Below are 115,343 nucleotides of genomic sequence, written 5' to 3' on the forward strand. Positions count from 1 at the left end.
TCAAAATAAACTTAACCATCAAGACCGTCTCTTCCACCGTTTTATCTAAATCACTTTCAGGCGCATTTAATGCGTTACCACCCATAGCAAACACCAGTTGTGTTACAGCTTTGGCGACCACCAAGGTCTCTTCTGTTTTATAACGAGGGGCTATTGAATTTGCGCGTTCTAGATCTGTTTGTAGTTCGTGGGCAAAAAAATCTAACTGCTTTTTAATAGCATCTTGGAAATTACCAGACCCAACAGTACCTTCTCGTAATAAAATGGGTAACGTAGAACCAGGCTTGCGCATTTCATTAAAAAAACATTCTACAGACACACGAACCACAGAACGTTCGTTGATTATAAGCGATCTAGCGTCTCGAATTATGGCACGAAGATGTTGCCCGGCTAATTCAATGATAGCGATATTTAATTCGTCTACATCCTTGAAGTGACGATAAAAGCTATTTGGCGCAATGCCAGCTTCTCGCGTGACTTCACGTAAACTAAGAGAGGAAATACTACGATGAGGCCCCACTAGATTGAGTGCCGCCGCGATTATTTCTTGACTATTTATTGAGGCTTTTCGACCAACAGTTTTCACATTTTACACATCGTAAATGGATAATATGGGTATTTTTCCATACTCACCGTCAAGTTACTAGTATTGGCTTAAAACTAATTGTGAACAAATTTATATACACATTCGTATACACTTGTATATTAATCTGTATAATCGAACACCTAGTTAAGAAAATACTGTGTATTTAAGGCGTGATTTTGTGAAAAGAACAGTAACTAAAATGATTGAAAGCATATGTTTACCTCAGGCATTAGACTTTTGGTTTAAGCAACTAAATATTAATTATCAAACACATACTCCAACCGTTAAAGTAGTGAGCAAAACGATATTAAACGATGTGGTTAAACTTGTGCTAAAGCCAAGTAAGGCATTTGGCGACTTTGTAGCGGGTCAGCACGTTCGTCTAAAACTTGAAATAAACGGCATCGGAGAGGAACGTTGTTACTCTATTGCTAATTTGCCAAATCGTGCAGGTTTGGTTGAATTATTTATAAAAGTGCAGGGGCAAGTTAGTCAGTCGATAAAAGAAACGGTTAAAAAAGGATTAGTTTTAGACATTTCTAAGCCGTTTGGTCAAAACCATCAACAAAGCTTTGATACCTTTATAGCCGGTGGTATTGGTATTACGGCGATGTGGCCGTTGTTCAAAGCATCAAACAATAAAGATGCAAAATTGCTTTACCTCACGCGAATAAATAATGGCAGTCAATCCGCGGCATTGTTAAAAGAAATTAAAGCCTCGAAATATTATAAAAATGGGCAAGTTGTAATTGAAAATGGCCGTTCATTTTTGTCGGATTCAGCTAATGTTGGCGAGTTTTTAGAGGGGTCGGAAAAAGCGATCTCATGTGGCTCAGAAGGTTTTAATAAAGTCATCAATGCTCAAGTTTCTTTGGCTAAGCCTGACATATCACTTTCGTTTGAAAGCTTTAAGTCGACGAATGCAGCGCCAGTCAAGCATGAAATTAAAACGGATATTCAAGTTAAGCTCATTAACTCGGATAAAACTATTGTTGTTGATAATAAGACGTCTTTATTAGACAGCTTATTAAACGCCGGAATAAAAGCAAAGCATGGTTGTAAACAAGGCATATGTCATGAATGTACATGCAGAGTGTCGGCAGCATCATTATTAAACGACGTTAACAAAACCATTCAGCTATGTACAACATTCCCAAGTACAGACTTGGAGTTAGAACTATGAATTTTGAATTATTAGAAAAAGAAATTAATGAAATTAAAGACGAGGCGATGGCAAAAGTCGGCTCTGAAGATGCGCGTTATATTCGTCGTATCGAAAAAGTAGTCCGTTATAGCGGAGCAGCGGGACGCGTATTGTTAATGTTGTCATGGTTTCCTCCATGCTGGTTACTAGGAACCATTTTATTGTCCATTAGTAAGATAATGGAAAATATGGAACTAGGCCATAACGTGATTCATGGCCAATACAACTTTATGAATGATGAGCGTTTTAATGGCTCTACATACGAATGGGATATCGCTGGTACTTCAGACAACTGGCGCAAAACACATAATTATAGTCACCATACCTATACGAATGTGAAAGGGATGGATCACGATATTGGCTATTCAATCTTACGAATATTTAAAGAACAAAAGTGGAACCCAGCTTATTTGTTCCAGCCCATCTATGCGATCATTTTTGCGTTATTATTTCAGTGGGGGGTTGCTCTTCAAAACTTAAGACTGGGACGTTTGTTTATAAAGAAAGTACCACTTAAAGAGTTTATAAAAGAAGACGAACAAGCTTATCGTAAAATGGGTGGTCAGCTATTTAAAGATTATATCTTTTTCCCAATTATTGCTGGTCCTATGTTTATTCCTGTTATTTTGGGTAACTTGACGGCCAATGTGGTTCGAAGCTTATGGACTTACTTAATTATTTTTTGTGGTCATTTTACTAAAGATGTCCACATATTTGATCGCTCAGTACTTAAAAACGAATCAAAAGGGCACTGGTATTATCGTCAAATATTAGGATCTTCAAACATTAAAGGTGGCAAGATTTTCCATATACTTAGTGGTAATTTGAGTCACCAAATAGAGCACCATTTATTTCCAACGATGCCATCTTATCGGTATGCAGAAGTTGCTCCAAAAGTTCAAGCGGTTTGCAAAAAGCATGGCATTCAATACAACAACGGTAATATATTTAAACAATTTGGTGAAGTTGTAGGGCGTATTGTTAGGTACAGCCTGCCGTAACATTAAGATAGTTTATAAAGGGTTAACGATTAGTTAGCCCTTTTTTTATCTATAATTTTAATCTTAATTTAGATTTAAAAATCACTTAATGGCTAACTTAGCCTTCTTTTCCTATAGTTAAGCTATATACGAAAGAATTAGGATTGTTAATTTGTTTACCATAGTTAGGACTTTGTTCTTGGCGTTTTTATATGTTTTTGTGCTGCAAAGTAATTATGTTTACGCACAAGCCAGCAATCAGATTACCTTGGCTTATGGTCTTGAAAATTACAATCTACAGCCATTATTTGATGAGTTTAGTGCGCAAACTGGTATTCGTATCAATGTCGCAGCATTTAAAAACAACGAGCTTAAAGCTGAGTTAATTGAACGTGCTACAAACAAGCAATTACCTGATGTAATTATCGTACCTTCTGACTTTGCTGGTTTAGATTCAATCCAAGTCAGTCCAATTCCCAATACTTTATTCAGTAAAAGCACAAATCAAACGGCTATAAAATCGACAGTCGTAGCTGGTAAAAGTTTAGGGATACCCATAGTTTACGGCAATCACCTAGTACTTTATTTTAATAAAAAGCTTGTAAAAACACCGGCAAAAAGTTGGAGGGAAATACTTCAACAAGGGTCTGAGTTATCAAATGAATTCGACTTAATCGCCTGGAATTATCTCGAAATGTATTGGTTTATCCCGTTTCTTGGCACTTATGGTGACTTTCCATATATTAATGGAAAGTTAACGCTTGATTCCGATGGTATGGTAGCAGCACTTAAGTGGTATAAGAACCTAAATACCAACGGATTAGTGGACTTAAATTGCGACTACGACTGTGCAAAAAACAAGTTCCTATCAGGCAAACTAGCGTACACAATTAATGGTTCGTGGGCTTTAGGTGAATACAAACAAATATTAAATGATGACTTAGGAATTGCGCTATTGCCAAAGTTGGGCGACCTCGCTATGAAACCGTACTTTTCATCTCACGTACTTGCCTTTCCAGACAAAAGCTTGCAAGGAAATAAAGCTGAATCATTAAAGAAACTAGCACTGTTTTTTCAGTCGGATAAAGCACAAGCGATGATTTGGGGAATGTTGAATAGTATCCCTACGAACAATAACACGCTGAGCTACATTCAAAGTCAGGGAAACCAAGATCTCAATATATTATTAGAGCAGCTGGAATTGTCTGAGCCTATGCCTAACGATCACAATATGGCGATTGTTTGGGAAGCGATGTTGAAGGGAACAAATCGTTTTCTGGCTGATGTTTTTGATGCCAAATCAGCGGCAAAATATATGCAACACATTGCCAACAAATCAATAGAGCACGCCAATGACAATAACTAATCAAAAAAAACGTAGTGTGCTGCAGGAAATTCGACTCAAACTCTCTCTGACTATTTTGGTATTAACTTCGGTATGTTTGGTTATATTTGGCATCGACTCCTATCAGCAGAGTATGTCGTTAGCGTTAGAAGATGTTAAGCGTCACAGCAGTTCGGTTAGTTTAGATATACAAAACGAAATGGGTAAACAGCTACATATATTAAGTGACTTAGAACACAACAAGGTGTTAGTGGAGTTGCCTTTTAACTTACTCTACACCCAATACGCATTTCGTGAGTTAAAGCAGTTAGTGGATAAAAATCCATTTGTTGATGCCGCGTTTATCAGCGATGGGTCTGAGTATTTAGTTGAGGGATACCCGCTGAGTACGCTCAAGTATAACAGTGATAGGCTAAATCAAAATACGAGTACGATTATTAAACAAAATAGTAAAGATAAAACGCTGTCGTTGATCTACTCTCCCGATGAAATTCAAGGTATTCAAGATGGTGTGTCTGGCAGTTTGTTTTTATCTATCGTGCTAAGAAAATCGAACGCCTCCTTAGTTAACCCATTTCAAACTACTGGCGTATTGTACCTATTGATTAATCCAAAGTTTTTATTAACCAATGATTTAATGACTCTTTACAGCAGAACATCTGTTTTGATCAATGGCCTACCTTGGTATTCACAAGGCATGGACAATTTTGATTCGTCACTATCCTTTACGCAACGCGCATTTAGTCAGCAAAAAGATGGGGTTAATTTGGATATTAAGATCACCCATGATGAAGAGTTTTATACTGATAAAGTCCTTAACTCATTATTGTTTTCGGTAGTGGTCATAATTCTAACCTTCTTTGCTTTATTTATTTACTTAAAACGCTTTTCTAATCGTTTAAAAGCGCCACTGAACAACCTAGAAAATATTGCGGAGTCTATAAAAAGTGGTAATTATGTGGTCTCGAATATGAAGTCAGAGTTTATTGAGTTTGATAGTGTTTTTAGCGCTATGGATCATATGTCAGCAACAGTTAATAACCAGTTTGAAGACTTGCAGCAACAAAAAAACCGAGCGCAGGTATCAGAACAAGCGAAAGCTAATTTTCTTGCCAATATGAGTCATGAAATAAGAACACCGATGAACGGGATATTGGGCACGCTGCAAATATTACAAAGGCAAAAGTTACCTGGCGAGTCTGAAGAGTTAGTTGAGAAAGGAATATTATCGTCAAAAATGCTGTTAACAATCGTAAACGACATCCTAGATTTTTCTAAAATTGAGGCTGGACGATTAGAGTTGGAAATGATTCCAACTAACGTAGGTAAAATAGTAGAGTCGACGATAGCAGAATTACAACCTGAAGCAGAATCTAAAGGCATTTCAATAGAGCTAAACTTTGACAGTAGCTACGAGGAAGGTTGGTTTTGCGACCCTGTTCGAATTAAACAAATTATTTTAAATCTACTTTCTAATGCAATTAAATTTACCGAACAAGGCGGTGTGTTTATTGACGTTAAAATTGATAATGGTCAGTTACTTTTAAAGTGTCGAGACACTGGTATCGGCATGTCGCAAGCGATTCTAGACGGTTTGTTTTCACGTTTTGAGCAAGCGGATAAGAGTATTACTAGAAGGTATGGTGGTACAGGTTTAGGGATGGCTATTACCAGTCAGCTAGTCGAATTGATGGGTGGAACCATTAATGTAAATAGTGAACCATCTAAAGGTACGACCTTTAAGTTACTACTGCCGTTACAACAAGCGGAAGTTGAAAGCTTAATAATTGAAAGGCAAGCCAAGATTGAGACACCAGTTTTAAAAGGAAAAACAGTATTACTTGCAGAAGATAATAAGATTAATCAGACCGTATTTTTAGCGATGTTAAAGCCAACAGGCGCCAAAGTAGTGGTTGCAAATAATGGTCAAGAAGCGTTAACACTGTTTAGTCAATCCCGTCCTGATATCGTATTTATGGATATACAAATGCCCGTTATGGATGGTTTAGAGTCATGCAGTAAAATAAAACAAAAAAATGCCAATGTACCTATAATTGCATTAACTGCGAACGTCATGCCAGATGATGTAGAAAAATATATGGCAACTGGGTTTTCAGCACACATTGGAAAGCCGGTAGAGTTAAATAAACTCTACCGAGAGCTAAATTTCTACTTGTTTAAATAACATTAAAACCATCATCGTTGCTGTCGTCCAAGACTTTTTTGTTGTCGTTAGATTTATCTCCTCCAACAAATAAACGGTTTGCCATGATATACACAAAGATGAAGTAAACGCTTTGCATAATTAATGAAAAGTCTCTTAATTCAGCACCCGCCAAGATAAGTGTCATTGTGATGTAGTAAACCGCAATTATCCAAATGGTGACATTTACGTTGATCGCCTTCGCCTGAAATAAACGCTTTTTATGCTCACTTTTCAATTGTGCTAGGTTTTTTCCTCTTACAATCAAAGCTATAGTTATGACGTTTACCGTATCCAAAAACAGTAAGCCAAGGTAATTTGTATAACCGGCAAACCCTTGAAATGGAAACTGTTGAAAGTAACTATTTACAGCAATAAAAAGTACGTGGCCCAGCCCTAATAAAACAATTGACGGCGTTGATATAAAATCTTGCCAACGGCGATGTGTTAATGAAGCACTCCGTTTGTTAGACGAAAAGTCTTTTAAGAGTTGGAAGAACTTTTTATTAATAAATATTAAAAAGAAAAGTGGTAATAACGACATTACAAAAAGAACGATGATCCCTGATTGATTGTCCCAGTTAAATAGTTCTTGTTGGTTCGATATAGACAAGTAAATGAGATAAAAGCTGATCAAAGAAATAACAAAACTTAGAGTTAGATAATAAGATAGGTATTTTTTTATTACCTCCGATGAGGCTGTGTAAAGTTGCGGATAGGTCTCTTCACTAAATGACAACAAGTACTGGCTAAATTGACCTTTGACATTAATTGGAATTAAAACGGTTGTGATTAATATTTGTAAAATCACGGCCGTGTAAAACCCGAGTATTGCGGGATCTGAGTAAGTCATTGTTATTTCCCTTTTGGCTGTTGAGACATAATATTATTAAAGGCGATTCGAATTTCAGAGTCGGTCGCACCAGCGTCTTTAAATGTCGATATAACGTCAAACAACTGTTCATTAATCCAAGCATCTAAATCAAACTGACTGTTTAAAATGGCATTGCTATGAACAAAAGTACCTCTGTAACCTTTCGTTTCAATAACGTTATCCCGTTCTAAAATTCGGTACGCCTTAGCCACAGTTTTAGCATTAATATCTAAGTCGGTAGCGAGTTGACGAATAGACGGCAACGCATCACCGGGAGCAACTAATGCTTGCTGTATAGCGATCTTTATTTGATTAACTAGCTGACTAAACAAAGGTTCAGCGCTATCAACATCAATGGTGATCATTTATTTACCTTGAGTTAGTTGTACCATTACCACAAATGGTACATCAATGTTATAACCAGAACAAAAATTAAGCAACTAAAAGGCATAAAAAAAAGCGCCATACATAGGTAGCGCTTTGTTTTATAGGTAAAAGTTAAACTGATAACAATTTAAAACGGTGCGGGGTAGTGCTGTAACACCTTGTCAACTTGTTCTAGCAGGTCACTATCTAACGTAATGGCAAACGCATCAATATTTTCCTGTAGTTGCGCAGGTGACGTTGCGCCAATAATAGTCGACGAAACACCATCAACCTGTTTACACCAAGCCAGTGCAAGTTGACTCGGTGTGATGCCAGCCTGTTTGGCAATAGTTGTATATTCACTTATTGCTTGTTGGCTTTGTGCGCTGTCTCTAAACAAGCCATTTCGTTGTGTCAATGTCCAGCGACTGCCTTCTGGGCGAGCGCCATTAAGATATTTGCCCGACAATGCTCCTCCGGCTAAAGGCGACCAAGGCAAGTAAGCAATGTCCTCGTGAATGCAGTTTTCTATCAAATATGGCCAGTCTTTAGTGTGTAACAAGCTAAACTCATTTTGAATAGATACCATTTTTGGAAGGGCGTATTTTTCACTTAATTTAAGGTATTGATTAATGCCCCATGTTGTATCATCAGAAAGACCACAAAAACGTATTTTACCGGCTTTTACACAGTCGTTTAAAGCTTGAAGAATTTCTAGCATTTGATTTACTTCGTGAGTTTTGTCTATCTCAGAAAAGCGGATCTTATTTGGGCGATGCTTGGCAAAGTGCGGAGAAGTTCGATTTGGCCAATGCAATTGATACAAGTCGATGTAATCGGTTTTTAATCGCTGTAAAGACGCGTCAACGGACTTAATAATTGCTTCGCCATCAATATCGTTAGCATCACGAATCCATGGCAGTCCGTTCCCAGCAATCTTAGTGGCTAATACAACATCTCCTCGGCGTTGAGGGTTGCGCTCAAACCAGTTGCCAATAATTCGCTCTGTGTCGCCGTAGGTATCTGCAGAGGGAGGGACGGGATAAAGCTCGGCGGTATCAATAAAGTTAATACCTTGTGATAAAGCAAATTCTATTTGCTGATCGGCATCTTGTTGTGTGTTTTGTACACCCCACGTCATAGAGCCTAAACAAATCTCTGAAATATCTAGGTTACTACTTCCTAACTTATTGTATTTCATTTAATAATCCAAATTATAAAAAGGTAGCAATGGCATCAAGTGGTTTTTTTATCGTAGCATGATGAGGAATAGTCGCATCCTCAGCAGGATAGCCAACAACCAGCAACATAAATGGGCGCTCGTTCTCTGGGCGGTTACATATTTTAGTTAAAAATTGCATTGGTTTTGGCGTATGAGTTAGCGTAGCTAATCCACTATGATGTAAGGCATTGATTAAAAATCCAGTGGCTAGCCCAACAGACTCATGAACATAATAGTTGGTATTTTGATCGCCAGGGTTAATACCACCTTTCTTCTGTGAAAAAACGGCAATGAGCCAAGGCGCATGTTCTAAAAAAGGCTTGTTGGCGTCGGTACCTAATGGTTTTAACGCTTCTAACCATTCCTCACCGGCACGGCCTTCGTAAAAGCCTTGTTCGTGAAGCTCAGCTTGCTCTCTAACTTGTTTTTTTATGTCATGGCTACCTAATACAGCAAAATGCCATGGTTGATGGTTAGCACCGTTTGGCGCTGTGCCGGCCGCTTTGATACAGTTTTCAATAATTTCTCTAGGAACAGGGCGATCACTGAACTTACGAATACTATGACGTCGTTTGATGTTTTGGTAAAACTCGTTTGAGCGGTCAACCATTGTTTGTTCAGGGTATTCAATAAAGTCAGTAAGAGGATAGTGCGCTTCGTTACTCATTCGCGGCTCCAAGCCAATAAATAATAAGCCATTTAACTTTTATTTACTGACTTGTGCAAGTGCAAAAACGGCTATGGTGTAACAATCTTTAGTTGCAATGAGTGAACGGCATCAACATAACCATCGGTTGCAATTATAGATAATGTTACGTTCGAGCCACCAGATCCTAAATCTGTTTGAACATGAATTCTGTTATTTGCAATAAATTGCTCTATTTGGGTAATGGTTACACCAACACCCGTTTGCGTTTCAACAGTTACGCCATCAATAGTGGTAACTATGGTCGGGTTGGCACCAGATACATTGCCGACATTAATTTTTTTAATGGTAACCGTGTCGCCATCGGTGCTTGAGTCTGCATCGTTGGTCATAATATCAAAAAAGTCTGTGTAATCTTCTAGCACTTGTGCCGAGTCGATTGAGCTACCAAAGTCTGGCGGACTATTTTGTAATACGGTGGTAACTAATATGGTTTCTTCTGCATAGGTCTGTCCATCAAACACTCGCAACTTTAGAGGTTGGTCTACCATTGTTATGCCTTTAGATGCGGCTTTAAGTCTTAATGAATAAACATCTAAACCTACAATTTCTAATGTATTGGGAATCGCATTGCCATTACCAGCGAGCAGTTCAACGGTAAAATCAGCAGGTAAATTATCGACATCTGTAATGTTCAAATCAATTCGAGTGCTGTAGTCATTGGTTAATAATATAGCATTGCTGTCTAGACCTATTTCCGGAGCATCATTAACCGGGGTAACAACAAATTGTATTACTTGACGAGTGCTCAGTGCCGCTGAGCTATCATCAGTTGCGGTAATCTCTATTGCATAGCTAGTAATGTTGTTCACATTATCAGGCGCTACGATTTTTAAGTAATTGTCAAATACTGTCACATTTAAAGTATCAAAGTTTAATGTGCCACCATCAGCAACTGTAATTATTACGTTGTCGCCATTTTGATCAGACTTCACGAAATTAATAATGAGGGTTTCTTCCTCGTCTACTTCTGGTGTAAATACATTAATCGTTAATTCAGGTGGTGACGGGGCTACAGGCACTATAACTGTGAGTGTTTCTGACACTGTGATAAATCCATCTGAGGCCGTCGTGGTAAATGTCATGGTTTGTTGGAAAGCGGCGCTGGCATCTAAAGAGAGCGTTAATATGCCAGTATTTTGGTCATAACTTTCCGTTAATAGGGAGTTATTAGTAAAGCGAGTTATGGTTAATGCCGTACCATCTGCATCAAAGTAATTAACAAGTAAACTTGCAGACTGGCCTGGGGCAATTTCAATTTGTGACTCGCTAAAAGTAATCACAGGTGGCGAGTTATCTATTCTAATTATTAACGGTACTTCTACCTCAGAGACTTCGCCAAACTCATCTTCAGCCCTAATAATGAAACTATCTGTATAGGCTTCTGTTAGGTCAAAAGCGGTTACAGAAAGAACGCCCGCACTAAAAGTAGCTTGCATCTTGCTCGTATCGTAAATAAGTTGAGGCGTTAATTCGCCTTCATCCACGTCATTAACAGATAGTGCAATTTCAAGTGTGCCCGTTTCCACAACGTCAATTGCGGAAGCATCAAGGTCAATGCTTGGAGGCGTGTTTTTGTAGATAGTCAAGGGAATAGTTTCAATACGGTCGCTACCAAAAACATCGGTTACGACTAAATCAAACTCGGTTATAAGATCGATTGGTGTGGCTAGTAGTGCAGCGTTTATCGTAATGGAATCACCGTCGACACTATAGGTAAGCTCGCCCTCGTCAGCTACAAGTGAAATGTTATAAGGATGACTTTCAAAGTCTTCGACTAATATTGAAAAAGTGTAGGACTTTGATTCGAGTAACGGCGGTATCACCGGGACATCAAACAAGGGCGCTAGATTTGGATTACCACCTAAAAAGCTTAAAAAGTTATCTTTAATGTAAAGGTGGAAAGTTAGTTTAGTTTCATAGCCCGCATCTTTGGCTGAAAGAGTGACTTGTTCATATTGCAGGCTTGAAACGTCATCAGCAAAGATTGAAAAGTATGGGTAATTATTGGTGATAGTAAAATCTGGGTTAGTAGAGGAAAAGGACAAATCAACAAAGTCTGGTGTATTGTCAGACAAGTTATAGGCAAATTGCGCGATTTTATCTGTTTCATTACCCGTTAATTTTTTAATTAAACTTAGGGTGACGTTTTCTTCAATGTGCAACTCGGGCGCATCGTTTTCTGAGTTGTTTATGTCAGATTGTGTTAACTCAATATCGATTTGATCGGTAAGGTGACCGTCGCTAACTTCTAGCACTAGTGTTTCACTGGCGTTAGTTAAAGGCTCGTTTAATGAAACGGTTAACTCATATCCATACTGAGCTTTATTTACATGACTTGATACACTACTTGGGGCCGACAAAACCCGATATGCGATTCGATCAGAGTCAGGGTCATAAATATCAAACTTAAGTGTTTTACTTTGGTATAAATCCAGTTCCATTGACGGTTCAATAAGCGCGATGACAGGGGGCTCTAGTGTTTCCAAATTACGATTTTTATTGTAATAAATGATCTGCATAGCGCGTTCGGTAACAACACCATTGTACTCACTGACCGCCAGTAACTCACCGTATGTATCTTGTTCCGCTTCGTCAGCTGAAATTAAATACTGACTGTCGTCTTGTGATAACTGGCCTTTTAGATTTGCAGCGTTTAAATAAAAGTTTTCGACTACGTCATTGCCAAGCGAATAATTTCGGTTGATGTTAATAGCGATCACTTCATCTTCAAAAAGGGTTATGTAGTCTGTTGGCCAAGTCACCTGGTATGTAGTTGAGTCATCACTGCCACTATCTGTGCCGCCGTCACCATCTGGATCTGGTGAGTCGTTTACCGTTAGAGTAATTAACGTAGTTTCTACCGTTTCGCCTGAAGTAAAACTCAAATTAAACTGTTCAGTGCCCGAGATTTGACCTGCGGCAACGGTAATTGTTTGGTTTTGAGTATTAAAGGTGATTTGTGCAAGAGAGGGTTGGGTAACAAGGTTTGGTTGCACTGATATAGTGCCGTTTGCGGTAATAGCATAACTAAGTTGAATTTCTTCACCAACTGACAATTGCAAATCAACAGGGGAGACAGCGACCGAAAAAGAAATAGCCGTATCTGTGTCAGTTGGCTCGTTGTTACTATCGCCTGAACTACAGGCAACAAGAAAAAGGCTCGAAAATACAATTAATAGACAGAATTTCGCTATTGTTGAATACCACATATTTTAATTTCAACTCCCAATATTGTAGGAGCATTAATGCACCCTTATAGGTTATCGGTCATATCTCTTATTTTATTATAGTAATTTAATCGAAATACCGATAAAAGTTGCTGAATATCATTATCGTCGATGTTATTCGCTTTTAATGCTAATTCTGTAAGTTCGATACTCGCTTCCATATTTTCAGACACAACCTCGTTAGCCCCATGCTGAAGAAGCTCCAAACAATTATCACTGTTATGAGCCCTTGCAATGATTTTAAGATCTGCAAAGCGATGTCTAAGTGACTCGACAAGCTCGAGGGCCGCATGCGTATCGTTTAAAGTAACAATGGCGAGTTTTGCATGATGAATCCCTGCCGAATTTAATAGGTGAGATTGATTTACATCGCCATAAAATACAGGATAACTATCTTGATACTTTTTAACAATTTCACTGGAACGGTCAAAGGCAACATAGCTAACGCCGGCACTTTCTAAAATAGCGCCGATACTTCGGCCAACGCGACCAAAACCAGCTAAGACGACTGAACATTCTGGGATCTCATTATGAGCGCCTTCAAATGCAGCTTGTTTGTTATTAAATCGATTAGCAATGACCGCTAACAAAGGGGTGACTAACATGCTAACTAGCACAACTAACATAGCAATATTGAACTGATAGCTAGTTAATATGTCGGCGGCAAACGCGAGCGAAAACAGCACTAAAGCAAACTCTCCACTTTGGCCTAGAATAAAGGCGATAGACGCTGATTTTGTCCAATTGTGGCCAAAGCCTCGAGCAAGTACCGCAAGAATAATGACTTTAATTGCAATGGTTATAAGCATTAACGAAAATACCAGCAAAGGCGACTCTAACAACAAAGGGATGTTCAATGACATACCCATAGAAATAAAGAACGCGCCGAGCAGTAACCCTCTGAACGGTTGCACTTCGGCTTTTATTTGATGGCGATAGGCCGAATCAGAAATTAATAAACCCGCCAAAAACGCGCCCATGGCCATAGATAGCCCCGCTATTTCTGTTAAGTAGGCCGTTCCTAAAACGATTAAAACTGCAGTAGCGGTAAATACCTCAGCATTGGCAGACTTTGCGACTCGGTAAAGTAATGGGTTCAACAAATACTTACCAATCATAATGACGGCCACGATAATCCCTACCGACTGCATAACCGCAAAACCTAAACTTTGTGTTACTGCATTAGATTCAGATAGCAGTGGAATCAGTGCCAATAAAGGCACAACGGCCAGATCTTGCATTAGTAAAACCGCAACGGTTGAACGACCAAACTCTGAGTTTAATGATTTTTGTTGGGTAAGTATTTGTAACACGAATGCGGTTGATGAAAGTGATAATGCTGAGCCAATGATGATAGCGGCAGGCCAATTAAGTCCTAATATAAATTTAGCTATAGAGATTAAAACCAGACTTGTTACTAACACTTGCAGTGAGCCTAAGCCAAACACAAGTCGCTTTATTTTCCATAAAAAAGAAGGCTTCATTTCCATACCAATGACAAATAGCAGTAAAACAACACCAAATTCGGATATATGAGTGATATGAGCTACATCAGATATTAGGCCCAGAGCAGACGGACCAATAATAATACCAGCGAGTAAAAAGCCGGGTACCGCACCTAAACGAATTGCTTGGCACAGGGGCACCATTATAACGGCGGCAAGAAGAAGGTAGATGATTTCTAAAATTAAAGGGTTATGCACTTAATCGACTCCATATAAAGAACCGTTTAAGTGTAACCCTTAACTAATAAGCAAACAAAGGTTTAGGCTAGGATGCCTGATCTATATCAAGACTTATTGGTATTTTTGTTTGCTGGGCGACCTTGACCTGGCTTATTGGCCGGTCTATTTGATGGTTTAGAGCCAGGTTTGCCGTTTGATCTATTGTTTGGTTTGGCGCCTGAGTTTGAGCCAGACTTAGCGGCTGGTTTTCTGCTTGGTTTATTTGCAGAATTTGCTGGCCTTGGACCATTTGAACGACGCTGAGGTTTTTTGTCTTCAGCAGAGGTGTCGTTTAATGACTTGTTCTTTTTAGGTTTTTTCTTTTTAGGCGGTCTAATGTCACGCGCTTTAGGCAGTGGCATTTGCGGCACAAAATCTTCGTCCACTTGACGTTCGATATGTTTTTGAATTAATTGCTCAATGTCAGTCAAACTATTAAATTCATCGCCCGATACTAATGAAACTGCTTTACCTTCTGCACCGGCACGGCCTGTACGGCCAATTCGGTGAACGTAGTCTTCTGCCACTTGAGGCAAGTCATAGTTAACCACTTGCGGCAATTGCTCTATGTCTAAGCCTCGCGCCGCAATGTCTGTTGCAACTAAAACGCGAATCGATTTATCTTTAAAGTTGGCAAGTGCTTTGGTTCGTGCCGCTTGGCTTTTATTACCATGGATAGCAGCTGCGGTAATACCTTTTGAGTCAAGATTCTTAGCTAAGCGGTTTGCGCCATGCTTTGTTCTTGAGAAAACTAACACTTGTTGCCAATCGTTTTTCTTTATTAGCTTTATTAATAAACGAGCTTTAAAGCTTTGATCAACATTGTATAAGGTTTGTTCAACAGTGGCGGTTGTTGAGTTTGCAGGCGATACTGAGATATGAACAGGATTGTTCATAAGACCTTGCGCTAACTCTTTAATGTCATCTGAAAATGTTGCTGAGAACATTAAGTTTTGACGTTTGACCGGTAAGATTTTAAGTATTTTTTTGATGTCATGAATAAAGCCCATATCTAACATACGGTCGGCTTCATCTAAAATTAAAACTTCTAGTTGGTCAAACTTAACTGCATTTTGACTATATAAGTCCATCAAACGACCAGGCGTGGCGATAAGAATATCAACACCTTTCCGTAAGGCCATCATTTGTGGGTTTATTTTAACACCACCAAATACAACTGTTGAGCGGAGAGGTAGGTTTTTACCATAAGTTTCAACACTTTGTGCAACTTGTGCAGCGAGTTCACGTGTTGGTGTAAGTACTAAAGCTCGAACTTGATTTGCTTTTGCGCGTTGACCTTTGGATAATCGCTCTAATAAAGGGAGTGTAAAACCTGCAGTCTTGCCGGTACCCGTTTGTGCGGCGGCCATTACGTCTTGGCCTTCTAACACGGCTGGGATTGCCTGGGCTTGGATTGGAGAAGGGCTGGTGTAACCCTGATCGTTGATCGCACTCAACAGCGCGTCGGAAAGACCTAAGTCGGTAAATTGCATTAACACTCACTTTAAAAAAATTAGAATTTGCTCAAGGGCAAAAGGCGCTGAAGACTAACTGAAAACTGCTCTTTTAGCAATCAACACGGACAATTATAGGGCCATAAATCACTAATGAGTTGGTTTGTTTATATATTAAAATGCGCAGACAAGAGTTTATATACAGGAATTACCACAGATTGTGCTCGCAGATTACAACAACATAACTCTGGGGTTGGTGCAAAATACACTCGCTGTCGACTGCCTGTCGTAATGGTATACACCGAAAACGCAGAGTCTAGGAGTGATGCGTCGAAAAGGGAATATCAAATAAAAAAGTTGTCACGCCAACAAAAACTAGCTTTGATTAGTCGTGTGTAATTTGCAGAAGATAAAACCAAGGCTAAATTAACGTAACAGTGCCTCTGACTGTTTAGATGCCTCTACATATAAACCGTCAATATTAAACTCTTTACCTGGAAACTTTTCAGCAAGAAGTGCGATGACATTATCCCAATCAGCAAGTTCAACATATTTTACTAAACGCAACGAACACCCATAGGTGCCTTCGTACTTAAGTAAACTATTGGCCATTTTTTCTTGAAGTTGCAATTTTTCAACAACATCTTCTATTGTACAGTCAAGTATCGAATCTAATACCGACAGCAAGCCGACAAGAAAGCCTGTAGGCGCCTCTTTTTGTCCTATTAATGTTGGTAAATTCTGAATGAATAATGCTCTTCTTAACCCAAGTAACACTATCTCATCTGGTTTATCACTAGCAAGTTTTGTAACGGCTACGACTGAAATAAACTTGCGCATAGTGTCTTCCCCTAAATATACAACGGCTTTGTTAATGCTGGAGATATTTAGGTTCCGAAATGCCAACGATACATTTGCTAATTTAATAACACGTGCAGTGAGGCTTATATCACGGCTTAAAATTCGTGCTACGTTATCAAAATCAAGTAGCGCCTTTGATAGGCAGCTAACTAGCTCTAACGCTACTGCTTTTGATGGATCTATGTTTCGAAATTGCATCACCTGAGGTCGAGCAAAGTAGTAACCCTGTAAGTAATCAACTCCGCACTCAAAGGCGAAGTCAGCTTGCAATTTGGTCTCAATTCGCTCAGCGACAAGTTTTACACTAGGGAAGGTTTGTCGAATTTGATTTACGGTAGGTGCAATTTCAGCATTGTCTTCAGGAATATCAAATTTCACATAGCTTATAAATGGCGCTAGTTCAGTCCACTTAGGATCAAAGTCATAATCATCGAGCGCAAAAATATAGCCTAAGTCGTGGAGGTCGCTTATTGCAGAAATCGTTTCATTATCGATAGTGCTGCGTTCTACGATTTCAATAATTAAGTTATCTCGTGGGATAAGGTTAGGTAACTTTCGTAAAACACTTTTGTCACATAAATTTACAAAAGCTTTTCGCTGTTCAGTAACATTATTGATGCCATGAAATAGCGCCGTTTCGTAAAACATTCGCGCCGAGGCTTCTTCATCGCTTAGGCCAGCTGGAAATGCATTTTTTTCAGAGTCGCGATATAACAATTCGTATCCAATAACATCAGACTTATTGTCTAGAATAGGTTGTTTGGCCAAAAACTGAATGCTCAAAATGTTACCTTTAATTGTATTTTTATTATTCGTCTTATTCTGGCATTAATATTAGTGTTTGTGAAATATCCATTTACATTTTACCACTGCACTAAAGTAGCATTGTTAAAAAAGCTATGATGAAGTGAAATTTGTACAACGAAACTTTAAGGAAAAAAGATGAATATTTATAAGGTAAGTAAGCTGGTTGTACTAATTTCAACACTATACGTGTCTTGCGTAAGCGGCTCTGTGAGTGCTAGTGAAGGGACGTTGGCCATTGACAAAAATCCAGGAGAGTTATCTGCTCAGCTGCTAGGTGAAATCATAAACCCAAATGGCATTGTCGTAATGCTGCATGGTTGCGGTCAAGATGGACTGGGCTTTGCACAAAACAGCGGTATGTTAAAGGCCTCAAAAAATAAAAACATAGCCTTGCTTAGTATTGAGCAAAGTAAAAGCAATAATGTCCAAGCCTGCTTTAATTGGTTTTCCGAGCAAGACAATACAGCTGGAAAGGGCGAGTTGGCCTCTATCGAAGCTTTTATGACGCTAGTGGAAAAAAGATATCCAAATCGACCTACTTATTTATTGGGTCTGTCAGCGGGCGGTGCAATGGCGAGCGCATTACTGCTGCAAAGGCCTGAATTGTTCGACGGAGCGGCGGTCGTAGCAGGTGTACCATATCCTTGCGCGAACAACTTAATCCAAGCTATTTCTTGTATGAAAAGTGGCTCGTCGATATCAGCAGAAGCGCTAGCCAAAGCGTTAAAAGCATCTAAGACACCCTGGCCACCACTAATGGTATTTACCGGTGATAGTGACTCAATTGTAAACGCGGAAAATTCGCATCAAATGGCGGAGCAGTACGCAGCACTAATAGGTAAAGCTAATTTAACGTTGGATAAATCTATACAACACGGTACGAACAAAAAATTAACTGAGACTACTTATTTGATGTCAAATAACCAACCTGCCATTTCACTATTTTCATATGAAGGCCTCGGTCATGGTATACCAATTGATAAGCTTGATGACGAACAAACACAAGTACCGTTTTATATACCATCAGAAAAAGGCGTTGCGACGATCATTATGGATAGATGGTTCTAGAAATTTGTACCTCTAGCGTCGCTATATACTACTAAGGTACAAATTAAATTTGTTTTGAAGTGCGCTAGTGTAATCCATGTCAAATTATAAAAATAAGAATTACAGGGTAACCATATGAAAATTAAAGCAACGAATATCACCGCTATTGCGCTTGCTGTCACCACGGCACTGTCAGCTTCTCCTTTGTCTTATGCCGCAGAAGAGGGTGTTAAAGCAAAGAAAAAAGGCTTAGAAGTAATCCAAGTAACGGCACGTAAAACCGTTGAAAACCTACAAGAAGTTCCAGTCTCTGTCACCTCGGTAAGCGAGCAAGATCTTGCAGAGAGTGGTATCACTGTGATGACAGAGATTCAGCAGTTTTCACCAAATACAACACTTCAAGCAAGTCGTGGCACCAACTCCACACTAACGGCGTTTATTCGTGGTGTTGGTCAGCAAGATCCGCTTTGGGGATATGAGCCAGGTGTTGGTATTTATGTTGACGATGTTTACATTGCTCGTCCACAAGGCGCAGTTTTAGACTTAATGGATGTAGAACGAATTGAAGTATTGCGTGGGCCTCAAGGAACACTATACGGAAAAAACACCATTGGTGGCGCGGTTAAGTATGTCTCTAAGCCAATGAGCGGTGATACTGAATTTAATATTGAAGGCGCATTCGGTTCCTACAGCCAAACAGACCTGAAAGTGACAGGTCAAATACCTCTTATCGATGACAAGTTATATCTTGGATTTGGGCATGGTATGTTCAAGCGTGATGGTTTTGGTGAATTCCTTAAAATTGCAGATGGTTTAGGCCCTCAAGATAAAGAAAATTATAATAAAGATGTTACGGCATCAAGATTAACATTAGAGTATCGCCCAACTGCGGATTTATTTATGCGTTTAGCGTGGGATACGACAGAAGACAACTCGAATGCTAAAGGTGGCTATCGCCTTCTCCCAAGTATATTAACAGACGCACCGGTTCCGGATAGTGTATTTGATTCATACTCAAGTTTACCTACCGATAATTTAGTAGAAACTGACGGCTTAAGCCTAACCGTAGACTGGAATGTTAATGAAGACTTAGCCATTAAGTTTATCTCAGCTAAACGCGAAAGCTACTCGTCGACTAACATTGACTTTGATAACACTGCGTTAGATATTTTTGATGTTCCAGCCATCTATGACGATGAAAATACCAGTCATGAATTACAAGGGACATACTCAGGTGACGGCTACTCTGTTGTTGCGGGTTTGTATATATATGATGCAGAGTCTTGTGGTGTATTTGATGCAGTATTAGGTGATTTAGGTCGTAAACTGTTCCCTGGGATTGCAACCGGATTTGCCCGTGAAGTATCCGGTTGTAATAACTCTGAAAGCCAAGCTGCGTATATACAATCAAGTTTTGACTTATCAGAGCAATTGTCTATGACCCTTGGTGCAAGATACACCAATGAAGAAAAACAAGCATATGTAAATAATGGTGTGCAGATATTTAATGTTTACCCAGAGTCAGGCTGGATACCAGGGTATCAAAGAGATCCTGGGCTAGCTTTTCCACAAGTATTGGGTGAAGACACAAATGCCGACGGTATTTTAGATGCACCGAAATCAGCTGACTGGTCTCAATTCACTCCACGAGTTGGGCTTGAGTACGCGTTGGACAATAAGACGATGATGTTCGCTAGCTATTCACAGGGTTTTAAGTCCGGCACGTTTAATCCAAGAGCAAGTAGTAACGAAGAAGCAGCCAATCCAGAAATCGTTGACTCAATTGAATTTGGTATTAAGCGAGATTGGAATGAGCAACTGCGAACTAATATCACATTGTTCAATATTGAGCATAAAGATCGCCAGTACATTACGGTGACACCGGATCCAAATGATGCAACTGTACTAAATCAAAACTTAGGTAATATAAAAGGTTCGTCTGTTAAAGGTTTAGAAGCTGAAATCACCTATGCCGCAACAGATTTGTTAACTATTGATTTAGCGGTTGGCTTATTAGACGGTGAAATTGAAGATGATCCTACAGTAGCAACGCCATTATTGGGCTTGTCAAATACACCTGATTATACTTTTGCATTATCAGCGAACTACCTACTAGAAACAGAGATGGGTTACTTTGTAATAAATGGCGGCTATTACTATCGTGACGATTATCGTTTATTTGAAGACAGTGATGCATTGTTTCAAGAAGGCTACGGCACATTTAATGTTGGTGTAACTTGGGAAAGTGAAGAGGGTAATTGGTATGGCGGTATTTATGGCAAGAACCTAACTGATGAAGAATATATGATCGGTGGTTACAACTTTGCTGCTCAAGATGCGAATGGTAATTGGCAACCGGGCTTAGGCGGTGACACTACGCTTGCAAGCTACTATGGTGATCCAAGAACAATCCATGTGAAAGTGGGATATCGATTTTAATCAATCGAGTGTTGATTTAATTGATATTTATACATAAGTCTGTGATATTCATAGGCGTCAAAGCACATTGTTTTTGCAATGTGCTTTTCTTGTTATTGTAGATTATCGCAAACAGATGTCTGCCGAAGTAAACTTTTCAAGGTGAAATAATGAAAGACGCCACTGTTTTAATTGCTGATGACCACCCGTTATTTAGAGCTGCGTTAAAGCAGGCGGTAGGGCATAGCTTTGCTCAACAGTCTATTTTAGAAGCTGAAGACGTAGGTGAGCTTCAGGCTTTAATTGATGCAAATCCACAACTAGAGCTTTTGTTTTTAGATCTCCACATGCCAGGCAATGATGGTTTTACTACGTTAATGATGCTTCGCAATCACTATCCTGATCTGACGATTGTAATGGTGTCATCTGATGACGGTGCCGAGATGATATACCAAGCTATCGATTTTGGTGCGGCCGGCTTTATTCCTAAATCCTCTGACTTATCAACAATTCAAACAGCGATTGATACTATTTTGGATGGTGAAACTTGGATTCCCGTTGATTTGCCAAAACGTTCAAATGACGATCAAAAAACGCCTCAGCAGAAACTTGCTCAACAATTAGCCGAACTAACACCACAGCAATACAAAGTACTCAGTATGATAGCGGACGGGCAATTGAATAAACAAATTGCTTTTGAACTAGATATAAAAGAGACCACTGTTAAAAAACATGTATCAGCTATTTTAATGAAGCTAGGTGTTAACAACCGCACCCTAGCAGGCTTAGCTTTCCAACAATTGACTTTTAAGTAAACGTTTTAACGCTAAGCCCTTCACTGGCTTTCGGATATAGCCATATCGATTGTCGATACAAGCTTGGCGCAAAGAGTCTGAAGGATCCGCGGAGCAAACGATAATTAAGCCATGCCAATTAAACTGTTCTTTTAATTTAGCCGTTACACTAAGCCCATCATCATCATCTAAGTGGTAGTCCGCAATCACTACATTGATAAGTGATGGGCCATAATCACTCATCTTATTTAATAGTTCAGCTCTATTGCCCGCAGTGATCACGTTAAATCCCCACACTTCCAATTGTTGTGACAACGCGGTGACAATAAGTGGATCGTTATCTATTATTGCGGCGCTAAGTCCTGTGAATGACAAGCCTAAAGGTTCTTGAAGTAAAGGTACGTTAGTCTTTAATAACGGACTGCTTGTGGCTAGTGGAACACGTATAGAAAAATTCGCACCTTGACCTTCTATCGATTGCACTTCTATTGGTAAGTTGAGCAATGAGGATATTCGCTCACAAATTGCCAATCCTAGACCTAAACCAGGGCGCTCTTGGTGTGTATTTAAACGCTCAAATTCTTTAAAAATAGTGATCAATTTTGATCTTGGTATACCTGGACCGTTATCGAGCACCATCACACGAGCGCAGTGCTTGTCCTTTTTTACACCAAGCACTATTTTAATTTTCTTTGATGGGTGCAGTTGCTTGATAGCTGGCGCATACCTTAGAGCATTGGTTAAAAAGTTTTGTAAAATCCTACGTAAAAGCTGTTTATCGGTATTTATCGCAAGTGACGAGGGCTGGAACCTTAGGTCAATGCCTGCTTCTTCACATAGCACAGCAAACTCATTGTTAAGTGGCAATAGAATATCACTAATATAAAAGTCACTTATATCGACTTTTTGGACGCCACTATCTAGTTTAGAAATTTCAACCAAATCAGTTAGTAGACTTTCTGCTGAGGTCAGCGCGCCATCGATATTATCCGCTAGTGACGCTAAGTCTGTATCTCTAGTTTTGTGTTGTAGCATAGAGTTAAACAAAGACAGTGCGTTAAAGGGCTGCATTAGGTCATGGCTAGCTGCAGCTAAAAAACGCGTTTTACTGGAATTGGCGGCTTCGGCATCCGCTTTTGCAACTTCAAGCTCCAAAGTACGCTCTTCTACTCGCTGTTCAAGCGTTTCATTGGCTTTTTGCAATGCTTTTTCAGCTTCGATGTGTCGAGTGATATCGCTAAAAGTACTAACAAACCCGCCACCCGGCATAGCTTGGCCACGGATCTCCAAAACAATACCGCTTGGCAATGTACGCTGATAATAATGGTCATTACCTTGACGCATATATTCTAATCGCTTGTCTATCAGTGTTTTTGTATCTTCGCCGGCAATGATGTTTCGCTCAACATTAAACGCGATTAGCTCAGCGATTGGCATACCCGCCTTTAAATAACCATCTGGAAACGCCAGCAGATTTTTATAACGACTGTTCCAAGCAACCAACCGCATGTCAGCATCAACTACACTAATGCCTTGTTCAATATTCTCAACTCCGGCTTGCAGAAGCTCACGATTAAATTCAAAAATCTGGTTTGCTTCATCAACAATACTAGCCACTTGATCTAGTGCTTCACTGCGGGATTCTTCAGACTCATTTACGGCGGACATCACCATTTTTGTGCTGGCACTACCTAAAACAGATGCCAATGTCATTTGGGTAAACTCTATAAGGTAATCAGGTGCCTTATTATTTATATTCACCCCATCTGGAACCAATTTTTTCAAGCGATTGGCTGCATCCACATTGATGAATCGAGTTAACAAATCAATGAGATCAGTGATGGTAATGTAGTAGTCATGATGTTGTTTATTTTTGTTACTAGAGTGACTGCGGAGAAACTGGTTCGCCTGCAAGCTCTCGCCAACACTGCGCTGGGTATAAATAGAATGAATATACAAAACTAACGTATTAGCAAATAAGCTTACAAATAAGCCGTGGCTCACAAAGTCCAGTGAAGACATACCAAATAATGCACTTGGTACTAACCAATCTACACCAAATGGACCTAGATGAATCCAGTGGGCATTTGGCCAAATAGTCGGAATGAGTAAACAGTATGTCCATAACAAACAACCTGTAATCAGGCCCCACATTGCTCCTTTAGAGCTCGCATTCTTCCAGTACAAGGCACTAAGTACAGCTGGGGCCGTTTGGGCTAGCAATACAAATGACAGTAAACCTATAGACGCAAGCTGACTGTTTTGGTTAAACACATAATCGAATAGCAATGAAAGTAGCAAGATAGCGGCGATACTAATTCTGCGAATATATAAAAGTAAGCCGGATATTTCTTGGTTTTGCGTCGGTTTTTGTAAGGGTGAGGTAATACGGCTTTGCAAAAACCTTAGTTTTAATAGAATAGGGCTTACAATTTCCGTTGTGATCAAGGTACTTAGTACTATCGCAGCAACAATGACCATGCTCGTGGCCGCGGCTAATCCACCTATATATACAAAAATGCTTATCCAGGCTTGTTGATGTAACAAGGGAATCGTTAGCATAAATGTATCAGCGCTGACACTGCCACCAGGGAATGTTATGAGTCCGGCAATTGCAATTGGTAAGACAAAAATATTAATAAGAATTAAATAAAGTGGATAACCCCAGCGAGCGCCTTTAAGTTGTTTTTCGCTGTCATTTTCGATCACTATCATATGGTAAAGTTGCGGAGTGGCGAAAATAGTCAAAAAACCAATTAAAATTTGAGAAACCACTAAATATCGATTATCACTTTTATCTTGCGGTATGACGGCGTTTGCCTGTTGCAAAATTTCGCTGAAACCATCAAACAGACCATAGGTAACAAATAAGCCTACGGTTAAAATAGCAAATAATTTAACTAATGAGCTAAATGCGATAGCGACAATTAATCCTGTATTTTGTTTATTTGCTTCGGCGTGACGTGCGCCAAAAAGGATACTAAATACAATAAGTACTACAGTGACGAGTAAAGTGGTTGTTGAACCGCTCTGGTAGCTACCTGTCACTAAGTCAAAAGAGTGACTGACGGCGCGCAGTTGCAACGCGATGTAAGGAAGCGTTCCAAGTAGGGCGATAATTGAAACAACGGCTGCAATTTGCGGAGCCTTATCAAAACGGCAGGCGATAAAGTCAGCAACAGATGTCAAGTTTAGCTTTTTGCTAACAGCAAGAAGCTTTAATAAGATGGGCCACCCTAATAGGAAGCAGGCAATGGTTCCTATGTATATCGGTGCTATCCACTCTCCTGTCGCGGCAGCTTGGCTGACCGTTCCATAAAACGCCCAACTAGAGCAGCTAACACCAAGCGACAAGCTATAAATCCAAGACTTATTTTGCCATGTTTTGTGCTTTTTCTGCGCCCAAAACGCAATAAAAAACAACAAGATCAAATAACCGATAGACAGTAATGAAATCAACCATGTATCTAAAGACAGCCAAACTAACAAGGTGTTCCCTCACAGATCCGTAGTGCACTAAGGTAGTAGTTATTTTTTTCAAACACTAGGTTAACCTGCATTCAATCAATAACTAAGTTTGAAATTATCATATATGAAAATTAGTAACAAATACTTGATAGAAGGCGTTGTTTTTATAAGTTATGTTTTATTTGCAATGGCTTGGGTTGGCGGTACTGCAAGTATGACGCAAATTATGGCCTCGATGCAGGTGGACAGTTTAGCGTCTGCCAGCTTTATTAGCGGAGCGGTTACAATAGCAAAAATTGCAGGCACGTTTATAGCGGCTTGGATTGCATTAAAAATGGGCGTTAAATATGCTTTTTTCTTAAGTGGCGTCCTTGTCTTCATCGGTGTGTTTACTCCCTTAGCGGCAACCTATGATGTATTGCTTGTCTCTCGATTTTTAATGGGATTGGGTGGTGCATTAATGATTGTTTACTTTAATCCAATCGTCATGCGATTTTTTTCCGTTGAGGAGCGCTCAACGATTAATGGTCTGAATGCAGTTGCGTTTAATGTGGGGACTGCTGTGATTTTGTCATCGATGTCTGAAATAAACGCTATAACAGGCAGCTGGCAAAATAGTCTTATTATTTTTAGTGTGGCTAGTTTAGTACTCTCGATAATTTGGTTACTGGCAGATTTTAGTGAACCCAATAAAAAGAGTGTTGATGTTGCTAACCAGGCCAACGACATTGTTGATGCAGTTGATGTTGCTCCGCCAGAAGTATATGGCTATCGTCAGGGCTTTATGGATAAGTTTACTTGGACTTATTCTCTTTGTTACTCGGGACTGTTAGCGTTTTATATCTGTCTATTTACCTTTTATCCGAAAGCTGGAATTAGCCAAAGTGCATTAGTAATTGGCTTTGGTATTGTTGGTACAATCGCTGGGATGATTTACAGTAAAAAAATTAAGCAGCGAGTACCAGTGATTAAATACTCAGGTCTAATGGTTACGGCAATGGTGTTTGTACTTTCCTTTTCTACTAACTCTGAAGCTCAAATAGTCGCGGCAATGTTGCTTGGATTTTTTGTGTTTTTTCCTATTACGGCGCTAGTGTCTATTCCTCACGAATTAAAAGGCATGACGGCAGATAAAATTACGGTTGTATTTAGTTTGTTTTGGTCAATTAGTTACCTTGTTGCCACAATAGTACTGTGGTTATTTGGTAAATTAGTAGATTTAAACATGGGCGACTACACTATGTCATTCTTGCTCATTGGTTTAGTAAGTAGTAGCTTCTTTATCGGCAGTTTCTTTTTGCCTGAAACCAATCCAAAAAAGGAACAATAAATGCGTGGTGAATTAGCTGAACATTTAAATGAATTTATTACTGGCGTAAATCAAGCAATCGCTCAAGCTAAAGAAGATGGTGTAGTTGCAACTCCAGAGTTAGCGAGAGCAAATTTAGCAAAACTAGCCGCGTTCGTTACGCAAGTTCCAAAGTTGGCATATGCTGAAGAAGGTTATGTATTTGCTGATCAAATGGAAATACCCGTTAAAGTCTATAGTCCAGCACCAGAAGAAGAGTTACCAGTTCTCATTTATTTTCATGGCGGTGGCCATATGTGTGGAAGCACTGAGCTATACGATCCCATGTGCAGAAAAATAGCTATTGCTGCTCGCTGTATTGTAATTAGTGTCGAGTATCGTTTAGCGCCGGAGTTTCCTTATCCCGCTGGTATTAACGATTGTGAAGATGTGGTTAAAGGCTTTCATCAAGTTTTAAAGAATGTTCAATATGGAAATAAGGTGCTCATTGCCGGTGATAGCGCTGGTGGTGCAATATGTACAACTCTTGCCATTCGCGCGATGACGGATAAGTCGTTAAAAATTGACAAACAAATTCTGATCTATCCAAGTGTTGATTACACTTCTAGTATGCCTTCGGTAGAAGAGAACGGCACAGGATTTTTATTAGAGAAAACACGAATTCAATGGTACTTCGATAACTATTTTGATGATTATGAAGACCGTGCGGAGATGTCGCCGTTATTTGGTCCATTTGATGCCACTATGCCTGAGAGCTTAGTAGTAATTGCCGGTTGCGATCCACTGCGTGACGAAGGACTTGAGTATGCAAAAAAACTAAGGTTAGCTGGAGTCAATGTCGAGGTTCGTGAGTTTGAAAATATGATCCATGCATTTATGAATATTGAAGACTTAGTTAGTGAAGAGTGCAGAGAATTATACAGTTTAATTGGATCCTTTGTTAATCGTTAGCTATTGGCAATAAAAACTTAACATTAGTCACACAAAAAGCAAAAAGCCACTCATTCTTTAAGTGGCTTTTTTCGTTTATTGGGCCGTCCACGCCCCATCGATGGGAAGTGAGGAGCCAGTAATACTTCGGGCGGTATCCGTGCACAAGAAAAGAATGAGATCTGCAATTTGAGACGGCGTAGCCATCGCTGGTAGGGGTTGTTTTTGTGTAATAAGTTTGTGTTTTGCTTCTGTGACCTCAATATTTTGCTGTTTGGCGAGATCTTCTATCTGATTATTAATAAGCGGAGTTTCAACCCAACCAGGACATATTGCATTTACCGTAATATTCGCCGCGGCTTGTTCAATTGCTGCCACCTTTGTTAAACCAATTAGTCCATGTTTGGCGGCAACATAGGCAGACTTGTTCGCAGAGCCTACAAGCCCATGAACGGAAGCAATATTGATAATACGACCCCAGTTATTTTTTTTCATGAGAGGTAAAGCTTGTTGCATAATATGAAAAGCAGCCGATAAATTGATTGCAATAATGGCATTCCACTTATCACGAGGAAAATTCACAACACTGTCAGTATGCTGAATGCCAGCATTGTTAATGACAATATCGAGTCGCTGAAATTGATTATTAATATTTAACATAAGTAAATCGATTTGCTCGACATTTGCTATATCGGCATCACTAAACATGACTTGCACGCCATATTGCTTTTCAAAAGAGGATTTAAGCTCTAATCCCTCATGAATAGAAACTAAACCATGGATGATTATATGTGCACCTTGTGCGGCTAAATGGTGAGCTGCTGACAAGCCAATACCACTTGTAGAGCCAGTTATTAACGCGACTTTGTTTCTAAGTGAAGTGCCCGTTGAAAGTTGTTTAGCTAACGATAAGTACATATATTTCTCTAAGTTCACAATGATAATCTAACGTTATGTTAACAAAGTCATAAATGTAAAAAACTACTACCTTAGTACAGGTTGGTTAGTGTAATTAGGGCACTAAAGTAGAATTGACCACTTGATATGATTATCGTCTAATCGTTGTGAATCAGCCGGTTACCACTTTTGATAGTGTCAAATAGTGTTTACTCTTTACTGGCTTCTTTTTATTCATTCAAGTTAATAAATAGAAGTGTTTTAGTCGGCTTTATGCCAGTATAAGTCAGATAAATATATAACTAAAAATCAGTCGCATTAGTAATTAGCGAAGGGGAGAATTATGTCAGGTTTTGACAAAGTAGTGGGCAGTTACAGCGAAGCAATGGCAGGACTAGAAGATAATATGACGGTTATCGCTGGTGGCTTTGGCTTGTGTGGAATTCCAGAAGGCTTAATTGCTGAAATTAAAAACAAAGGTACCAAAGGCCTAACTGTAGTTTCCAATAACTGTGGTGTTGATGGGTTTGGTTTAGGCATTTTACTTGAAGACAAGCAGATAAAAAAAATGGTGTCTTCGTATGTAGGTGAAAATGCATTGTTCGAGAAGCAATTATTAAATGGCGAGCTTGAAGTTGAACTTACTCCACAAGGCACGCTAGCCGAGAAAATGCGTGCTGGCGGTGCGGGTATCCCAGCGTTTTATACTGCAACAGGTTATGGAACATTAGTTGGCGAAGGTAAAGAAGTTCGCGAATTTAACGGCAGAAACTACATATTAGAAGAAAGCATCACCGGTGATTTTGCCATTGTTAAGGCTTGGAAAGCAGACCGATATGGCAATTGTGTGTACCGCCATACCGCACAAAATTTTAATCCAATGGCTGCGACAGCTGGAAAAATTACTGTTGTTGAGGTTGAGGAAATTGTTGAGCCAGGTGAGATTGAGCCATCTCAAATTCAGACTCCTGGCATTTATGTTGACCGTGTTATTTTAGGGTCATTTGAAAAACGAATTGAAAAAGTAACCACACGAGATTAAGGAGTACACCATGGCTTTATCAAGAGAACAAATCGCTCAGCGTGTGGCACAAGAGTTTAACGACGGTGACTACGTAAATTTAGGTATAGGTATCCCAACATTAGCAGCAAACTACGTGCCTGATGACATTGAGGTAATGTTGCAATCTGAAAATGGGTTGTTAGGTATGGGGCCTTATCCAACAGCAGATCAAGTTGATGCGGACATGATTAATGCTGGTAAAGAAACAGTCACAACTGCAACAGGTGCTGCTATCTTTAGCTCGGCAGAAAGTTTTGCAATGATTCGTGGTGGGCATGTTGATGTAACTGTACTGGGGGCGTTTGAAGTAGATCAAGCTGGCAATATTGCAAGTTACATGATCCCAGGCAAGTTAGTAAAAGGCATGGGTGGTGCTATGGATTTGGTCGCTGGCGCCGAGAACATCATTGTTACCATGACACACGCAAATAAACACGGTGAATCAAAGCTATTATCTTCGTGTACATTACCTCTTACCGGTGTTAACTGTATTACTAAAATAGTGACTGACTTGGCCGTACTTGAGGTGGAAGATGGCGCGTTTGTATTACGTGAAACAGCGCCCGGCGTGTCGGTTGAAGAAATAAAGGAAAAAACGGCAGGTAAGCTTGTTGTACCTGATGACGTAAAAGAAATGCAATTCGCCTAACGCGTATTTTATCTTGCTTACGTTAAGTTAATTCGTAAAAGCCAGTGATAATTCACTGGTTTTTTATTTCCTGCTCATCTTGAGTTAAATTAACTACACTTATTAAACATATGGTTAAAAAGGAGCAATTATGCGTAGCTTATTATTAATTTTATTAATGCTGTCAGTGAGTGCTTTTGGCAAGGATGACCACACTATTAGTAAGTCGCAAGTATTAAATCTTATTTCAGAATACAAGCAAGCTCCTATATCTGAGACTGGTTTTTCCGCCGTTCGGAAAATATTAAACTTTGCAGAGACAAGCAAAGATGTTTTGGTTGAAGTCAGTCCAGAAAATACACCTTGGTTAACACACCAGAGTGTAAGTGATCCAATTAAAGGTTTGTTACTAGGAGCCTATGTGGTTGGGAACATAGAGCCACAATTAATTATGAGTAAAAAGAAATCCAATCATTGTAGCGGCGCAACAGAAGTAGCACGAGTAATAAAGTTGATCGTCCTGCCGGATGCAGCCGCCGAAATAAAGCTTGTAGAGTTACTCAATAACAATAGTATGAAACAACATCAATGTTCAGACTTACCTTTAGGTAGAACATTAAATAATGCAGAATAAGGACAAAGTTCATGGGATATATTGACGGTGTTATAGTTGCGGTAAAATCAGATAAAAAACAAGAGTATATTGAGTTTGCTCAAGGAACAGCGCAAGCATTTAAAAAACATGGCGCACTATCAGCAGTAGAATGTTGGGGCGATGATGTTCCGGAAGGGAAGGTGACTTCTTTTCCTCTTGCGGTTAAATGTGAAAAAGATGAAACAGTGGTATTTTCATGGATAATCTGGCCAGATAAAGCCACCAGAGAAGCTGCGTGGCCAGCAATAGAACAAGACAAAGATTTAGAAGGCCTATTTAGTGACATGCCTTTTGACGGCGCAAGACTTATCTACGGCGGATTTGAAGTTATTGTAAATGAATAAAGTGATTTTTACGTTAGTAAACAATAGGCAGTAAAGCATGACAATAAAAACGGGTGACTTTAATCCATATGTCGACCGCCGAGATACCAACAGCTTAAAGTGGGAAAAGTATCGCTATAGAGATATTTTACCTTTATGGGTCGCTGACTCAGAGTTTGAATGCGCACCAGCAATCATTTCAGCTTTAACGTCAAGAGTACAGCATGGTGTATTTGGTTATCATAACCCGTACCAAAATGAAGCCGCAATTCCGGCCATTCAACGTTGGTTAGTCAAACAATATAATTGGCACGTGCAGTCAGATTGGATTGTGTGGACTCCTGGTGTCGTGCCCGCCTTCAATATGATGTGTCAGGCCTTTTGCGAACCAGGTGATGGCGTGTTGGTTCAAGTGCCAAATTATCCGCCGTTGCTCAACGCGCCATTATCAAACAACCTTATTCAAGAAACGATATCAACAAATTTCATTAATGGTCGTTGGCAACTAGATTTAGACGAGTTAGAACAAAAAGCCGCGAAGCCTAGTACAAAATTGTTCTTATTGTGTAATCCCATGAACCCTTGTGGTTCGGTACTCACTCGCGCTGAGCTAGACGTTATTCAACGTATCTGCCTAAAACACGATGTAAAGTTGTGCTCAGACGAAATTCACGCCGATCTAATTTTAGAACAAGGCCAACGACATATTCCAGCCGGTAGTTTAACTGAAATTGGCGAACAGGCAGTGACATTGATGGCCGCAAGTAAGACCTTTAACGTGGCTGGTTTTGGCGTATCCTTTGCGGTAATTCAAGACAGACAAACCCGAGCAAAATTCAAAGCTGCAGGACGTGGAATAGCGCCGTCAGCGAATAATTTTGGTGTGTTGGCAACAACGGTGGCATTTAACGAATGTGATGATTGGTATTTACAACAACTCGAGTATTTACGCGAAAATCAAAAGTACTTAGCTTCAGAAATAAAGGATATTTCTGGTTTGACTTATCAACCTTCCGCGGCGACATTCTTAGCTTGGATTGATTGCAGTGGGCTTAATCGCAAAAACTTACAGCTTTATTTAGAATCGCTAGGATTAGGGCCGTCGCCAGGTATAGACTTTGGTTGGCCTCAGTTTGCTAGAATTAACTTTGCTTGTTCAAGAGAGATGCTGGTTGAAGCCGTCGAGAGATTAAAGAAAGTAACAGTATTAAAATAACACTGAGCCATGCGATGGAATTACCGAATTCTCTATAGATGGTGTTGCTCTCATATATATCCAGCTTATGGCTTAATACGGCAGCTTTAAATTGAGGTAACAGACTAACTATTTCGCCGTTTTGATCTATGATAGCGGTAATTCCATTATTGGTTACTCGAACAACCGGCTTTGCAAATTCAAGCGCGCGCATTTGAGCAATTTGTAAATGTTGCCAAGGCCCGTGAGAAGCTCCAAACCATGCATCATTGCTAACGGTAAGAATGATGTCGCTGTTATCATACAAGTTATCTCGAACCTGCTCTGAAAATGCTATTTCAAAACAAATCGCCGGGCTGATTTTTAAACTTTGTGCAATCAAATTGTCCTGTTGATAATAACCTCGAGAAAAAGAGGACATTGGTAAGTCAAAAATAGGGCCTAACTTGCGAAGCACACTTTCGAAAGGCACAAACTCACCGATTGGCAACAAGTGGTGTTTGTTAAAACGATTGTTGTGTAGGTAGCGATAGTGGCCAAATTGATCATCGGCAAGTTTTTTACCAAGTACAATAATATTATTATACGCAAGGTTCGTCTCTGGTTGGTAATCAACAATACCAGTAATTAATGCGGTATTTGTTTCAGCGGCAAGTTTATCGACTTCACGCAAATAATCGTTTGCCAATATTTCTAACCTTGGAATAGCAGCTTCAGGCCAAATAATCAGGTCGTGTTGACTAAAAAACTCTGTTGACATAGACAGATATTTTTCCATCGTTGGTAATTCGTTTTCCGGCTGCCATTTTATACTTTGTTCTATATTCCCTTGAACTAACGCTAAACGAACAGTTCGGTTTAAATCTCCTGTCCAATCTTTTTGAGTACTATAAATATTTAAACCCAAAATAAATATTATTAAGGTAATCGCTAAGCCATCTATTTTTCGACCTAGCGCTTGTCGAGCATTAAAAATAAATTGATAAACGGATACCGCCATAACGGCAACAACAGCTTGTAGTCCAAATTCGCCAACAATAGGTGCCAGTGCTCTAAACGGCCCCTCAAGCTGGCTGTAACCAAGAGACAACCATGGAAAACCGGTAAATAGCGTAGCGCGAAGAAATTCGGCGACAAGCCAAAATACGGGAAAACCCCAAAGTTGAAATCGTTTGATGTTTTTAAATGTTAACCAAGATGCTAAGGCTGGAAAAAGAGCAAGGTAACCAACTAATAATGCCATAAGAAAGACCGACGCAATTAGGGGTAAGCCACCAAAATCGGCGATGGCAACATGTACCCAACTGATACCAGCGCCGAACCAACCTAGACCGTAATAAAATCCATATCTTGCAGCTTGTTTTGCTGTGCCTGCACTGTTAATTGCAGTTATTAAAAAGTATAAAGTGACAAAAGGTAGCCACCAATTTTGGAAGGGAGAGTACGCTAGGGTATTTGCAACACCTAGCGACATAAGTCCAACAGGAATATAACGTTTTAGCGTTATCGCTTCCATGCCTTAAAAATCCATTATGGTTTGGTTATTTTTTTCTTTGGAAGGGTCACCATAAGTTGCTGGATTCGGCGAGTATCTGAAGATTGAACTTTAAATTTAATATTATTAATTAAAACTTCTTCACCTTTTTCCGGCATATGACCAAATTCGTGTAAGACAATACCGCCAATGGTATCAGCTTCTTCTTCGTCAAAGTCAGACTTGAAAAACTCATTAAAGTCATCCAGTTCTGTTAGAGCCTGTACCATATAAACGTGTTTAGAAACTTTACGAATGTTATCGGTTTGATTGTCTTCTGAGTCAAACTCATCTTCAATCTCACCAACAATTAGCTCTAAAATATCTTCGATTGTAACTAGACCAGAAACACCGCCGTATTCGTCTACGACTATTGCCATATGATAACGATTTAGTCTGAACTCACGAAGAAGCGTATCAACACGCTTGCTTTCTGGAACAATTACAATAGGGCGTAATAAAGACTGTAAATCAATCTCTTGCTCTCGGTCTGTTAGCAAACTTAATAAGTCTTTTGCTAATAATATCCCTTCAACATGATCTTTGTCTTCGGTGACTACAGGAAAACGGGAGTGGCCAGATTCGATCATTAATGGAATAAATTTGTCAGGTGTATCAGACAAATCGAGAGTTATCATTTGTGACCTAGGTATCATGATATCCCTGATCCGCAAATCAGCGATCTCCATTACACCGTCTATCATATTTTTAGTATTTAGATCGATTAGGTCATTTTGCGCAGCAACATCAATGATATTGGCTACGTCTTCTTTGCTTTTCGGTTCGTCAGTAAAGAGCTGGCCAAGTTTCTCTATCCAACCTTTATTCGATGAACCGTTGCTACTATGTGGGTTGTCGTCACTCATTCTAGTTAGAATGTTCCTATAGTTATTAAACACAACAATTGCCATTTTGTTAGATAACCATACAAAATGTCAATTAGATTATTATTTAGTTTATTCAGTTTCTAAATAAGGGTTTTCAAAGCCCATTTCTTTCAATATTTCGATTTCTAAACCTTCCATCTCATCAGCATCTGCATCAGAGATATGGTCATAGCCGAGCAAGTGCAAGGTCCCGTGAAGCAACATGTGAGCCCAATGTGCATCAAATGATTTTTTTTGTTCGACAGCTTCCTTATTAACAACTTGAGCACATATCACTAAGTCGCCTAATAAAGGCAACTCAATATGCGCCGGCGCTTCAAAGGGAAAAGACAAAACATTAGTTGGTTTGTCTTTCCCTCGATAGTCACTGTTAAGTTGCTGACTTTCATCTTCATCAACAATACGAACAGTCAATTCAGACAAATCTTTGAACTGTGGCAAAAAAGCATTTAACCAAGCTAAACATTGTTGCTCTGAGGGTACTGATTTATCAGTACTGACATTTTGATAATCCAGTTCAACGCTCACGGTTAATGTCCTTTAAAGCCGCTTCACGAAGCGCTTTTTCTTGCTCAGCTTTTTCTTTAGCTTGTTGTTCTCGTTCAGCCTTAGCTCTACGTTCTTGTTCTTCTTGCTTCTCGTAGGCCATAACGATTTTCGCCACAACGGGATGTCGAACAACATCATCGGCTTTAAAGAAGTTAAAGCTAATATCTTCTACATCAGCTAACACTTCAATCGAGTGACGAAGACCAGATTTTGCGCCGCGTGGTAAGTCAACTTGAGTGATATCACCGGTGATCACAGCTTTTGAGTTAAAGCCGATACGGGTAAGGAACATTTTCATCTGCTCAACGGTGGTATTTTGGCTCTCGTCTAAAATAATAAAAGCATCATTTAGCGTTCTACCGCGCATGTAAGCAAGCGGAGCTACTTCAATAACATTGCGTTCAATTAGTCGCTCAACCTTTTCAAAGCCTAACATTTCGAATAGGGCATCATAAAGGGGACGTAAATATGGGTCTATTTTTTGACTTAAATCACCAGGTAAAAAGCCAAGTTTTTCACCCGCCTCAACGGCTGGACGAGTTAACAAAATACGCCTTACCTCTTGACGTTCAAGTGCATCAACAGCACAAGCTACGGCAAGATAGGTTTTACCTGTACCAGCTGGACCAATACCAAATGTAATGTCGTGATTAAGTATATTTTTAACGTATTCAACTTGATTGCTATTTCTAGGCTTGATGTTGCCTTTTCGAGTACGAATAACAACTTCATTGTCGTAACCTTCAATCTCTTGATCCAAGATTTTTGACTGTTGCAACGCTAAGTGAATATGGTCTGGTAAAAGCTCTTTGGCTTTAACTTTATTTTTTTCTTTAGGATCGGGCTGGGTTTCTATGTACAAATCTTTTAGAACTTCATTAACCGCAACAACGTTAGCCGGGTTGCCAACGATTTTAAACTTATTGCCTTGGTAGGTTATTTCAACACCCATACGTCGCTCAATATGTTTAATATTGTCATCATAAGGGCCGATTAATGACGCCAGACGATCTTTGTTCGCTGGCTCTAAAAATAATTCCACACTGTTCAATTTTTTAGGCAATTTGTTTGATTCCCCTGAATTATATAAGCAAAAGGCCATGACGAATCATGGCACTTTAAGATATTAAACCAATACTACGAATATAAATCTAAGGAGCAAAAGTGGCAACACCTAGCTCATCAGTATTGGTTTGTCGTTTCGCAATAATGTCCGACGGTGCAACTTCTTGACGTAGGCCCATTTCATTTTCGCCACGAATAAACTCGCCACGTAATGAGTTGGTGTAGACGTCTACGATTTTAACATCAGCAAAACCACCGATTAAGGTGTGCGGACCTTCAAAGTTAACGACACGGTTGTTTTCAGTACGTCCGCGAAGCTCCATTGGATTCTTTATTGACGGACCTTCAACTAAAATTCGTTGTTCAGTATTTAACATTGAACGCGAAATTTGCATTGCTTGGTGGGTAATTAAATTTTGTAGTTCGTATAAACGTTCTTTTTTCTCTGATTCTGGTACATCATCAGGTAAGTCAGCCGCTGGTGTGCCAGGGCGTGCGCTGTATATGAAGCTAAAGCTATGGTCATAGCCAATGTCTTCAATCAATTTAATTGTTTTTGCATGGTCTTCGGCTGTTTCGCCAGGGAAACCAATTATAAAGTCAGAACTCATACTAATATTTGGACGGACTTTACGTAGCTTACGAATTTGAGACTTGTATTCAATGGCTGTGTGGCCACGTTTCATCAACGTTAAGATGCGGTCTGCTCCAGACTGAACTGGTAGGTGAAGGTGATCAACTAACTCAGGAACGTCTTCATAGGCTGCGATAATATCATCTGTAAATTCAACAGGGTGTGACGTTGTGTAACGAATTCTATCGATACCATCAATTGATGCAACTAACCGTAATAATTCACTGAAATGGCAGATGTCGCCATCGTGTGTGGCTCCACGAAATGCATTTACATTTTGACCAAGTAAATTAACTTCGCGAACGCCTTGTTCTGCAAGTTGTGCAACTTCAAAAATAACATCATCTACTGGACGAGATACTTCTTCACCACGAGTGTAAGGTACAACACAGAATGTACAATACTTGCTACAGCCTTCCATAATCGATACAAATGCGCTTGGGCCATCCGTCGTCGGCTGTGGTAAACGGTCAAACTTTTCAATTTCCGGGAATGAAATATCAATGACCGATTCGCCATCACCTTTTTTGATTTGTTCAATCATTTCTGGAAGGCGATGCAGTGTTTGTGGGCCAAATACCATATCAACATATGGAGCACGCTCACGTATGTGTTTGCCTTCTTGCGAGGCAACACAGCCACCAACACCGATAATTAAGTCAGGCTTTTTAGCTTTAAGATTTTTCCAACGACCTAGTTGATGGAATACTTTTTCTTGTGCTTTTTCACGGATAGAACAGGTATTCAGTAGAATAACATCGGCATCTTCTGCTTGTTCAGTAAACTCATATCCATGACTGTCATCCAAAAGATCTGCCATTTTCTGCGAGTCGTACTCGTTCATTTGACAGCCCCAGGTTTTAATATGTAGTTTTTTTGTCATTCTTCTCTCGTAAATCGTATGGAAAAGTTGTTCATAAAAAGGTCGCGTATTTTACAGTGAAAACGATAGAACTGAAAGTGAATTCAATCCACTAAATGGCAACAGCATAAATTGGTTAAAGAAAATTACCGTAAAGACCTTGGTGTTATTGGTGTTTCTGGCATAATAAAGCGAGCTAAATCAACTGAGAAACTGCATGGAATTTCCTGAGTCTAATCTAAATACACTGAATAAAACAGAATATGACGTTGTTGTTATAGGAGGCGGAATGGTTGGCACTTCTTTGGCGTTAGGCTTTGGTAAACAGGGTAAGTCAGTGCTATTAGTGGAGCATTTAAAGCCAGACGCTTCTTGGTTAGCTAAACCACCATTGAGGGTGTCAGCAATAAACAGGTTTAGTGAAAACTGGTTAGAGGATATTGGCTGTTGGTCTCAAATTGAATCAAAAGCAATGTGTCAATTTACTCGGTTAGCCACGTGGGAGCAGGGCGCGCCAAGGGTAGAATTTAGTGCCTCTGATATTAAAGAAAGTCATTTAGGTTTTTTAGTTCGTAACGAAGCAATTCAACTAGCCGCGTATGAAGCAATCAAACAAAGTCAATTTAATATTGAAGTCGTATTTGGTTGTCATCTTGGACAAATAAAGTCATTGCCTACCAATCAAACCCAAGTCCAGTTGCTTAATGGTGAGGTCGAACAAGATATAGCCTGTCGTTTGCTAGTCGGCGCAGATGGCGCTAATAGTAAAGTTCGTCAGTTGTCCGATATAGGTACCTCTGGTTGGGATTATCAACAACAGTGTTTTAGTATTACTATTAATACCCAATTTGAACAGCAAGATATAACTTGGCAGCAATTTCAACCAAGTGGGCCTAAAGCCTTTTTGCCTTTAAACAACAATTACGCCTGTTTGATTTGGTATGACAGCAAAGAAAAAGTTGAAGAGTTAAAAGCACTAGACTTTGTATCGTTAAAAAAGCAAATAGTAGCGACTTTTCCAAAGTTACCCGGTGACTTTGATATTGAACAAACGGCATCTTTTCCGTTAACTCGGCGTCAAGCTAATCGATACTTTAACAATAGAGTTGTACTCGTTGGTGATGCTGCCCACACAATTAATCCGCTAGCCGGTCAAGGTGTTAATTTAGGGTTTAAAGATAATGCAGAATTATTGTCGTTGCTCAGTAGTTTAGATTTGTCGAACGACTCCTTGTTAAATAATGGCAAATCAGGAAAATCTCAGTTAGATATAGCGTTGACAAAATACAATCTAAAACGAAAAGCAGACAGCCTTTTAATGTCTTCGGTTATGGATACGTTTTATCACTTATTTTCTAATGAAAAAACCATACATAAGTCTGCTAGGAGTATTTTGCTAAATACCGCAAATTTATTTCCGCAAGCTAAAGTGGCAGTAATGAAAAAGGCATTAGGGTTTTAGCTGTACCACTAATGTCTTAAAAGTTGGCGCTAATGTAGAGTACAAAAGAGTCACGTTTCATTGTACTAATGTCATTATCGTTTGCCATTGGGTAAAGTTGCATGCCGACTATGTCTTCAACCACTCGAATATCAGCAAGTCTAACTTGGCCTTCACCATGTTTGTAATAACCACCAATAGATAGCGGGAAGCCAAATGCGTTGGTATTTACTGCAAGGCTAAAACCAACCATGTCTACAACCTCCATTCGTTGAAAAGGTTGACTGATATCTATTTCGCCATTTGAATTATCGGTAAAAATACCAAACCTAAGCAAGTTTTCGTCAGATAATGGGTAGCTAAATCCAATAGAGTAATTAATAACTTTTTTTAAATCTCTATTTATCGGCGGCTGCGTGGAGGAGACACTAAACTCCTCGACATTGACTGCAGAATAATAGTCAACGTCAAAGCTAACCAGTAGATCACTGACTTTAGATGAAAAACCTGTGGAAACGTTTGTACCGTATTCTTGCTTTTTTGTACCAGTAACTGTTCCGACACTTGATGTCTTTACCGATGGAGGAAGAGGTACTAGTGACGATACCGTAATTTGATGGCTCCCAGTAAAACTACGATTTAGGGCGATATCTTTAGCAAACTTTAACCCCCAATTAAAACTGTCACTTTTGTATAATAATCCCAATTGAGGTGTTGCTATAATATTTTCGTCTTTTAAACGTCTTGTCGCTGTAAAACCACTTTTAAGCAAGCCTTGCGGTAGCGGAATCGCAATATCAATACCTGAGCCCTGTACAGTCTCAAATTGCTTGTATTTGGCAATCACTGATGCACCAAAAGACCAATTACTATTAATGTTTAACGCGCCACCTATGCCTAGGTCATAAGATGCGTTATCAAGATCGATATTGCCAAACTCCGTTTGTCTGCCGATTTCAGCACCAGTTTCAGATAAAAACGGTACCTCTACTTGTGAAAAATTACGCTCAGTTGATAAATCTGATACCGCAAATACTAAACTCCAATGCCAAAGGTCGGTATTTTTACCGGTTCCCAAGAAGCTCGGAATAATTGAAAAAGAAGAACGAGAAAAGTTAGCTTGGTTTGAGAACACATCGTTTAGTTCGCTGGACTCCCATGAAAAAGTACTGAGAGAAGCGGAGTTATTGAGTTTAGATCTTGATAATCCAGCAGGGTTATAGAAAACAGCGGACATGTCGTCAGCGATGCTAGTAAATGCACCACCAAGGCCAATGGCTTTAGTACCAATTAATATGTTTTTGTAATGGTATTCATCAGCGAAGCTTTGAGTAGCAAAAATACCCAACAAGACTGAGGTTATGATTGTATTACGCAAACTGATTATGCTCCCTGAATTCAATATCAAATAAGTGTATGACACTTTTAAAAATATCGTAAAGAAAATCAAATAAAAAGCAAAGTGATACTGGGAGAAAAAGTCATGATGATTTTGACAAAGAAAAAAGCCTCGCAGAGCGAGGCTTTTAAAAGTGGCTGGAGTACCAGGATTTGAACCTGGGAATGGCGAGATCAAAACCCGCTGCCTTACCGCTTGGCGATACTCCAACAATAAGTGGCTGGGATACCAGGATTTGAACCTGGGAATGGCGAGATCAAAACCCGCTGCCTTACCGCTTGGCGATATCCCAACTAAACTTTGCATGTGAAAACATGTCTTAAAATGGTGCGGAAGGAGAGACTTGAACTCTCACACCCGAAGATACTGGAACCTAAATCCAGCGCGTCTACCAATTCCGCCACTCCCGCAAATTTTTTGCCTTGAGGTTTGGTAGTGTAATCGAATGGTGGCTACGCCCTGATTTGAACAGGGGACCCCATCATTATGAGTGATGTGCTCTAACCAGCTGAGCTACGTAGCCATTCCGTTGTTTCGATTACCGCCTCAAGCGATGTGGCGTATTATGCTGATGCGACCCTTTGTCGTCAACTGCTTTTTTAAAGAAAATGTCACTTAACGTATCGTTTGGCTTTAATTTGTTCAACTCGGTGGTTTTTTGTATAAAAAGAGCCGTTTTCAGCGAAATTTTAACGTAAAAATTATTATTAAAAATAAAATATAGACCATTAAAAACGGAACTTGTTTAGCCAGCCGATAATGGTGTTACGTTTCAAACTCGGCATTTGTTCAAAAAAAAAGCCTTCAAAATAAGAAGGCTTTTTTACGGAAGCGAATATTTTAGTTAAAGTTTAAACATTAAAGCGGAAATGTATGACGTCGCCATCTTTTACAATATAATCTTTACCTTCAAGGCGCCATTTTCCGGCTTCTTTTGCGCCAGATTCACCGCCATTTTCAACAAAATCATCGTAACCAACGATTTCGGCACGAATAAAGCCTTTTTCAAAGTCCGTGTGAATTTTGCCAGCTGCCTGTGGTGCAGTAGACCCAGACGTGTATGTCCAAGCTCTTACTTCTTTTACACCAGCTGTAAAGTATGTATTCAGTCTTAATAACTCATAACCAGAACGAATCACTCGGTTTAAACCAGGTTCATCCCAACCTAAATCTTCCATAAACTCGGCTAAATCTTCCGGTTCTAATTCAGATAACTCTGACTCGATGGCAGCACATACTGCAACAACAACCGCATTTTCAGTTGAAGCAATCTCTCGAACCTTGTCTAAAAACGGATTATTCTCAAATCCATCTTCTGCAACGTTTGCAATATACATAGTTGGTTTCATAGTAAGTAGGTTTAGATAGCTGATGGCCGCTAATTCTTCTTTCGTAAGCTCAACAGAGCGGGCCATGCCACCTTCATCAACGATAGGCTTTAACTTTTCAAGTACTTTGATTTCAAACTTAGCATCTGCGTCACCGCCTTTTGCTTTTTTAGCATTACGGAACATCGCGTTGTCAATTGAATCCATATCTGCAAGCGCTAATTCAGTATTGATAACGTCAATGTCTTCTTGCGGGTTTACTTGACCAGCAACGTGAACAATGTTTGGATCATCAAAACAACGAACAACATGACCAATCGCATCTGTTTCACGAATATTGGCCAAAAACTGGTTGCCTAAGCCTTCACCTTTAGATGCACCTTTTACTAGACCGGCAATATCTACAAATTCCATTGTTGTTGGAATGACTCGCTGAGGGTTAACAATTTCTGCTAGTTTATCTAAACGAAGGTCTGGAACCGGAACAACACCAGTATTAGGTTCGATAGTACAGAATGGAAAGTTTGCAGCTTCGATACCTGCTTTTGTTAATGCATTAAATAAAGTTGATTTACCAACATTTGGTAAGCCTACGATGCCACATTTAAAACCCATGATGGTTCCTTACAATAAAAATCAATGTTGTGCTTATTTTAGCTAATTTATTCGGCACTGAATGAATGTAATCTACTCTGTGCTTTTTTTAAATCTTGTTTAAACCAAATGTCCATGCAACGCGTTGCTTCGTCTATTGCTGCATCCATTTTTTCTTGGTCTATTTGAGGGGCTTTGCCCAACACCCAGCCAGTCACTTTTTCACGACTACCTGGATGACCGATTCCGATACGGAGTCGGTAAAATTCTTTGTTATTCGCTAATTTAGCGATTATGTCTTTCAAGCCGTTATGACCGCCGTGACCACCGCCTTGTTTGATCTTTACTTTGCCTGGAGGCATATCTAGTTCGTCATGCGCGACAAGGATTTGCTCTGGCTTAATTTTAAAGAAGTTAGCAAGTGCACTAACAGACTTTCCACTTAAATTCATAAAGGTGGTGGGAATTAGCACTCGAACTTCATTACCGTCAATGAGTAATTTACCGGTATAGCCAAAGTATTTGGGATCATTTTTAAGGGTAACATTTTGTGCTCGGCATAGTTCTTCGATAAACCAGGCACCGGCATTATGGCGGGTGTATTTGTATTCGGGGCCTGGATTAGCCAGGCCCACGATTAGTTGAATATCGGTACTCATTTTAGTGTACGTCTATTCAACACAGATTATTCTGAATCTGCTTCTTCTGAAGCTTCGTCAGTATCTTCTGCTTTAGTCTTTGGTGCGTGTACAGTAACAACGGCTAGATCGTGAGATTCACCTTTTGCTAATTCTACAGACGCAACACCAGCTGGCAATTTAAGATCGCTGATGTGAATAGTTTGACCGATTTCTAAATCAGCAACGTTTACTTCGATGAACTCAGGAAGATCTTTCGGTAAACAAGTGATTTCTATTTCAGTCATAGTGTGAGCAACAACAGCACCAGACTTAGTTACAGACTCTTCACCAATGAAGTGAACTGGAACGTTAGTGTGTAGTTTCTGCTTAGCATCAACACGTTGGAAGTCCAAGTGCATGATCAATGGCTTAAACGGGTGACGTTGAACGTCTTTAAGGATTACTTCTTCTTTCTTACCGTCGATAACAAGAGTAAGAATGTGCGAGTAAAAACCTTCGTGTGCTTGTGCTTGCCATACTTTGTTGTGAGAAAGAGCAAGGTTAAGTGCTTCTTTATCAGTACCGTATAAGATTGCAGGAACTTGGTTAGCATGACGTAGGCGGCGGCTCGCACCAGTACCTTTGTCAGTACGAACTGTAGCTTCTAATGTATAAATAGCTTCAGACATGGAATTCTCCAAAAAATAAAAAGTTTATGTTTTCTCCCGCGACCAAGAGAAAACTCATATCCCCAAATATCAGGGGCGCGGTATTCTAATTGAAAGCGCTTATTTACTCAACATTTTTGTGCGTAGGAAGATGTTTTCTCAGAAGTCCAATCAATAAGTAATATTGATTGTGAAACTAAAACCTAACAGAAATAAAATTCTTGTCGCATAAATAAATTAAAACTAATATGCAAAAAAGAGAAGACACAATAACACGATCAAAGAAGACTTTGACATTTGGAGAAGTAATACAATGCGAAGGTTGTTACGTTTAATTGCGCTTTTACCCATGCTAACAATAGTTGTGCTTGTTATTTACAAAGTAACTATCAGCGCCCCTAAAACTATTCCGGACTATTATTGGCTCGTAGTAGCGATGATAAGTTTACCAGCAGCATTTATAAAACTAGACAATATCCGAGATGGTATTATTGGCCTTTTATATTCAGGAATAATTGCTAATTTTTTGCTGTTTATATCTTCGTTACTCGTTAAAAGCATTGACAATGTCACCGCAGTTATATTTATCGGTTATTTACTCTCGGTGTATTTAATTGTTGTTATTGATATTGTGTATGACAAGTTTTTGAACTCAAATAAAAGCACAGATGTGTTTTCATCGTTTGATAACCCAACAGAATATAGGATTGATAATGAAAAGTAGTTTACTTGTTTTATCGGCACTCGCGCTTGTAGCGTGTGAAGCAGTTAGCAATGACGATACTGGAAATAAAAACGAAGGAGTCACTTATATAAATGTTTTTAAAGATGCAAACAAAAAACAGTGTTTTTCTGAAGGAATCTCATTACAACAAATGGAAACAGAGCTGACGTCTGCCAATATCAACGTTCGATGTTCGCAACGTAGTAACGATGGTTTGATGTATCCACAAGCGTGCGGTCAGGACGAAGGCACGATTAATGTTTTTCAAATTGCCTCAGATGATGCAGTGCGTGCAGGAGAGTTAGGTTACAAAAACGTGGCAGAAATTAAGTCAGCTAACATCACATTAGAATGCAAATAAAAGATAGTATTTTGTTTGATTAAAAAAAGCGGCCATGGCCGCTTTTTTGTTGCAACCATTTAGCGTTGTTTAGTGATCAAACATCGCCGATATTGACTCTTCATTACTGAGTCGACGAATGGCTTCTGCAAGCATATTACCTAGTGTTAGTTGTCTAACATTTGGCAATGCGGCAATGTCCGCAGGCAGAGGTATAGAGTCAGTAACAATAACTTCATCAATTACGGTGTTTTTTAAGTTTTCAATGGCATTACCAGAGAAAACAGGGTGTGTTGCATAAGCAAATACACGTTTTGCACCTTGAGCTTTGAGGGCTTCAGCTGCTTTACATAGTGTGCCACCAGTATCAATCATGTCATCAACCATAATACAGTCACGACCCTTTACATCACCAATGATGTGCATAACTTGTGCAACATTAGCTTGCGGGCGGCGTTTGTCTATTATCGCTAAGTCTTTGTCGTTTAGTAGTTTTGCAATTGCGCGAGCCCTTACAACACCACCGATGTCTGGTGAGACAACAACAACGTCATCGGCTAAATCGAAACCTTTTTTACGTAGATCATCTACCAAGATTGGACTACCGAACACGTTGTCAACGGGTACATCAAAGAAGCCTTGAATCTGTTCAGCATGAAGGTCAACAGTTAAAACTCTGTCTACCCCTACACTTGAAAGAAAATCGGCTACAACTTTTGCGGTAATTGGAACACGTGCCGAACGAACTCGTCGGTCTTGACGCGCGTAACCAAAGTATGGAATAACAGCTGTAATTCGACCAGCAGATGCACGCCTAAGCGCATCGACCATTACAATTAATTCCATTAGATTGTCATTACAAGGAGCACAAGTGGATTGAATGATGAAAACATCCGATCCTCGAACGTTGTCATTTACTTGAACACTAATCTCACCGTCGCTGAAACGGCCTACAGTGGCGTTACCCAGGTCGATGTCAAGACGGTTACTGATGATTTCGGCAAGTTCTGGGGTAGCGTTTCCAGCGAAGAGCTTTATATCAGGCACAGAGATATCCTATAGCAAAAATGCTTTTAGTTTTATAATGAGGTTAGCCTAAATTAACCGAACCTCTAATAATTATTAGCCAAACAACGTTTGGTGCGTCGGGGAAGTGTTACATCCTTTTGCAACAAATCCAGTCAGGTCGACAGGCAGTCGATTATGTACCTCTTTTGCTTCGTTCTGAGTATCAAACTCAGCAAAAACACAAGCGCCAGTGCCAGTCATCCTGGCCGGCCCATATTCTAACAACCAGTCTAATGATTTGGCAACGTTTGGATAACGATTATAAACTAACTTTTCAAAATCATTTTTAAATTGCGATTCAATACCTTGGTATTTAATTTCATCTAGCGGTATTTTCGGCGAATTTCGCGGCAAAATAGGAGAAGAAAATAATTCAGCAGTATTTACATTTTGTTTTGGCGTTAAAACCAAATACCATTTTTCTTTTATCGGGTAGTTAGTTAGCTTTTCTCCTACACCATCCGCTATGGCCGTTTTGCCGTTAACAAAAATCGGCACATCAGCTCCAATACTTAGACCAATTTTTTCTAACGTAGAAATGCTTAAATTTAAGTTCCATAACTTATTTAAAGCTAACAATGTGGTTGCTGCATTCGATGAACCGCCACCGACACCACCACCCATTGGCAATTTTTTATCTAGTTCAATTTGGATGTTTGATAGCTCTAAGCCACTAGCAAGTCCAGTGTCAGACGCATATTGTTTTAATTTATCTGCCGCTTTGAATATTAAATTATCTTGAGACTCTAGTGTCTTAATGTTGCAGGACAAGTTGACTGCGCCAGTTTTGTTTTCACTTGGGGAGACAATAAATGTCATTTCATCCCCATAGTTTAAAAAATGAAATAGACTCTGCAGTTCGTGATACCCATTTTCTAACTGTCCATTGATATTCAAAAAGAGATTTAATTTGGCAGGGGAAAGTAGGGTCAGTTTTGTCAATGTCATTACTATTTAGCCTTAAAATACAATAGTTAGGTTGCTTTAACCTTCGAGTTGCCAATTGGAAATGGCGATTTTAATTCGGGAGTCAGAAGACTGTATTGTCATACCTTTGGGTAATCGTAGTTTTAAAACAGGCTCGCGCTCACTGTAATTTATGCGCCAAGTTTGCGTATTAAATCCAGACTCTCTGTATGCAAAAGATTTTAATTCAGTTTTATTTATATAAACCGGATCAATAACATCTTTTTTTACCGCTGAGCCTAATAACCACAGCGGTAGTTTTTTGAATGGAATTTGTTTATTGGTCAAACGAGCAACTAATCTTTGTGGGTCGTTATCATTGTATGATTTGCCGTCTAATTTCAGAGTGGCAATGCCATTTTCATACTTTAGTGAAAGTACATCTACGCCGATAAACGTCGATAGAGTAAATTGAAAATCATCTTTGTCTTGTCGCCAATAAAAATAGGCGCTTTCTTTTTCTTTGCCAGACACCAATAAAATCTTTCCACGCGCTGTCCACTGTGATAATTCCGTTGCTGATTTTACTTTGAGCACACTTGACGAGTCAGGTAGTGTTGTACACGCACTGATCAAAACAAGTGTTAGTATCGTTAGAAAGGTAGATTTAAAGTATGTCATTTTAGTCTCAGCTAAAGTTATTTTATGTTTTTACTACGATATCTTGTAATTAAGCGAGTTACAGGCTTTCAAAAAGTCTGCGATTTTCGTAGAATTGCGTGTTTTTCACATCTTGGATCATTATAAGTATTTTATGTCCGTAATCGCGTTAGGAATAAATCACAAATCTGCTTCGGTAGCACTTCGGGAGCGACTCGCGTTTACGCCTGAGCGTTTGCCAGAAGCGTTAAAAACCATTCGAAGCAATGCAGGTTGTGATGAAGCAGTGATCCTATCGACATGCAATCGTACAGAAATTTACTGCTTTGGTGAACAAGCAAAAGCACAAGATGTTGTAAATTGGTTAGCAAAATTTCATCAAGTAGGTGAAGACGAGCTTAATCAACATGTTTACATTCACCAAAATATAGAGGCTACCCGGCACCTAATGAGAGTTGCGAGTGGTCTGGACTCTATGGTTCTAGGTGAGCCGCAAATACTTGGGCAAGTAAAACAAGCCTATCAGCAAGCCAAATCTATCGGTACCGTTCAAACTTACTTCGAACGAATGTTTCAGCAGTCATTTTCTGTCGCAAAGCAAGTTCGAACCGAAACGGATATTGCGACAAATGCGGTATCGGTTGCGTATGCTGCTGTAACCTTAGCTAAACAAGTTTTCGGTGAGTTTAGTGGAAAGAAAGTATTATTGGTTGGCGCGGGCGAAACAATAGAACTAGTCGCGAAACATATCTACGAGCAGGGTGCGAAAGATATCATAGTGGCAAATAGAACGCTTAGTCGAGCAGAAGGCATAGCAGAACAGTTTGGCGCTAAAGTTTGTACGTTGAGCCAAATTAGTGAAGAAATTCTAACTGCAGATGTTGTTATTAGTTCAACAGCAAGCACGCTACCTATTATTGGCAAAGGCTTAATTGAAAAAGTGTTTAAACAGCGAAAACATAAGCCTATGTTTTTAGTGGATTTAGCGGTTCCTCGTGATATTGAGCCTGAAGTTGCTGAACTAGATGATGCATATTTATACACAGTCGACGATTTGCAGGACATTGTTGCTAGCAATATGCAGGCACGAAGTGAGGCCGCTGTTGAAGCTGAGGCAATAATAGACGGTAAAGCAAGTATTTTCGCAGACTGGATAAGCTCCCTGGACTCAGTAGACCTCATAAAAGACTATCGCACGCAAAGTATTGCAACTAAAGATGAACTGTTAAGCAGGGCATTAAATCAAATTCAAGCCGGCAATGATCCAGAAGCGGTACTCATTGAAATGGCGAATAAATTAACAAACCGACTTATTCATGCACCAACATCAGCGCTTAAAGAAGCCGCAGAAAATCAGAACAGTGAACAGTTGGCTATTATGAAAACCGTATTGGGGATCCAATGAAAGAATCAATAGAAAGAAAACTTGAAGGCCTAGTAGAACGTTATGAAGAAGTTCAAGCATTACTTAGTGACCCAAGTGTTATTTCAGATCAAGAGCGCTTTAGAACGTTATCTAAAGAGTACTCTGATCTAGAAGACGTTACCAAAGCATTTACTCAATTTCAGTCAGCTGTTAGCGATCTAGAAGAAGCAAAATTAATGCTGGAAGAAGATGACGCTGAAATGCGAGAAATGGCGAATGAAGAAATCAAACTTGCCAAAAAAGAAATTGAGCGACTTGAAGATGAGCTTCAAGTACTTATGCTGCCAAAAGATCCTAATGACTCCAATAACTGCTTCGTAGAAATACGTGCCGGTGCCGGCGGTGATGAGGCTGCAATTTTTGCGGGCGACTTATTCCGTATGTATAGTCGCTATGCTGAATCAAAGCGCTGGAAAGTAGAAGTTATGAGCGCTAACGAAGGTGAACATGGCGGATATAAAGAGATCGTCGCTCATTTTACTGGCAACGATGTTTATGGAACGATGAAGTTTGAGTCGGGTGGGCATCGAGTGCAGCGTGTGCCTGAAACCGAGTCGCAAGGGCGCGTTCACACTTCTGCTTGTACTGTAGTAGTAATGCCAGAAATACCAGAAGCCGAAGCGATTGAAATAAATACAGCAGATTTAAAAATTGATACCTACAGAGCATCAGGTGCAGGTGGTCAGCATGTTAACAAAACTGACTCTGCTGTCCGTATTACCCACCTACCAACAGGCATTGTAGTTGAGTGCCAAGACGAGCGTTCACAGCATAAAAACAAAGCTAAAGCTATGTCGGTGTTGAGTGCACGAATCCAAGCCGCTGAAGATGAAAAACGCAATGCTGAAGAAACAAGTATGCGTCGTAATTTAGTTGCAAGTGGTGATCGTTCAGAACGTGTACGTACCTACAATTTTCCACAAGGGCGTTTATCAGAACACCGTATTAATTTAACTTTGTATAAACTAAACGAAATAATAGAGGGTGATCTTGATTGTGTACTTCAGCCATTAATGACTGAATATCAAGCAGACCTATTAGCGTCGATGTCAGAAGAGTAGTGACAAAGCTGGTTACAATAGAGGCGGCTATTCAACTGGCCGCCGATTCTCTCCAAGTGATTTCAGACTCAGCAAAGCTAGATGCTGAGTTGTTGCTGCTACATATTTTAAATAAACCAAAGTCATATTTGTTTACTTGGCCAGATAGAATCCTAGATGACGCTCAATATTCAGCCTTCTTTGAATTAGTTGCTGAGAGAGCAAAAGGACGACCTGTTGCCCATATTATAGGTCATCGAGACTTTTGGACATTAGACTTAGAGGTTAATAACAGCACTCTAATTCCACGCCCAGATACTGAAACCTTAGTTGAAGTTGTTTTGGAATCAATTAACAATCTAAATATAACCGATCAGAGTAAAGGATTAGACTTAGGTACGGGCACAGGCGCAATCGCTTTGGCTTTGGCTAGCGAATTACCATCGATGAGTTGGCTTGGTGCTGACTTTAATCACGACGCAGTTAATTTAGCGCGTCGAAATGCGCAACGAAATAAAGTTGAAAATTGTCAGTTCATACAAAGTGACTGGTTTTCAAATGTAGGCGCTGAAAAATACGCTGTTATAGTGAGTAACCCTCCGTATATTGATCCAACAGATCCACATTTATCAGAAGGTGATGTGCAATTTGAACCTAAAAGTGCGCTTGTTGCTGGGGCGTCTGGTACTGCTGATCTAGAGCATATCATTGCTAACGCTCCTAAATACTTAACTTCTCCCGGGCTACTGGCTGTTGAGCATGGTTACGATCAAGGCGCTATAGTAAGACAGATTTTTAATAAAAACCTGTTTAAAAACATAAAGACATTTGTTGATTTAGGTCAAAATGATCGCATAACAATTGGCTATTTTTAAAGTTTGCGTTTAGTCTAATATCTATACAGGTGCTAAATATGCACCGTGGTTGACCATTAAGATTAAACGGAGTCTGTTATCATGGTTGATGATTTTTTGTTTGCAGGTGATGCACCAGAAGTTGAGCCAGTAAAAACAATTGGTTGTTGGAAAGTTTTAATCGTTGATGATGAACCTGAGGTTCATGCGGTAACCAAGCTTGCGCTGAGTGACTTTGTTTTTCAAGATAAAACCATTGAGTTTATTAGCGCTTATAGTGGCACTGAAGCAAAAGAGATAATTAACCAGCACAATGACATCGCCATTGTTTTATTAGACGTGGTAATGGAAACAGACGACGCTGGTTTAAATGTAGCTAACTACATTCGTAATGAATTAAATAATCATAAAGTCCGTATAATCCTTCGAACCGGCCAACCAGGCCAGGCACCTGAAAAACAAGTTATCGTTAATTACGATATAAACGATTACAAATCTAAAACAGAACTAACGGCTCAAAAATTATTTACCGTAGTGTTATCTGGTTTACGGTCATATAGAGATATCCGAGCGTTAGAAAAAAGTCATGAAGGTCTTCGAAAAATTATATCTGCATCCGCGGATATTTTCAGTGTTCATTCAATGGATCAGTTTATTGACGGTGTAATGCAGCAATTAACCTCAGTTTTAGGCTGTGGCGAGGAGCAAGCTATATACGCCACTGATAGTTTTATGGTTAATTGTACAGCTAGGAAAAAAGAGAATGATTTAAAGGTAATAGCAGCGCAAGGACAGTTTGCAGATAAAGTAGGCCTGTTAGTTTCAGATCTAGACGTTGTTAAAGATAACAATCTTAACAACGCGTTTAACCAAGCCATCACAACAAGATCCATTGTATATCAAGACAATTACTTAATCGCTTATTGTCACAGTCGTTACTCCACTAACTCATTGTTGTTTGTATCAGGTTTACCCTCAGACATTTCCGAAAGTCAAAAAGACCTCGTTGAATTGTTTGCAAAGAATGTACAAATAGCTTACGAGAGTATTCAACTTAAAGTTGAACTTGATTCATCGCAAACTGAATTGCTCGAGCGATTAGGTGGCGCCGTTGAGAAACGCTTAAATGATTCAAGTGGTCATATCCGAAGAGTCACCCGTTTATCAACAATGTTAGGTGAGTGGCTTGGGCTTAGTGAATCTGAACTCGAAATGTTAAAAAAAGCAGCGCCCTTGCATGATATAGGTAAGATTTCCTTATCGAGTGAATTACTAAAAAAAGAATATGATCTTGATGATATTGAATGGGAAAAGGTTAAGCAATGCCCAATAAGAGGCTTAGAGATATTAGAAGGCTCTAAAAGTGAAATTATTCAGTATGCCGCCATTGTTGCTCATCAACATAATGAGAATTGGGATGGCACTGGTTACCCTCAAGCTATCAAAGGCAAAAGCATCCATTTGTTTGCTAGAATTGTAAAAGTAGCCAATGTATATGAGTCGTTAAGAAGCGCTTTAATATATAAAGAAGCTTGGTCGCACGATAAAGCAATTCAGTATCTTAAATTGGAATCGTCAAAGCAGTTTGATCCGGATCTTATCAAGCTGGTTTTAAAAAATGATCAAGAATTTGACCGTGTTTACAAAAGCTAGCAGATAAAATTAAATAAATTTGTTACTATCGCGTACTCACTGAAGTACGCGCTTTACAATTATAAAATTTATTTAAGGGTTTAAGATGTATATCGCTTTAAAACACGCTCACTTGACGTTTATTTTATTAAGCGTTGTTTTGTTTTATTTCCGCTTTTATAAAGTACAAATAGCAGGCCAGACTTTACCAAAACTTTTAAAAATCCTACCTCATATCATTGATACATTACTTATTGCGACGGCAATTGGTTTATGTATTGTGATTCAACAGTACCCAATTATGCAAAACTGGCTGACAATAAAAGTTTTATTTGTCATTGCTTATATCGTGTTTGCAGCCCTTGCAATAAAAGCAACGAATAAACAACGTGCAATAGCCATGCTAACTGGTGCATCGGTCAGTCTTATAATGGCCGCATTTATGGCTATTCATAAGTTGGCATAACCTTTCAATTGAAGTGTAGTAAGAGAGAATATGTCAGCAAATTGGTTTAGAAAAAGCGAATATGGTCAGTGTTTGTTGCTTGAGCTTATTGAACTTGAAGAAAACTGGCAAACTAGCTTTTCAAAAACGGCGTTAGAACAAACGTTGGATGAAATGGTGACTCATTTGTCTAGATATCAGGTGTCTGACGAGCCAACTCAACAAGAGCTATATGACATAATAGACAGTATCTTTGATGAGTTAGCCTTTTCTGGTCCAGGTTTACAAGATTTGCCGGAGTCAGCCTTAGGGTCACTGAGCTATTGCGTACAATCTCGAACCGGCAATCACTTAAGTCTAGCGATAGTGATGGATTACCTTTTAAGAGAATTAGGATTCAACTCATTTATTGCAGAGTTGCAAGATGATATCGCCTTGGTTGTAAAACTGAGTAATTCCGAGCTTATTGTTATTGATTCCATGTCAGGCGCGACGGAGTACATTATTACTAGCGATGATATGAATGAAAGCATGCTAAACGGTTTAGCTGTATTTGCCAAACCTATTGATAGTGAAGAGTTAATTAAAGAAATTGTGAGTGAACAGAAGCTATGTTTGTTGGCTGAGGGGTTCTATGAAGAAGCCTTGTTGTGTGTTGAGACGCTTATGGCTATATTACCTGAAGACCCTTATGAAAGAAGAGATAGAGGGATAGTGTTACAACAATTAGATTGTGATCAAGCCGCAACAGACGATATCAAATACTTTTTAAAAGCATGCCCTAATGATCCTATGGCTGCCTTTTTTAGGTCTCAATTAGAAGAACAAGTACTCCCAATTCATACGATACATTAGTAAGGTATGCCAGTTGCGGTAGTTTGAGCCTTGTATCCAAATAATAATAAGGAATAATCTCAATGCCAATAATAACAAATGAAGCCACGTTGTTGGGGTTGTTAGCATTAATTTTGGGTTCGGTATTTTATACAAGTAGAAGTCCGAACCCTAAGTTCCAATCATTCTATAAGTATGTCCCTGCTTTATTACTGTGTTATTTTATTCCTTCTATTTTCAATTCTGCCGGTTTAGTTAGCACCGACGCAGCAAACAGCATTTATTATGTTGCATCACGTTTTTTACTTCCTGCTTGTATTGTATTACTGACCGTCAGTGTTGATTTGCCGGGTATACTTAAACTAGGACCAAAGGCGATTATTCTGTTTCTTACCGGTACATTTGGGATAGTTATTGGTGGTCCAATTGCACTGCTTATTTTGTCCTTTTTCTCTCCTGAATTACTCGGTAACAATGGTCCACAAGATGTTTGGCGGGGGATGACGACCGTTGCAGGAAGTTGGATTGGTGGCGGTGCTAACCAAGCCGCTATGAAAGAGATTTATGAAGTAGGTGACACTATATTCTCTTCCATGATTGCTGTAGATATTATTATGGCGAATATATGGATGGCCGTTTTACTGCTATTAGCGGGTAATGCAAAAGCAATCGATGAAAAAACGGGCGCTGATACCAGTGCATTAGAAAGCCTCAAGGCTAGTGTTGTGGAGTTTCAAAAGAGGCACGCAAGAATTCCACATCTGGATGATTTAATGATTATCTGCGCAGTGGGCTTTGGAGTTACTGGCGTTGCTCATATTTTTGCAGATGTCGTCACACCATTTATGATGGAACATTACCCAGACAGTAAAGAATTAAGCTTTCACAGTAAATTTTTCTGGATGATTGTGAGTGCAAGTGCCATAGGTATTGCTCTGTCGTTTACGCGATTACGAAAAATAGAAGCGGTTGGGGCATCAAAGATTGGCTCTGCATTTTTGTATTTTTTAATTGCAGCAATCGGTTTAAAGATGGATGTTTTGGCCATTTTTGAAAGTCCTCTATACTTTCTGTTAGGTGCGATTTGGATGGTTATTCACGCTACGTTAATGTTGAGCGTAGCTAAACTAATTAAAGCGCCACTGTTTTATATGGCGGTTGGTAGTCAGGCTAATGTTGGCGGAGCAGCATCTGCTCCCATTGTTGCTTCAGCTTTTCACCCGGCACTCGCACCAGTCGGTGTGTTACTTGCTGTATTAGGGTATGCCATTGGCACATATGCAGCCTGGTTTTGTGGACAAATATTACAGGTCATTGCCAGTTAACTGTTGATGCCAAATAATTTAGATAAATAGTAGAGAATATATAATGACTTCAGCAATAAATACTCAGGTAATACAAATCGGAAAAAGTATAGAACTAGCGAACGATAAGCCGTTTGTATTATTTGGAGGCATGAATGTATTAGAGTCTAGAGATCTTGCGTTAAAGATTGCCGAGACTTATAAAGAGGTTACAGCAAAGCTTGGTATTCCTTATGTGTTTAAGGCGAGCTTTGATAAAGCCAATCGTTCCTCGGTTAACTCGTATAGAGGCCCTGGCCTAGAAGAAGGGCTTAAAATTTTTGAAGAAATTAAGACGCAATTTGACCTTCCTATCATTACTGACGTCCATGAACCGCATCAAGCTAAGCCGGTTGCTGACGTTGTAGATATTATTCAGCTACCAGCGTTTCTTGCACGTCAAACTGACCTAGTTGTCGCGATGGGAAAAAGCAACGCCATTATAAATGTTAAAAAGCCACAATTTTTAGCACCACATGAAATGAAGCATATAATTAAAAAGTTTCATGAGTCGGGTAATGACAAAATTATTCTTTGTGAGCGTGGCAGTCAATTTGGTTATAACAATCTAGTTGTTGATATGTTGGGTATGGACGACATGAAGCGAATGGCTCCAGTTATGTTTGACGCGACCCACGCCTTGCAAAGACCAGGAGGTAGAACTGACTCAGCGGACGGACGTAGAGCACAGGCAGCGGAATTAGCGAGAAGCGGAATGGCATTGGGATTGGCTGGATTATTTATTGAAGCGCATCCAAACCCAAATGAAGCACTTTGTGATGGGCCATGTGCATTACCGCTAGCTAAACTGGAGGGCTTTTTGACTCAAATGAAGCAAGTTGACGACTTAATTAAATCTTTTCCTCCGTTAGACACATCTGCAAACGATCTTTAATTGGTGATGCTGGTAAAGAGCCTATTGTAGGCTCTTTCAATTAAATTTGCCTTATTGCTACTAGACTTAGATAATAACGACATTATGATTTCTTAAATGGAAAGTCTCACTATGTCATCTATCGTTATTTCGGGTACTGGTTTATTTACCCCTCCTCATAAGATATCAAACCAAGAATTGGTGGATGTTTTAAATCAATATGCAGACCAATTTAATGAAGAAAATAAATTGGCTATCGAAGCTGGAACGGTTGAAGAAAAAAAGCGTTCGAGTGTAGAGTTTATTGAAAAGGCATCTGGAATCAAGTCGCGTTATGCGATGGTTAAAGAAGGTATTACTGACCTAAGTGTATTACACCCAAAAATGCAGAAAAACTTGCCAGACGAGCCACCAGAGATGGTTTTAATGGCGGTAGAGGCTGCCAAACAAGCGTTAACCAATGCCAATAAAAATGCAGCTGACATTGACTTAGTTATCCTTGGTTCCTCTAATATGCAACGTGCCTATCCAGCCTTATCTGTTGAAGTACAACAAATACTTGGGGCATCAGGCTTTGCTTTTGATATGAATGTTGCATGTTCGACTGCAACCTTTGCCATTATAAATGCATATAATGCCTTGTCAGCGGGGACTGCAAAATGTGTATTGGTCGTTAATCCAGAATTTACTACCCCGCAACTCGATTATACAAACCGTGACAGTCATTTTATTTTTGGTGATGTTGCAACAGCCGTTATTTTAGAAAAACAAGAAACTGCAACATCTGCCCAGCAGTTAGGTATTGTATCAACAGATCAAATTACACAATTCTCAAATAATATTCGATGTAACCATAGTTATGTCGATCATTGTTATGATGAGTTACCAGAAGATAACTCTTATTTTTATCAAGAAGGGCGAAAAGTTTTTAAGGAGTTACTACCTATCGTAACTTCAACAATATCTAGTCATTTAGATAAAAATAACTGGCAAGTAAGCGATGTTAAACGCATGTGGTTACATCAAGCAAACATCAACATGAATTTGTTCGCCGCTAAAAAATTACTTGGCAGAGAGCCTGAATTTTTAGACGCACCATTAATTTTAGATGAATATGCAAACACGGCATCAGCAGGTTCAATAGTGGCATTACACAAATATAAAGATGATTTTGTAACTGGTGATAAAGGTATTTTGTGTAGCTTTGGAGCGGGTTATTCAGTTGGTTGTATTAGCTTAGAGTGCGTTTAAAACAGACTAAAACTGTATAAATAAAATTCTGTTGAACGGGTGCCAAAAGGCAGAAAAATATCTACCTAATTTAATTTGACTTTTTACTCTAAAGTTTATTAAAGTGGCGCCGTCGACAAAGTTCGATATGTTGCATAAAGCAATGTCAGAAGAGGTGCGGTGTTTAGGTAATAAGTAGGAGAGGTCTCAACCTTAATGAATACTTATGAGGGAAATATCGCCGAGGACAACACTTATTGAGAAGAGGGTTGTTCGGCCGTTTAGATTGATTTCTAGCGGTTGTCACCGAAATGGTGGAGCGCTTCTGGCCAGTAAGTCACTAGTGTTTCACTTTTCCTCTTATTGTGCCTGATCCCTCCCCAAAACTTATTTTTAGATTTGGGAATTGTATGTCATTAAACCTACTTTTAACTGTTGCCAAGTTTGGCGGAACTAGCCTTAAAGATCATGCTGCAATGTTACGCTGCGCCGATATTGTGCTTTATAATCCGTCTATCAGACTGGTTGTTGTTTCTGCGTCAGCAGGTGTAACTAATATGCTTGTAGAATTAGCATCACGCGAAACAAGCGTAAATCAATCAAATCAGTTAATCGCTGATATTAAACAGGTTCAATATTCAATAATTGAATCTCTATCGGATAAGCTTGAAAGCAGATTGTATATCGATAACCAATTAGATTTACTGAAAAGTTTTTCCGAACAACTGCAATCGCAGTACAGCCTAAAGCTAGCTGATGAAATCCTTGCCTTTGGAGAAAGGTTCTCAAGCTACATATTCACTAAAATACTGATCGAGCGCGCTAACACTAAGGCAGAGAGTGCAAAAATTTCTTGTATTGATGCCCGAGAAATAATTACGACTGATAGTCGCTTCAGTCATGCTAGACCAGATTTGCAAGCCATACAGGCAAATTCAGACGTAAAACTGTCGCCGTATTTGGCTGACAATGTGTATGTAACACAGGGTTTTGTAGGCCAAGATCAATTTGGTAATACAACCACTCTCGGCCGAGGCGGTTCCGATTTTTCGGCAGCGCTATTAGCCGAAGCGGTAGGTGCAGATACATTACAAATATGGACAGATGTGGCGGGAATATACTCATCAGATCCAAGAATTGTGGCGAACGCAAAACCAATCCAAACGATAAGCTTTAGTGAGGCTGCCGAACTGGCAACATTTGGAGCAAAAGTCTTACACCCAGCAACATTATTACCTGCAATACGAGCTAAAATTGATGTATTCGTAGGCTCTAGCCAATCACCAGAGTCCGGTGGAACCAAATTAACAAATCAAATATCGAGTCCGGGTATACGGGCAATTGCATTACGTGAAAACCAAACATTGGTAACGTTAACAAGCCCTAATATGTTATTGGCAAGTGGTTTTTTAGCACGTGTTTTCGCAATTTTGGCGAAGTATGAATTATCTGTAGATTTAATAACGACCTCAGAAATTTCGGTTGCTTTGACGTTAGATAACGTAAACGGCAGTGACGAAAACGAAAATATTCTACCTCAAGCTTGTATTATTGAATTAGAAGATTTTTGTGGTGTAGCTATCGAAAAACAACTTTCACTAGTCGCTGTAATTGGAAACCATACAGCGCAGCATGATAGCCAATCCACCACAGGCCATTTATTTAGCTCTTTGAGTAGGCACAAAATAAGAATGATTTGCCATGGTGCGAGTAAGCATAATATTTGTTTTTTAGTTAAGCAAAGTGACGGCAAAGAGATAGTGGCTAGCATTCATGATCAGATATTTGGGTAAAGGACGTTCAAAATGAAGATTACAAAAGAGCTGCTTACATTAAACCAAGATATAGCCGGCCAAGAGATTGGCATTCCTGTATACCACATAGACAGTGGCAATGATAAAAACCCGACGGTTTACATTCAGAGTGCTGTTCACGCAGCCGAAATGCAGGGTAGCGCAGTTATTTACCAACTAATAAAGATGTTACCTAAATTGCAATTGCAGGCTAATTTTATTTTGGTGCCGAATTGTAATCCGTTTGGTAGGACGCAAAGAGCAGGAGAGTATTTACAAGGTCGTTTTGATGCAACGACAGGGAATAATTGGAACCGTTTTTACTATTATCGTAAAGACATGGTGAAACAGTTTCTCGCATCGGTTGGACAGAATGAGTTAGTTGCTAGCCAACATCAACAGAAAAACCTGCGAGATAAGTTTAGACAATACTTAAAAGCATCAATTGTGCAGTCGATTAATAGTGAGTGGGGAGTAAATACAGCTCAATACCTTAACCATAAACTTCAGTTACTGGCCACCACGGCTGACTATGTTATTGACTTGCATACCGGACCATCATCAACACGGCATATATATAGTCCAGACTTTTTAGTAGATGACGCTAAATATTTTAATATAGAAAATATTATTTCTATTCCACCGAGTTTTGCTGGTGCGTTGGATGAAGCCAGTTTTACGCCTTGGATAGACTTGAGCGAGACGTTAAAAGAATATGGAGTTGAGTTTAATTACAGAGTGAAAGCGTTCACAGTTGAACTTGGCTCCCAAGAGAATATCTGCCTAACGCAAGCTTTTGATGATATGGCTGGTATTGTTAATTATATGAGGTCACAACAGTTGGTTTCCGGTGGCCCAAGCATCGTCAAAAAAGCAATAACGGTTACGCCATTAACAAATTACAAAACGCTATATTCAAAACATGCTGGCATGGTAGAGTATTTAGCTAAAGCGGGTGATCGTGTCTCGCAAGGGCAGACAATAGCTCGAGTGTTAAACTCTTTGGAATTTGATAGCGACTCTGGCTTAGTTAATATAACGGCACCAAGTTCCGGTATTGTCATACTTCATTATCCATCAGCCGCAGTGCAAGTTGGAACACAACTATACAAAATTGCGATTGACGAAAATTAAAAGGTTAACTCTATGAAAGTTAGTTTTATAGGCTTGGGTGTCATGGGCTTTCCAATGGCAGGGCATTTAGTAAAAGCAGGACATGATGTAACTGTTTATAACCGCACTGAATCAAAAGCTGTAGCATGGGCCGAAAAGTTTAAAGGCCAATATAAATTAACGCCCAAACTAGCAGTACAAGGTTCGAGTATTGTGTTTATTTGTGTTGGCAACGACGCCGATCTCAAGGAAGTCATGTCTGGCGAAGATGGAGTTTTAGCTGGCACAAAACCAGGTTGTATTATTGTCGATCACACAACAACTTCCGCTGATATCGCAAGAGAATTGTCTGCTGTTTGCTTGGCGAAAGGTTTGTCATTTATAGATGCGCCGGTTTCAGGCGGTCAAGCGGGTGCAGAAAATGGCCAGCTAACGGTTATGGCTGGAGGTAATTCAGAGAGCTTTACAAAAGCAGAGCCAGTTATAAAAAGTTTTGCAAAATTTACCAAATTGATGGGTGAATCAGGCGCTGGTCAATTAACAAAAATGGTTAACCAAATTTGTATAGCGGGTGTGGTGCAAGGCATTGCCGAAGGTTTACATTTTGCTCGCTCAGCAGGTTTAAATGGGGTTGATGTTGTCGAAGCCATATCAAAAGGAGCTGCAGGGAGCTGGCAAATGGATAATCGTCATGAAACTATGTGGAAAGGCGAGTATGATTTTGGTTTTGCTGTGGACTGGATGAGAAAAGATTTAGGCATTGCTCTTGATGAAGCACGACGCAATGGTTCACAATTGCCTTTAACAGCTTTAGTAGATCAGTTCTATTCCGAAGTGCAAGCGCTTGGCGGACAACGCTGGGATACTTCTAGCCTATTGGCAAGACTAGAAGCATTTAGATAAATAACTAAAACAGCAGGCTAAACTTTGTATTTATCGATAAATGAATGCAAGATAACCGCCTGCTTTGATATGTCTTCACTACTCGCTGCATTCTCCTTCGCGCGCTGAAACGAATTGTCGGCAACGTCACGAATGGCCACTACGTTTTGATTCACTTCTTCTGCTACCTTACTTTGTTGTTCAATTGCGGTAGCAATTTGTGTATTCATATCCATGATTGATTTTACATCTTCGGTGATTGAGACTAGTTTTTCACCAGCTTCAGAAGCCCGCAATGTAGATGTTGATCCTTGCTCTTGGCATTGATCAATAACACTAACAATACCACTTATTCTATTCTGTAACGACGTTACTATCGTTTCGATTTCTTTTGTGGACTCTTGGGTACGCATAGCCAGAGTGCGCACTTCGTCTGCTACCACAGCAAAGCCACGACCATGTTCTCCAGCCCTAGCAGCCTCAATTGCCGCATTTAATGCAAGTAAATTCGTTTGCTCAGCGATACCTCTGATAACATCAAGTACAGATCCGACGTTTTTACTTTCTTCGGCTAAGGCGTTTACGTCATTAACTGCCGTATCTAGCTTATCGGATAAAAAGTTAATACTATCGATCGTCAGATTCACTTGTTGTGAACCTTGTTCAGCATTTTCATTACTGCTTAATGCTTTTCGAGCCGCATCCTCAGTATTTGTAACTATTTCCCTAATAGTCGCACCCATTTCGGTCACCGCAGCTGCCACCGACTCCGTTTCTCTTAATTGAATGTCCAATGAGTTCTGATTATCGTTTGAGTTTGAGACTAATGATTTTGTCGCACCATCGAGGGTTTTTACGGCACTGTTTACTCGTAAAATCAATTCTCTAAAGTCTAATATTAATGAATTGAATTGACGGCCCATTTCGGAAATCTCATCATTACCTTCAAAGTTAGAGTCTCCGGTTAAGTCGTTGTTCTGACGAACACTATCTATTGTGGTTGATATTTGATTGATAGGGCCAAGTACCTTCCTGCTTGTTACAAAAGTGGAAGACATAATTATCACTATAAGGGCGATAAATACTATAAAGGCAAATAGCTGGGTTTGTAACTGAGCATCAGCGATATTTTTGGTAATTGTACTTTCCATTGCATCTTGGGTGGCTTTGAGTTTTTGTTTCGCATCAACGAGTTGTTTTTTGACTCCACTATCTTGGTTCAAACCAATTTTTGTTTGAGCCTCTACTAAATTACTAAATTTAGCTTGGTAGTCCTTCAATAAAGTCGATATATTCTTTTTTACCGAATCGTCAAAATCTTCGGTCTTTAAATTGCCGCTAAGCTTGGCGACGCCGTCGTTAAACTTGTCCAAATATTTTATATCGTTGCGAAGCATGAAGTCTTTTTCAGCACGGCGCAACTGAAGCATATCCACTAAAAGTTTATTACTATTTTGTGATTTGAGAATAGTCTCAATATTATGAACCGACGCACGCAGTTCACCGTAAAGCCCGTCCTTTGGGTTTAATCCAATAACTTGTTGCAGGGCAACGAGTGTTTCGAACTGTTTTTTGTATTCTTCGAGGGCAAGTGTAAAGCGGTTGATTTCAGCAGTGCTAAATGACTCGTTTTGTAACAGCATGATAAATTGAGCTTTATCTTGTGCAATTTTAGCTTGAAGTGCCTCAAAATTATCAAGGTGTGATAGGTCTTTTGACTGAAGAAACACTTTCTCCTCAATATCTGACTGCATGATATGTCGATTAATGTTATCTATATACTGTACTGCAGTGGCAAACTGTTCGTTTTTGTAGTTAGAGAATATTAACAGAATAAGTAATAGGACCATCCCGGACGCGACCAAAACAGCATTAATGAGGAGTTTCTGCTTAATACTCGTGCCCATACTAATTTTCATATAAAAATCCTAAATAAACAAAGTGAACTGCTCTTTAGATAAAGTTAGACGAATATCAGTATTTGGCAAAAATTAATGATTAAATGATAGTGTTCTTCGGGCATTATCTAAAATAATACCGGTTGCCATTGCAACATTTAGTGATTCAGATGCACCAAAAGAGGGAATAGTTACTTTTTGAGTGATTAAAGCTTCTATTTCGTTACTAATGCCATGGGACTCATTGCCCATTACAATAATCGCGTTTGTGTTAAATTTACATGAATGAACGCTGTCGCCATTTAAAAAAGCGCCATAGATTGGTTGAGTTACTTTCGATAGGTAGCTAACTAGATCAACTCTATGGGTTTTAACTCGAGTAAATGCGCCCATTGTTGCACTTATTGTTTTGGGGTTGTAAACATCGGCGGTGCGTTCACTGAGTAATATATCTGACACTCCGTACCAATCAGCAAGCCGGATAATAGTGCCTAAATTACCTGGATCATTAACATCATCTAGTGCCAATACTAAGCCATTTAATTGACAAGGTATTGAAAAACGTGGTTGCTCCACAATAGCAAGTGCATCGTGGTTAGTAGTAATTGTACTAACCTGGCTTAATTGTTCAGCATCAATGTTAGTTACATTAACACCGGTTAGTAAATGACTATGTTTTGTATTAAATGTGTCAGTAGCAAAAAGTTCTACAATATTGAGTTCTGAATTCAATAACTCGACGACATTTTTTTCGCCTTGGACTAAAAACTCCTGACTTAGGCGACGTTGTTTTTTAGTCGATAATGCTTTGATGCGTTTTACTTGTTTTTTTGAAATCATGTTAATTTAGTCAGGATAAGAAAGGGTGGATATTAACACCAATTACCACCCGTTTCATTGCTCTTGTTTACAATTTAGTACGAAGTGTAAGTAATTCTGGAAAGAAGCTAATCTCTAATGCTTTTTTTAAGAACGCTACACCTGATGAGCCGCCCGTACCTTGCTTATTACCTATAATACGTTGCACAGTATACATATGCTTAAAACGCCAGTTTTGGAATGAGTCTTCTATATCCATTAGTTTCTCTGCTAATTCATAAAGCTCAAAATGTTGTTCGGCATTTTGATAAACATTGACCCAAGCGTTTAACACGGATTCGTTTTCTTGATAAGGGTTGTTATAGTCGCGTTCAATCACCTGCTCATCCAGTTTAAAGCCTCGTTTAGCCATAATCTTTATGACAACATCATAAAGGCTTGGTGAGTTTGACAGTTGAGTAAGCTCATTGTGAACTACCTCATTTGCCGCATGCACTTTTATCAAATCTTTATTTTTATTTCCGAGCATAAACTCAATTTTACGGTATCCATAAGATTGAAATCCAGAAGACTGGCCTAAATCATCTCTAAATTTTAAATAGTCAACGGGGGTAAGTGTTGAAAGGATATTCCATGACTGGGTAAGTTGAAGGAAAATCTGTTTTACTCTAGATATAACTTTAAATGCTGGGCCAAATTGTTCATTTTCAATAAAAGTTATTGCCGCGGACAATTCATGTCCAGCCAGTTTCAACCATAGTTCACTTGCTTGATGAATTACAATAAAGAGCATTTCATCATGCTCGCTACTAATCGGATGTTGTGCAGTCAGTATTTGATTTAAGTTTAGATAGTCGCCATAAGACATGCTGTCTTTGAAGTCGGTATGGATTGAATCTTCTAATGGGCGAAAGTTATTCTGATGAGGGCAACTCATTATATTTATCTCTAATAAATTTCATTGCCAAAAGGTTACCACAAAGGATGTTAAAAGATGTAGCCTGAACGAGAGTTTATTGTTTGCTAACCAAAGATTTCGGGATCCTAAATGAAAAACAACTGCCTTGATTTAGTTTGCTCGTTACTTCAAGCTTAGAGTTATGGTTGGCTAGTGCATGCTTTACAATTGATAAGCCTAAACCAGCACCACCGGTTTTTCTTGTTCTGGCTTCGTCTACTCGGTAAAACCGTTCAGTTAAACGAGGAATATGATTCGTTTCAATACCAACACCATCGTCAGTGACTGAAAATTTAGCTTTTCCGGATTTCGTTGTTTCCCAACTAAGATGAATATTCCCGCCAGCAGGTGTATACCTAATTGCATTAAAAACTAAATTAGAAAAAGCGCTACGTAACTCTGACTCGTTGCCTTTCATCATTAAAGAAGGGGTTATGTCGGCAGTAATTTGGTGTTTATTGGCCGATAAACTAATGGCTTCCTCTACTAATAATTCTAGTATTTTCGGAACGTCAACAAGGCTAACTTCGTCAAGCGTAGACTGGCGCTCCATTTTAGACAACGACAGCAACTGTGAAACAAGATCGTCCATTCGGGTAGTTTGTTCAACCATCATAGTATGCGCTTTTTGCCACATTACAGAATCAATATCATCTAAATCCTCTGTCATTTCAAGATAACCGCGCATCACAGTTAGCGGAGTTTTTAATTCATGTGAAACGTTTGCGATGAAGTCTTTACGCATTTGTTCTAGCTGATGTAACTCAGTAATGTCTCTGACAATAAGTGTCCACTTGTCAGATTCAAAGGGAACAACTCTAATTTCATATACATCGTGGTCGTTGTTTGGAGAGGGTATTTCTAGTGGTTCTTGATAAGCTTGATCGTCTAAATAGTCGATAAATTCAGGCATACGAATTAAATTATCTATCCGTATGCCTTTGTCAGCTGGCCACTTCAGGTTCAACATATTTTGTGCAATTTTATTACACCAAAAAATTCGTCGCTCCTTGTCGTAAATTACAACGCCATCTGGTAACGCTTCAGCGCCTAAACGAAAGCGACGGACTAAAGTAGTTAATTCGTTTCGCTTTTTTACGTTTCGACGTTGCTGCGTGTAAATACCTTCAAAGACATTTGACCATATGCCGAGTGCTTTTGGGGGATATATACCACGTTGCTCCCAAAGCCATTTGGTAAGCTTTAACAACTGATAGTAATGTGTACATATAATGATGACACAAAATAATATAGTCGCACTAAAGTAGTAGCCTAATGCCTGGCCTATAATAGCGAAAGGCGCATACATCCAAAGCAGACGAATAATGATTTGCCAAATGGAAGGCTTTTTATACATACAGTTAAATTAGTCCGTGCGAGTTGAAAATCGATATCCTGAGCCACGTACGGTTTGTATCAACTTGTCATGTGTTTCCAGCGCTTTACGAAGGCGTCTGATATGCACATCTACGGTTCGATCTTCGACGTAAGTGTTTGTCCCCCAGACATTATCTAACAATTGGTCGCGACTGTATACACGCTCTTGGTGAGTCATGAAAAAGTGCAAAAGTTTAAATTCCATCGGGCCTAAGTGGAGCTCTTTACCGTCGACAGTTACTCGATGGCTGATTGGGTCAAGTCTCAATCCCACTATCTCGATTGGGTCATCGGTGGCGGTAGGTTGCGTTCTTCTTAATACGGCTTTAATTCGCGCAATAAGTTCTTTTGGTGAAAAAGGTTTAGTAATATAGTCATCGGCACCAACTTCTAAACCTTGGATTTTATCATCCTCTTCACTTCGGGCGGTGAGCATAATAATAGGTATCGATTTGTGAGAGTCAGACTGTTTAAGCTTTTTGGCGACTTGGATCCCACTCATATTTGGTAACATCCAGTCCAATAGAATTAGCGCCGGAGACTCATGTAACAGTGCCTGTTGGGCTTCGGTGTAGCTTTCTTTTGCGATAACAGAATAGCCATTTTGTTCTAGAACAAAGGTTAGCATTTCTCTAATTGCGAACTCATCTTCAATGATTAATATTTTACTCGACATAAAGGTATCTACCAATTTGGGTTCTTGTCTATAGTTCGACTTTCATTATTAACGCTAAATGTGACGGAATTATTACAAAATAAATTTAGTTTTAACATTTTAGTGACCGTGTCGCGATTGTCGATAAATCGATGGTGAAATACCCATAATGCTTTTAAATAGTCGCGAAAAATAATAAGGATCTTCAAACCCGAGTGTTTTTGCAACACTATTAATTGGAATATCAGTTGAGTCTAGAAGTTTGCAAGCTCGTTGTATCTTTAGCTCCAGAAAGTACTTTATAGGGCTATTGCCCATCATATGTTGAAACTTTTTCGCAAAGTAAAACTTCGACAAGCCAAAGTACTTAGCCATGTCATTCAAATTTAAAAGGCGATCAATATTGTTATCAAAGTAAACATGAATTGAATGCGCAGACAAATTTCTATTGGTTGATAATGAAACTATTGGTCTTTGTAATGTCATTAAACTGAAAATTTTCTTTAACATATTTGACGCAACAAAAAATCGATTTAGTTGGTAACCTAAATGCCTAGATTCGATGAGTTGTTTAAACTCACTAATAACTATTTGTGGTTCCGTTAAAGTCATGTGTAGATTGTTGCCGTCTATGCCAATAATATCCATGAACTCATCAAACATATGACCGTCAACATGTGCCCAGTAGATTGACCAAGGATCTTTAACACTTGCTTTATAACGATGTGAATAGCCTTTTGGCAGAAAAATCACATCATTTTTGTTCATACGATAGGTTTTATTACCTACGGTTACGCTGCCACTGCCATTTACACAGCAAAGAATTAAATTGTCATCATGATCTGATCTCGTTATTTCATGACCAATTGCTTTTTCATAATAGCCAAACGCAAGTGGCAAAAGCCCTCGAGATAAAGAGCTAAGCTGAAGTTGTTTAATCATAGGCTTTGGCACAAGAAATCTAACACTCGATTTTGGTAATGGCCAATTAGAAGTCACACTCATGTAAAATAATCTTACCGTTCATTTGTGCCAAGATAGTCCATCAAAAAAGCAATTTAATCAATTTCTTTCAGTAATTTTGTTTGCTTTAATGACTGCAATCTCCAAAGCGACCACAATAATATTAACAAAATGGTCATATAATTATTTTAAGAGGCAATGTCATGAAACAGGTTCCTTTATACATAAACGGTGAGTGGGTTGAGTCAAAGTCTACTCGTTTAATTGATGTTACAAATCCAGCGACACAAGAAGTTATTGCCCAAGTGCCAGCAGCAACGCCATCGGAAATGGATGCGGCAATTGCAAGTGCCAAAGAGACTTTTAAGACTTGGAAAGAAGTCGCGATTTCCGAGCGAGCTCGAGTCATGATGCGTTATGCTCACTTACTAAAAGAACATCAAGAAGAATTAGCAGGCATTATTTGTGAGGAATTAGGTAAAACACACGAAGATGCCATGGGCGATGTATGGCGAGGAATAGAAGTAGTCGAGCATGCGGCTAATATTCCATCCATGATGATGGGCGAAACAGTAGAAAACGTAGCCCGTAACATAGATACTTATAGCTACACACAACCTTTAGGGGTTTGTGTAGGCATCACGCCATTTAATTTCCCAGCAATGATTCCATTATGGATGTTTCCATTAGCGGTTGCTTGCGGTAACACATTTATACTGAAACCATCAGAGCAAGACCCTTTATGTCCAACTCGTTTAGTTGAGTTATTTGAAGAAGCTGGCGCTCCAAAAGGCGTTTTACAGGTCGTACATGGTGATAAAGAGCAAGTTGATCGTCTCCTACATGAGCCGGAAGTAAAAGCAATTTCATTTGTTGGTTCTGTAGGTGTAGGTCAATACATTTACAAAACAGGTACTGACAACATGAAGCGTGTTCAAGCCTTCTTAGGTGCGAAAAATCATATGGTCGTAATGCCAGACGCTAACAAAAATGCTGTGATCAATAATATTGTAGGCGCGTCTGTTGGTGCTGCTGGTCAACGTTGTATGGCCATTTCTGTTGCTGTATTTGTTGGAGAAGCGAAAGAGTGGATCCCTGAAATTCGTGAAAAACTTGCTGCGGTTCGTCCAGGGCATTATTCAGATCCAGAAGCCGCTTACGGTCCACAAATTACGCCTCAAGCAAAACAGCGCATTGAAGGCCTGATTGAACAAGGTAAAAAAGAAGGTGCCAACTGTGTTTTAGATGGTTCTAATTGTAAAGTTGAAGGTTACCCTGACGGAAACTGGGTAGGCCCAACTATGTTTACTGACGTTAGTGCAGATATGGAAATTTATAAACAAGAAATCTTTGGCCCAGTATTTTTAACAATGAATGTAGATACGCTTGATGACGCCATTGAGCTTATAAATAACAATCCGTATGGCAATGGTACTTCTATCTTTACTTCTTCAGGTGGTGCAGCTCGCAAATATCAACACAATATTGAAGTCGGTCAAGTCGGTATCAATATTCCAATTCCAGTGCCACTGCCATTCTTCTCGTTTACAGGTTGGAAGGGCTCGTTTGCAGGTGATCAACATGCATACGGTAAACAAGCTGTTAAGTTTTACACTGAAACAAAGACGATTACAGCTCGTTGGTTTGAAGACGATGTTGCGGCTGCTGCCGGACCAAATATGTCTATCACGCTGAAGTAATAGTGAACCAATAAAATTACCTAGAGTGACACAAACATAAAAATAAAACGCTTATTAACGATAAGACGTATAAATGTGTCACTCGGCTTAAATGTCAAATATCAAATACAAGGGTCAAACATGAATTTTGAATTAAATGATGATCAACGTGCATTTATCGATTTAGCTAAACAGTTTTCAGATGCAGAGCTCGCGCCACACGCAGCAAAGTGGGATGCCGAACATATTTTCCCTAAAGATGTTATGCAAAAAGCAGGTGAGTTAGGTTTTTGTGGATTGTATTCACCAGAAGAAGCCGGTGGTATGGGCTTGTCTCGTCTAGACTCTTCGTTAATATTTGAAGAATTGTCCAAAGGCTGCACAGCAACGACAGCTATGTTAACAATTCATAATATGGCGACCTGGATGATAGCAACCTGGGGAACCGAAAAGATTAAAGAAGCGTGGTGTCCAACTCTTGTAATGGGTGAGCAATTAGCCTCTTATTGTTTAACTGAACCTGGCTCCGGATCGGATGCTGCCTCGTTGCGCACATCAGCAAAAATAGACGGCGACGAGTATGTAATTAATGGCTCTAAAATGTTTATTTCAGGTGCAGGCGAAACAGATGTTTTAGTCGTAATGGTTCGCACTGGCGGTGAAGGACCTAAAGGCATCTCTGCCATTGTAGTTCCAGCAGATGCTGAAGGGGTGATTTATGGAAAAGCGGAAGAAAAGCTAGGTTGGAATGCTCAGCCCACCAAATTAATTACCTTTGATAACGTTCGTGTTCCAGTAGAAAACCTATTGGCAAGTGAAGGAGAAGGATTTTCTCTAGCAATGAAAGGCTTAGACGGTGGTCGAATTAATATAGCGACGTGTTCTGTTGGTACAGCACAGCAAGCATTAGAAACCGCAAAAGATTATATGAAGGAACGAGTTCAATTTGGTAAACCTCTGGCTGCGTTTCAAGCTTTACAATTTAAACTAGCGGATATGGCAACTGAGCTTGTAGCCGCAAGGCAAATGGTAAGGTTAGCTGCATTTAAACTTGATAACGGTGATCCAGAAGCTACCGCATATTGTGCAATGGCGAAGCGCTTTGCAACCGATATCGGCTTTCAGGTGTGTAATGAAGCACTCCAAATTCATGGTGGTTATGGTTACATTAAGGAGTATCCGTTAGAACGTCATTTTAGAGACGTTAGAGTGCATCAAATCCTCGAAGGAACTAACGAAATCATGCGTTTAATCATTGCACGTCGTTTACTCGATGAAGCCGCTGCAGATATCTTATAACGGAGAGTGAAATGTCTTCATTACTAAAATTGACTATTTCTGAGCATATAGCGTTAATCACCTTTAATAATCCTCCTGCTAATACATGGACTTTTGAAAGCTTATCTGAGCTAAAGCAGGTGGTTGAGCAGTTAAATAATAACAAGTCTGTATATGCTTTAGTATTAACAGGCCAGGGCGATAAGTTTTTTTCAGCTGGCGCTGATTTAAATGTTTTCGCCGATGGCGATAAAGGCGTTGCGTCGGACATGGCAAGAGTATTTGGTGCTGCTTTTGAAGCTTTGCGAGATTTTAATGGTGTGTCAATTGCAGCGATTAACGGTTATGCAATGGGAGGCGGACTTGAAGTCGCTCTTGCATGTGATATTCGTATTTGTGAAGAACAAGCACAGTTAGCTTTACCAGAAGCTAAGGTTGGCTTGCTGCCATGTGCAGGTGGAACTCAAAATTTAGCTTGGTTAGTTGGTGAGGGCTGGGCAAAACGCATGATACTGTGTGGTGAACGAATTAAAGCAGATAAAGCGGAAAAAATAGGTTTAGTTGAAGAAGTAGTACCAACGGGCAAGTCCTTAGAGACTGCCATGGAACTTGCGAAACAAACTGCCGCGCAAAGTCCGAGTTCTATAACAGCGTGTAAATCATTAATTCAGGCTGGTCGTAATGGTTCTATTAATAGTGCATTACCCCTAGAACGTGAGCTATTTGTTGCGCTCTTTGATACTAAAGATCAAAAAGAAGGTGTAAATGCGTTTTTAGAAAAACGTGCTCCTGTTTGGTTAAATGAATAAAGGAATCGCAATGACAAACCCAGTATTATTTAAGACATTAGAATCTGCAAACGATAAAAAAATTGCGGTGGCGACACTTAACTCTGAAAAGTCATTAAATGCATTAAGCTTAGAAATGGTTGAGCTGTTATATTCACAACTAGTATCTTGGCAAGAAGATGACTCTATTGCTATCGTCATGCTCGAAGGTGCGGGTGAAAAAGCCTTTTGCGCCGGTGGTGATGTAGTTCAGCTATATAACGCAGCAAAAGAAGCGGGTTCAGGTAACGTAGCTCAAGACGTAGAAACGTTTTTTGCAAAAGAATACAAGTTAGACCACCTGATTCACGTTTATAAAAAACCTATTTTATTGTGGGGACATGGAATAGTAATGGGAGGAGGTTTAGGTCTGCTTGCTGGCGCTAGTCATCGTGTTGTCACAGAAAAGTCCAGAATTGCTATGCCGGAGATAACAATTGGCTTATATCCAGATGTCGGTGGTAGTCATTTTTTAAACAAGATGCCTGATGGCTGTGGTTTGTTTCTTGGACTTACAGGTGCATCTATAAACGCAGCGGATGCTAAATATGTACAACTAGCCGATCACTTTGTTACCGCTGATCAAAAACAAACGGTAGTAGAAGAATTACTACTTATAAACTGGGGTAATACGGTTGCTTTAAATCATCAAAAACTTACAGATTTATTGAAAACCTTTGAAGAGAACAGTAAATCACAAAAACCAGTCGGTAATATCGCTAAGTTTGTGGACTTTATGACCGCCTTGAATAGCTGTGATTCAGCAAATTCAGCCATAGTAGACATACTAGACTTTAAGACCGACGATAAATGGTTTAATAAGGCACAGGCGTCTCTTGCGCACGGCAGTCCATTGAGTGCAAAGCTAATATTTAAACAAATAAAAGAAGGGCAAGCTCTAACACTAGCATCCGCGTTTAGAATGGAGCTAGGTTTATCCGTTAAGTGCGCTTCGGAAGGAGACTTCCCAGAAGGCGTAAGAGCTCTATTGATAGATAAAGATAATTCACCCTCGTGGAAGTATGCCACTATTCATGATGTTCCTGATGACGTTGTAGATTCATTTTTTGTATCAATCTGGGATGCAAAGTCGCATCCACTTAATTCTTTATAAAGTAAAGGAAGACCTAATGAAAAAGATTAGTTTTTTTGGACTAGGTAATATGGGTGGCCCAATGGCAGCTAACCTAGTCAAAGCAGGATACGAAGTTTGTGTTTACGACTTAGTTCCTTCAGCAGTTAACGAACTTGTGGGCTTAGGAGCGAAGGCAGCTGATACGCCAGAAGCTGTAGTTGCCGATGCGGATATTATTATTTCAATGTTGCCAGCAGGAAAGCATGTCGCAAGTCTTTATAAAAGTTTAATTGGCCCAGCAGACCAGCCGAATAGAAACTTAAAGAAAGGTGCACTTGTAATAGACTGCTCTACTATTGATGCTGCTACGATTAAAGCACTTAACGTAGAGTTAACTAATATTGATGTGGGTTGTATCGACGCACCAGTATCTGGTGGTGTAGCCGGAGCTACTAATGGAACGCTTAGCTTTATGGTCGGTGGTAACGAAAAATCATTCAACCAAGCAAAGCCTTTATTAGAAGTAATGGGTAAAAATGTATTTCATGCTGGTGAAGTTGGTGCAGGTCAAATAGCGAAAGTTTGTAATAACATGCTATTGAGCATTTTAATGGTTGGTACTTCAGAGGCTTTACAGCTTGGTATAGATAATGGATTAGATCCAAGTAAGCTATCCGAAATTATGTCAAACAGCTCAGGAAGTAACTGGACGTTAGACGTGTATAATCCGTGTCCAGGAGTTTCAGAGTCAGTACCATCAAGTAATGACTATAAGCCTGGGTTTATGACCAATCTTATGTTGAAAGACTTAGGCTTAGCTATGGATACGGCTGTAGCTTCTGGTTCGTCTACGCCGATGGGAGCGTTAACAAGAAATTTATATGCTTTACATCAAAAATCAGGCAACGGTGAATTAGACTTTTCTAGTATTTTTAAGCAGTTTAGCCAAAAATAGCCTTTTAAAAGCTATACAGTAAGTTTGAATCGCTAATTTGTAAGCAAATGGATGGTGTTCAGTAGGGGATATCCTTAATAGATGTTGTTTTTCGTTTCTAAACGCTTCGCTATTAAGATAAATGGCAATTAGTTTGGTATTTAGTTAGATGTATAACTAACCTAGTTGCCTTTACTAGCCTACTTTAAATAGTCTGTAGCGTAAAAAAAAGTAAAAATGGTTTGCTTAATAAGCGTTTTGTACAATACTTAGTCATTCAAGCATTTTTTTGCCAATTATTTGCAATTAGTGCTTGCGCTATTTCTAAAACTCCCTAAAATGCGTCCTCGTTGTCAGGGAGACATCAAACAGCTCGAAACGTTAAGTAAAGGTTGTGAGATGAGGCTCAAAACGGTTTAGAAAACTTCTTCGCTAATACCTCGAAAGAGATTGAAAAAGTTTTGATAAAAACGTTGACAACGAATTAGGGAAGTGTAGAATGCGCTTCCCGGTTGAGACAAGGTCTCGACCAAGAGCAGAAAGGCTCTGAACGTTCTTTAACAATTTGTAATTAATTATTTGTGTGGGCACTCCGAAGAGTAGTAACAAACACGCTAGAGTTTCTTAGGAAACAGGCTAGCACTTGTAAACTATTGATTGAGTGTCTGAACGAAAATTTATTTGAACAGAATTCAATGAGTAGCGATTAAACTTTTAAGTGAAGAGTTTGATCATGGCTCAGATTGAACGCTGGCGGCAGGCCTAACACATGCAAGTCGAACGGTAACAGAACTAGCTTGCTAGTTGCTGACGAGTGGCGGACGGGTGAGTAATGCTTGGGAATTTGCCTTTAGGTGGGGGACAACAGTTGGAAACGACTGCTAATACCGCATGATAGCTACGGCTCAAAGGGGGCTTCGGCTCCCGCCTTTAGAGAAGCCCAAGTGGGATTAGGTAGTTGGTGAGGTAAAGGCTCACCAAGCCGACGATCCCTAGCTGGTCTGAGAGGATGATCAGCCACACTGGAACTGAGACACGGTCCAGACTCCTACGGGAGGCAGCAGTGGGGAATATTGCACAATGGGCGAAAGCCTGATGCAGCCATGCCGCGTGTGTGAAGAAGGCCTTCGGGTTGTAAAGCACTTTCAGCGAGGAGGAAAGCTTAGTCGTTAATACCGGCTAGGTGTGACGTTACTCGCAGAAGAAGCACCGGCTAACTCCGTGCCAGCAGCCGCGGTAATACGGAGGGTGCGAGCGTTAATCGGAATTACTGGGCGTAAAGCGTACGCAGGCGGCCATTTAAGTCAGATGTGAAAGCCCCGGGCTCAACCTGGGAACTGCATTTGAAACTGGATGGCTAGAGTGCGACAGAGGGTGGTAGAATTTCAGGTGTAGCGGTGAAATGCGTAGAGATCTGAAGGAATACCAATGGCGAAGGCAGCCACCTGGGTCGACACTGACGCTCATGTACGAAAGCGTGGGTAGCAAACAGGATTAGATACCCTGGTAGTCCACGCCGTAAACGATGTCTACTAGCAGTTTGACTCTTAAGAGTTGTCTTGCGCAGCTAACGCATTAAGTAGACCGCCTGGGGAGTACGGCCGCAAGGTTAAAACTCAAATGAATTGACGGGGGCCCGCACAAGCGGTGGAGCATGTGGTTTAATTCGATGCAACGCGAAGAACCTTACCATCTCTTGACATCCATAGAATTTAGCAGAGACGCTTTAGTGCCTTCGGGAACTATGAGACAGGTGCTGCATGGCTGTCGTCAGCTCGTGTTGTGAAATGTTGGGTTAAGTCCCGCAACGAGCGCAACCCTTATCCTTAGTTGCCAGCACGTAATGGTGGGAACTCTAAGGAGACTGCCGGTGACAAACCGGAGGAAGGTGGGGACGACGTCAAGTCATCATGGCCCTTACGAGATGGGCTACACACGTGCTACAATGGCAAGTACAAAGGGTTGCGAACTCGCGAGAGTAAGCGGATCCCATAAAGCTTGTCGTAGTCCGGATTGGAGTCTGCAACTCGACTCCATGAAGTCGGAATCGCTAGTAATCGTGGATCAGAATGCCACGGTGAATACGTTCCCGGGCCTTGTACACACCGCCCGTCACACCATGGGAGTGGGCTGCAAAAGAAGTAGGTAGCTTAACCTTCGGGAGGGCGCTTACCACTTTGTGGTTCATGACTGGGGTGAAGTCGTAACAAGGTAGCCGTAGGGGAACCTGCGGCTGGATCACCTCCTTATAAACGAAGTTACACCTTTAGAGTGTTCACACAAATAATTAATTACGAATAATGAGCGAGAAAGCTGCAAGCTGTTGGCTGCATTCGAGAGTTTGTAGCATAAACGATAGGCCTGTAGCTCAGCTGGTTAGAGCGCACCCCTGATAAGGGTGAGGTCGGCAGTTCAAGTCTGCCCAGGCCTACCAAAATCTCACCTGACTGCGTTATTTCGTTACTTGTTTAGATAGTCTAAACGGCGTAACAAAATGCCTTGTCAAATGTGATTTGGACCAACGTTTTAATGACGTGACTTCAGTATGGGGCTATAGCTCAGCTGGGAGAGCGCTTGATTTGCATTCAAGAGGTCCGCGGTTCGATCCCGCGTAGCTCCACCATACTGACACTCAGTTTCTCGATTCAAAACCCTAAACCATACACATTAAGTTAGTGTGCATCGTTTAGAGTTTTTTATAAACTCATGCTCTTTAACAATTTGGAAAGCTGATAAAAAAATAAGGTAAACATTATTGTTTATTTATTTGTTATTCAACAACTAAAAAAATAATTTTGATTATCACTGTAAGAGAAAACTCAAGCGTTATTTATGTCAGGTTCTTGACCTTATACAAGTCAAGTAACCAATAAATATGACACATAAACTACGACTGAATTTGCGAGAGCATTTAAGGTTGTATGGTTAAGTGAATAAGCGTATACGGTGGATGCCTTGGCAATTGGAGGCGATGAAGGACGTGTTAATCTGCGATAAGTCTGGTTAAGGTGATAAAAACCGTTATAAACCAGAATTTCCGAATGGGGAAACCCACCCTTTTTAGGGTATCGTATAGTGAATACATAGCTATGCGAAGCGAACCCGGAGAACTGAAACATCTAAGTACCCGGAGGAAAAGAAATCAACCGAGATTTCCTAAGTAGCGGCGAGCGAACGGGAAACAGCCGAATCAGCATGGTTTAGTGGAATGCTCTGGAAAGTGCAACGATAGTGGGTGATAGTCCCGTACACGACAAGCCATGTTGGACATATTAAGTAGGTCGGGGCACGAGAAACCTTGACTGAAGATAGGGGGACCATCCTCTAAGGCTAAATACTCCCAATTGACCGATAGTGAACCAGTACCGTGAGGGAAAGGCGAAAAGAACCCCTGTGAGGGGAGTGAAATAGAACCTGAAACCGTATACGTACAAGCAGTAGGAGCAGACTTGTTCTGTGACTGCGTACCTTTTGTATAATGGGTCAACGACTTATATTTTGTAGCAAGGTTAACCGAATAGGGGAGCCGTAGGGAAACCGAGTCTTAACTGGGCGAATAAGTTGCAAGGTATAGACCCGAAACCCGGTGATCTAGCCATGGGCAGGTTGAAGGTTGAGTAACATCAACTGGAGGACCGAACCCACTAACGTTGAAAAGTTAGGGGATGACCTGTGGCTAGGAGTGAAAGGCTAATCAAACCGGGAGATAGCTGGTTCTCCCCGAAATCTATTTAGGTAGAGCCTCGGACGAATACTTACGGGGGTAGAGCACTGTTTGGGCTAGGGGGCCATCCCGGCTTACCAACCCCATGCAAACTCCGAATACCGTAAAGTAATATCCGGGAGACACACGGCGGGTGCTAACGTTCGTCGTGGAGAGGGAAACAACCCAGACCGCCAGCTAAGGTCCCAAAGTTTATGCTAAGTGGGAAACGATGTGGGAAGGCTTAGACAGCTAGGAGGTTGGCTTAGAAGCAGCCACCCTTTAAAGAAAGCGTAATAGCTCACTAGTCGAGTCGGCCTGCGCGGAAGATGTAACGGGGCTAAGCATAACACCGAAGCTGCGGTAGCGAATTTATTCGCTAGGTAGGGGAGCGTTCTGTAAGTGGCTGAAGGTGCATTGAGAAGTGTGCTGGACATATCAGAAGTGCGAATGTTGACATGAGTAACGATAATGGGGGTGAAAAACCCCCACGCCGAAAGACCAAGGGTTCCTATCCCATGCTAATCAGGGTAGGGTAAGTCGGCCCCTAAGGCGAGGCAGAAATGCGTAGTCGATGGGAAACAGATTAATATTTCTGTACTTTTAATCATTGCGATGGGGGGACGGAGAAGGCTAGGTGAGCACGGCGATGGTTGTCCGTGTGAAAGTATGTAGGTAGGCTGCTTAGGTAAATCCGGGCGGCTAATACTGAGATACGAGACGAGTCACTAAGGTGATGAAGTCATTGATGCCATACTTCCAGGAAAAGCCTCTAAGCTTCAGATGATTAAGAACCGTACCCCAAACCGACACAGGTGGTCAGGTAGAGAATACTAAGGCGCTTGAGAGAACTCGGGTGAAGGAACTAGGCAAAATGGTACCGTAACTTCGGGAGAAGGTACGCCCACATTAGGTGAAGGCACTTGCTGTCGGAGCTGAAGTGGGTCGCAGTGACCTGGTGGCTGCAACTGTTTATTAAAAACACAGCACTCTGCTAAATCGAAAGATGACGTATAGGGTGTGACACCTGCCCGGTGCCGGAAGGTTAATTGATTGGGTTATCGCAAGAGAAGCTCATGATCGAAGCCCCGGTAAACGGCGGCCGTAACTATAACGGTCCTAAGGTAGCGAAATTCCTTGTCGGGTAAGTTCCGACCTGCACGAATGGTGTAATGATGGCCACGCTGTCTCCACCCGAGACTCAGTGAAATTGAAATCGCAGTGAAGATGCTGTGTACCCGCGGCTAGACGGAAAGACCCCGTGAACCTTTACTACAGCTTGACACTGAACATTGAGCCTACATGTGTAGGATAGGTGGGAGGCTATGAAACTTGGACGCCAGTTCAGGTGGAGCCATCCTTGAAATACCACCCTTGTATGTTTGATGTTCTAACATTGGCCCCTTATCGGGGTTGTGGACAGTGTCTGGTGGGTAGTTTGACTGGGGCGGTCTCCTCCCAAAGAGTAACGGAGGAGCACGAAGGTTTGCTAAGTACGGTCGGACATCGTACGGTTAGTGTAATGGTAGAAGCAAGCTTAACTGCGAGACAGACACGTCGAGCAGGTACGAAAGTAGGTCATAGTGATCCGGTGGCTCTGTATGGAAGGGCCATCGCTCAACGGATAAAAGGTACTCCGGGGATAACAGGCTGATACCGCCCAAGAGTTCATATCGACGGCGGTGTTTGGCACCTCGATGTCGGCTCATCACATCCTGGGGCTGAAGTCGGTCCCAAGGGTATGGCTGTTCGCCATTTAAAGTGGTACGCGAGCTGGGTTTAGAACGTCGTGAGACAGTTCGGTCCCTATCTGCCGTGGGCGTTGGATGATTGAGAGGGGCTGCTCCTAGTACGAGAGGACCGGAGTGGACGAACCGCTGGTGTTCGGGTTGTCATGCCAATGGCATTGCCCGGTAGCTACGTTCGGAATCGATAACCGCTGAAAGCATCTAAGCGGGAAGCGAGCCTCGAGATGAGTCATCCCTGACAGTTTAACTGTCCTAAAGGGTCGTTGAAGACTACAACGTTGATAGGTAAGGTGTGGAAGTGCTGTGAGGCATTAAGCTAACTTATACTAATTGCCCGTGAGGCTTAACCATACAACGCTTAAGTGTTCTCCTAGAGAGATAATCAAGGTTACCTTATTTTATTTAGCTTTCTAATTGTTAAGACAATTTAAGTAAGCGGTGTTTATTAAACATCGATTACAAACAGCTTTGCCTGGTGGCAATAGCGCTGTGGAACCACCTGACTCCATTTCGAACTCAGAAGTGAAACGCAGCTGCGGCGATGGTAGTGTAGCATTTGCTATGCGAGAGTAGCTCACCGCCAGGCTCCCATACTAACCCCTTGCACTTGGTGCGAGGGGTTTTATTTTGCTCTTATTTAGGCCTTAGCCCGAGCAAAACAATTTATACTTGATGGCAATAGCGTTGTGGCACCACCTGACTCCATTTCGAACTCAGAAGTGAAACGCAACTGCGGCGATGGTAGTGTAGCATTTGCTATGCGAGAGTAGCTCACTGTCAAGTCCCCATAAAAAAGCCCGCACTTGTGCGGGCTTTTTGCTTTTAAGAGACGGTATTGGTAATACTTTTTCCTATGAATATGCTTCAATCATTATAGCGTCCTAAAACCTTCAAAGGTAACTATATAGACTGGACGTACAAGTACAACTCTTTCAAAATTGCCATATTCTTTTCATTTCCATCTTGTTTCATTGCACAAGATTCAAGAGCCATCTGGAATTCATCCATCGTTAGATTAGGTTTATCAACGCCATGCATAAGTTTATCTGTTCGATATTGTTGCCACCAATTTGCTTCTGTTTGAGATAGCATAGAAGTAAAATATCGAGCTTTATACAAACGCCATAACTGGTTTAATTTTGGGTCTTCAAAACTCACATCAAGCTTCCATTGATCTTCAATTGCGTGTTGATGAATTGTTTTTTTCTGGTGTTGGTCTGCTGTAGACGTAAAACCTTCATATAAACGATATTCGGGGTTGCTCTCGACCTCGTATTCTTTTTCGAACGTAAATACTTCATTAAGGGCGATTAAAAGCTCAGGGTTAGCTTTTAATGTAGCAAGATTTTTTAAACAGGCTTCCCTATCTATGCCAAGCCTTTCAGCATTTTCGGGGAGAAGTGTTTTTGCAGGTGCTAAAACAGGACACTTATTTAACTGAACTGTCTTTAGTCCGATACGCTCCTCACCATTAAGGTCGACGGTTTTTGTGTACATCTTTGTTGCGAGAGCTTCAGGGCCTAATCCTATTAATGGGGTAGGATCTTTAGTTAGGTCATAAACGATTATTGAATTTTTGTTTTTAGGATGAAAACCAATAGGTGCTACCCACGTTGTGCAACCTTGCCAAGCCGAAAACATACCTGATGTATGAACAAGCGGAGTTAAACTATAAATATCTATAAGCTCACTGAGTTTATTTTTATCTCTGTGTTCAAATAGAAAGTTGTATAGTTTGGGTTGTTTATTCTTTATCAGCTTAGCAAGTTCAATAGTAGCAATAACATCTGAAAGGGCATCATGCGCAGCACCGTGCTCAATGTTATTTGCTTTTGTCAAAAGTTCTAGGCGAAAGCTTGGTTTACCTTCATCGTCTACAGGCCAATTAATACCATCTGGTCTTAACGCATAACATGCCCTAACCATATCAAGAATATCCCAGCGAGAGTTATTATTTTGCCAACTGTAGGCATAGGGATCATAAAAGTTTCGATATAAGCCGTACCTGATCATTTCATCGTCAAAGCGGACATTGTTATATCCAATACAAGTTGTATTAGGTTTAGCTATTTCGGAATGAATAAGTTTAAAAAATTCGGGCTCAATTAAACCTTTTTGCAACGTTTTTTGTGGCGTTATACCTGTAATTAAAGCTGCCTCTGGATGAGGTAAATAGTCATTTGGAATCTGACAATACTCTACTAATGGTTCACCAATTATATTAAGTTCTAAATCCGTACGTACACCAGCAAATTGGCTTGGTTTATCTTTTTTAGGACTAGTTCCCCATGATTCAAAGTCATACCAATATATAGAGGGTTGAGAATGAGACATAATCACCTGTTAAATACTTAACGCCAAAAAATACTATTGACGGCTATTAATAAGAATATGATTGCTTGTGAACGGAGCAATATAACTTTAGTTTTATTGTTCACAGATAGCTTACTTCGGCTTCTATCAGCCAGTTCCACCACCATTAAGTACCAGAGCATATCAATAAAAAATACTGTACCTAGTAAAATCAGAGCTAAATCTAGACCAACCGTATCCACTGGTACAAACTGAGAAAACAACGCGAGAAAGAAAAACGCTAATTTAGGGTTTAAAAAGCCGATTAGAAATGCCTCTCTACTGGCTTTTACATAAGTATTAAGACTAACCTCGTTTTCGACGGTTGCTTGAACATTATTGTCTGAAACTTTGGTGTTTAAATCGGATAATTCGTCTGTAGTTAATGAATTTGCTGCTTTTAATATATTAGCAGCTAAATATAACAAGTAAGCTGCGCCAGCGTATACAATAGTAGTAGCTACTACCGGAAACTGATTAAAAAGCTTAGCCAATCCAAAAACAGTGGCAAACGCATAAAATAAAATAGCAAACGCATGCGCTACACTAGCACAGCGACCTGCTGTTTTGTTGCTTCCAAACGTATGACCTAAAATTATTGCTAGGCTCGGGCCGGGTGTCGCAGCGCCTAATAAACAAACAATCGCCAAAGAAAACCAATCTACAATATTCATCTTTACTCCGTTTAAGTGTTCATTTTCCCATAGTTCTTAAAGGTTATATAGATATGTTTAACTTAGTTTTAACGATTAATTAGAGTTTTAAATACTAGTTTTTGTAAATGGAATTCACTCACAAGGATTAAAAGTATTATTAAATCCCTAGTGTGTCGAAATTTTCGTAAAAGTATCAGAAAAACAAGGCAATTTTCAGAAAAAGTTCTAGCATTATAAGAGCAACATAAAATAAGGGTTTAATATGGAATCAGTCAAAGTTAAAGATCATATGAATAGTCGTCCTATACACTTTAAAGGCACCGAAACTGTAGTTGAAGCGGTAGAAAAACTATTGGAATCAAAAAGCTCTGGTGGCGCAGTTGTTAATGATGAAAAGCAAGTTATTGGTTTTTTATCAGAACAAGATTGTTTAAAAGCTATGTTATCTTCTACATATCACAGTGGCGAAGCATCAAAGTGTGTGGCCGAGGTGATGTCTACCGAAACAATGCTAGTTAAACCTTATGATAGCATTCTGGCAGTAGCTGAGGATATGCTAGTCGCCAAACCGAGAGTATACCCTGTTGTAGATGACGATGGCCATTTAGTGGGAAGTTTAACGCGGACTCTAGTATTAAGCGCGTTAGATAAACATTTGCATTCTATATATGAAAAAGGCTCTCATTTCGTATAGACCAGCACAACATCAAAACACAAAGTAATGTTTAACTACTTAGCATAGGCCTTTAGGACTGCTACTCTTATTGCTTTTTGCGAGCCAATATCAATGTTAGAATCTCAGTAACATTTGTAAACTCAGATATTTTAGGCTCGTAGTGCAATCAATCAATAACTCAATTATCGACGGTGTTTTACGTCAAGACTTCTTTAAATTGAAGTCTCGACTTCGATCGTTAACTAAAATTAGCGATGAAAATAAACGTGCTCAACTATTATCGTCAATTGAAATAGCCGCAGAAAAATCAAAAGCCTTAAAAGCCAAAAAACTTGCGAATAAACCAACAATTGAATATCCACAGCTACTACCTGTAAGTCAAAAACAACAAGAGATTAAAGACGCTATTGAATCTAATCAAGTTGTTATTATTGCTGGTGAAACTGGCTCAGGTAAAACGACTCAGATTCCTAAAATGTGCCTAGAGTTAGGAAGAGGTATTGAAGCTAAAATCGGGCACACTCAACCAAGACGATTGGCCGCTCGTAGTGTAGCTAATCGCTTGTCTGAAGAATTACAAAGTGAACTTGGTCAAGCTGTTGGTTATAAAGTAAGATTTAATGATCAGGTTTCTGAGCATAGCTATATTAAGTTAATGACGGACGGTGTTTTGCTTGCTGAACTTCAGCATGATAGATACCTAAATCAATACGACACGTTGATCATAGATGAAGCGCATGAACGAAGCTTAAACATCGATTTTATTTTAGGTTTACTGAAAGAATTGTTACCTAAACGACCAGACCTAAAAGTTATTATTACTTCCGCAACAATAGATCCAGAAAGTTTTAGTAAACACTTTTTTGATGCGCCAATTATATCGGTAAGTGGGCGTACCTATCCCGTTGATGTGAGATATCGGCCTCTTGAAGACGTATCAATAGACAATGCTTTAGCAGAACAATACCAAGATAGTGACCAAATAAATGGAATTTTTTCCGCAATTGAGGAACTAGACCTCGAAGCACCAGGTGACATCTTACTTTTCATGAATGGTGAGCGAGAAATTCGCGATACAGCAGATGCGCTTATTAAACGAAAATTTCGAAACACGGAAGTACTTCCTTTATTCGCAAGACTTTCTGCTGCAGAACAAAACCGTATATTCGCGCAGCACTCTCAGCGACGCATAGTACTCGCAACTAACGTTGCCGAAACGTCATTAACAGTACCGGGTATTAAATATGTAATCGATACTGGAACGGCTAGAATTTCTCGTTATAGCTACAAGACAAAAGTACAACGTTTGCCGATAGAGCCTATATCACAAGCGAGTGCAAATCAAAGAAAGGGCCGCTGTGGACGAACCGAGCCTGGAATTTGTATAAGACTCTATAGCGAGGAAGATTTTAATTCACGTCCAGAATTTACAGCGCCAGAGATACTTCGTACTAATTTAGCTTCTGTTATTTTACAAATGTTATCTTTAGATTTAGGCGAAATTGAGTCATTCCCATTTATACAAAAGCCAGATAGCCGTTTTATCTCAGATGGTATGAGGCTCTTAGAAGAGCTTGGCGCAATATCACAGACACAAAGTAGATTGACGAAAAGCTCACGTAAAAACAAACGCAATCAGTCTATTAATCAATTAACAAAAATTGGTCATCAATTAAGTCGAGTACCCCTCGATCCGCGTTTAGCAACAATGGTACTTTCTTCTCAATCTACCAACGTTCTGCATGAAGTAGTAATTATCGCCACAGCGTTAAGTATCCAAGATCCAAGAGAAAGGCCATCAGAGTTCAAGCAAAAATCAGATGAAAGTCATGCGAGATTTAAAGACAAAGATTCAGACTTTATTTCATTTTTAAATTTATGGGATTATTTAATAGCTCAGCAGAATAATGAATCGCGTTCACAATTTAGAAAACGCTGCAAAACTGAGTTTATCAGTTATATGCGAGTGCGCGAATGGCAAGATCTTGTATTTCAAATCGAGTCGACGCTTGCCGAACTCGGTATTAAGACAAACGTAAAAATGTCGAAATCTAACACACAGGAACTAAGCGAAGAGTTTATTGATAATCCTACTGTTGATAGAAATTATCAAGAAATTCATACAGCTATATTATCAGGTTTGCTAAGTCATATTGGCCAAAAAATTGTTAGAGAAGATAAGAAATCCGGCGACAAAAAGCCAAAAGCGTTAGGATACCAAGGCGCAAGAAATAGCAATTTCCACATATTTCCTGGGTCAAACCTATTTAAAAATACTCCTAAATGGGTAATGGCTGCAGAACTCGTAGAAACATCAAAGCTTTACGCTAGATACGCAGCCAAAATTGATTCTGATTGGATATCACCGCTTGCACAACATTTAGTATCAAGAAGTTATGCGGAGCCTTATTGGGATAAAAAGCAAGGGGCCGTAATGGCCTATGAAACACAAACTTTATTTGGGTTAATAATAGTCGCTCGAAAGCGAGTTAACTTTTCTAAGATTGATGTAGAGCAAAGTCAACACCTCTTTATACAAAACGCGTTAGTGTATGGTGAGTTAGGTTGTCAAACCTCCTTTTTGTCAAAAAACCAAGCGCTAATTGAAAGCATTAAAGAGATTGAAAACAAAACTCGTCGCCGAGATGTTTTAAAAGATGAACCTGAGTTAGTTGAATTTTATAAAGATAGACTTCCCGTTGAAATTAATAATAGGGCAGCACTTTTAAAATGGATTAAAGTAAATAATGCTGAGTTATTGGTCGCTGAGTTTAAGGATTTTGCGTTAATAGAGTCTGCAGAATCATCGGTGAAAAACTTTCCTAATTTTTGGCGTCAGGATACGTTAACTCTTCCAATTGAATATGACTTTGAACCAGGGCAAGACTACACAGATGGCGTTTCAATACGAATTCCGTTGGCGCTTTTAAATCAAGTTCAATATAAAGGTTTTGATTGGAATATAGAGCCTTACCGATACGACTTAATTGTTGCACTTATTAAGTCACTACCAAAGACATTACGACGTAATTTTGTCCCAGCCCCTAATTTTGCTAAAGCAGTACTACAACGGTTTGAAGAAAAAAATGTATCAATCGATGAGCCGTTAGTTGAAGTATTGTCTCTGGCATTATTTAAAATGACGGGTGTAAAAATAGAGAAAGAACAATGGCAATGGGATTCAATCGATAGTCATTTGAAGATTAACTTTAGAGTTGTAGGCGACAAAGGAAAGATTGTTGAACAAGGATTTGATTTACATGAATTACAGAATAAGCTGCAAGGTAAAGTTAAAGAAACGTTAAAACAAGCGGTGGATGATGATATTGAACAAAAGGATATTGATGACTGGACGTTTGGTGAGTTACCAACTAGTTATGTAAAAGAGCAGGCTGGTTTTAAAATTAAGGCTTTTCCTGCTGTGATTGTTCGAGATAGTAAAATTCATGTTGAGTTATTAGATAACCAACAAAAAGCAGAATATGAGCACCTGAAGGGCGTTGTTGCTTTATTAATTAAAACGTTGCCGTCGCCAATCAAACATTTACAAAAAAAGCTACCTAACAAATCTAAGCTTGTCCTTTACTTTAATCCATTCGGTCAAATCGAAGCTTTGATTAAAGACTGCGTAAAAGCTGCATTAGAAAAAGAAGTAGCAGGGCGCTTACCGAGGAATGAAGCTGAATTTTTCCAATTGCAACAAGAACTAGGAGCTTCGTTAAACGATAAGGTTTTTGAAGTAACGCAAAAAGTCGAGAAAATACTTTATGTCGGTCATCAGATTGCAAAAAGCTTAAAAGGAAAAGTGTCACTAGATATGATTCAAGCGAATGCTTATATAAAAGCGCACTTAGAATCATTAATATATAAAGATTTTGTCAGTGAATCTGGCGTTGATAAGTTAGAAGACTTATTACGTTATATTAAAGCTTTAGAGATAAGACAGGCAAAGCTTAAGGTCGATGTTGTTAAAGACAGGCAAGCGCAAATAGAACTAGATAAAATCTATGAAGGCTACGACAATCTTGTCAAAAAATTACCGAAAGGTTTTCCAATCCCTAGCGACGTTGAAGATATTTACTGGATGATAGAAGAGTTTAAAGTTTCTTTGTTTGCCCAGTCACTCGGCACTAAATTTCCTATATCTTCTAAACGGATTAAACAAGCGATCAACGACGTACAACAATCGCTCTAACTTGAAGTTCATAACTATTTAACAAAATAAGTCGTAAAAAAAAGGAAGCACATGCTTCCTTTTTTATTACTGATAGTAATTACTGAAAAAACTATCATCAATAACTATCAGTTTATTTCAATGCTGTGACTTAAAGTTAGAAATGCAAAGATAAACCAACAAATGCACCAGACATATCAATGTCCGCCATTAGGTCGTCTTCATCACCATCAAAATCAGTAGGGTCTATGTTTAACTGAAACGAGCGGTAGCCAGCCTCTAAGTTAACATCAAGTACTGGAATCATAGGCAAGGTGTAACGTAATACGATTTGAAAGTCAGTATGATCTGTATCACCGTAACCTACATAATTAGCTTCACCCATTATTGCAAGTCCTGTAAATGGTAATTCAGCTCCAACACGTGCAAATAACATAGGCACTGGGCTATCAAGATCAGCTGTCGCATTACCGATACTTACAAAACCATCAAATTTACGAACATTTAAACCAAAATCTATAGTTACTACAGGTAAAGGTAATCCCCAATATAATGTATAATCAGTATGTGAAAGATCGGTCACAACATTCAGACGGCCATCGCCTGTAGTCTCACCACCAAATCGGTAATTATTATCAAACTGAGCAAAACCTGTAGTATCTAATGTGGTTTGTTTTATCTGGATATTAGGAATAACAGGAATTGGATGTTCAAACGCAGCCCAAACTACATTATTTGTCGAATCTTCTAAATTTAAATCATCTTGCAGATCTAAACTGTTTGGGTTTGCAGAGACGAGACCTTCATAGGTTGTATTCCATGCATACGCTCCAGCCCATACGTCCACTAAAGGAGCTGCACTTGCACTTGCTGACGCAAATGCTAATCCTAATGCGATAACTGTTTTTTTCATTTTCATTCCTAAATTATGACAGGTTGTCGTATCTGTATTTTCAATGCTTAGTGCTAACAAAGTCAATTGTTAGATGAATTAATATTAACTTATAACTAGATTTTTTCTTGATAATTGTTATTTTGGGAGCAGAATATTAGTGACCTGTAAGTTTGGCTGGTGTTTTTAATTTATTAGGGTGTTTTCGGATTTCAAATGCATAAAATAAATGTTTTACTGGTCGATGATGAATATTTCAACTTTGAGATGTTGAATATTACTTTAGGTGACTCTTTTAATATATCGTATGCTAAGTCTGGCCAAGAGGCTTTGTCGAAGGTTCTCTCCGATAAACCTGATGTGGTTTTACTTGATGTATGTATGCCAGGATTAGACGGTTACGATACTTGTAAGCTAGTTAAAAATACGCCTGAAACAAAGGCTATACCAATAATAATGCTGTCAGGGTTAGAAAATAGTCAGGACAAAAGTGAAGCCTTTGCTAGCGGCTGTGACGACTATGTAACTAAACCATTTGAAATATCTGAATTAAAAGAAAAATTAATAAAATTTGCAAAATTTACATAAGGAATAGGTGGCTGCATGATTCGATATGACGATAACCGTAACTTTTTTCGAATGATGGTAAATACAAGTATAGAAGTAGAAATTTCAGACGCGGATGCGGGACGAAAAATTGATGCTGTTTGCCGGGATTTGAGCGCAACAGGTCTGGCTATAGAAACAGACGAGCACATTGAGCCTGGCACACAAATAATGTGCAGAGTTGACGGTACTAACAGTGATCTGCCTGCGTTACAGGCTTCGGCCACAGTAGTACGCTGTACACTTGAAGAGTCAGGTGTTTACACTGTAGGTGTTGAAATAAACGAACAGTTATAGAACGAAAAAATCCCCGAAAGATAGTCTTTCAGGGAATCTATATGTATTCGTTATTTTTCATCAAGCTTTATGTTGGTTGCATGAAGACCTTTGGGTCCTTCACTTAGTTCAAACTCAACCTCTTGGCCTGCTTTTAGCGTTTTATAACCGTCCATAGTTATTGTTGAAAAATGAGCAAATATGTCTTCTTCTTTGCCATCTTCACGAATAAATCCGAAACCTTTAGCGTTGTTGAACCATTTCACTTTTCCGACTGCCATACTTCTACTTCCTTATTTAGAATTAAACCAGTTATTAATCATTATACGAGAGAGTGACTCATACTTAATCAATGACTGTAGATAAATTAGTCAATTAATTCGTTTTTTACAAGTACGAATTGTTAAATGTTATAAAAGTTTTTATATATACTAGATAAATCAACAAATTTAATGGAGCTTCAGAGGCATATGCCAAATTTAAGCAACAATGATCAGGGAACGGGCTTAGCAAAGGAAGCATCTAAGTCTAAACTTAAAAGACCACCTATGTATAAAGTGATCTTGAATAATGATGATTACACCCCCATGGACTTTGTAGTAGAAGTTTTACTTAAATTTTTCGCTATGGATTTAGAGCGTGCGAACCACATTATGTTTCGAGTTCACAAGGAAGGGAAAGCTGTGGTTGGCACATATTCAGCAGAGATTGCCGAAACTAAGGTTGCTCAAGTCAATCAATACTCACGAGCGAGTCAGCATCCATTGTTGTGTACGATGGAGCAAGAGTAGCCGTTTACATAAATTAAGTAGGTTAATATGTTAAATAAAGCATTAGAAGTAACGTTAAACGATGCATTTCGGTACGCTAAAATAAACCGTCATGAATTTATGACGGTAGAACACCTATTAATAGCATTACTTGATAATCAAGATGCTAAAGTCGCCTTAGAAGCATGTTCGGCTGACCTAGATAAAATTCGCGTTGAACTGACAGAGTTCATTGCTCAGACGACACCATATTTACCAGAAGAAGCGGATAAAGAAGAGTTAGACACCCAGCCTACACTTGGTTTCCAAAGAGTATTGCAAAGAGCGGTATTCCACGTTCAGTCATCAGGACAGCAAGAAGTGTCAGGGGCGAATGTTTTAGTTGCGATATTTAGTGAACAAGAATCACACGCTGTTTATGTTCTAAAAAGTTTTGATATTAGCCGTCTAGATATTGTTAATTTCATTTCCCATGGTGTTGATAAAGACGGTGACGACTCGGACTCTGACGAAGCCGACTCGGGTGAAGAGAACAGTGCAGATTCTGAGAGCAGTTTAGACAACTTGTGCACTAACTTGAATGAGTTGGCGAAGACTGGTGGCATTGATCCGCTCATTGGAAGAGACGAAGAGTTAGAGCGTTGTGCGCAAATTTTATGTCGTCGTAAAAAAAATAATCCACTACTGATTGGTGAAGCCGGTGTAGGTAAAACTGCAATAGCAGAAGGTCTCGCATATCAAATTGTTAACGGACAAGTACCTGACGTGCTTGCTGACGCTACTGTATATTCATTAGACATGGGTGCGTTATTAGCGGGAACTAAGTACCGTGGTGATTTTGAAAAACGTCTCAAAGGTTTGTTGAAACAGTTGCAAGCAAAAGAGCACGCCATACTTTTTATTGATGAGATTCATACAATTATAGGAGCCGGCGCTGCGTCTGGTGGTGTTATGGATGCCTCTAATTTGCTTAAACCGTTATTATCGGCAGGCAAGTTACGCTGCATGGGTTCAACAACCTATGGAGAATATCGGAATATTTTTGAAAAAGATAAGGCGTTAGTTCGCCGTTTCCAAAAAATTGATGTTGTAGAGCCAAGTATTGAAGACACAACTAAGATCTTAATTGGTTTAAAAGACAAATACGAAAAGCATCATGGTGTTAAATATACCAATGCCGCTCTTCGTTCTGCAGCTGAACTGTCTGCGAGATACATCAATGAGCGTCATTTACCCGACAAAGCCATTGATGTTATTGATGAAGCTGGTGCTAATCAAAAGGTTCTACCTAAATCAAAGCGTAAAAAACAAATTAATGTTTCTGCCATAGAGCAAATCATTGCGAAAATAGCACGGATCCCCGAAAAGTCTGTATCGCAGTCAGATAAAGATGTATTAAAGAATGTTGATAGGGACCTTAAATTAGCGGTTTTTGGCCAAGACAAGGCGGTAGACGCTCTTACCGCTGCAATTAGGTTATCACGCGCTGGTTTAGGAAATGAAAATAAACCGGTAGGTAGCTTCTTGTTTGCTGGCCCAACGGGCGTTGGTAAAACAGAAGTGACTAAACAGTTAGGGAAAGTATTAGGCATAGAACTAGTTAGATTTGATATGTCGGAATACATGGAACCACATGCAGTAAGTCGTTTAATAGGTGCGCCTCCGGGTTATGTTGGTTTTGATCAAGGTGGCTTGCTCACGGACTCGGTGTTAAAACACCCGCACTGTGTTGTTCTGCTAGATGAAATAGAAAAAGCACACCCTGACGTGTTTAATATCCTATTGCAAGTTATGGATCATGGTACTTTGACAGACAATAACGGCCGTAAGGCAGATTTTAGAAACGTTATTTTAGTTATGACTACCAATGCAGGCGTTCAAGAAACGACCAGAAAATCAATTGGTTTTGCTCAACAAGATAATAGCACCGATGCTATGGTTGAAATTAATAGGGTATTTTCTCCAGAGTTTAGAAATCGTTTAGATGACATCGTTTGGTTTAATCATTTAGATAAAAAGGTTATCGAACGGGTTGTTGATAAATTTATTGTGGAGCTTCAGTCACAACTAGATGCAAAGCAGGTAGAGTTGTTTGTATCTGATGAAGCAAGACTGTGGTTTGCTGAGAACGGTTATGATAAAGATATGGGTGCTCGTCCAATGTCTAGACTAATTCAAGACAAACTTAGAAAACCGTTAGCTAATGAAGTTTTATTTGGTGAGTTAGCAGAAGGCGGTAAAGTAGAAATTGAAGTAAATGAAAAAGAGTTATCATTTAAATTCACCAGCAAATCGAAAGTCGCTGCTGAGTCTAATTAGTTGCTTTTTATGAAATAAAAAAACCGAGTTTTACTCGGTTTTTTATTATCTAATCGTAATTAAACTTTGTTAATTAACGAGCACGGAATGTGATACGACCCTTCGACAAATCGTAAGGAGTCATCTCGACTGTGACTTTATCACCCGTTAAAATTCGAATGTAGTGCTTACGCATCTTTCCGGAAATGTGTGCTGTCACAACGTGACCATTTTCTAATTCAACACGGAACATAGTATTAGGCAAGGTATCTAAGATAGTGCCTTGCATTTCAATAACGTCTTCTTTCGCCATTAAGCGTATAACCTCTGGGATTTCGTTAAGCGTATAAAAATAAGCGCAGATTTTGCCCAAAAAGCTTAGTAAAGTAAAGGTAATATCACAATTAATTAAAAGCTTTTCACTTCAACCCAAATTGTGTCATGTAACACTTGGAAAGGTTTGAAGTTTGTTTTGTAGTTCATCTTAGCGCACGCTTGGATGTAATAGCCTAAATATAGCCATTGTTTATTCATAGTCGATGCATATTCAAGTTGCTTTAACACCATAAATGTCCCTAATGAGTAATTGTCATATTCGGGGTCAAAAAAAGTGTATACCGCAGATAACGCATCAACCGTTTTGTCACCAATTCCTACAGCAATTAGGCTGTTATTGTCATAAACCTCTATAAAATAGGGTAATAACCATTGGCATTTTGCAAAGCTATCTAATTGGGAAGGCTCTGCGGGGTACATTGTACCATCATCGTGGCGAGTATTTATGTATTTCTCAAATAGCTCATAATAATTGTCGGATATTGATGTGGATATCTTCACATCAAATTGGCGGCATTTGTTTAATACTCTTTTCTGACTTTTAGATGGGTTAAACTGGGCAACAGGGATTCTAATTGATTGACATTGTTTGCAGTCGTCACAATGAGGTTTGTATACCATATCTTCTGAACGCCTAAATCCGTTTGCCTGCAGGAGGCTATATAGATCGGCTGACATCGGCATATCATCACAATAAAAAAGCAACCTTTCTTCTTTTCCTTGTAAATAACTACAAGAGAATGGCTGTGACACGGCGAGTTTAATATTTGGCATTTAAAACAATTATCACTTATTCAAACAAGTAGGCGAAAGAACGGTTGCATTAAAAACAGAAAGTGGAATTTTGCTCTTCTTAGCCTTTTCTAGTCTATTAATAAACCACTCGCGAGATACCGTTTTTGCTCCCATACTCATTAAATATGGATTGGCAATTTGGCAATCAATTAAAGCGTTTTCAAATGGAGAAATAAGCTCACCAAGAGACAAAAGTGCTACTTTTGATGCATTAGGCTGTGACGAAAACATCGACTCACCACAAAAGCAACCTCCTACCAATACGCCATACAGTCCACCAATTAGTTTTTGTTTATCATTTGAAGATTGCCACACCTCTATTGAATGCGCATAACCAGCGTAGTGCAAATCAGTATAGGCTTTTATCATTTCGGGGAATATCCATGTACCGTCATCAACTCTAGGTTGAGAGCACATAGTAATAACATCTTCAAAACATTGATTAACGGTAACTTTATAATCACACCGTTTTAAAAATTTCTTTAATGATTTATTAATTCGAATAGCGTTGGGGTCGATTACAGCACGAGGATCTGGAGACCACCAAAGAAGCGGCTCACCCTCACTGTACCAAGGGAAAATTCCATGCTGATAAGCATAAGAAACGCGTTCTACTGATAGATCTCCCCCCACAGCTAGCAAACCGCCAGGTTCATCCAAAGCATTTGTCACACAAGGAAACCATTGTGTGTCGTCCGTTAGATAGGCGAGAGATTTAGACATAGACTCGTTAACTTTAAGTTAAAGGGCAGGTAATCTGCCCCTTTAGCTTTTACTTTGCGTCTAAGTAACGCTCAGCGTCTAAAGCTGCCATACAACCTGTACCAGCTGAAGTTATCGCTTGACGATAAATATGATCGCAAACGTCACCAGCAGCGAAAACGCCTTCAACACTAGTTTGTGTTGCGTTGCCTTCTAAGCCACTATTGATTTTGATGTAACCATTGTTCATCTCTAGTTTACCTTCAAACATGCCAGTGTTAGGTTTATGACCGATAGCGATAAACACACCCATTACTGCCAGTTCTTCTTTTTCGCCAGACTTCGTATCTTGCAGACGGACACCCGTTACGCCCATGTCATCGCCCAATACCTCGTCTAAAGTACGATCCGTATGTAATACAATGTTACCGTTAGCTACTTTATCCATCAAACGGTTAACTAGAATCTTCTCCGCTCTAAATGTATCACGACGGTGCACTAAGTGTACTTCTGAAGCTATGTTAGATAAATATAGAGCTTCTTCTACAGCCGTATTGCCACCACCAACAACAGCAACTTTTTGATTACGATAAAAGAACCCGTCGCATGTTGCACAAGCTGAAACACCGCGCCCCATAAATGCTTGCTCTGACTCTAAGCCTAAGTATTGTGCCGAGGCTCCTGTACATATAATTAATGCGTCACAGGTATAAGTTTCTGAATCACCTTTTAGAGTGTATGGTTTTTTAGAAAAATCCACCTCATTAATATGGTCAAACAGTATTTGAGTTTCAAACTTTTCTGCATGTTCCTTCATACGTTCCATTAAAACAGGACCGGTTAAATCGTTTGCATCACCAGGCCAATTTTCAACTTCTGTGGTTGTCGTTAGTTGGCCACCTTGTTGTAAACCGGTAATTAATACTGGTTTTAAATTTGCTCTTGCTGCATATACCGCGGCTGTGTAGCCAGCAGGTCCTGAGCCTAGGATGATTAAGTTGTGATGCTGTACTGCGCTCATGAAGTAACTCCAAAAATAATTTATAGTATCGTAATGGGGCAAATTTTATATGACATCAAGCCTAAATGGGAATTTAAATACAAAAAATTGCAAAAAGGCCCTAAACTGATTTAATTTTAATCATACATGGTTTAATGTTTGATTAACTACATAAATACGGAGAGATGTATGGAACGACAAATAATACTGACTGTTGCTTTTTTAGCAATAGTGTTTGTCAGTCCAATTGCCTCCGGCTTCACTCAAGTTAGTTATGAAAACGAAACTGCTAATTTAGAAGTTCTTAAGACAAAAGAAGTCAAAGAATTTATTATAGGCGTTGAAGACGTAGCGTACTTTCCACTTTTTGATTTTCTTAACGAACAGCCGACATTTACAACAGAATTATTCGACGCATTCGCTGCGGAATATGGCTATAAATTTACCTATTATCCAATGCCTGTTAAACGATTTGGTATGTGGTTATTCGAAAAAGATATTGATTTGAAATTCCCTGATAACTCGCGATGGAATGAAAATGAAATGGTTTCAAGGTTAGCGGAAAATAAGCTAGTGTACAGTAAGCCCGTCATTGATCTTGTAGCAGGGACAATAACGGTTGACCCTGACTTAAGCGACCGAAATAGCGTACAAGTTCTAGGAACATTGCTAGGCTTTTTTCCTACTCTTTGGATGGATGACATATCCGAGGGGCAAGTAACTTTATATGAATCATCATCTACAATGATGTTGATTCAGCAATTAATAAGAGGGCAATTAGACGCCATTAACTTAGAGCCGAACGTTGTCAATTATTACCTTAAAAAATTAAACAAACCAACAATATCAATTAACAAGAACTTTAAGTACGAAGTTTATTCCTATCACTTATCTTCAATTAAATACCCAAAAGTGGTTAAAGAATTTGATGCATTTCTTGAAGCCAATAAGGAATTTGTTGTCCAATTACGACAAAAGTATGATCTATTAGATCACACAGTTTATACACAGTAAAAAGGCCAGCATTAGCTGACCTTTTTTGTGAAGTTCGTTTTCAAGGTTTATTGAAAACGATATAACCCACATTTTTACTATCAATTAGTTTATAACGACAGCGCTTGAACAGCGTCCATATACTCTAGGTTTAGTTGCTCACCTAAAGCGTCAACTACCGCTTTGTAAGTAACTTTACCTTTGTGTACGTTTAATCCAGCCAACAAATGCTTATCTTCTAACATAGCTTTAACAGGACCCTTGTTTGCTAAAGCAAGTCCAAATGGTAATGTTGCGTTGTTTAAAGCCATTGTTGATGTACGAGCTACGCCACCAGGCATATTAGCAACACAATAATGAACCACATCATCAATGATATATGTTGGGTCTTGATGAGTCGTTGCTCTTGAAGTTTCAAAACATCCGCCTTGGTCAATTGCAACATCAACAAGAACTGAGCCCGGTTTCATATTTTTGATATGTTCTTTTGTAATTAACTTAGGAGCCGCAGCGCCTGGGATTAATACAGCGCCAACGACTAAGTCTGCTTTGGCAGTATAATAGTCTAATGCGTCAACCGTAGAATATACTGTTTTTACCGTGCCACGGAAAATATCGTCTAACTGGCGTAAACGAGGTAAAGAGCGGTCTAGAATTGTTACGTCAGCTCCCATACCAACGGCCATCTTTGCAGCGTTTGTACCAACAACACCGCCGCCAACAACAACAACTTTAGCAGGTGCAACACCAGGTACGCCACCTAATAAAGTGCCACTGCCACCTTGAGCTTTTTCTAAATGGTGTGCGCCAGCTTGAATTGACATACGGCCCGCTACTTCACTCATTGGGGCTAATAACGGTAAACCACCGAAGTTATCGGTAACAGTTTCATAGGCGATACAGGTAGCGCCAGAGGCTACGAGTAATTCAGTCTGCAAAGGATCTGGAGCTAAGTGTAAGTAGGTGTATAAAGTTTGACCTTCGCGTAACATTTTACATTCGTTTGGTTGAGGCTCTTTTACCTTAACGATCATATCAGCGGTAGCAAATATTTCTTCTGCAGAGTCAATAATAGAAGCACCGGCAGCAACGTAGTCTTCATTATAAAAGCCGATTGATGCACCTGCATTCGTTTCGATAATTACTTTATGACCATGAGCAACAAATTCTTTTGCGGCCGCTGGAGTTAAGCCTACGCGGTACTCGTGATTTTTAATCTCTTTAGGAACACCTACAATCATCTTATTTACCTTTTATATTAGTAGATAGCTTGTCTATCAAAATTTCGCGACATTATATTGTGGGATTTGCAAAATTAATAACTGTATTATTTAAAAATACAGGATATTATCCTGTTAAAAAGGAGTCGTTATGACAAGTGCACTTGATCGAATAGATAAGAAGATTTTAGTAGAACTACAAAAGAACGGTAGGATTTCAAATATAGAATTAAGCAAGATCATTGGACTGAGTCCAACGCCTTGTTTAGAACGAGTGAGGCGCCTAGAGCGCTCAGGGGTTATAGAAGGTTACCAAGCGATATTAAATGCAGAAGCAGTCGGTGCAACACTGCTGGTTTTTGTTGAAATCACACTAGAAAAAACAGCTCAAGATGTATTTAGCGACTTTTCGAAAGCGGTAAAGTCTTTAGATGAGATCTTAGAATGCCATTTAGTATCTGGTAGTTTTGACTATTTATTGAAGACACGAGTAAAAAATATGTCTTCATACAGAAAGTTGTTAGGGGACACTTTATTAAAATTGCCAAGCGTAAGTGCATCGAGAACTTATGTGGTAATGGAAGAGGTAAAGGCAAATAGACCCGTTCCAATATACATTTAGCCAAGAAAAATAACACGTTAATAGCGAAAAACGCGATGAAAAAAGGTTATTTCTTTGGTAGATTAGACGAGCTCTGTCCGATAACACTTTTCAATAATAACAAAGAGCCTGGAGATGTAAATTTTGACTGATCAACAACCGTCTTTTTTAAATGGATTTCAGCGCCTTTTAGAGGTTGGTCTCATTATAATGGGAGCGATCTCCATTTACATTTTAATTACTCTTTTTTCATACGATCCGGCAGACCCGAGCTGGACTAAAACGGGTAATTACGAATTCATCAAAAATGCTGGTGGAGCGTTTGGTGCATGGTTGTCAGATATTCTCTTATTTACCTTCGGGTGGTTAGCGTTTTTTATTCCGGTAATACTGTCGGTAATCGGCTGGTTGTTTTTCCGAAAGTTTCACGATCTTGTCGAAGTTGATTATTTGGCCTTAGGATTAAGACTCATTGGTTTTGTATTATTCATTGTTGGTTTCTCAGCTATTTGCAGTATGAACTTTGATGATGTCTATTATTATTCATCAGGCGGTATTATTGGCGATGTTATTTCCTATTTACTGTCTCCGTTATTAGGTTTTACTGGCTCAACCTTATTGTTTTTGGTAGCCGTTATGGTTGGTTTTACTTTAATGACAGGGATATCTTGGCTGCAAGTTGTTGATACGTTAGGAAAGTATACATGGCTTGGCGGCATACAATTGTATTTAGTCGGCCGTTCTGTATTAGGCCTTGACGCAGAATCAACAAAAAAACACATAGCAACTTCCGACCCTATTGCTATATCAGAGCCTGAACTTCCGGAAAGTAATCAGTCTCCAGTTGATAACGACAAACAAAGAGACGACTCAATACTTGCTAATTTCTTTTCAAGCGTAGATGACAAGTCAGACAGAGCTAATGATGTAGATTTAAAAGATCACAATCAGGCGCAATCAACAGAATCAATGCCGAAAGAAGATTCCGCAGTGGATAAAGAAACCACTAAAGAGTCGGTTCCAGAATCGACGTTATCCACTAGTTCAAGCAATATTCCGAACATGCTCAAAAAAGTATTCGATAAGCCCAAAAGAACGGTAGAAGAATCGAAAACATCTAAACGAGATTTATCTTTAGATGACGACATGCCTTTTGAGTATGGTGACGAGCCTGTTCACTCAAATGAATATCAAGATGATGATATTGAAGGTATTGATACGCCAATGAGTTACAGTTCGATTGATGATGACTTATCAGACGACGATATATTAGGGGCGTTGGAAGGATTACAAACATCTAGTGATGGGGCAGGGCGAGATACAAATGCAGATGCTAAGGCTACCCATATTGTTGTTCCAGAGTTAAAACAAGAAAAGCCGCCGATTACATTACCGTCATTAGAGCTTTTAGATCGTCCAGATAAAGTAGAAAACCCAGTATCTCCGGAAGAGCTTGAGGCCGTATCTAGACTTGTAGAGTCGAAACTTCTTGATTTTAATATTCAAGCTGAAGTGGTCGGTGTTTACCCGGGACCAGTTATCACTCGCTTTGAGCTGGACTTAGCGCCAGGCATAAAAGTGAGTAAAATTTCTGGTCTATCAAAAGACTTAGCGCGTTCACTCTCAGCAATGAGCGTGCGTGTGGTTGAAGTAATACCGGGCAAGTCATATATAGGTTTGGAGATCCCAAATAAACATCGTCAGATTGTTCGATTATCTGAAGTAATGAGCAGTGATGTGTTTGACAAAGCAGCTTCCCCCCTAACTATGGTGTTAGGCAAAGATATCGGTGGTAAAGCGGTTGTTGTAGATTTGGCTAAAATGCCGCACTTGTTAGTTGCGGGTACGACAGGTTCCGGTAAGTCGGTTGGCGTTAATACAATGATTTTAAGTTTGTTGTATAAATCAACGCCAGAAGAAGTTCGTTTAATCATGATAGATCCAAAGATGTTGGAACTTTCTGTCTACGAAGGAATCCCACACTTATTATCTGAAGTTGTCACCGATATGAAGGAAGCAGCTAATGCTTTGCGATGGTGTGTTGGGGAAATGGAAAGACGTTATAAATTGATGTCGTCATTAGGGGTAAGAAACCTAAAGGGTTATAACGCAAAAATAGAGCAAGCAAGAGCCGAAGGCAAGCCAATTAGAGACCCTTTGTGGCGTAGTACCGATAATATGCTGGAGATGCCGCCAGAGTTAGATAGATTGCCGGCTATTGTTGTAGTCATTGATGAATTTGCCGACATGATGATGATTGTTGGTAAAAAAGTAGAAGAACTAATAGCACGTATTGCCCAAAAAGCTCGTGCTGCGGGAATTCATCTTGTATTAGCAACACAGCGACCTTCGGTTGATGTAATAACAGGCTTAATAAAAGCGAATATTCCCACCAGAATGGCGTTCCAAGTATCGTCGAAAATTGACTCTAGAACCATTTTAGACCAACAAGGCGCGGAAAACTTATTAGGTATGGGTGATATGCTTTATTTGCCGCCAGGCTCGGGCGTTCCAACTCGTGTGCATGGCGCATTTGTTGACGATCACGAGGTTCATGCAGTGGTAAATGATTGGAAATCAAAAGCGAAGCCTAATTATATTAAAGAAATACTTGAAGGTGAAATGACGGAAGAGAATATGCTTCCGGGAGAGGCAGCTGAGCTGGCTGAAGGAGAAGAAGCGGATCCTGTATTTGATGAAGCAGTAGCGTTTGTTACCGAGACAAGAAAGGTTTCTATTTCAAGTATTCAAAGAAAATTAAGAATTGGTTATAACCGCTCTGCGAGAATAGTAGAGCAAATGGAAGCGATGGGCATAGTTAGCCGCGCAGCCAATAATGGTACTCGAGAAGTATTAGCGCCACCGCCAGTGAAAGGCGAAGACCAACAGGAATTGTTATAAATGATTAAACATTATGCGTTATCGATAATGATGACATTATCGAGCTACAATAGTTTTGCGATTAATAGTGCCAATGATACAACACAGGGCAGTGAAACCAAGCAACAAGCCGCTTCAGTGTCGTCGGATGCTTCATCAGAATTACAACAGAGGCTAAACTTTTTTGATGGTTATAAGTCAAACTTTGTTCAAGTAGTGCGCGATATTGACGGTAATATCATTCATGAGGCGAATGGTAGATTGGTTTTTAAACAACCCGGTAAATTTGTTTGGGAAGTAACAGCGCCTGAAGAAGAATTACTGATTTCCAATGGCACTTATGTTTGGTGGTTTAATCCTTTTGTAGAGCAGGTAAGTATTTTTGATGTCAAACAAGCTGTAACACAAACTCCATTTGCGCTTCTTGTCTCTAAAGATTTATCAATTTGGAATACGTTTAATATAGTAAAACAAGGCACTGATTACATTGTTACTCCTAAAGATGAATCACAAGCGCAAGTGGTAAAATTAAAGTTAGTATTAGACCAACAACAGTTACAAAAAATTATTATTACTAGTCGTAGTCAACAAGTGAGCGAATATACGCTTAGTGAGCAGAGTAAATTTGAGCCTAACAAAGATATGTTTGAGTTTGAGATACCTTCAGGCGTTGATATTGATGATCAACGACAATCTCTTCCGACAATCGATGGCAATGTGTCATATTGATACGTGATGCAAAAATGCGAGGCAGGAGCGTAACGTGAGTGAGCAAAATTCACTAGGGTTTGAACTAGAACAAGGTGCAATTACTGGCAATAGTCACAGCCCCCTGGCGTCTCGCCTTCGTCCTAAACAATTATCTGAGTATGTTGGTCAACAACATTTAGTATCCGAAGGCAAAGCGCTTTGGCGAATGATAGAAGCGGGACATTGCCATTCAATGATTCTTTGGGGACCGCCAGGAACCGGTAAAACGACTTTGGCTGAGATAATCGCAGCAAGTGCAAATGCCGATGTAGAAAAGTTATCAGCGATCAGTGCTGGCGTTAAAGATATTAGAACAACAATAGAGCGTGCTGAGCATAGACGTCAACAAAGTGGCAAAAAAACAGTACTGTTTGTTGATGAAGTGCATCGATTTAATAAAAGTCAGCAAGACGCATTTTTACCATATATAGAAGATGGAACTGTTACCTTTATCGGTGCGACGACCGAAAACCCTTCATTTGAGCTGAACAATGCTATTCTTTCTCGAGCAAGAGTATACGTATTGAAGCAGATCGAACCATCTGATTTAGAGCAGCTCATCGACCGAGCACTCAATGATAAAGTACTAGGGCTTGGTCAATTTAATCTTCACATCACACCGGTAAATAGAAAGTTACTCATTAACTTGTGTGGTGGTGATGGACGCCGATTATTAAATTTTTTGGAAATATCAGCAGATCTTGTTGAAGAAGATGGCGTTATTACAGCAGAAATAATAGAGCAAGCAACCGGCAATCAAATGGCGACCTTTGATAAAGGAGGCGATCACTTTTATGACTTAATAAGTGCGTTCCATAAATCAGTAAGAGGCTCAAGCCCAGATGGTGCCTTGTATTGGTATGCTCGAATTTTAGCTGGTGGTGGAGATCCACTTTACGTCGCCCGTCGACTTTTAGCTATCGCTTCGGAAGATATAGGAAATGCCGACCCGAGAGCCTTACAGATTGGACTCAATGCGTGGGATGTATATCATAGAGTCGGCCCAGCGGAAGGTGAACGAGCGATCGCGCAAGCTGCTATTTTTATGGCAACAGCCGCCAAAAGTAATGCCACTTATGTCGCCTTTAAAGCGGCAAAAGTATTGGCAAAAGAAACCGGCGATTTAGCCGTTCCAAATCATTTAGTAAACGCGCCAACGGATCTAATGAAAAGCATGGGTAAAGGCGCTGATTATCGATATGCGCATGATGAACCTAATGCTTATGCAGCCGGAGAAACCTATCTTCCGAACGAGTTAATGGACGTCGAATTATACAAACCCACCTCACGAGGGTTAGAACAAAAAATTGCTGAAAAGTTAGCGTATTTAAAATCCCTTGATAGTGTCTCACTAAATCGCAGGGGGCATGATTAGTCTTATGCATAATGTTTTATTTGTAGCCTTAGGAGGCGCTATAGGCGCTTCATTGAGATATGGCATAAACGGTTTAGTAATGAGTTGGATGGGGAAGGGGTTTCCTTATGGCACTTTGACCGTAAATGTTATCGGATCATTTTTTCTTGGACTCTTATTTAGCCTAATAGAACATGGTATAGTTTCCGATATTGCTTGGCGCTCTTTTTTAAGTATTGGTTTGTTTGGAGCGTTTACTACATTCTCAACTTTTTCGTTAGACTCATTATTGCTGTTACAGCAAGGGTTCTGGCAAAAAGCACTATTAAATATAGTGCTTAATGTATTTATATGTATTGCTGCAGCCTACTTAGGCATGCAGTTAGTGTCATCAAAATAACCAAATTTAAATATTAGAAATTTATATAGGTAAAATTAAAAGATGTTAGATCCTAAGTTTCTCAGAAATGACATTCAAGAAACCGCAACTCGTTTAGCTACTCGTGGTTTTGAACTTGATGTTGCTCGTTTAGAAGCACTAGAAAGCCGTCGTAAAGATCTTCAAACGGCAACGCAAGAATTGCAAAATGAGCGAAATGCAAAATCTAAAAATATTGGCCAAGCAAAAGCTCGCGGTGAAGATATCCAACCACTATTAGATAGTGTTGCCGACTTAGGCGATAAACTTGATGCGGCTAAGTCAGAATTACAAAGTCTGTTAAATGAAATTGATGCGATTGCGTTAACCGTACCAAACTTACCGTCAGAAGATGTACCAAATGGTAAGTCTGAAGATGATAATGTAGAGGTTCTTAAGTGGGGGGAGCCAAAGGCCTTTGACTTTGAACCAAAAGATCACGTTGATTTAGGCGAGTCGTTGGATAACGGTTTAGACTTTGCAATGGGTACAAAATTAAGTGGTGCCCGATTTACAGTGATGCGAGGCAAAATTGCACGGTTGAATAGAGCATTGTCACAATTCATGTTAGACCAACATACTGAACAACATGGTTACACTGAAGCTTATGTTCCTTATCTTGTGAATAATGAGAGTCTTCAAGGCACAGGTCAATTACCAAAGTTTGCCGATGATTTATTTCATACTCAGCCATTAACCGGCCAGTCTGATAATTTGGACGAGCAAGATGCACGTAAATTATCATTAATACCTACAGCAGAAGTACCGTTAACAAACTTCGCGAGAGATGTAATTTATGATGAGTCTGAATTACCAGTTAAATTAACAGCTCATACACCATGTTTCCGTTCTGAAGCAGGCTCTTATGGCCGTGATACGCGTGGTTTAATTCGTCAGCACCAGTTTGACAAGGTAGAGTTGGTTCAAATTGTAAAACCTGAAGATTCAGCGCAAGCATTAGAAGAGTTAACAGGACACGCTGAAACAATTTTACAGAAGTTAGAATTACCGTATCGTAAGGTTGTACTTTGTACGGGTGATATGGGATTTGGCGCTACTAAGACTTACGATTTGGAAGTATGGTTACCGGCACAAAATACTTATCGTGAAATTTCATCGTGTAGCAGCATGGGTGACTTCCAAGCAAGACGCATGCAAGCTCGTTATCGCGCTAAAGGCGCTAAAAAACCAGAGCTTGTTCATACATTGAACGGATCAGGTTTGGCTGTCGGTCGTACTTTAGTAGCTATTTTAGAGAACTACCAAAATGAAGATGGTAGTATTACCGTTCCTGCGGCGTTAGTGCCGTATATGGCTGGTATTACTAAGATTGGCTAGTCAATTAGGGTTAAATCCGTATTTTTGATAAAGAGTATTAAGCGTGGATAATTTATCCGCGCTTTTTTATTGGAGGTAGGCAGTGTTTGATTTACAGACTGTTTGGTTATTGATGTTTGTTGGTGGTATTTTTGCTTTGTTTTGGCAGAGCCGTAAAGTGGCGGAGCGTGCTCGTTTAGCGGGTTCTCAGTATTGTAAAACGCATCATTTACAATTGTTATCGATTGCTATGGCCGATTGGAATATATCATTTTCCAAAGGCTTGAAAGTCGTGATGACTTTTGATCTTAATTACAGTGCGGATGGATTAACGTCAAAAAAGGGCGAGATTCAAATTGTTAATGGTAAGGTAGAACAGATTAGCCACTGGTCTTAGTATACCAATCATAGTCATTAGCTCTATTTAGAATTAAAAACACAATTCATGCTTTTTTATATACTCAATAATTGAACTAGGAAGTAGGTCGTTTAGTTCAGGTAAAGCACTAAAATCATTTAGTTTTGTACTAAAGCATTTTCTAATTTCTGTTGAAGATATATCGACATTGTCGGTTTCAACAAGGTGTATACGTTTGCCCAACTGTCCGTGAAGTTCTGGCGCTAATGAAGCCGTTTCAATTTGGTAGCCAGGTCGTGTCATTGCGATAAGGTGCACTTTCTTTAAAATCTCTTGCCACTGAAACCAGCTAGTAAAATTCAACAATGAATCAAGTCCGACCAAAAAAGCTAACTCATCGTGTGCGTATTTATCAATAAAGTAGTCTATTGTAGTTAACGAATAAGAAGCTTCTGATCGATTTAATTCGTAATCACTAACTCGAGTAGAAAACGCAAAACTAAATTCTCGAACTGCTAATTTAGTCATTTCTAGTCGATGAAAAGCAGACAAAGCCGGTTTATCTTTGTGCGGTGGAATATGACAAGGGATATAAATTAGCTCTTTGATATCGAAAAGTTTAGAAAGACTTGCAACTGGCCTCAAATGTCCAAAATGTATTGGATTGAATGTGCCGCCATATAAAACAACGAGAGGTCTGTTATTCATTTAAAGCTACTTAGGCTATGTTTATTTCAAAAGGCAAAGGAAAGGTTGCTAACTCTTGGTAACCGCTTACAAGTAAGCAAATATGCGCAAACAGAGTGTATGGGCAGTCAACCGTATGAAACTTCAATGCTTGGTCTAATTCTGATAATTGTTTCATAGCTTGTTTAAGAAGCATTGGGTTTGTAGATTGCGCAACACGTGTATACAACGCTTGCTTGTTTTTCCAAACTCGATGAGTGTCGAAAATAGCAGACGTACTTTCGTTATACTTAATGGCATTTTGCAGTAACAAAATTAAGCTAATATCTTTGTTCAATGACCATAAAATTATATTAGGCTCAAACTCCTCAAGTTTTAATCTACCTAAAATCGATAAACATCGCTCAGGCTTATTTTCCCATAACGCATCGGTGAGTTGGAATACGGTATACCTTGATTGGTCCGCGACTTGTCCTTGTATCAGTTCTAACGTTAGAGTCGGCGAGTTCGGGTGTGATAATTTAAGTTTATCAAGTTCTTGTGCACAGGCTAATAAGTTTCCAGAGGTAAAGCTAAGAAGAAATGCTTGCGCATCAGGGGTTAAACTTAGGTTTCTATTTAATAATTGTTGTTTAAGCCAGCGCTGCAAATGAGGGCCATCAATTTCATAAATAGGTATAAACACGCCGTTTTGAGATACTGCTTTAAACCACGCTGATTTAGTTTGTGCCGCTTCCAGTTTTCCGCCAAAAATGACCAGTACTGTATCGTCGGCAAGTGCAGAGGCTATTTGCTTTAGTGTGTCAGAGCCAACCTTACCGATTTTATTTGACGACAACTCCAATTCTATCAATTTTGTTGATGAGAATAATGACATCGCCTGACAGTGCTGTTGAAGATCTTCCCAATCAAATTGTTCATCGTCCGAGAGTCGAATAAACTCATCAATACCTTGCTGTTTTGCTTTAGATTTAATTAGGTCGCGCGCTTCGTTGACCTGAAAAGGCTCATCTCCAAAAATTAAATAGCAATTAGCTAAGCCTTTGTTTAATTCTGCAGGAAGTTGGTTGGCATAAATCTTCAAAAGCGGGCCTATTTGATCATTATTAGTTGAGCCATTATTCTATCGCTCGCGATGACTCTAAGTTCTGATAATATCAGCGCACGTTCTCTTTCTTTAGCTAACGCGTTATTTGGATCATCTTGGAACTCTCTACTTAATTCAACACTAAAAGGTTTTGGCTGTTGATTCGGCAGGGTAACTTGATAATTCGCTATATATATAAGTTCGTATTCCGCTACTTGACCGTTTGGGAAAAGTGACAACGTTCGACGTTGAAATGACTCTGGAAGAACCTTTAGCTCTGCTTTAGTTTCGTCAAAGCTTTGTAAAATGGTGACTTGGTTTTGTGTCAGGCGTTTTATTACCTGCGTACGCAATGGACTAAAGCGTTTTTCAGAGCTTACATAAATTGACTTTAGTGAATCAGGTAAATAGTACTGACCTTTTAATTTAAAGCCGCAAGATGCCACTAGCGTGATCAAAAGTACGGTACCAAAAAGCTTTAGTTTCATATTAGTCCAGTTAATAAAGAGGCTTGGTGTTGCTATTTATGCAGCAGATTTCACCAAGCCATTGTTATGTTACTAAAAGTAAATGCTTTGACTAGTTAGCCACAATATTAAGTAACTTACCTTTTACGAAAATAACCTTACGAATTGTTTTACCATCGGTAAACTTTTTCACATTTTCTTCTTCAAGGCCTAGCGCCTTTATAAATGCTTCATCAGCGTCGGCGGCAACAGTCAGTTTCGAGCGTACTTTACCGTTAACTTGAACGACAATTAACTTTTCGTCTTCGACCATTGCGCTTTTATCAGCGACAGGCCACACGGCTTGATCAATGTTTTCACCATTACCTAACTGAGACCATAACTCATGACAAACATGCGGAGTAATAGGCGCTAGCATAGTAACCACAGCCGTTACAGCTTCGTACATTACCGCTTTATCAACATCAGAAGTTAAAGGGGCTTTGTTTAGCTTATTAGTCAATTCCATAATAGCGGCAATCGCCGTATTAAATGTATTTCTACGATCTAAATCATCCGTTACTTTAGCAATTGTTTTATGAACTTCACGGCGTAACGATTTTTGTTCTGAGTTTAAGCTACTAACATCGTATTCTTTTACTAAGCCAGCCTCGATAACGTCTTGAGATAACTTCCAAACACGCTTGATAAAGCGGTGTGCGCCATCAACACCCGAATCAGACCATTCAAGAGTCTGTTCTGGCGGTGCAGTAAACATCATAAATAAACGAACGGTATCTGCACCTAAGGTTTGAATTACTGATTCAGGGTCAATTCCGTTATTTTTTGATTTTGACATTTTTGACATGCCAGATGAAATAACCGGTTGGCCATCTTCTCTGTGCCACGCTTTTGTAACTCTGCCTTTGTCATCGCGTTCAACATCAATATCTGTTGGTGAGAACCAAACTTTACCGCCATTGGTATCTTCACGGTAATAAGTTTCAGCTAGCACCATACCTTGACACAATAATCGTTTGAAAGGCTCATCAGATTCAATTAAACCTACATCTCGCATTAGTTTGTGGAAAAAGCGAGCATATAATAAATGTAAAATAGCGTGCTCAATACCACCGATATATTGGTCGACAGGCAACCAATAGTTTGCTTGCGTAGGGTCTAGCATTTTATCATCAGACTGTGGAGAGCAGTATCGAGCGTAGTACCATGATGACTCCATAAAGGTATCAAAGGTATCTGTTTCTCGAAGAGCTGGCATGCCATTCACCGTGGTTTTCGCCCACTCAGGGTCAGCTTTAATTGGTGATGCTGCACCATCCATAACAACATCTTCTGGTAACACAACCGGAAGGTCTTGCTCTGGAATCGGAACAGAGGTGCCGTCTTCCAACGTGGCCATTGGAATAGGTGCACCCCAATAACGTTGACGAGATACACCCCAGTCACGCAATCGATAATTAACTGTCTTTTTACCCGCTGATTTAGACTCTAATAAAGCAACAATTTTTTCAAATGCAGCGTCAAATTCTAATCCATCAAATTCACCAGAATTGACCAATAAACCACGCTCTGTATACGCTGATTCATTTAGTACAGCGGTTTGCTCTGCATCGACAGGCTTGATAACTTGTTTGATTGGAAGATTATACTTGGTTGCGAACTCCCAATCTCTTTGGTCATGGCCGGGCACAGACATTACTGCACCAGTACCGTAGTTCATTAATACAAAGTTCGCTGCCCATACTGGCACCACTTCACCCGTAAGAGGATGGATTGCGCGTATGCCAGTATCTACACCCAGTTTTTCCATTGTTGCCATGTCTGCTTCTGCAACCGATTGGCTTTTACAAGCTTCAATAAACGTACTCAGCTCAGTGTTAGATGAAGCCGCAGCAAGTGCCATCGGATGTTGTGCAGCAATGGCAAGGTAAGTTACACCGTACAAGGTATCCGGACGAGTAGTGTATACCTCTATTTTCTGCTCACTATCAACAACGTCAAAAGTCACTTCCGCACCCTCTGAGCGACCAATCCAGTTTTTCTGCATTGCTTTAACTTGCTCAGGCCAGCCCTCAAGGGCATCTAAGTCATTAATTAACTCTTCAGCGTAGTCTGTGATTTTAATAAACCACTGCGGGATTTCCTTTTGCTCTACAAGTGCACCTGAACGCCATCCGCGACCATCAATCACTTGCTCATTTGCTAATACAGTTTGATCAACTGGATCCCAATTAACGGTTGCTGTTTTTTTGTACACTAAGCCTTTTTCATAAAGCTTTGTAAAAAACCACTGTTCCCAACGATAATACTCTGGTGTACAGGTCGCAACTTCACGATCCCAGTCGTAACCAAAACCCAGGCTGGTAAGCTGGTTTTTCATATACTCAATGTTTTCGTAGGTCCATTTGGCTGGTGCTGTTTTATGGTTAATCGCGGCATTTTCGGCAGGAAGACCAAACGCATCCCAACCCATCGGCTGCATTACATTTTTACCTTGGAGTCGCTGAAAACGTGAGATTACATCGCCGATAGTGTAATTTCGAACGTGACCCATGTGCAATCGACCACTTGGGTAAGGCAACATAGAAAGGCAGTAAAACTTTTCTTTTTCACTATCTTCGGTCACTTTGAAGGTTTGGTTGTCTTGCCAATGTTGTTGAACTTTTTGTTCAATATCGCGATGGTTATATTCAGCTTGCATGGACTGCTCTCAGTATTAGATAAGTGCTACAAATCCAGAAATGGACAAGTAAAACGAGTATTTTGATGTGTTTTTAAACAGTTCAAAATACTATAAAAATATTTTAAAAATTAGACGCTAAGGATAACTAATTCGGACAACAGCAACAAGCATCATTGATGAAATTATAGCGTGAATGATGAACTTTTTTTGATGTTAATTAAGCAATGCGTTTTTAGCTAATTCAATATAGACTTAAGACATTAAGTTAATTTTAAAAAACATCTGGATATATGATCAAAAACCAACAATATCGCCTTTCTGTTGATGCACTGTCACCAACGTTTGACACTCAAAAAATATCAAAGATTGTGCAATCTGAAATTAATGCTGACGTTAATTTTATTGGGCAAGAACGTGCCAAACAGGCGTTAGAATTTGGTTTAGATATGTCGATGAAGGGCTACAATTTATTCGTGATGGGCGAGCCTGCTACGGGCAGACATACTCTAATAAATGACCATATAAAAACCGTCGCAAAAGAAAAACAAACACCTAGTGAGTGGTGTTACGTAAATAACTTTGAAGATAATCGTTCACCAAGTGTAATTCGCTTATCAGCAGGTGATGGAAAAAAACTGAAAACTGATATTGAAAGTTTAATTGATGATATTTTGGATACGTTCCCTGCAGCGTTTGATAACCCATCCTTTCAGCGAAAATGGCGTAACATAGACAAACACTTTAATCAAAAGTATCAAACGGCTATCGATCTGGTCGAGCAAAATGCACAAGCAAAAAATGTTCTTTTATTTGAAGAAAAAGGAACCGTTAGTTTTGCTCCTGTTGTGAATGAAAAGCCGTTAAGTGATACCGAATTTAGTCAGCTAGATGAGTCGGCGAAACAGCATTTTTATAAAATAATAGATGACTTAGAGAACGTACTTACTGAGACTTTACTTGAATTACCGCAATGGAAGCGGGAGATGTTTGAAGCTCAGCGTTCGTTAACTAAACAAACCATTGAAAACGCATTACGGCCAATTTTAAAAGATTTAGAGCACAAATATTCGGCAGAACTTGGTGTTGTTAAGTTTGTTCGTGACATGCGGGATACTGTGATTGAAATTGTCGAGGAGTATCTATCGTCAGAAGCCGAAGCGGAGCAAGAGAAAGATCGTGATGAAGTGGATGTTAGAAAAGTACTCGAAGAACAGCTAATTCCTAACATCATTACAAAACAAGATCCAAATAGTGGCGCCCCGATTATTTATGAAGCGAACCCAACGTTTCAAAATGTGTTTGGCAAAATTGAATATAGCTCGGTTCAGGGCTCTGTATACACAAGCTATCAAATGGTGAGAGCGGGTGCTTTGCACAAAGCCAATGGTGGTTATTTGCTAATTGAGGCGGACAAACTGATTCATCAACCCGCCGTATGGGAAGCACTTAAGTTAGCGTTAAAAAGTCATGAAATAAAGATGGAGTCGCCAGCTGGAGAAGCAAATATTGTTAATGCCTCTAGTTTAAACCCTCAACCTATCCCGTTGGATATCAAAGTAATATTAATGGGTAGTAGGGAACTTTATTATTTAATGCAAGAGTATGACAATGAGTTTAATGAGTTGTTTCGAGTACTTGCCGACTTTGAGCATTACATCGCTTTAAATGATAAGGCGCTATACAGTTTTATTCAAAAAGTTAAAGTTTTTGCAAAACAACATAATATGTCGCTGAATACGTCAGCCATTGAACAACTTTTGCATTTTAGCTTTCGCCAAGCTGAACATCAGCACAAGTTATCGGCTCGTTTTGCAGACGTACTTGAGTTAATTGGGGAGGCTCAGTTTTTTGCTCGTAAACAGCTCACTTCAAAAACATCTGATACTCTGCAGCAAGAGTTAATATTGGACAAGCAGCATATTGTTGAAGCCTTAGAGGCAAAAAAAGTTCGGTCTGGACAAATTAGTGAGTCTTTCCTTGAAGACATACAAGAAGGTCAAATTCTTATCGATACCGATGGTTTTCAGGTTGGTAAATTAAACGGTTTAACCGTTTTAGAAATAGGTGATACAGTATTTGGAACACCAGCAAGAATATCAGCAACTGTATATGCTGGGTCAACTGGCGTTGTTGATATTGAAAGAGAAGTTGAGCTTGGAAAAGCTATCCATTCAAAAGGTGTGATGTTATTAAGCGGGTATTTAGGTAATAAATACGCACAAGGTTTTGCCTTGTCTTTTTCCGCTAACATTGCACTTGAGCAAAGCTATGGCCATATTGATGGTGATAGTGCCAGTTTAGGTGAAGTATGTACTTTACTCTCAGCGATTACACAAATACCATTAAATCAGGGCGTTGCGATAACAGGTTCGATTAATCAACACGGTCAAGTCCAGTCAATTGGTGGTGTTAATGAAAAAATTGAAGGTTTCTTCAACTTATGTGAAGCGCGAGGCTTAACAGGAAAGCAGGGTGTTATAATCCCCAAAACAAATTGCATAAACTTAGTTTTAAATGAGTCAGTTACATCCGCTGTAAACGCTGGGACGTTCTCTATTTATGCTGTAGAGAATGTTGATGATGCAATTACGATATTGACGGGTAAGCAGGCTGGCGTGATGTCGTCACGAGGACGTTACCCAAGAGACTCTGTAAATGGTATTGCAGCCCAAAGGTTGCGACACATTGCAGATATAGTAAACCACGAATTTGGCGAGTAATTACTCGCCAGTTATTTTGGTGGTGGGCACTTATCATCTTCATTATCAGAGTCTTCTTTTGTAGCATCGTCTTCAGAGTCTGACTGATCGTCACTGCTCGTCTCGCATTTATCTTGTGCTCGATTTAAACCAAGACTTGCCACCATGCCACTTACATCGATATTTTCTATGCCTTCTTCATTAAAAATGAAAGTGATTTGAGCAAGTCTGTTATTAAAGAAATAATCTTTATCGTCGATTGAAAGGATATAGTCACCTTTTACCGGCTTCATTAATATCTCTTTAATCAAGCTAATCTTGTGTTCACCGAGCTGCCATTCAAAAGTTTTTATTGGCTTGTTGTGAAACTCTTGCACCCAAACAAAGTTATTGTCTTGGAGTACAATTGCGATACTGTATTTTTCTGGTTGCCCAGGAACTTTGTAGGTATTAGGGCCAATGGTAAAGGTTTGCTTTTCTGCTGAACTTGCAAACCCCATTGGCATCTCTTTAGTATGAGTTTTTCCATAGGGATCGACAACCGTTAGATTACCGTCAAGTTTAAATTCTGCATAACTATTTGACGATAAGATGAGGGAAGTCGTAATAATAACTTTTGATAAAAAGGGCGCTATTTTTAACATTGTTCCTCACAAAGTAGACCCGCATTTTTTTGCAAGCCTACTTATAAAGTTAGCTTAACTTCTTGTTACGTCAACAAAAAGCTTAAGAGCCTGACCAGGTTGTAAATACTTCTTCATGTCTAACTGATTCCATTTGGCAATGTCATCAACATCGACTTTAAATTTTTGTGCAATACGAGCTAACGAGTCGCCGTTTCGAACTTTGTAAGTTACTTTACGAACAACGCCATTGTTTGATGAAGTGGGTGTTTTAGTCCAAACGACTAGTTTTTTTCCAGGCTTTAACGGATCAGTCGGAGCCATTCCATTCCATTTAGCTAAACTTCTTACGTTCACCTTATGAGCTTTACTTATATCCCATAACGTGTCCCCACTTTTCACAATATACTCTAACTTAGTGCTCGAGCCTCGTTGTTTATTTTGTGTTTTTGCAAGGCGGTTACCAGCTGTTAATTCATATTGTTTAATGGATTTAGAAGACGTAGGTACCATTAATGCTTGCTTAACACGAATAATGTTACCTTTTATTTTGTTTACATCACGTAACACAGCAACCGAAACTTTATGTTTTGCTGCAATTCCACCCAATGTATCACCAGACTTAACAACATATCGTGTCCAAGCCATACGCTCGTTATCTGTTAGTGCACTTAACTTTGCCTTAAACGAATCGGCCTTTTCAATGGGTACGATAAACTTATGAGGACCATTTGGATCCGTTGCCCATTGGTTATACCCTGGGTTCATTTTATGAAGATCGTTTAATTCCATACCCGCTAATTCAGCTGCTTTAGCAATATCAATTTGTTTTTTTGCATCAACAACGGCAATGGCGGGCTCGTTCGCAATAGGGTACCAACTTACATTAAACTCATCCGAACGTTTCAACAGATCAACTAAAGCTAAAAGCTTAGGCACATAAGCAGACGTCTCGCGAGGTAGGTCTAGTGACCAAAAGTCGGTCGGTAAGTGTTTTTTACGATTTCGTTTTATTGCTCTTAACACGCGGCCTTCGCCAGAATTATATGCCGCAATGGCATTTAACCAATCGCCATCTAGGGTTTTGTGTAAAAATGATAAATAATCTAAAGCGGCTCTTGTTGAAGCTACAACATCTCGTCGTCCGTCATACCACCATGTTTGCTTTAATTTGAATCTATTACCTGTGCCAGGAATAAACTGCCATAAACCAGACGCTCGTCCGTGTGAGTAGGCAAATGGATCAAATGCACTCTCGACAATAGGTAGTAACGCCAATTCAATTGGCATTTCACGCTTTTCAATTTCTTCTACTATGAAGTGTAAAAAAGGCTCAGCCCTTTTTGCGACACGAGTAATATAACTAGGGTGTTTAGCGTACCAATTTCGTTCGGTAACGACTTGTCGATTTTGCGGAATTTCTATGGAGAGTTGATAGCTAATTCTTTGCCATACATCATCAAAAGTAGCAGGGGCCTCATCTAACTCTAATGATCCCACTTCTGGTTCCAAAGCGGCGAGTGTTAGCGCATCTACAACTTCTCTTGGAGAAGCTATAGTACTAGGGTCGATGCTAGTTAGCGTGTCTTTTGAGTTATTCATTTCTTGCTGAGTACTCACGGAATAGTCTGGAGTACTATTACAACCAGCGACAGCCACTAACGCTGATATCACAAGGATAATATTTTTTTTCTTTATAAACATATAATTAATAACACTTTGTAAGGGGCTGAGTAGCCATGAACAGAAAACTATCCTCAATAATAACCTAATCCTGCAATGGTAGCTAATCTACAAATCAATTTTGAAAGACATCTTTCCATTTTCTAAGGTAAGTAAACGTCTCTAACTCAGAAGGCAAAGTAGCTAAACCAAATTGCTTTTGCATACTAAGCTGAAGCGGCTGCGTGTGGCAGAGTAGAAAAGGATTAATTGTTAATTCAGTCGCTAACGTCGTTGGAACGGTTGCTTTATCGTCGCGTCTTTTTTCCGCAGTTTTCAAAAAAAAGTCCTGAATAGTCTTGTTATTCGGTAGTACGGCAGTTGCAAACTGTGTATTAGCGTATGTATATTCATGAGCACAATAAATTTGAGTATCTAGCGGTAATGAGACTAATTTTTTAAGTGAGGTTAACATTTGTTCTGCCGTACCTTCAAAAAGACGACCACAACCACTTGAAAAAAGCGTGTCCCCGACAAACAGAATAGGTGCGCTGTAATAAGCAATATGGTCAGAAGTGTGACCAGGTACTTCAACAATACTAAATGGTTGCTGAGTCGCCCTTGGGTAGATTACGCTACCCTCTGAGCATGGATGAGTTACCATATCAAAACGACTAGTGGCAGGGCCGAATACATTTGCGTTGGGATATTGCTCTAATAATTTGTCTACACCGCCTATATGATCGGCGTGGTGATGCGTGATTAGTATATCTGTTAATTCTAAATTGAGACTTTTAAGAGCATCCATCACAACCTGGGCGTCGCCCGGGTCTACAATTAATGCCTGTTGTTTATTATCTGACATTAACCAAAAATAGTTGTCATTAAAAGCAGGAATACGGATAACATTAGACATATTGGTTTCCTTGTTTTTATCGGTATAACATATACTAACTAAATGCTATCCACAGTAGAAGAGGTACGTATTGAAACCAGCACTAGGCTATAATTCAGTTTCACCTATTAATGATTGGGCAAGTATTCCTTTAGGCGAACAGGTGCG

General features: G+C 39.6%; 96 protein-coding genes, 6 tRNA genes, 4 rRNA genes and 1 riboswitch (2 of these 107 only partly in view). Of the genes, 57 read left to right on the plus strand and 49 right to left on the minus strand.

Going from position 1 to position 115,343, the window contains the following annotated elements:
* Nucleotides 1–586, minus strand: partial view of an HTH-type transcriptional repressor FabR gene (gene fabR / locus ACZ1GV_RS05015; RefSeq protein WP_472675513.1) — the 5' portion only. Its footprint begins 26 nt before the window's first position; only the first 586 of its 612 coding nucleotides appear in the window; its start codon is at nt 584–586; its stop codon lies off the left edge, out of view.
* Between the two features lie 178 nt (nt 587–764).
* Between fabR and ACZ1GV_RS05020 the strand changes: the two genes are divergently transcribed.
* The 4 genes from ACZ1GV_RS05020 (at nt 765) to ACZ1GV_RS05035 (ending at nt 6,300) form a co-directional block, all read left to right on the plus strand.
* Nucleotides 765–1,769 (plus strand): flavin reductase family protein, encoded by a 1,005-nt coding sequence (locus ACZ1GV_RS05020; protein ID WP_472675514.1) that lies wholly within the window; start codon nt 765–767, stop codon nt 1,767–1,769.
* Nucleotides 1,766–2,791, plus strand: a complete 1,026-nt coding sequence (locus ACZ1GV_RS05025) for a fatty acid desaturase family protein (protein WP_472675515.1) — start codon at nt 1,766–1,768, stop codon at nt 2,789–2,791. The genes ACZ1GV_RS05020 and ACZ1GV_RS05025 overlap by 4 nt, the downstream gene beginning before the upstream one ends.
* 178 nt (nt 2,792–2,969) lie before the next feature.
* On the plus strand, nt 2,970–4,136 hold the full coding sequence (locus ACZ1GV_RS05030) for a sugar ABC transporter substrate-binding protein (protein ID WP_472675516.1): 1,167 nt from the start codon (nt 2,970–2,972) through the stop codon (nt 4,134–4,136).
* Nucleotides 4,123–6,300: an ATP-binding protein gene (locus ACZ1GV_RS05035; RefSeq protein ID WP_472675517.1), complete on the plus strand. Its 2,178-nt coding sequence runs from the start codon at nt 4,123–4,125 to the stop codon at nt 6,298–6,300. Before ACZ1GV_RS05030 ends, ACZ1GV_RS05035 begins: the two co-directional genes overlap by 14 nt.
* Here ACZ1GV_RS05035 and ACZ1GV_RS05040 read toward each other — a convergent pair.
* From ACZ1GV_RS05040 to ACZ1GV_RS05070, 7 genes are all read right to left on the minus strand, one after another.
* Nucleotides 6,293–7,171 carry a hypothetical protein gene (locus tag ACZ1GV_RS05040; protein WP_472675518.1) on the minus strand — a complete coding sequence of 293 codons (879 nt, stop codon included), beginning with the start codon at nt 7,169–7,171 and terminating at the stop codon, nt 6,293–6,295. The genes ACZ1GV_RS05035 and ACZ1GV_RS05040 overlap by 8 nt on opposite strands.
* A 2-nt stretch (nt 7,172–7,173) precedes the next feature.
* Nucleotides 7,174–7,557 carry a GntR family transcriptional regulator gene (locus ACZ1GV_RS05045; protein WP_472675519.1) on the minus strand — a complete coding sequence of 128 codons (384 nt, stop codon included), beginning with the start codon at nt 7,555–7,557 and terminating at the stop codon, nt 7,174–7,176.
* Between the two features lie 149 nt (nt 7,558–7,706).
* Nucleotides 7,707–8,759, minus strand: a complete 1,053-nt coding sequence (locus tag ACZ1GV_RS05050; RefSeq protein WP_472675520.1) for an aldo/keto reductase — start codon at nt 8,757–8,759, stop codon at nt 7,707–7,709.
* A 13-nt stretch (nt 8,760–8,772) separates the two neighbouring features.
* Nucleotides 8,773–9,447 carry a nitroreductase family protein gene (locus ACZ1GV_RS05055; RefSeq protein ID WP_472675521.1) on the minus strand — a complete coding sequence of 225 codons (675 nt, stop codon included), beginning with the start codon at nt 9,445–9,447 and terminating at the stop codon, nt 8,773–8,775.
* Between the two features lie 71 nt (nt 9,448–9,518).
* Entirely contained in the window at nt 9,519–12,698 is a 3,180-nt protein-coding gene (locus tag ACZ1GV_RS05060; RefSeq protein WP_472675522.1) for a hypothetical protein, read from the minus strand.
* A 44-nt stretch (nt 12,699–12,742) separates the two neighbouring features.
* Complete coding sequence (locus ACZ1GV_RS05065; RefSeq protein ID WP_472675523.1) at nt 12,743–14,419, minus strand: monovalent cation:proton antiporter-2 (CPA2) family protein; 1,677 nt, start codon at nt 14,417–14,419, stop codon at nt 12,743–12,745.
* An 86-nt stretch (nt 14,420–14,505) separates the two neighbouring features.
* Nucleotides 14,506–15,933, minus strand: a complete 1,428-nt coding sequence (locus ACZ1GV_RS05070) for a DEAD/DEAH box helicase (RefSeq protein ID WP_472675524.1) — start codon at nt 15,931–15,933, stop codon at nt 14,506–14,508.
* A 114-nt stretch (nt 15,934–16,047) separates the two neighbouring features.
* Here ACZ1GV_RS05070 and ACZ1GV_RS05075 point away from each other — a divergent pair, with 114 nt between their 5' ends.
* Nucleotides 16,048–16,293, plus strand: a complete 246-nt coding sequence (locus ACZ1GV_RS05075) for a GIY-YIG nuclease family protein (RefSeq protein WP_472675525.1) — start codon at nt 16,048–16,050, stop codon at nt 16,291–16,293.
* Nucleotides 16,294–16,320: 27 nt separating this feature from the next.
* Here the strand turns inward: ACZ1GV_RS05075 and ACZ1GV_RS05080 are convergent, their stop codons facing one another.
* Nucleotides 16,321–17,538, minus strand: a complete 1,218-nt coding sequence (locus ACZ1GV_RS05080) for an EAL and HDOD domain-containing protein (RefSeq protein WP_472675526.1) — start codon at nt 17,536–17,538, stop codon at nt 16,321–16,323.
* A 159-nt stretch (nt 17,539–17,697) separates the two neighbouring features.
* Between ACZ1GV_RS05080 and ACZ1GV_RS05085 the strand changes: the two genes are divergently transcribed.
* The 3 genes from ACZ1GV_RS05085 (at nt 17,698) to ACZ1GV_RS05095 (ending at nt 21,842) form a co-directional block, all read left to right on the plus strand.
* On the plus strand, nt 17,698–18,630 hold the full coding sequence (locus tag ACZ1GV_RS05085) for an extracellular catalytic domain type 1 short-chain-length polyhydroxyalkanoate depolymerase (RefSeq protein WP_472675527.1): 933 nt from the start codon (nt 17,698–17,700) through the stop codon (nt 18,628–18,630).
* A gap of 114 nt (nt 18,631–18,744) precedes the next feature.
* A complete protein-coding gene (locus tag ACZ1GV_RS05090) occupies nt 18,745–21,048 on the plus strand; it encodes a TonB-dependent receptor (protein ID WP_472675528.1) in 2,304 nt (767 codons plus the stop codon).
* 149 nt (nt 21,049–21,197) lie between these two features.
* Entirely contained in the window at nt 21,198–21,842 is a 645-nt protein-coding gene (locus ACZ1GV_RS05095) for a response regulator transcription factor (protein WP_472675529.1), read from the plus strand.
* On the opposite strand, the gene ACZ1GV_RS05100 is transcribed toward ACZ1GV_RS05095, so the two are convergent.
* Nucleotides 21,813–25,310 (minus strand): PAS domain-containing hybrid sensor histidine kinase/response regulator, encoded by a 3,498-nt coding sequence (locus ACZ1GV_RS05100; RefSeq protein WP_472675530.1) that lies wholly within the window; start codon nt 25,308–25,310, stop codon nt 21,813–21,815. The two genes, ACZ1GV_RS05095 and ACZ1GV_RS05100, sit on opposite strands and share 30 nt — an antisense overlap.
* Before the next feature lie 103 nt (nt 25,311–25,413).
* On the opposite strand from ACZ1GV_RS05100, the gene ACZ1GV_RS05105 reads away from it, so the two are divergent.
* Together ACZ1GV_RS05105 and ACZ1GV_RS05110 are read left to right on the plus strand one after the other, a co-directional pair.
* Entirely contained in the window at nt 25,414–26,619 is a 1,206-nt protein-coding gene (locus ACZ1GV_RS05105) for an MFS transporter (protein ID WP_472675531.1), read from the plus strand.
* Nucleotides 26,620–27,549 (plus strand): alpha/beta hydrolase, encoded by a 930-nt coding sequence (locus tag ACZ1GV_RS05110; protein ID WP_472675532.1) that lies wholly within the window; start codon nt 26,620–26,622, stop codon nt 27,547–27,549.
* A 75-nt stretch (nt 27,550–27,624) separates the two neighbouring features.
* Here the strand turns inward: ACZ1GV_RS05110 and ACZ1GV_RS05115 are convergent, their stop codons facing one another.
* Complete coding sequence (locus tag ACZ1GV_RS05115; RefSeq protein WP_472675533.1) at nt 27,625–28,446, minus strand: 3-hydroxybutyrate dehydrogenase; 822 nt, start codon at nt 28,444–28,446, stop codon at nt 27,625–27,627.
* 322 nt (nt 28,447–28,768) lie between these two features.
* On the opposite strand from ACZ1GV_RS05115, the gene ACZ1GV_RS05120 reads away from it, so the two are divergent.
* The 5 genes from ACZ1GV_RS05120 (at nt 28,769) to ACZ1GV_RS05140 (ending at nt 32,310) form a co-directional block, all read left to right on the plus strand.
* Nucleotides 28,769–29,467: a CoA transferase subunit A gene (locus ACZ1GV_RS05120; RefSeq protein WP_472675534.1), complete on the plus strand. Its 699-nt coding sequence runs from the start codon at nt 28,769–28,771 to the stop codon at nt 29,465–29,467.
* Nucleotides 29,468–29,477: 10 nt separating this feature from the next.
* Entirely contained in the window at nt 29,478–30,137 is a 660-nt protein-coding gene (locus ACZ1GV_RS05125) for a CoA transferase subunit B (protein WP_210559684.1), read from the plus strand.
* Nucleotides 30,138–30,267: 130 nt separating this feature from the next.
* On the plus strand, nt 30,268–30,750 hold the full coding sequence (locus ACZ1GV_RS05130; RefSeq protein ID WP_472675535.1) for a hypothetical protein: 483 nt from the start codon (nt 30,268–30,270) through the stop codon (nt 30,748–30,750).
* Between the two features lie 11 nt (nt 30,751–30,761).
* Entirely contained in the window at nt 30,762–31,115 is a 354-nt protein-coding gene (locus ACZ1GV_RS05135) for a DUF1428 domain-containing protein (protein ID WP_472675536.1), read from the plus strand.
* A 37-nt stretch (nt 31,116–31,152) separates the two neighbouring features.
* Entirely contained in the window at nt 31,153–32,310 is a 1,158-nt protein-coding gene (locus tag ACZ1GV_RS05140) for a MalY/PatB family protein (protein WP_472675537.1), read from the plus strand.
* Here ACZ1GV_RS05140 and lnt read toward each other — a convergent pair.
* The 5 genes from lnt to miaB form a co-directional block, all read right to left on the minus strand.
* Entirely contained in the window at nt 32,237–33,805 is a 1,569-nt protein-coding gene (gene lnt / locus ACZ1GV_RS05145; protein WP_472675538.1) for an apolipoprotein N-acyltransferase, read from the minus strand. The two genes, ACZ1GV_RS05140 and lnt, sit on opposite strands and share 74 nt — an antisense overlap.
* A 14-nt stretch (nt 33,806–33,819) precedes the next feature.
* Complete coding sequence (locus tag ACZ1GV_RS05150; protein WP_210559679.1) at nt 33,820–34,689, minus strand: HlyC/CorC family transporter; 870 nt, start codon at nt 34,687–34,689, stop codon at nt 33,820–33,822.
* Nucleotides 34,690–34,779: 90 nt separating this feature from the next.
* Complete coding sequence (ybeY, locus tag ACZ1GV_RS05155; protein WP_472675539.1) at nt 34,780–35,238, minus strand: rRNA maturation RNase YbeY; 459 nt, start codon at nt 35,236–35,238, stop codon at nt 34,780–34,782.
* Nucleotides 35,228–36,361, minus strand: coding sequence for a PhoH family protein (locus ACZ1GV_RS05160; RefSeq protein ID WP_472675540.1), 1,134 nt, complete (start codon nt 36,359–36,361; stop codon nt 35,228–35,230). The genes ybeY and ACZ1GV_RS05160 overlap by 11 nt, the downstream gene beginning before the upstream one ends.
* Nucleotides 36,362–36,410: 49 nt before the next feature.
* Nucleotides 36,411–37,841, minus strand: a complete 1,431-nt coding sequence (miaB, locus tag ACZ1GV_RS05165) for a tRNA (N6-isopentenyl adenosine(37)-C2)-methylthiotransferase MiaB (RefSeq protein WP_472675541.1) — start codon at nt 37,839–37,841, stop codon at nt 36,411–36,413.
* A gap of 196 nt (nt 37,842–38,037) precedes the next feature.
* On the opposite strand from miaB, the gene ACZ1GV_RS05170 reads away from it, so the two are divergent.
* Nucleotides 38,038–39,282: an FAD-dependent monooxygenase gene (locus tag ACZ1GV_RS05170; protein ID WP_472675542.1), complete on the plus strand. Its 1,245-nt coding sequence runs from the start codon at nt 38,038–38,040 to the stop codon at nt 39,280–39,282.
* 16 nt (nt 39,283–39,298) lie between these two features.
* On the opposite strand, the gene ACZ1GV_RS05175 is transcribed toward ACZ1GV_RS05170, so the two are convergent.
* From ACZ1GV_RS05175 to ACZ1GV_RS05210, 8 genes are all read right to left on the minus strand, one after another.
* A complete protein-coding gene (locus ACZ1GV_RS05175; RefSeq protein WP_472675543.1) occupies nt 39,299–40,639 on the minus strand; it encodes an OmpP1/FadL family transporter in 1,341 nt (446 codons plus the stop codon).
* A 155-nt stretch (nt 40,640–40,794) separates the two neighbouring features.
* A tRNA-Gln gene (locus tag ACZ1GV_RS05180) sits at nt 40,795–40,869 on the minus strand.
* A gap of 8 nt (nt 40,870–40,877) precedes the next feature.
* Nucleotides 40,878–40,952: transfer RNA gene (locus ACZ1GV_RS05185), tRNA-Gln, on the minus strand.
* Nucleotides 40,953–40,985: 33 nt separating this feature from the next.
* Nucleotides 40,986–41,070: transfer RNA gene (locus tag ACZ1GV_RS05190), tRNA-Leu, on the minus strand.
* 36 nt (nt 41,071–41,106) lie between these two features.
* A tRNA-Met gene (locus tag ACZ1GV_RS05195) sits at nt 41,107–41,183 on the minus strand.
* 328 nt (nt 41,184–41,511) lie between these two features.
* Entirely contained in the window at nt 41,512–42,603 is a 1,092-nt protein-coding gene (gene ychF, locus ACZ1GV_RS05200; protein WP_210559673.1) for a redox-regulated ATPase YchF, read from the minus strand.
* Nucleotides 42,604–42,650: 47 nt separating this feature from the next.
* Nucleotides 42,651–43,241: an aminoacyl-tRNA hydrolase gene (gene pth, locus ACZ1GV_RS05205; RefSeq protein ID WP_472675544.1), complete on the minus strand. Its 591-nt coding sequence runs from the start codon at nt 43,239–43,241 to the stop codon at nt 42,651–42,653.
* A 26-nt stretch (nt 43,242–43,267) separates the two neighbouring features.
* Nucleotides 43,268–43,891 (minus strand): 50S ribosomal protein L25/general stress protein Ctc, encoded by a 624-nt coding sequence (locus ACZ1GV_RS05210; protein ID WP_472675545.1) that lies wholly within the window; start codon nt 43,889–43,891, stop codon nt 43,268–43,270.
* A gap of 292 nt (nt 43,892–44,183) precedes the next feature.
* Here ACZ1GV_RS05210 and ACZ1GV_RS05215 point away from each other — a divergent pair, with 292 nt between their 5' ends.
* Together ACZ1GV_RS05215 and ACZ1GV_RS05220 are read left to right on the plus strand one after the other, a co-directional pair.
* A complete protein-coding gene (locus ACZ1GV_RS05215; RefSeq protein WP_472675546.1) occupies nt 44,184–44,594 on the plus strand; it encodes a hypothetical protein in 411 nt (136 codons plus the stop codon).
* Nucleotides 44,584–44,955, plus strand: coding sequence for a hypothetical protein (locus ACZ1GV_RS05220; protein WP_472675547.1), 372 nt, complete (start codon nt 44,584–44,586; stop codon nt 44,953–44,955). The genes ACZ1GV_RS05215 and ACZ1GV_RS05220 overlap by 11 nt, the downstream gene beginning before the upstream one ends.
* 69 nt (nt 44,956–45,024) lie before the next feature.
* Here the strand turns inward: ACZ1GV_RS05220 and ACZ1GV_RS05225 are convergent, their stop codons facing one another.
* The 3 genes from ACZ1GV_RS05225 to lolB all read right to left on the minus strand — a co-directional run bounded on the left by ACZ1GV_RS05225 (nt 45,025) and on the right by lolB (nt 47,589).
* The gene (locus ACZ1GV_RS05225) at nt 45,025–45,981 is read right to left on the minus strand and encodes a ribose-phosphate pyrophosphokinase (protein WP_210559668.1); all 957 of its coding nucleotides are present in this window, start codon (nt 45,979–45,981) and stop codon (nt 45,025–45,027) included.
* Nucleotides 45,982–46,056: 75 nt separating this feature from the next.
* Nucleotides 46,057–46,950 (minus strand): 4-(cytidine 5'-diphospho)-2-C-methyl-D-erythritol kinase, encoded by an 894-nt coding sequence (gene ispE / locus ACZ1GV_RS05230; protein WP_472675548.1) that lies wholly within the window; start codon nt 46,948–46,950, stop codon nt 46,057–46,059.
* 36 nt (nt 46,951–46,986) lie between these two features.
* Entirely contained in the window at nt 46,987–47,589 is a 603-nt protein-coding gene (gene lolB / locus ACZ1GV_RS05235; protein ID WP_472675549.1) for a lipoprotein insertase outer membrane protein LolB, read from the minus strand.
* Nucleotides 47,590–47,722: 133 nt separating this feature from the next.
* Here lolB and hemA point away from each other — a divergent pair, with 133 nt between their 5' ends.
* From hemA to ACZ1GV_RS05295, 12 genes are all read left to right on the plus strand, one after another.
* On the plus strand, nt 47,723–48,973 hold the full coding sequence (gene hemA, locus ACZ1GV_RS05240) for a glutamyl-tRNA reductase (RefSeq protein ID WP_472675550.1): 1,251 nt from the start codon (nt 47,723–47,725) through the stop codon (nt 48,971–48,973).
* Nucleotides 48,970–50,055, plus strand: coding sequence for a peptide chain release factor 1 (prfA, locus tag ACZ1GV_RS05245; protein WP_472675551.1), 1,086 nt, complete (start codon nt 48,970–48,972; stop codon nt 50,053–50,055). Before hemA ends, prfA begins: the two co-directional genes overlap by 4 nt.
* Nucleotides 50,055–50,909, plus strand: a complete 855-nt coding sequence (gene prmC, locus ACZ1GV_RS05250) for a peptide chain release factor N(5)-glutamine methyltransferase (RefSeq protein ID WP_472675552.1) — start codon at nt 50,055–50,057, stop codon at nt 50,907–50,909. Before prfA ends, prmC begins: the two co-directional genes overlap by 1 nt.
* 81 nt (nt 50,910–50,990) lie before the next feature.
* A complete protein-coding gene (locus tag ACZ1GV_RS05255; protein WP_472675553.1) occupies nt 50,991–52,541 on the plus strand; it encodes a DUF3369 domain-containing protein in 1,551 nt (516 codons plus the stop codon).
* An 85-nt stretch (nt 52,542–52,626) separates the two neighbouring features.
* Nucleotides 52,627–52,986: a SirB2 family protein gene (locus ACZ1GV_RS05260; protein WP_472675554.1), complete on the plus strand. Its 360-nt coding sequence runs from the start codon at nt 52,627–52,629 to the stop codon at nt 52,984–52,986.
* Between the two features lie 30 nt (nt 52,987–53,016).
* Entirely contained in the window at nt 53,017–53,820 is an 804-nt protein-coding gene (locus ACZ1GV_RS05265; protein WP_472675555.1) for a tetratricopeptide repeat protein, read from the plus strand.
* 62 nt (nt 53,821–53,882) lie between these two features.
* Nucleotides 53,883–55,124 carry a DUF819 family protein gene (locus ACZ1GV_RS05270; protein WP_472675556.1) on the plus strand — a complete coding sequence of 414 codons (1,242 nt, stop codon included), beginning with the start codon at nt 53,883–53,885 and terminating at the stop codon, nt 55,122–55,124.
* A 55-nt stretch (nt 55,125–55,179) separates the two neighbouring features.
* Entirely contained in the window at nt 55,180–56,037 is an 858-nt protein-coding gene (kdsA, locus tag ACZ1GV_RS05275; protein ID WP_472675868.1) for a 3-deoxy-8-phosphooctulonate synthase, read from the plus strand.
* 111 nt (nt 56,038–56,148) lie between these two features.
* On the plus strand, nt 56,149–57,267 hold the full coding sequence (locus ACZ1GV_RS05280) for a beta-ketoacyl-ACP synthase III (RefSeq protein ID WP_472675557.1): 1,119 nt from the start codon (nt 56,149–56,151) through the stop codon (nt 57,265–57,267).
* Nucleotides 57,268–57,408: 141 nt separating this feature from the next.
* Nucleotides 57,409–57,579, plus strand: a riboswitch (Lysine riboswitch).
* Nucleotides 57,580–57,656: 77 nt separating this feature from the next.
* Nucleotides 57,657–59,039 carry a lysine-sensitive aspartokinase 3 gene (lysC, locus tag ACZ1GV_RS05285; RefSeq protein WP_472675558.1) on the plus strand — a complete coding sequence of 461 codons (1,383 nt, stop codon included), beginning with the start codon at nt 57,657–57,659 and terminating at the stop codon, nt 59,037–59,039.
* 12 nt (nt 59,040–59,051) lie between these two features.
* Nucleotides 59,052–60,173, plus strand: coding sequence for a peptidase M14 (locus tag ACZ1GV_RS05290; RefSeq protein ID WP_472675559.1), 1,122 nt, complete (start codon nt 59,052–59,054; stop codon nt 60,171–60,173).
* A 12-nt stretch (nt 60,174–60,185) separates the two neighbouring features.
* Nucleotides 60,186–61,055, plus strand: a complete 870-nt coding sequence (locus ACZ1GV_RS05295; RefSeq protein WP_472675560.1) for an NAD(P)-dependent oxidoreductase — start codon at nt 60,186–60,188, stop codon at nt 61,053–61,055.
* A 17-nt stretch (nt 61,056–61,072) separates the two neighbouring features.
* On the opposite strand, the gene ACZ1GV_RS05300 is transcribed toward ACZ1GV_RS05295, so the two are convergent.
* The 6 genes from ACZ1GV_RS05300 to ACZ1GV_RS05325 all read right to left on the minus strand — a co-directional run bounded on the left by ACZ1GV_RS05300 (nt 61,073) and on the right by ACZ1GV_RS05325 (nt 67,746).
* Entirely contained in the window at nt 61,073–62,953 is a 1,881-nt protein-coding gene (locus ACZ1GV_RS05300) for a methyl-accepting chemotaxis protein (RefSeq protein WP_472675561.1), read from the minus strand.
* A 72-nt stretch (nt 62,954–63,025) separates the two neighbouring features.
* The gene (locus ACZ1GV_RS05305; RefSeq protein ID WP_472675562.1) at nt 63,026–63,772 is read right to left on the minus strand and encodes a TrmH family RNA methyltransferase; all 747 of its coding nucleotides are present in this window, start codon (nt 63,770–63,772) and stop codon (nt 63,026–63,028) included.
* A 67-nt stretch (nt 63,773–63,839) separates the two neighbouring features.
* Nucleotides 63,840–64,688 (minus strand): tryptophan 2,3-dioxygenase, encoded by an 849-nt coding sequence (locus tag ACZ1GV_RS05310; RefSeq protein ID WP_472675563.1) that lies wholly within the window; start codon nt 64,686–64,688, stop codon nt 63,840–63,842.
* A 76-nt stretch (nt 64,689–64,764) separates the two neighbouring features.
* Complete coding sequence (phoR, locus tag ACZ1GV_RS05315; protein ID WP_472675564.1) at nt 64,765–66,066, minus strand: phosphate regulon sensor histidine kinase PhoR; 1,302 nt, start codon at nt 66,064–66,066, stop codon at nt 64,765–64,767.
* 9 nt (nt 66,067–66,075) lie between these two features.
* Nucleotides 66,076–66,762, minus strand: coding sequence for a phosphate regulon transcriptional regulator PhoB (gene phoB / locus ACZ1GV_RS05320; protein ID WP_472675565.1), 687 nt, complete (start codon nt 66,760–66,762; stop codon nt 66,076–66,078).
* Nucleotides 66,763–66,861: 99 nt separating this feature from the next.
* Nucleotides 66,862–67,746, minus strand: coding sequence for an AraC family transcriptional regulator (locus ACZ1GV_RS05325; protein ID WP_472675566.1), 885 nt, complete (start codon nt 67,744–67,746; stop codon nt 66,862–66,864).
* Nucleotides 67,747–67,907: 161 nt separating this feature from the next.
* Between ACZ1GV_RS05325 and ACZ1GV_RS05330 the strand changes: the two genes are divergently transcribed.
* The 11 genes from ACZ1GV_RS05330 (at nt 67,908) to rrf (ACZ1GV_RS05380) (ending at nt 79,731) form a co-directional block, all read left to right on the plus strand.
* Nucleotides 67,908–69,404, plus strand: coding sequence for a CoA-acylating methylmalonate-semialdehyde dehydrogenase (locus tag ACZ1GV_RS05330; RefSeq protein WP_472675567.1), 1,497 nt, complete (start codon nt 67,908–67,910; stop codon nt 69,402–69,404).
* Nucleotides 69,405–69,524: 120 nt separating this feature from the next.
* Entirely contained in the window at nt 69,525–70,682 is a 1,158-nt protein-coding gene (locus tag ACZ1GV_RS05335) for an acyl-CoA dehydrogenase family protein (RefSeq protein WP_472675568.1), read from the plus strand.
* Between the two features lie 11 nt (nt 70,683–70,693).
* Entirely contained in the window at nt 70,694–71,470 is a 777-nt protein-coding gene (locus tag ACZ1GV_RS05340; RefSeq protein ID WP_472675569.1) for an enoyl-CoA hydratase, read from the plus strand.
* Between the two features lie 10 nt (nt 71,471–71,480).
* Nucleotides 71,481–72,602, plus strand: coding sequence for an enoyl-CoA hydratase/isomerase family protein (locus tag ACZ1GV_RS05345; RefSeq protein ID WP_472675570.1), 1,122 nt, complete (start codon nt 71,481–71,483; stop codon nt 72,600–72,602).
* Between the two features lie 16 nt (nt 72,603–72,618).
* The gene (mmsB, locus tag ACZ1GV_RS05350; RefSeq protein WP_472675571.1) at nt 72,619–73,518 is read left to right on the plus strand and encodes a 3-hydroxyisobutyrate dehydrogenase; all 900 of its coding nucleotides are present in this window, start codon (nt 72,619–72,621) and stop codon (nt 73,516–73,518) included.
* 694 nt (nt 73,519–74,212) lie between these two features.
* A 16S ribosomal RNA gene (locus tag ACZ1GV_RS05355) occupies nt 74,213–75,746 on the plus strand.
* Nucleotides 75,747–75,854: 108 nt separating this feature from the next.
* Nucleotides 75,855–75,931 (plus strand) — tRNA-Ile (locus ACZ1GV_RS05360).
* Between the two features lie 113 nt (nt 75,932–76,044).
* A tRNA-Ala gene (locus ACZ1GV_RS05365) sits at nt 76,045–76,120 on the plus strand.
* A 300-nt stretch (nt 76,121–76,420) separates the two neighbouring features.
* Nucleotides 76,421–79,299: ribosomal RNA gene (locus tag ACZ1GV_RS05370) — 23S ribosomal RNA — on the plus strand.
* Nucleotides 79,300–79,419: 120 nt separating this feature from the next.
* Nucleotides 79,420–79,534, plus strand: a 5S ribosomal RNA gene (gene rrf, locus ACZ1GV_RS05375).
* A gap of 82 nt (nt 79,535–79,616) precedes the next feature.
* A 5S ribosomal RNA gene (gene rrf / locus ACZ1GV_RS05380) occupies nt 79,617–79,731 on the plus strand.
* The 16S, 23S and 5S rRNA genes sit together here with 2 tRNA genes alongside, the layout of an rRNA operon.
* A 117-nt stretch (nt 79,732–79,848) precedes the next feature.
* Here rrf (ACZ1GV_RS05380) and sbcB read toward each other — a convergent pair.
* Complete coding sequence (gene sbcB / locus ACZ1GV_RS05385; RefSeq protein WP_472675572.1) at nt 79,849–81,282, minus strand: exodeoxyribonuclease I; 1,434 nt, start codon at nt 81,280–81,282, stop codon at nt 79,849–79,851.
* Nucleotides 81,283–81,299: 17 nt separating this feature from the next.
* Nucleotides 81,300–81,974, minus strand: a complete 675-nt coding sequence (locus tag ACZ1GV_RS05390) for a LysE family translocator (protein ID WP_472675573.1) — start codon at nt 81,972–81,974, stop codon at nt 81,300–81,302.
* Nucleotides 81,975–82,218: 244 nt separating this feature from the next.
* Between ACZ1GV_RS05390 and ACZ1GV_RS05395 the strand changes: the two genes are divergently transcribed.
* Nucleotides 82,219–82,650 carry a CBS domain-containing protein gene (locus ACZ1GV_RS05395; RefSeq protein ID WP_472675574.1) on the plus strand — a complete coding sequence of 144 codons (432 nt, stop codon included), beginning with the start codon at nt 82,219–82,221 and terminating at the stop codon, nt 82,648–82,650.
* Between the two features lie 142 nt (nt 82,651–82,792).
* A complete protein-coding gene (gene hrpA, locus ACZ1GV_RS05400) occupies nt 82,793–86,827 on the plus strand; it encodes an ATP-dependent RNA helicase HrpA (protein WP_472675575.1) in 4,035 nt (1,344 codons plus the stop codon).
* 136 nt (nt 86,828–86,963) lie between these two features.
* Here the strand turns inward: hrpA and ACZ1GV_RS05405 are convergent, their stop codons facing one another.
* Nucleotides 86,964–87,719 (minus strand): TIGR04219 family outer membrane beta-barrel protein, encoded by a 756-nt coding sequence (locus tag ACZ1GV_RS05405; protein WP_472675576.1) that lies wholly within the window; start codon nt 87,717–87,719, stop codon nt 86,964–86,966.
* Nucleotides 87,720–87,914: 195 nt separating this feature from the next.
* Between ACZ1GV_RS05405 and ACZ1GV_RS05410 the strand changes: the two genes are divergently transcribed.
* Nucleotides 87,915–88,286, plus strand: a complete 372-nt coding sequence (locus ACZ1GV_RS05410) for a response regulator (protein WP_472675577.1) — start codon at nt 87,915–87,917, stop codon at nt 88,284–88,286.
* Nucleotides 88,287–88,301: 15 nt separating this feature from the next.
* Nucleotides 88,302–88,601: a PilZ domain-containing protein gene (locus ACZ1GV_RS05415; protein WP_210559637.1), complete on the plus strand. Its 300-nt coding sequence runs from the start codon at nt 88,302–88,304 to the stop codon at nt 88,599–88,601.
* A gap of 50 nt (nt 88,602–88,651) precedes the next feature.
* Here ACZ1GV_RS05415 and cspD read toward each other — a convergent pair whose 3' ends face one another.
* Nucleotides 88,652–88,861 carry a cold shock domain-containing protein CspD gene (gene cspD, locus ACZ1GV_RS05420; protein ID WP_210559636.1) on the minus strand — a complete coding sequence of 70 codons (210 nt, stop codon included), beginning with the start codon at nt 88,859–88,861 and terminating at the stop codon, nt 88,652–88,654.
* Nucleotides 88,862–89,050: 189 nt separating this feature from the next.
* Between cspD and clpS the strand changes: the two genes are divergently transcribed.
* Together clpS and clpA are read left to right on the plus strand one after the other, a co-directional pair.
* On the plus strand, nt 89,051–89,371 hold the full coding sequence (clpS, locus tag ACZ1GV_RS05425) for an ATP-dependent Clp protease adapter ClpS (RefSeq protein WP_210559635.1): 321 nt from the start codon (nt 89,051–89,053) through the stop codon (nt 89,369–89,371).
* A 27-nt stretch (nt 89,372–89,398) separates the two neighbouring features.
* The gene (gene clpA / locus ACZ1GV_RS05430; RefSeq protein WP_472675578.1) at nt 89,399–91,669 is read left to right on the plus strand and encodes an ATP-dependent Clp protease ATP-binding subunit ClpA; all 2,271 of its coding nucleotides are present in this window, start codon (nt 89,399–89,401) and stop codon (nt 91,667–91,669) included.
* 73 nt (nt 91,670–91,742) lie between these two features.
* On the opposite strand, the gene infA is transcribed toward clpA, so the two are convergent.
* The 4 genes from infA to trxB all read right to left on the minus strand — a co-directional run bounded on the left by infA (nt 91,743) and on the right by trxB (nt 94,502).
* The gene (gene infA / locus ACZ1GV_RS05435; protein ID WP_105053115.1) at nt 91,743–91,961 is read right to left on the minus strand and encodes a translation initiation factor IF-1; all 219 of its coding nucleotides are present in this window, start codon (nt 91,959–91,961) and stop codon (nt 91,743–91,745) included.
* A gap of 95 nt (nt 91,962–92,056) precedes the next feature.
* Complete coding sequence (locus tag ACZ1GV_RS05440) at nt 92,057–92,758, minus strand: arginyltransferase (protein WP_472675579.1); 702 nt, start codon at nt 92,756–92,758, stop codon at nt 92,057–92,059.
* A gap of 12 nt (nt 92,759–92,770) precedes the next feature.
* Nucleotides 92,771–93,502 carry a leucyl/phenylalanyl-tRNA--protein transferase gene (aat, locus tag ACZ1GV_RS05445; protein ID WP_472675580.1) on the minus strand — a complete coding sequence of 244 codons (732 nt, stop codon included), beginning with the start codon at nt 93,500–93,502 and terminating at the stop codon, nt 92,771–92,773.
* A 49-nt stretch (nt 93,503–93,551) separates the two neighbouring features.
* The gene (trxB, locus tag ACZ1GV_RS05450; protein WP_472675581.1) at nt 93,552–94,502 is read right to left on the minus strand and encodes a thioredoxin-disulfide reductase; all 951 of its coding nucleotides are present in this window, start codon (nt 94,500–94,502) and stop codon (nt 93,552–93,554) included.
* A gap of 168 nt (nt 94,503–94,670) precedes the next feature.
* Between trxB and ACZ1GV_RS05455 the strand changes: the two genes are divergently transcribed.
* Nucleotides 94,671–95,495: a hypothetical protein gene (locus tag ACZ1GV_RS05455; RefSeq protein ID WP_472675582.1), complete on the plus strand. Its 825-nt coding sequence runs from the start codon at nt 94,671–94,673 to the stop codon at nt 95,493–95,495.
* Nucleotides 95,496–95,584: 89 nt separating this feature from the next.
* Here the strand turns inward: ACZ1GV_RS05455 and ald are convergent, their stop codons facing one another.
* Nucleotides 95,585–96,715 carry an alanine dehydrogenase gene (ald, locus tag ACZ1GV_RS05460; RefSeq protein ID WP_210559629.1) on the minus strand — a complete coding sequence of 377 codons (1,131 nt, stop codon included), beginning with the start codon at nt 96,713–96,715 and terminating at the stop codon, nt 95,585–95,587.
* Between the two features lie 130 nt (nt 96,716–96,845).
* Between ald and lrp the strand changes: the two genes are divergently transcribed.
* From lrp to ACZ1GV_RS05495, 7 genes are all read left to right on the plus strand, one after another.
* The gene (gene lrp / locus ACZ1GV_RS05465) at nt 96,846–97,316 is read left to right on the plus strand and encodes a leucine-responsive transcriptional regulator Lrp (protein WP_210559628.1); all 471 of its coding nucleotides are present in this window, start codon (nt 96,846–96,848) and stop codon (nt 97,314–97,316) included.
* A gap of 123 nt (nt 97,317–97,439) precedes the next feature.
* Entirely contained in the window at nt 97,440–100,196 is a 2,757-nt protein-coding gene (locus ACZ1GV_RS05470) for a DNA translocase FtsK (RefSeq protein ID WP_472675583.1), read from the plus strand.
* Nucleotides 100,197–100,904: an outer membrane lipoprotein periplasmic chaperone LolA gene (gene lolA, locus ACZ1GV_RS05475; protein WP_472675584.1), complete on the plus strand. Its 708-nt coding sequence runs from the start codon at nt 100,197–100,199 to the stop codon at nt 100,902–100,904.
* Between the two features lie 79 nt (nt 100,905–100,983).
* Nucleotides 100,984–102,300: a replication-associated recombination protein A gene (locus tag ACZ1GV_RS05480; RefSeq protein WP_472675869.1), complete on the plus strand. Its 1,317-nt coding sequence runs from the start codon at nt 100,984–100,986 to the stop codon at nt 102,298–102,300.
* A gap of 4 nt (nt 102,301–102,304) precedes the next feature.
* Nucleotides 102,305–102,679, plus strand: a complete 375-nt coding sequence (gene crcB / locus ACZ1GV_RS05485) for a fluoride efflux transporter CrcB (RefSeq protein ID WP_210559626.1) — start codon at nt 102,305–102,307, stop codon at nt 102,677–102,679.
* Between the two features lie 42 nt (nt 102,680–102,721).
* The gene (gene serS / locus ACZ1GV_RS05490) at nt 102,722–104,035 is read left to right on the plus strand and encodes a serine--tRNA ligase (protein WP_472675585.1); all 1,314 of its coding nucleotides are present in this window, start codon (nt 102,722–102,724) and stop codon (nt 104,033–104,035) included.
* Nucleotides 104,036–104,117: 82 nt separating this feature from the next.
* Nucleotides 104,118–104,411, plus strand: coding sequence for a DUF3301 domain-containing protein (locus ACZ1GV_RS05495; RefSeq protein WP_472675586.1), 294 nt, complete (start codon nt 104,118–104,120; stop codon nt 104,409–104,411).
* A 33-nt stretch (nt 104,412–104,444) separates the two neighbouring features.
* Here the strand turns inward: ACZ1GV_RS05495 and nadD are convergent, their stop codons facing one another.
* The 4 genes from nadD to leuS form a co-directional block, all read right to left on the minus strand.
* Nucleotides 104,445–105,080, minus strand: coding sequence for a nicotinate (nicotinamide) nucleotide adenylyltransferase (nadD, locus tag ACZ1GV_RS05500; protein WP_472675587.1), 636 nt, complete (start codon nt 105,078–105,080; stop codon nt 104,445–104,447).
* 10 nt (nt 105,081–105,090) lie between these two features.
* Nucleotides 105,091–106,143, minus strand: a complete 1,053-nt coding sequence (gene holA, locus ACZ1GV_RS05505) for a DNA polymerase III subunit delta (protein WP_472675588.1) — start codon at nt 106,141–106,143, stop codon at nt 105,091–105,093.
* An 8-nt stretch (nt 106,144–106,151) separates the two neighbouring features.
* Nucleotides 106,152–106,634: an LPS-assembly lipoprotein LptE gene (locus ACZ1GV_RS05510; protein WP_472675589.1), complete on the minus strand. Its 483-nt coding sequence runs from the start codon at nt 106,632–106,634 to the stop codon at nt 106,152–106,154.
* A gap of 91 nt (nt 106,635–106,725) precedes the next feature.
* Nucleotides 106,726–109,314 (minus strand): leucine--tRNA ligase, encoded by a 2,589-nt coding sequence (gene leuS / locus ACZ1GV_RS05515; protein WP_472675590.1) that lies wholly within the window; start codon nt 109,312–109,314, stop codon nt 106,726–106,728.
* A gap of 272 nt (nt 109,315–109,586) precedes the next feature.
* Here leuS and ACZ1GV_RS05520 point away from each other — a divergent pair, with 272 nt between their 5' ends.
* The gene (locus ACZ1GV_RS05520; protein ID WP_472675591.1) at nt 109,587–112,016 is read left to right on the plus strand and encodes a Lon protease family protein; all 2,430 of its coding nucleotides are present in this window, start codon (nt 109,587–109,589) and stop codon (nt 112,014–112,016) included.
* An 11-nt stretch (nt 112,017–112,027) separates the two neighbouring features.
* Here ACZ1GV_RS05520 and ACZ1GV_RS05525 read toward each other — a convergent pair whose 3' ends face one another.
* The 3 genes from ACZ1GV_RS05525 to gloB form a co-directional block, all read right to left on the minus strand.
* Nucleotides 112,028–112,639, minus strand: a complete 612-nt coding sequence (locus tag ACZ1GV_RS05525; RefSeq protein ID WP_472675592.1) for a hypothetical protein — start codon at nt 112,637–112,639, stop codon at nt 112,028–112,030.
* 54 nt (nt 112,640–112,693) lie between these two features.
* Nucleotides 112,694–114,322, minus strand: a complete 1,629-nt coding sequence (locus ACZ1GV_RS05530; RefSeq protein ID WP_472675593.1) for a LysM peptidoglycan-binding domain-containing protein — start codon at nt 114,320–114,322, stop codon at nt 112,694–112,696.
* 94 nt (nt 114,323–114,416) lie between these two features.
* Nucleotides 114,417–115,196: a hydroxyacylglutathione hydrolase gene (gene gloB / locus ACZ1GV_RS05535; protein WP_472675594.1), complete on the minus strand. Its 780-nt coding sequence runs from the start codon at nt 115,194–115,196 to the stop codon at nt 114,417–114,419.
* Between the two features lie 70 nt (nt 115,197–115,266).
* Between gloB and ACZ1GV_RS05540 the strand changes: the two genes are divergently transcribed.
* Nucleotides 115,267–115,343, plus strand: partial view of a class I SAM-dependent methyltransferase gene (locus ACZ1GV_RS05540; protein WP_472675595.1) — the 5' end (the start) only. 688 nt of this gene lie beyond the right edge of the window; the window shows 77 of its 765 coding nt (coding positions 1–77); the start codon lies at nt 115,267–115,269; its stop codon lies beyond the right edge, outside the window.

It is taken from the genome of Psychrosphaera sp. HA2-10 (assembly GCF_055693745.1).

What these genes read in the sequence shown, in the direction of transcription:
- ACZ1GV_RS05025 (WP_472675515.1), top strand. Translation starts at nt 1,766, where the DNA reads ATGAATTTTGAATTATTAGAAAAAGAAATTAATGAAATTAAAGACGAG.
- ACZ1GV_RS05035 (WP_472675517.1), top strand. Translation starts at nt 4,123, where the DNA reads ATGACAATAACTAATCAAAAAAAACGTAGTGTGCTGCAGGAAATTCGA.
- ACZ1GV_RS05040 (WP_472675518.1), bottom strand. Translation starts at nt 7,171, where the DNA reads ATGACTTACTCAGATCCCGCAATACTCGGGTTTTACACGGCCGTGATT.
- ACZ1GV_RS05045 (WP_472675519.1), bottom strand. Translation starts at nt 7,557, where the DNA reads ATGATCACCATTGATGTTGATAGCGCTGAACCTTTGTTTAGTCAGCTA.
- ACZ1GV_RS05050 (WP_472675520.1), bottom strand. Translation starts at nt 8,759, where the DNA reads ATGAAATACAATAAGTTAGGAAGTAGTAACCTAGATATTTCAGAGATT.
- ACZ1GV_RS05055 (WP_472675521.1), bottom strand. Translation starts at nt 9,447, where the DNA reads ATGAGTAACGAAGCGCACTATCCTCTTACTGACTTTATTGAATACCCT.
- ACZ1GV_RS05060 (WP_472675522.1), bottom strand. Translation starts at nt 12,698, where the DNA reads ATGTGGTATTCAACAATAGCGAAATTCTGTCTATTAATTGTATTTTCG.
- ACZ1GV_RS05070 (WP_472675524.1), bottom strand. Translation starts at nt 15,933, where the DNA reads ATGCAATTTACCGACTTAGGTCTTTCCGACGCGCTGTTGAGTGCGATC.
- ACZ1GV_RS05075 (WP_472675525.1), top strand. Translation starts at nt 16,048, where the DNA reads ATGAGTTGGTTTGTTTATATATTAAAATGCGCAGACAAGAGTTTATAT.
- ACZ1GV_RS05085 (WP_472675527.1), top strand. Translation starts at nt 17,698, where the DNA reads ATGAATATTTATAAGGTAAGTAAGCTGGTTGTACTAATTTCAACACTA.
- ACZ1GV_RS05090 (WP_472675528.1), top strand. Translation starts at nt 18,745, where the DNA reads ATGAAAATTAAAGCAACGAATATCACCGCTATTGCGCTTGCTGTCACC.
- ACZ1GV_RS05095 (WP_472675529.1), top strand. Translation starts at nt 21,198, where the DNA reads ATGAAAGACGCCACTGTTTTAATTGCTGATGACCACCCGTTATTTAGA.
- ACZ1GV_RS05105 (WP_472675531.1), top strand. Translation starts at nt 25,414, where the DNA reads ATGAAAATTAGTAACAAATACTTGATAGAAGGCGTTGTTTTTATAAGT.
- ACZ1GV_RS05110 (WP_472675532.1), top strand. Translation starts at nt 26,620, where the DNA reads ATGCGTGGTGAATTAGCTGAACATTTAAATGAATTTATTACTGGCGTA.
- ACZ1GV_RS05115 (WP_472675533.1), bottom strand. Translation starts at nt 28,446, where the DNA reads ATGTACTTATCGTTAGCTAAACAACTTTCAACGGGCACTTCACTTAGA.
- ACZ1GV_RS05120 (WP_472675534.1), top strand. Translation starts at nt 28,769, where the DNA reads ATGTCAGGTTTTGACAAAGTAGTGGGCAGTTACAGCGAAGCAATGGCA.
- ACZ1GV_RS05125 (WP_210559684.1), top strand. Translation starts at nt 29,478, where the DNA reads ATGGCTTTATCAAGAGAACAAATCGCTCAGCGTGTGGCACAAGAGTTT.
- ACZ1GV_RS05130 (WP_472675535.1), top strand. Translation starts at nt 30,268, where the DNA reads ATGCGTAGCTTATTATTAATTTTATTAATGCTGTCAGTGAGTGCTTTT.
- ACZ1GV_RS05135 (WP_472675536.1), top strand. Translation starts at nt 30,762, where the DNA reads ATGGGATATATTGACGGTGTTATAGTTGCGGTAAAATCAGATAAAAAA.
- ACZ1GV_RS05140 (WP_472675537.1), top strand. Translation starts at nt 31,153, where the DNA reads ATGACAATAAAAACGGGTGACTTTAATCCATATGTCGACCGCCGAGAT.
- lnt (WP_472675538.1), bottom strand. Translation starts at nt 33,805, where the DNA reads ATGGAAGCGATAACGCTAAAACGTTATATTCCTGTTGGACTTATGTCG.
- ACZ1GV_RS05150 (WP_210559679.1), bottom strand. Translation starts at nt 34,689, where the DNA reads ATGAGTGACGACAACCCACATAGTAGCAACGGTTCATCGAATAAAGGT.
- ACZ1GV_RS05160 (WP_472675540.1), bottom strand. Translation starts at nt 36,361, where the DNA reads ATGGCCTTTTGCTTATATAATTCAGGGGAATCAAACAAATTGCCTAAA.
- miaB (WP_472675541.1), bottom strand. Translation starts at nt 37,841, where the DNA reads ATGACAAAAAAACTACATATTAAAACCTGGGGCTGTCAAATGAACGAG.
- ACZ1GV_RS05170 (WP_472675542.1), top strand. Translation starts at nt 38,038, where the DNA reads ATGGAATTTCCTGAGTCTAATCTAAATACACTGAATAAAACAGAATAT.
- ychF (WP_210559673.1), bottom strand. Translation starts at nt 42,603, where the DNA reads ATGGGTTTTAAATGTGGCATCGTAGGCTTACCAAATGTTGGTAAATCA.
- pth (WP_472675544.1), bottom strand. Translation starts at nt 43,241, where the DNA reads ATGAGTACCGATATTCAACTAATCGTGGGCCTGGCTAATCCAGGCCCC.
- ACZ1GV_RS05210 (WP_472675545.1), bottom strand. Translation starts at nt 43,891, where the DNA reads ATGTCTGAAGCTATTTATACATTAGAAGCTACAGTTCGTACTGACAAA.
- ACZ1GV_RS05215 (WP_472675546.1), top strand. Translation starts at nt 44,184, where the DNA reads ATGCGAAGGTTGTTACGTTTAATTGCGCTTTTACCCATGCTAACAATA.
- ACZ1GV_RS05220 (WP_472675547.1), top strand. Translation starts at nt 44,584, where the DNA reads ATGAAAAGTAGTTTACTTGTTTTATCGGCACTCGCGCTTGTAGCGTGT.
- ispE (WP_472675548.1), bottom strand. Translation starts at nt 46,950, where the DNA reads ATGACATTGACAAAACTGACCCTACTTTCCCCTGCCAAATTAAATCTC.
- lolB (WP_472675549.1), bottom strand. Translation starts at nt 47,589, where the DNA reads ATGACATACTTTAAATCTACCTTTCTAACGATACTAACACTTGTTTTG.
- hemA (WP_472675550.1), top strand. Translation starts at nt 47,723, where the DNA reads ATGTCCGTAATCGCGTTAGGAATAAATCACAAATCTGCTTCGGTAGCA.
- prfA (WP_472675551.1), top strand. Translation starts at nt 48,970, where the DNA reads ATGAAAGAATCAATAGAAAGAAAACTTGAAGGCCTAGTAGAACGTTAT.
- ACZ1GV_RS05255 (WP_472675553.1), top strand. Translation starts at nt 50,991, where the DNA reads ATGGTTGATGATTTTTTGTTTGCAGGTGATGCACCAGAAGTTGAGCCA.
- ACZ1GV_RS05260 (WP_472675554.1), top strand. Translation starts at nt 52,627, where the DNA reads ATGTATATCGCTTTAAAACACGCTCACTTGACGTTTATTTTATTAAGC.
- ACZ1GV_RS05265 (WP_472675555.1), top strand. Translation starts at nt 53,017, where the DNA reads ATGTCAGCAAATTGGTTTAGAAAAAGCGAATATGGTCAGTGTTTGTTG.
- ACZ1GV_RS05270 (WP_472675556.1), top strand. Translation starts at nt 53,883, where the DNA reads ATGCCAATAATAACAAATGAAGCCACGTTGTTGGGGTTGTTAGCATTA.
- ACZ1GV_RS05280 (WP_472675557.1), top strand. Translation starts at nt 56,149, where the DNA reads ATGTCATCTATCGTTATTTCGGGTACTGGTTTATTTACCCCTCCTCAT.
- lysC (WP_472675558.1), top strand. Translation starts at nt 57,657, where the DNA reads ATGTCATTAAACCTACTTTTAACTGTTGCCAAGTTTGGCGGAACTAGC.
- ACZ1GV_RS05290 (WP_472675559.1), top strand. Translation starts at nt 59,052, where the DNA reads ATGAAGATTACAAAAGAGCTGCTTACATTAAACCAAGATATAGCCGGC.
- ACZ1GV_RS05295 (WP_472675560.1), top strand. Translation starts at nt 60,186, where the DNA reads ATGAAAGTTAGTTTTATAGGCTTGGGTGTCATGGGCTTTCCAATGGCA.
- ACZ1GV_RS05300 (WP_472675561.1), bottom strand. Translation starts at nt 62,953, where the DNA reads ATGAAAATTAGTATGGGCACGAGTATTAAGCAGAAACTCCTCATTAAT.
- ACZ1GV_RS05305 (WP_472675562.1), bottom strand. Translation starts at nt 63,772, where the DNA reads ATGATTTCAAAAAAACAAGTAAAACGCATCAAAGCATTATCGACTAAA.
- ACZ1GV_RS05310 (WP_472675563.1), bottom strand. Translation starts at nt 64,688, where the DNA reads ATGAGTTGCCCTCATCAGAATAACTTTCGCCCATTAGAAGATTCAATC.
- phoR (WP_472675564.1), bottom strand. Translation starts at nt 66,066, where the DNA reads ATGTATAAAAAGCCTTCCATTTGGCAAATCATTATTCGTCTGCTTTGG.
- phoB (WP_472675565.1), bottom strand. Translation starts at nt 66,762, where the DNA reads ATGTCGAGTAAAATATTAATCATTGAAGATGAGTTCGCAATTAGAGAA.
- ACZ1GV_RS05325 (WP_472675566.1), bottom strand. Translation starts at nt 67,746, where the DNA reads ATGAGTGTGACTTCTAATTGGCCATTACCAAAATCGAGTGTTAGATTT.
- ACZ1GV_RS05330 (WP_472675567.1), top strand. Translation starts at nt 67,908, where the DNA reads ATGAAACAGGTTCCTTTATACATAAACGGTGAGTGGGTTGAGTCAAAG.
- ACZ1GV_RS05335 (WP_472675568.1), top strand. Translation starts at nt 69,525, where the DNA reads ATGAATTTTGAATTAAATGATGATCAACGTGCATTTATCGATTTAGCT.
- ACZ1GV_RS05340 (WP_472675569.1), top strand. Translation starts at nt 70,694, where the DNA reads ATGTCTTCATTACTAAAATTGACTATTTCTGAGCATATAGCGTTAATC.
- ACZ1GV_RS05345 (WP_472675570.1), top strand. Translation starts at nt 71,481, where the DNA reads ATGACAAACCCAGTATTATTTAAGACATTAGAATCTGCAAACGATAAA.
- mmsB (WP_472675571.1), top strand. Translation starts at nt 72,619, where the DNA reads ATGAAAAAGATTAGTTTTTTTGGACTAGGTAATATGGGTGGCCCAATG.
- sbcB (WP_472675572.1), bottom strand. Translation starts at nt 81,282, where the DNA reads ATGTCTCATTCTCAACCCTCTATATATTGGTATGACTTTGAATCATGG.
- ACZ1GV_RS05390 (WP_472675573.1), bottom strand. Translation starts at nt 81,974, where the DNA reads ATGAATATTGTAGATTGGTTTTCTTTGGCGATTGTTTGTTTATTAGGC.
- ACZ1GV_RS05395 (WP_472675574.1), top strand. Translation starts at nt 82,219, where the DNA reads ATGGAATCAGTCAAAGTTAAAGATCATATGAATAGTCGTCCTATACAC.
- ACZ1GV_RS05405 (WP_472675576.1), bottom strand. Translation starts at nt 87,719, where the DNA reads ATGAAAAAAACAGTTATCGCATTAGGATTAGCATTTGCGTCAGCAAGT.
- ACZ1GV_RS05410 (WP_472675577.1), top strand. Translation starts at nt 87,915, where the DNA reads ATGCATAAAATAAATGTTTTACTGGTCGATGATGAATATTTCAACTTT.
- ACZ1GV_RS05415 (WP_210559637.1), top strand. Translation starts at nt 88,302, where the DNA reads ATGATTCGATATGACGATAACCGTAACTTTTTTCGAATGATGGTAAAT.
- cspD (WP_210559636.1), bottom strand. Translation starts at nt 88,861, where the DNA reads ATGGCAGTCGGAAAAGTGAAATGGTTCAACAACGCTAAAGGTTTCGGA.
- clpS (WP_210559635.1), top strand. Translation starts at nt 89,051, where the DNA reads ATGCCAAATTTAAGCAACAATGATCAGGGAACGGGCTTAGCAAAGGAA.
- clpA (WP_472675578.1), top strand. Translation starts at nt 89,399, where the DNA reads ATGTTAAATAAAGCATTAGAAGTAACGTTAAACGATGCATTTCGGTAC.
- infA (WP_105053115.1), bottom strand. Translation starts at nt 91,961, where the DNA reads ATGGCGAAAGAAGACGTTATTGAAATGCAAGGCACTATCTTAGATACC.
- ACZ1GV_RS05440 (WP_472675579.1), bottom strand. Translation starts at nt 92,758, where the DNA reads ATGCCAAATATTAAACTCGCCGTGTCACAGCCATTCTCTTGTAGTTAT.
- aat (WP_472675580.1), bottom strand. Translation starts at nt 93,502, where the DNA reads ATGTCTAAATCTCTCGCCTATCTAACGGACGACACACAATGGTTTCCT.
- trxB (WP_472675581.1), bottom strand. Translation starts at nt 94,502, where the DNA reads ATGAGCGCAGTACAGCATCACAACTTAATCATCCTAGGCTCAGGACCT.
- ACZ1GV_RS05455 (WP_472675582.1), top strand. Translation starts at nt 94,671, where the DNA reads ATGGAACGACAAATAATACTGACTGTTGCTTTTTTAGCAATAGTGTTT.
- ald (WP_210559629.1), bottom strand. Translation starts at nt 96,715, where the DNA reads ATGATTGTAGGTGTTCCTAAAGAGATTAAAAATCACGAGTACCGCGTA.
- lrp (WP_210559628.1), top strand. Translation starts at nt 96,846, where the DNA reads ATGACAAGTGCACTTGATCGAATAGATAAGAAGATTTTAGTAGAACTA.
- lolA (WP_472675584.1), top strand. Translation starts at nt 100,197, where the DNA reads ATGATTAAACATTATGCGTTATCGATAATGATGACATTATCGAGCTAC.
- crcB (WP_210559626.1), top strand. Translation starts at nt 102,305, where the DNA reads ATGCATAATGTTTTATTTGTAGCCTTAGGAGGCGCTATAGGCGCTTCA.
- serS (WP_472675585.1), top strand. Translation starts at nt 102,722, where the DNA reads ATGTTAGATCCTAAGTTTCTCAGAAATGACATTCAAGAAACCGCAACT.
- nadD (WP_472675587.1), bottom strand. Translation starts at nt 105,080, where the DNA reads ATGAATAACAGACCTCTCGTTGTTTTATATGGCGGCACATTCAATCCA.
- ACZ1GV_RS05510 (WP_472675589.1), bottom strand. Translation starts at nt 106,634, where the DNA reads ATGAAACTAAAGCTTTTTGGTACCGTACTTTTGATCACGCTAGTGGCA.
- leuS (WP_472675590.1), bottom strand. Translation starts at nt 109,314, where the DNA reads ATGCAAGCTGAATATAACCATCGCGATATTGAACAAAAAGTTCAACAA.
- ACZ1GV_RS05520 (WP_472675591.1), top strand. Translation starts at nt 109,587, where the DNA reads ATGATCAAAAACCAACAATATCGCCTTTCTGTTGATGCACTGTCACCA.
- ACZ1GV_RS05525 (WP_472675592.1), bottom strand. Translation starts at nt 112,639, where the DNA reads ATGTTAAAAATAGCGCCCTTTTTATCAAAAGTTATTATTACGACTTCC.
- ACZ1GV_RS05530 (WP_472675593.1), bottom strand. Translation starts at nt 114,322, where the DNA reads ATGTTTATAAAGAAAAAAAATATTATCCTTGTGATATCAGCGTTAGTG.
- gloB (WP_472675594.1), bottom strand. Translation starts at nt 115,196, where the DNA reads ATGTCTAATGTTATCCGTATTCCTGCTTTTAATGACAACTATTTTTGG.